Source organism: Streptomyces sp. NPDC092369 (assembly GCF_044755245.1).
Classification (GTDB): domain Bacteria; phylum Actinomycetota; class Actinomycetes; order Streptomycetales; family Streptomycetaceae; genus Streptomyces.
Genome location: NZ_JBIVQP010000005.1, coordinates 662,821 through 775,575, shown reverse-complemented (window position 1 = coordinate 775,575; position 112,755 = coordinate 662,821). Strand labels below are relative to the sequence as shown.

106 protein-coding genes and 1 tRNA gene (2 of these 107 cut by a window edge) are annotated in these 112,755 nt (G+C 70.7%); 49 read left to right on the top strand and 58 right to left on the bottom strand.

Translation table 11 applies throughout. The features are described 5' to 3' along the window. Together radA and disA are read left to right on the top strand one after the other, a co-directional pair. On the top strand, positions 1 to 1,060 hold the 3' portion of the coding sequence (gene radA, locus ACIQI8_RS31845; protein WP_402357834.1) for a DNA repair protein RadA. It extends 350 nt beyond the left edge of the window; 1,060 of the gene's 1,410 nt are visible here — the last part of the coding sequence; its start codon lies beyond the left edge, outside the window; its stop codon occupies positions 1,058 to 1,060. A gap of 81 nt (positions 1,061 to 1,141) precedes the next feature. Then, entirely contained in the window at positions 1,142 to 2,266 is a 1,125-nt protein-coding gene (gene disA, locus ACIQI8_RS31840; RefSeq protein WP_123998572.1) for a DNA integrity scanning diadenylate cyclase DisA, read from the top strand. Positions 2,267 to 2,294: 28 nt separating this feature from the next. On the opposite strand, the gene ACIQI8_RS31835 is transcribed toward disA, so the two are convergent. Next, entirely contained in the window at positions 2,295 to 3,116 is an 822-nt protein-coding gene (locus ACIQI8_RS31835; RefSeq protein ID WP_402357831.1) for a hypothetical protein, read from the bottom strand. A 194-nt stretch (positions 3,117 to 3,310) separates the two neighbouring features. Here ACIQI8_RS31835 and ACIQI8_RS31830 point away from each other — a divergent pair, with 194 nt between their 5' ends. From ACIQI8_RS31830 to cseC, 5 genes are all read left to right on the top strand, one after another. Beyond that, on the top strand, positions 3,311 to 4,267 hold the full coding sequence (locus tag ACIQI8_RS31830; protein WP_402357828.1) for an A/G-specific adenine glycosylase: 957 nt from the start codon (positions 3,311 to 3,313) through the stop codon (positions 4,265 to 4,267). A gap of 249 nt (positions 4,268 to 4,516) precedes the next feature. Beyond that, entirely contained in the window at positions 4,517 to 5,056 is a 540-nt protein-coding gene (locus ACIQI8_RS31825; protein ID WP_123998575.1) for a SigE family RNA polymerase sigma factor, read from the top strand. Further along, positions 5,044 to 5,691 (top strand): hypothetical protein, encoded by a 648-nt coding sequence (locus ACIQI8_RS31820; RefSeq protein ID WP_402357825.1) that lies wholly within the window; start codon positions 5,044 to 5,046, stop codon positions 5,689 to 5,691. The genes ACIQI8_RS31825 and ACIQI8_RS31820 overlap by 13 nt, the downstream gene beginning before the upstream one ends. A gap of 111 nt (positions 5,692 to 5,802) precedes the next feature. Then, positions 5,803 to 6,504: a two-component system response regulator CseB gene (gene cseB / locus ACIQI8_RS31815; RefSeq protein WP_402357822.1), complete on the top strand. Its 702-nt coding sequence runs from the start codon at positions 5,803 to 5,805 to the stop codon at positions 6,502 to 6,504. 17 nt (positions 6,505 to 6,521) lie between these two features. Continuing rightward, the gene (cseC, locus tag ACIQI8_RS31810) at positions 6,522 to 7,886 is read left to right on the top strand and encodes a two-component system sensor histidine kinase CseC (protein WP_402357819.1); all 1,365 of its coding nucleotides are present in this window, start codon (positions 6,522 to 6,524) and stop codon (positions 7,884 to 7,886) included. A gap of 55 nt (positions 7,887 to 7,941) precedes the next feature. Here cseC and ACIQI8_RS31805 read toward each other — a convergent pair whose 3' ends face one another. From ACIQI8_RS31805 to ACIQI8_RS31790, 4 genes are all read right to left on the bottom strand, one after another. Then, positions 7,942 to 8,793 (bottom strand): class I SAM-dependent methyltransferase, encoded by an 852-nt coding sequence (locus ACIQI8_RS31805; protein ID WP_402357816.1) that lies wholly within the window; start codon positions 8,791 to 8,793, stop codon positions 7,942 to 7,944. Next, on the bottom strand, positions 8,790 to 9,233 hold the full coding sequence (locus ACIQI8_RS31800) for a VOC family protein (RefSeq protein WP_402357813.1): 444 nt from the start codon (positions 9,231 to 9,233) through the stop codon (positions 8,790 to 8,792). Before ACIQI8_RS31800 ends, ACIQI8_RS31805 begins: the two co-directional genes overlap by 4 nt. A gap of 59 nt (positions 9,234 to 9,292) precedes the next feature. Further along, on the bottom strand, positions 9,293 to 9,715 hold the full coding sequence (locus tag ACIQI8_RS31795; protein WP_402357990.1) for a helix-turn-helix transcriptional regulator: 423 nt from the start codon (positions 9,713 to 9,715) through the stop codon (positions 9,293 to 9,295). 180 nt (positions 9,716 to 9,895) lie between these two features. Further along, the gene (locus ACIQI8_RS31790) at positions 9,896 to 11,473 is read right to left on the bottom strand and encodes an MDR family MFS transporter (RefSeq protein ID WP_402357810.1); all 1,578 of its coding nucleotides are present in this window, start codon (positions 11,471 to 11,473) and stop codon (positions 9,896 to 9,898) included. 192 nt (positions 11,474 to 11,665) lie between these two features. On the opposite strand from ACIQI8_RS31790, the gene ACIQI8_RS31785 reads away from it, so the two are divergent. Then, positions 11,666 to 12,274: a TetR/AcrR family transcriptional regulator gene (locus tag ACIQI8_RS31785; protein WP_402357807.1), complete on the top strand. Its 609-nt coding sequence runs from the start codon at positions 11,666 to 11,668 to the stop codon at positions 12,272 to 12,274. Positions 12,275 to 12,284: 10 nt separating this feature from the next. On the opposite strand, the gene ACIQI8_RS31780 is transcribed toward ACIQI8_RS31785, so the two are convergent. Next, the gene (locus ACIQI8_RS31780; protein WP_402357804.1) at positions 12,285 to 12,989 is read right to left on the bottom strand and encodes a M23 family metallopeptidase; all 705 of its coding nucleotides are present in this window, start codon (positions 12,987 to 12,989) and stop codon (positions 12,285 to 12,287) included. Between the two features lie 446 nt (positions 12,990 to 13,435). On the opposite strand from ACIQI8_RS31780, the gene ACIQI8_RS31775 reads away from it, so the two are divergent. The 3 genes from ACIQI8_RS31775 (at position 13,436) to ACIQI8_RS31765 (ending at position 17,791) form a co-directional block, all read left to right on the top strand. Further along, complete coding sequence (locus ACIQI8_RS31775) at positions 13,436 to 14,059, top strand: HAD family acid phosphatase (protein WP_402357801.1); 624 nt, start codon at positions 13,436 to 13,438, stop codon at positions 14,057 to 14,059. Between the two features lie 106 nt (positions 14,060 to 14,165). Further along, the gene (locus ACIQI8_RS31770; RefSeq protein WP_402357798.1) at positions 14,166 to 14,516 is read left to right on the top strand and encodes a trypco2 family protein; all 351 of its coding nucleotides are present in this window, start codon (positions 14,166 to 14,168) and stop codon (positions 14,514 to 14,516) included. Beyond that, positions 14,516 to 17,791, top strand: a complete 3,276-nt coding sequence (locus tag ACIQI8_RS31765) for an NACHT domain-containing protein (protein ID WP_402357795.1) — start codon at positions 14,516 to 14,518, stop codon at positions 17,789 to 17,791. Before ACIQI8_RS31770 ends, ACIQI8_RS31765 begins: the two co-directional genes overlap by 1 nt. A 56-nt stretch (positions 17,792 to 17,847) precedes the next feature. Here the strand turns inward: ACIQI8_RS31765 and ACIQI8_RS31760 are convergent, their stop codons facing one another. Further along, a complete protein-coding gene (locus ACIQI8_RS31760) occupies positions 17,848 to 20,376 on the bottom strand; it encodes an ATP-dependent Clp protease ATP-binding subunit (protein ID WP_402357792.1) in 2,529 nt (842 codons plus the stop codon). Positions 20,377 to 20,817: 441 nt separating this feature from the next. Here ACIQI8_RS31760 and ACIQI8_RS31755 point away from each other — a divergent pair, with 441 nt between their 5' ends. After that, positions 20,818 to 21,465, top strand: a complete 648-nt coding sequence (locus ACIQI8_RS31755; protein WP_402357789.1) for an SCO3374 family protein — start codon at positions 20,818 to 20,820, stop codon at positions 21,463 to 21,465. Positions 21,466 to 21,502: 37 nt separating this feature from the next. Here ACIQI8_RS31755 and ACIQI8_RS31750 read toward each other — a convergent pair whose 3' ends face one another. The 10 genes from ACIQI8_RS31750 to ACIQI8_RS31705 form a co-directional block, all read right to left on the bottom strand. After that, complete coding sequence (locus ACIQI8_RS31750) at positions 21,503 to 21,838, bottom strand: Lsr2 family protein (protein WP_123998589.1); 336 nt, start codon at positions 21,836 to 21,838, stop codon at positions 21,503 to 21,505. 240 nt (positions 21,839 to 22,078) lie between these two features. Continuing rightward, positions 22,079 to 22,621, bottom strand: a complete 543-nt coding sequence (locus ACIQI8_RS31745; protein WP_402357786.1) for an amino-acid N-acetyltransferase — start codon at positions 22,619 to 22,621, stop codon at positions 22,079 to 22,081. Positions 22,622 to 22,630: 9 nt separating this feature from the next. Beyond that, positions 22,631 to 23,038: a BlaI/MecI/CopY family transcriptional regulator gene (locus tag ACIQI8_RS31740; protein WP_402357987.1), complete on the bottom strand. Its 408-nt coding sequence runs from the start codon at positions 23,036 to 23,038 to the stop codon at positions 22,631 to 22,633. A gap of 147 nt (positions 23,039 to 23,185) precedes the next feature. Next, positions 23,186 to 23,365 carry a hypothetical protein gene (locus tag ACIQI8_RS31735; protein ID WP_402357783.1) on the bottom strand — a complete coding sequence of 60 codons (180 nt, stop codon included), beginning with the start codon at positions 23,363 to 23,365 and terminating at the stop codon, positions 23,186 to 23,188. Between the two features lie 67 nt (positions 23,366 to 23,432). Further along, complete coding sequence (locus ACIQI8_RS31730) at positions 23,433 to 24,077, bottom strand: hypothetical protein (protein WP_402357984.1); 645 nt, start codon at positions 24,075 to 24,077, stop codon at positions 23,433 to 23,435. 443 nt (positions 24,078 to 24,520) lie between these two features. Further along, the gene (locus ACIQI8_RS31725; protein WP_123998592.1) at positions 24,521 to 25,318 is read right to left on the bottom strand and encodes a type III pantothenate kinase; all 798 of its coding nucleotides are present in this window, start codon (positions 25,316 to 25,318) and stop codon (positions 24,521 to 24,523) included. A 9-nt stretch (positions 25,319 to 25,327) separates the two neighbouring features. Beyond that, complete coding sequence (gene nadC, locus ACIQI8_RS31720) at positions 25,328 to 26,317, bottom strand: carboxylating nicotinate-nucleotide diphosphorylase (RefSeq protein ID WP_402357780.1); 990 nt, start codon at positions 26,315 to 26,317, stop codon at positions 25,328 to 25,330. Positions 26,318 to 26,322: 5 nt separating this feature from the next. After that, positions 26,323 to 28,092, bottom strand: coding sequence for an L-aspartate oxidase (locus ACIQI8_RS31715; protein ID WP_402357777.1), 1,770 nt, complete (start codon positions 28,090 to 28,092; stop codon positions 26,323 to 26,325). Further along, positions 28,089 to 29,081 (bottom strand): pantoate--beta-alanine ligase, encoded by a 993-nt coding sequence (panC, locus tag ACIQI8_RS31710; RefSeq protein ID WP_402357774.1) that lies wholly within the window; start codon positions 29,079 to 29,081, stop codon positions 28,089 to 28,091. The genes ACIQI8_RS31715 and panC overlap by 4 nt, the downstream gene beginning before the upstream one ends. Further along, positions 29,078 to 30,034, bottom strand: coding sequence for a Rossmann-like and DUF2520 domain-containing protein (locus ACIQI8_RS31705; protein ID WP_402357771.1), 957 nt, complete (start codon positions 30,032 to 30,034; stop codon positions 29,078 to 29,080). The genes panC and ACIQI8_RS31705 overlap by 4 nt, the downstream gene beginning before the upstream one ends. 185 nt (positions 30,035 to 30,219) lie before the next feature. Between ACIQI8_RS31705 and ACIQI8_RS31700 the strand changes: the two genes are divergently transcribed. Further along, a complete protein-coding gene (locus ACIQI8_RS31700) occupies positions 30,220 to 31,434 on the top strand; it encodes a threonine aldolase family protein (protein ID WP_402357768.1) in 1,215 nt (404 codons plus the stop codon). Here the strand turns inward: ACIQI8_RS31700 and ACIQI8_RS31695 are convergent. Beyond that, positions 31,424 to 31,645, bottom strand: coding sequence for a hypothetical protein (locus ACIQI8_RS31695; RefSeq protein ID WP_402357765.1), 222 nt, complete (start codon positions 31,643 to 31,645; stop codon positions 31,424 to 31,426). The genes ACIQI8_RS31700 and ACIQI8_RS31695 overlap by 11 nt on opposite strands. Positions 31,646 to 31,837: 192 nt before the next feature. Here ACIQI8_RS31695 and ACIQI8_RS31690 point away from each other — a divergent pair, with 192 nt between their 5' ends. After that, positions 31,838 to 32,941 carry a DUF5937 family protein gene (locus ACIQI8_RS31690; RefSeq protein ID WP_402357762.1) on the top strand — a complete coding sequence of 368 codons (1,104 nt, stop codon included), beginning with the start codon at positions 31,838 to 31,840 and terminating at the stop codon, positions 32,939 to 32,941. A gap of 240 nt (positions 32,942 to 33,181) precedes the next feature. On the opposite strand, the gene ACIQI8_RS31685 is transcribed toward ACIQI8_RS31690, so the two are convergent. Beyond that, positions 33,182 to 33,853 (bottom strand): response regulator, encoded by a 672-nt coding sequence (locus ACIQI8_RS31685; RefSeq protein WP_402357759.1) that lies wholly within the window; start codon positions 33,851 to 33,853, stop codon positions 33,182 to 33,184. 97 nt (positions 33,854 to 33,950) lie between these two features. Continuing rightward, on the bottom strand, positions 33,951 to 35,153 hold the full coding sequence (locus ACIQI8_RS31680; protein ID WP_402357756.1) for a sensor histidine kinase: 1,203 nt from the start codon (positions 35,151 to 35,153) through the stop codon (positions 33,951 to 33,953). A gap of 199 nt (positions 35,154 to 35,352) precedes the next feature. On the opposite strand from ACIQI8_RS31680, the gene ACIQI8_RS31675 reads away from it, so the two are divergent. Beyond that, positions 35,353 to 36,405: an SAM-dependent methyltransferase gene (locus ACIQI8_RS31675; RefSeq protein ID WP_402357753.1), complete on the top strand. Its 1,053-nt coding sequence runs from the start codon at positions 35,353 to 35,355 to the stop codon at positions 36,403 to 36,405. Between the two features lie 53 nt (positions 36,406 to 36,458). Here ACIQI8_RS31675 and ACIQI8_RS31670 read toward each other — a convergent pair whose 3' ends face one another. After that, positions 36,459 to 37,619, bottom strand: a complete 1,161-nt coding sequence (locus tag ACIQI8_RS31670; protein WP_402357750.1) for an NADH-quinone oxidoreductase subunit D — start codon at positions 37,617 to 37,619, stop codon at positions 36,459 to 36,461. 31 nt (positions 37,620 to 37,650) lie between these two features. Here ACIQI8_RS31670 and ACIQI8_RS31665 point away from each other — a divergent pair, with 31 nt between their 5' ends. Beyond that, entirely contained in the window at positions 37,651 to 38,163 is a 513-nt protein-coding gene (locus ACIQI8_RS31665) for a PH domain-containing protein (RefSeq protein WP_402357747.1), read from the top strand. Next, on the top strand, positions 38,160 to 39,497 hold the full coding sequence (locus tag ACIQI8_RS31660) for a PH domain-containing protein (protein WP_402357744.1): 1,338 nt from the start codon (positions 38,160 to 38,162) through the stop codon (positions 39,495 to 39,497). Before ACIQI8_RS31665 ends, ACIQI8_RS31660 begins: the two co-directional genes overlap by 4 nt. Positions 39,498 to 39,572: 75 nt before the next feature. Here ACIQI8_RS31660 and ACIQI8_RS31655 read toward each other — a convergent pair whose 3' ends face one another. Both ACIQI8_RS31655 and ACIQI8_RS31650 read right to left on the bottom strand, forming a co-directional pair. Next, positions 39,573 to 41,069 carry a hypothetical protein gene (locus tag ACIQI8_RS31655; protein ID WP_402357741.1) on the bottom strand — a complete coding sequence of 499 codons (1,497 nt, stop codon included), beginning with the start codon at positions 41,067 to 41,069 and terminating at the stop codon, positions 39,573 to 39,575. A gap of 238 nt (positions 41,070 to 41,307) precedes the next feature. Continuing rightward, positions 41,308 to 42,432 carry an alpha/beta hydrolase gene (locus tag ACIQI8_RS31650; RefSeq protein WP_402357738.1) on the bottom strand — a complete coding sequence of 375 codons (1,125 nt, stop codon included), beginning with the start codon at positions 42,430 to 42,432 and terminating at the stop codon, positions 41,308 to 41,310. Positions 42,433 to 42,655: 223 nt separating this feature from the next. Between ACIQI8_RS31650 and ACIQI8_RS31645 the strand changes: the two genes are divergently transcribed. From ACIQI8_RS31645 to ACIQI8_RS31620, 6 genes are all read left to right on the top strand, one after another. Then, the gene (locus tag ACIQI8_RS31645; RefSeq protein ID WP_402357735.1) at positions 42,656 to 44,467 is read left to right on the top strand and encodes a phosphatidylglycerol lysyltransferase domain-containing protein; all 1,812 of its coding nucleotides are present in this window, start codon (positions 42,656 to 42,658) and stop codon (positions 44,465 to 44,467) included. A gap of 128 nt (positions 44,468 to 44,595) precedes the next feature. Continuing rightward, positions 44,596 to 45,486: a dihydropteroate synthase gene (gene folP / locus ACIQI8_RS31640; RefSeq protein WP_402357732.1), complete on the top strand. Its 891-nt coding sequence runs from the start codon at positions 44,596 to 44,598 to the stop codon at positions 45,484 to 45,486. Next, entirely contained in the window at positions 45,483 to 45,986 is a 504-nt protein-coding gene (locus ACIQI8_RS31635; protein WP_402357729.1) for a nuclear transport factor 2 family protein, read from the top strand. The genes folP and ACIQI8_RS31635 overlap by 4 nt, the downstream gene beginning before the upstream one ends. A gap of 248 nt (positions 45,987 to 46,234) precedes the next feature. Beyond that, entirely contained in the window at positions 46,235 to 46,594 is a 360-nt protein-coding gene (folB, locus tag ACIQI8_RS31630) for a dihydroneopterin aldolase (protein WP_402357726.1), read from the top strand. Then, on the top strand, positions 46,591 to 47,202 hold the full coding sequence (folK, locus tag ACIQI8_RS31625; protein ID WP_402357723.1) for a 2-amino-4-hydroxy-6-hydroxymethyldihydropteridine diphosphokinase: 612 nt from the start codon (positions 46,591 to 46,593) through the stop codon (positions 47,200 to 47,202). The genes folB and folK overlap by 4 nt, the downstream gene beginning before the upstream one ends. A gap of 58 nt (positions 47,203 to 47,260) precedes the next feature. Then, positions 47,261 to 47,746 (top strand): DUF3180 domain-containing protein, encoded by a 486-nt coding sequence (locus ACIQI8_RS31620; RefSeq protein ID WP_402357720.1) that lies wholly within the window; start codon positions 47,261 to 47,263, stop codon positions 47,744 to 47,746. Positions 47,747 to 47,773: 27 nt separating this feature from the next. Here the strand turns inward: ACIQI8_RS31620 and folE are convergent, their stop codons facing one another. The 6 genes from folE to dacB all read right to left on the bottom strand — a co-directional run bounded on the left by folE (position 47,774) and on the right by dacB (position 55,494). Further along, on the bottom strand, positions 47,774 to 48,379 hold the full coding sequence (folE, locus tag ACIQI8_RS31615; protein WP_123998613.1) for a GTP cyclohydrolase I FolE: 606 nt from the start codon (positions 48,377 to 48,379) through the stop codon (positions 47,774 to 47,776). 139 nt (positions 48,380 to 48,518) lie between these two features. Beyond that, positions 48,519 to 50,558, bottom strand: a complete 2,040-nt coding sequence (gene ftsH, locus ACIQI8_RS31610; protein ID WP_402357716.1) for an ATP-dependent zinc metalloprotease FtsH — start codon at positions 50,556 to 50,558, stop codon at positions 48,519 to 48,521. A gap of 207 nt (positions 50,559 to 50,765) precedes the next feature. Continuing rightward, the gene (gene hpt / locus ACIQI8_RS31605; RefSeq protein WP_123998615.1) at positions 50,766 to 51,326 is read right to left on the bottom strand and encodes a hypoxanthine phosphoribosyltransferase; all 561 of its coding nucleotides are present in this window, start codon (positions 51,324 to 51,326) and stop codon (positions 50,766 to 50,768) included. Positions 51,327 to 51,417: 91 nt separating this feature from the next. Then, positions 51,418 to 52,440: a tRNA lysidine(34) synthetase TilS gene (gene tilS / locus ACIQI8_RS31600; RefSeq protein WP_402357713.1), complete on the bottom strand. Its 1,023-nt coding sequence runs from the start codon at positions 52,438 to 52,440 to the stop codon at positions 51,418 to 51,420. Between the two features lie 192 nt (positions 52,441 to 52,632). Then, positions 52,633 to 53,757, bottom strand: coding sequence for a zinc-dependent metalloprotease (locus ACIQI8_RS31595; RefSeq protein ID WP_402357710.1), 1,125 nt, complete (start codon positions 53,755 to 53,757; stop codon positions 52,633 to 52,635). 99 nt (positions 53,758 to 53,856) lie between these two features. After that, positions 53,857 to 55,494 (bottom strand): D-alanyl-D-alanine carboxypeptidase/D-alanyl-D-alanine-endopeptidase, encoded by a 1,638-nt coding sequence (gene dacB, locus ACIQI8_RS31590; RefSeq protein ID WP_402357707.1) that lies wholly within the window; start codon positions 55,492 to 55,494, stop codon positions 53,857 to 53,859. Between the two features lie 79 nt (positions 55,495 to 55,573). On the opposite strand from dacB, the gene ACIQI8_RS31585 reads away from it, so the two are divergent. After that, positions 55,574 to 56,065 (top strand): inorganic diphosphatase, encoded by a 492-nt coding sequence (locus tag ACIQI8_RS31585; RefSeq protein ID WP_030942583.1) that lies wholly within the window; start codon positions 55,574 to 55,576, stop codon positions 56,063 to 56,065. A gap of 108 nt (positions 56,066 to 56,173) precedes the next feature. Beyond that, complete coding sequence (locus ACIQI8_RS31580) at positions 56,174 to 57,805, top strand: threonine/serine exporter ThrE family protein (RefSeq protein WP_402357703.1); 1,632 nt, start codon at positions 56,174 to 56,176, stop codon at positions 57,803 to 57,805. A gap of 13 nt (positions 57,806 to 57,818) precedes the next feature. Here the strand turns inward: ACIQI8_RS31580 and ACIQI8_RS31575 are convergent, their stop codons facing one another. After that, positions 57,819 to 58,751, bottom strand: a complete 933-nt coding sequence (locus ACIQI8_RS31575; protein ID WP_402357700.1) for a DedA family protein — start codon at positions 58,749 to 58,751, stop codon at positions 57,819 to 57,821. 142 nt (positions 58,752 to 58,893) lie between these two features. Here ACIQI8_RS31575 and ACIQI8_RS31570 point away from each other — a divergent pair, with 142 nt between their 5' ends. Next, positions 58,894 to 59,259: a YbjQ family protein gene (locus tag ACIQI8_RS31570; protein ID WP_123998621.1), complete on the top strand. Its 366-nt coding sequence runs from the start codon at positions 58,894 to 58,896 to the stop codon at positions 59,257 to 59,259. A gap of 39 nt (positions 59,260 to 59,298) precedes the next feature. Here ACIQI8_RS31570 and ACIQI8_RS31565 read toward each other — a convergent pair whose 3' ends face one another. After that, positions 59,299 to 60,060: a MerR family transcriptional regulator gene (locus tag ACIQI8_RS31565; protein ID WP_402357697.1), complete on the bottom strand. Its 762-nt coding sequence runs from the start codon at positions 60,058 to 60,060 to the stop codon at positions 59,299 to 59,301. Positions 60,061 to 60,197: 137 nt separating this feature from the next. Here ACIQI8_RS31565 and ACIQI8_RS31560 point away from each other — a divergent pair, with 137 nt between their 5' ends. Then, entirely contained in the window at positions 60,198 to 61,490 is a 1,293-nt protein-coding gene (locus ACIQI8_RS31560) for an ion channel protein (RefSeq protein ID WP_402357693.1), read from the top strand. 41 nt (positions 61,491 to 61,531) lie between these two features. After that, complete coding sequence (locus tag ACIQI8_RS31555; protein WP_402357690.1) at positions 61,532 to 62,944, top strand: glutamate decarboxylase; 1,413 nt, start codon at positions 61,532 to 61,534, stop codon at positions 62,942 to 62,944. 65 nt (positions 62,945 to 63,009) lie between these two features. Here the strand turns inward: ACIQI8_RS31555 and ACIQI8_RS31550 are convergent, their stop codons facing one another. The 6 genes from ACIQI8_RS31550 to ACIQI8_RS31525 all read right to left on the bottom strand — a co-directional run bounded on the left by ACIQI8_RS31550 (position 63,010) and on the right by ACIQI8_RS31525 (position 68,672). Beyond that, the gene (locus ACIQI8_RS31550; RefSeq protein WP_402357687.1) at positions 63,010 to 63,771 is read right to left on the bottom strand and encodes an ABC transporter permease; all 762 of its coding nucleotides are present in this window, start codon (positions 63,769 to 63,771) and stop codon (positions 63,010 to 63,012) included. After that, a complete protein-coding gene (locus tag ACIQI8_RS31545) occupies positions 63,768 to 64,814 on the bottom strand; it encodes an ATP-binding cassette domain-containing protein (protein WP_402357684.1) in 1,047 nt (348 codons plus the stop codon). The genes ACIQI8_RS31550 and ACIQI8_RS31545 overlap by 4 nt, the downstream gene beginning before the upstream one ends. 118 nt (positions 64,815 to 64,932) lie before the next feature. Continuing rightward, positions 64,933 to 65,574, bottom strand: a complete 642-nt coding sequence (locus ACIQI8_RS31540) for a PadR family transcriptional regulator (RefSeq protein ID WP_402357681.1) — start codon at positions 65,572 to 65,574, stop codon at positions 64,933 to 64,935. A 24-nt stretch (positions 65,575 to 65,598) separates the two neighbouring features. Next, positions 65,599 to 66,147: a DinB family protein gene (locus ACIQI8_RS31535; protein ID WP_402357678.1), complete on the bottom strand. Its 549-nt coding sequence runs from the start codon at positions 66,145 to 66,147 to the stop codon at positions 65,599 to 65,601. A gap of 105 nt (positions 66,148 to 66,252) precedes the next feature. Beyond that, positions 66,253 to 67,713, bottom strand: a complete 1,461-nt coding sequence (locus tag ACIQI8_RS31530; RefSeq protein ID WP_402357675.1) for an aldehyde dehydrogenase family protein — start codon at positions 67,711 to 67,713, stop codon at positions 66,253 to 66,255. Positions 67,714 to 67,847: 134 nt separating this feature from the next. After that, positions 67,848 to 68,672 (bottom strand): helix-turn-helix domain-containing protein, encoded by an 825-nt coding sequence (locus ACIQI8_RS31525; protein ID WP_402357980.1) that lies wholly within the window; start codon positions 68,670 to 68,672, stop codon positions 67,848 to 67,850. 354 nt (positions 68,673 to 69,026) lie between these two features. Between ACIQI8_RS31525 and ACIQI8_RS31520 the strand changes: the two genes are divergently transcribed. Continuing rightward, positions 69,027 to 69,515 carry an ATP-binding protein gene (locus tag ACIQI8_RS31520; protein ID WP_402357673.1) on the top strand — a complete coding sequence of 163 codons (489 nt, stop codon included), beginning with the start codon at positions 69,027 to 69,029 and terminating at the stop codon, positions 69,513 to 69,515. A gap of 93 nt (positions 69,516 to 69,608) precedes the next feature. Here ACIQI8_RS31520 and ACIQI8_RS31515 read toward each other — a convergent pair whose 3' ends face one another. From ACIQI8_RS31515 to rpmG, 5 genes are all read right to left on the bottom strand, one after another. Continuing rightward, positions 69,609 to 69,827 carry a DUF397 domain-containing protein gene (locus tag ACIQI8_RS31515; RefSeq protein ID WP_123998632.1) on the bottom strand — a complete coding sequence of 73 codons (219 nt, stop codon included), beginning with the start codon at positions 69,825 to 69,827 and terminating at the stop codon, positions 69,609 to 69,611. Positions 69,828 to 70,212: 385 nt separating this feature from the next. Next, positions 70,213 to 70,458: a 30S ribosomal protein S18 gene (rpsR, locus tag ACIQI8_RS31510; RefSeq protein ID WP_402357670.1), complete on the bottom strand. Its 246-nt coding sequence runs from the start codon at positions 70,456 to 70,458 to the stop codon at positions 70,213 to 70,215. Next, positions 70,458 to 71,684, bottom strand: coding sequence for a CobW family GTP-binding protein (locus ACIQI8_RS31505; protein ID WP_402357667.1), 1,227 nt, complete (start codon positions 71,682 to 71,684; stop codon positions 70,458 to 70,460). The genes rpsR and ACIQI8_RS31505 overlap by 1 nt, the downstream gene beginning before the upstream one ends. Next, positions 71,681 to 71,953, bottom strand: coding sequence for a type B 50S ribosomal protein L31 (locus ACIQI8_RS31500; protein ID WP_402357664.1), 273 nt, complete (start codon positions 71,951 to 71,953; stop codon positions 71,681 to 71,683). Before ACIQI8_RS31500 ends, ACIQI8_RS31505 begins: the two co-directional genes overlap by 4 nt. 9 nt (positions 71,954 to 71,962) lie before the next feature. After that, positions 71,963 to 72,127, bottom strand: a complete 165-nt coding sequence (gene rpmG / locus ACIQI8_RS31495) for a 50S ribosomal protein L33 (RefSeq protein ID WP_015658813.1) — start codon at positions 72,125 to 72,127, stop codon at positions 71,963 to 71,965. 74 nt (positions 72,128 to 72,201) lie between these two features. Between rpmG and rpmB the strand changes: the two genes are divergently transcribed. From rpmB to ACIQI8_RS31475, 4 genes are all read left to right on the top strand, one after another. Then, positions 72,202 to 72,438, top strand: a complete 237-nt coding sequence (rpmB, locus tag ACIQI8_RS31490) for a 50S ribosomal protein L28 (protein WP_402357661.1) — start codon at positions 72,202 to 72,204, stop codon at positions 72,436 to 72,438. Further along, positions 72,438 to 72,743, top strand: coding sequence for a 30S ribosomal protein S14 (rpsN, locus tag ACIQI8_RS31485; RefSeq protein WP_402357658.1), 306 nt, complete (start codon positions 72,438 to 72,440; stop codon positions 72,741 to 72,743). Before rpmB ends, rpsN begins: the two co-directional genes overlap by 1 nt. A 311-nt stretch (positions 72,744 to 73,054) precedes the next feature. Then, positions 73,055 to 73,582, top strand: coding sequence for a hypothetical protein (locus ACIQI8_RS31480; protein ID WP_402357655.1), 528 nt, complete (start codon positions 73,055 to 73,057; stop codon positions 73,580 to 73,582). Between the two features lie 242 nt (positions 73,583 to 73,824). Further along, on the top strand, positions 73,825 to 74,355 hold the full coding sequence (locus ACIQI8_RS31475) for a DUF4232 domain-containing protein (RefSeq protein WP_402357652.1): 531 nt from the start codon (positions 73,825 to 73,827) through the stop codon (positions 74,353 to 74,355). Positions 74,356 to 74,440: 85 nt separating this feature from the next. On the opposite strand, the gene ACIQI8_RS31470 is transcribed toward ACIQI8_RS31475, so the two are convergent. Continuing rightward, a complete protein-coding gene (locus tag ACIQI8_RS31470) occupies positions 74,441 to 75,589 on the bottom strand; it encodes a DUF2786 domain-containing protein (RefSeq protein ID WP_402357649.1) in 1,149 nt (382 codons plus the stop codon). Between the two features lie 144 nt (positions 75,590 to 75,733). After that, positions 75,734 to 76,678, bottom strand: coding sequence for a S41 family peptidase (locus ACIQI8_RS31465; RefSeq protein WP_402357646.1), 945 nt, complete (start codon positions 76,676 to 76,678; stop codon positions 75,734 to 75,736). 145 nt (positions 76,679 to 76,823) lie between these two features. Between ACIQI8_RS31465 and ACIQI8_RS31460 the strand changes: the two genes are divergently transcribed. Both ACIQI8_RS31460 and ACIQI8_RS31455 read left to right on the top strand, forming a co-directional pair. Beyond that, positions 76,824 to 77,567, top strand: coding sequence for a Clp protease N-terminal domain-containing protein (locus ACIQI8_RS31460; RefSeq protein ID WP_402357643.1), 744 nt, complete (start codon positions 76,824 to 76,826; stop codon positions 77,565 to 77,567). A 102-nt stretch (positions 77,568 to 77,669) separates the two neighbouring features. Then, on the top strand, positions 77,670 to 79,352 hold the full coding sequence (locus tag ACIQI8_RS31455) for a bifunctional 3'-5' exonuclease/DNA polymerase (RefSeq protein ID WP_402357640.1): 1,683 nt from the start codon (positions 77,670 to 77,672) through the stop codon (positions 79,350 to 79,352). Positions 79,353 to 79,553: 201 nt separating this feature from the next. Here ACIQI8_RS31455 and ACIQI8_RS31450 read toward each other — a convergent pair whose 3' ends face one another. Together ACIQI8_RS31450 and ACIQI8_RS31445 are read right to left on the bottom strand one after the other, a co-directional pair. Continuing rightward, entirely contained in the window at positions 79,554 to 80,468 is a 915-nt protein-coding gene (locus tag ACIQI8_RS31450) for a glycosyltransferase family 2 protein (RefSeq protein WP_402357637.1), read from the bottom strand. Between the two features lie 154 nt (positions 80,469 to 80,622). Continuing rightward, positions 80,623 to 81,114 (bottom strand): DUF3052 domain-containing protein, encoded by a 492-nt coding sequence (locus ACIQI8_RS31445; RefSeq protein ID WP_402357634.1) that lies wholly within the window; start codon positions 81,112 to 81,114, stop codon positions 80,623 to 80,625. A 362-nt stretch (positions 81,115 to 81,476) separates the two neighbouring features. Between ACIQI8_RS31445 and ACIQI8_RS31440 the strand changes: the two genes are divergently transcribed. Then, positions 81,477 to 81,698 carry a hypothetical protein gene (locus ACIQI8_RS31440; protein WP_402357631.1) on the top strand — a complete coding sequence of 74 codons (222 nt, stop codon included), beginning with the start codon at positions 81,477 to 81,479 and terminating at the stop codon, positions 81,696 to 81,698. Between the two features lies 1 nt (position 81,699). Here the strand turns inward: ACIQI8_RS31440 and ACIQI8_RS31435 are convergent, their stop codons facing one another. Further along, complete coding sequence (locus ACIQI8_RS31435; protein WP_402357628.1) at positions 81,700 to 82,068, bottom strand: hypothetical protein; 369 nt, start codon at positions 82,066 to 82,068, stop codon at positions 81,700 to 81,702. Between the two features lie 791 nt (positions 82,069 to 82,859). Here ACIQI8_RS31435 and ACIQI8_RS31430 point away from each other — a divergent pair. Further along, positions 82,860 to 85,628, top strand: a complete 2,769-nt coding sequence (locus ACIQI8_RS31430) for a tetratricopeptide repeat protein (protein WP_402357625.1) — start codon at positions 82,860 to 82,862, stop codon at positions 85,626 to 85,628. Here the strand turns inward: ACIQI8_RS31430 and ACIQI8_RS31425 are convergent. Then, on the bottom strand, positions 85,579 to 85,881 hold the full coding sequence (locus tag ACIQI8_RS31425) for a hypothetical protein (protein WP_402357622.1): 303 nt from the start codon (positions 85,879 to 85,881) through the stop codon (positions 85,579 to 85,581). The genes ACIQI8_RS31430 and ACIQI8_RS31425 overlap by 50 nt on opposite strands. Before the next feature lie 1,339 nt (positions 85,882 to 87,220). Here ACIQI8_RS31425 and ACIQI8_RS31420 point away from each other — a divergent pair. Beyond that, a complete protein-coding gene (locus ACIQI8_RS31420) occupies positions 87,221 to 88,114 on the top strand; it encodes a hypothetical protein (protein ID WP_402357619.1) in 894 nt (297 codons plus the stop codon). 178 nt (positions 88,115 to 88,292) lie between these two features. On the opposite strand, the gene ACIQI8_RS31415 is transcribed toward ACIQI8_RS31420, so the two are convergent. Then, complete coding sequence (locus ACIQI8_RS31415; RefSeq protein WP_402357616.1) at positions 88,293 to 88,958, bottom strand: YdcF family protein; 666 nt, start codon at positions 88,956 to 88,958, stop codon at positions 88,293 to 88,295. Next, positions 88,955 to 89,749, bottom strand: a complete 795-nt coding sequence (locus ACIQI8_RS31410; protein WP_402357613.1) for a GntR family transcriptional regulator — start codon at positions 89,747 to 89,749, stop codon at positions 88,955 to 88,957. Before ACIQI8_RS31410 ends, ACIQI8_RS31415 begins: the two co-directional genes overlap by 4 nt. A gap of 562 nt (positions 89,750 to 90,311) precedes the next feature. On the opposite strand from ACIQI8_RS31410, the gene ACIQI8_RS31405 reads away from it, so the two are divergent. The 11 genes from ACIQI8_RS31405 (at position 90,312) to ACIQI8_RS31355 (ending at position 99,471) form a co-directional block, all read left to right on the top strand. Further along, positions 90,312 to 90,563 carry a DUF6284 family protein gene (locus ACIQI8_RS31405; protein ID WP_402357611.1) on the top strand — a complete coding sequence of 84 codons (252 nt, stop codon included), beginning with the start codon at positions 90,312 to 90,314 and terminating at the stop codon, positions 90,561 to 90,563. Further along, entirely contained in the window at positions 90,563 to 90,847 is a 285-nt protein-coding gene (locus ACIQI8_RS31400) for a hypothetical protein (protein ID WP_402357608.1), read from the top strand. The genes ACIQI8_RS31405 and ACIQI8_RS31400 overlap by 1 nt, the downstream gene beginning before the upstream one ends. Further along, entirely contained in the window at positions 90,844 to 91,125 is a 282-nt protein-coding gene (locus ACIQI8_RS31395; RefSeq protein ID WP_402357605.1) for a DUF6303 family protein, read from the top strand. The genes ACIQI8_RS31400 and ACIQI8_RS31395 overlap by 4 nt, the downstream gene beginning before the upstream one ends. Then, positions 91,122 to 92,099 (top strand): DUF2637 domain-containing protein, encoded by a 978-nt coding sequence (locus ACIQI8_RS31390; protein WP_402357602.1) that lies wholly within the window; start codon positions 91,122 to 91,124, stop codon positions 92,097 to 92,099. Before ACIQI8_RS31395 ends, ACIQI8_RS31390 begins: the two co-directional genes overlap by 4 nt. Further along, positions 92,099 to 92,440, top strand: coding sequence for an RRQRL motif-containing zinc-binding protein (locus ACIQI8_RS31385; RefSeq protein ID WP_402357599.1), 342 nt, complete (start codon positions 92,099 to 92,101; stop codon positions 92,438 to 92,440). Before ACIQI8_RS31390 ends, ACIQI8_RS31385 begins: the two co-directional genes overlap by 1 nt. A 17-nt stretch (positions 92,441 to 92,457) precedes the next feature. Next, positions 92,458 to 92,766: a hypothetical protein gene (locus ACIQI8_RS31380; protein WP_402357596.1), complete on the top strand. Its 309-nt coding sequence runs from the start codon at positions 92,458 to 92,460 to the stop codon at positions 92,764 to 92,766. A 320-nt stretch (positions 92,767 to 93,086) separates the two neighbouring features. Next, positions 93,087 to 94,925 carry an ATP-binding protein gene (locus ACIQI8_RS31375; protein WP_402357593.1) on the top strand — a complete coding sequence of 613 codons (1,839 nt, stop codon included), beginning with the start codon at positions 93,087 to 93,089 and terminating at the stop codon, positions 94,923 to 94,925. A gap of 97 nt (positions 94,926 to 95,022) precedes the next feature. After that, entirely contained in the window at positions 95,023 to 95,877 is an 855-nt protein-coding gene (locus ACIQI8_RS31370; protein ID WP_402357590.1) for a bifunctional DNA primase/polymerase, read from the top strand. Between the two features lie 2 nt (positions 95,878 to 95,879). After that, the gene (locus tag ACIQI8_RS31365) at positions 95,880 to 97,355 is read left to right on the top strand and encodes an ATP-binding protein (protein WP_402357587.1); all 1,476 of its coding nucleotides are present in this window, start codon (positions 95,880 to 95,882) and stop codon (positions 97,353 to 97,355) included. Between the two features lie 452 nt (positions 97,356 to 97,807). Further along, positions 97,808 to 98,008 (top strand): helix-turn-helix domain-containing protein, encoded by a 201-nt coding sequence (locus ACIQI8_RS31360; RefSeq protein WP_402357584.1) that lies wholly within the window; start codon positions 97,808 to 97,810, stop codon positions 98,006 to 98,008. A gap of 65 nt (positions 98,009 to 98,073) precedes the next feature. Continuing rightward, positions 98,074 to 99,471: a tyrosine-type recombinase/integrase gene (locus ACIQI8_RS31355; protein WP_402357581.1), complete on the top strand. Its 1,398-nt coding sequence runs from the start codon at positions 98,074 to 98,076 to the stop codon at positions 99,469 to 99,471. A gap of 47 nt (positions 99,472 to 99,518) precedes the next feature. Here ACIQI8_RS31355 and ACIQI8_RS31350 read toward each other — a convergent pair. The 8 genes from ACIQI8_RS31350 to ACIQI8_RS31315 all read right to left on the bottom strand — a co-directional run. Next, positions 99,519 to 99,592, bottom strand: a tRNA-Thr gene (locus ACIQI8_RS31350). Positions 99,593 to 99,711: 119 nt separating this feature from the next. Then, positions 99,712 to 101,298: an alpha/beta hydrolase gene (locus ACIQI8_RS31345; protein ID WP_402357578.1), complete on the bottom strand. Its 1,587-nt coding sequence runs from the start codon at positions 101,296 to 101,298 to the stop codon at positions 99,712 to 99,714. 259 nt (positions 101,299 to 101,557) lie between these two features. Next, on the bottom strand, positions 101,558 to 102,763 hold the full coding sequence (locus ACIQI8_RS31340; protein WP_402357575.1) for a DNA polymerase III subunit delta': 1,206 nt from the start codon (positions 102,761 to 102,763) through the stop codon (positions 101,558 to 101,560). Positions 102,764 to 103,068: 305 nt separating this feature from the next. After that, entirely contained in the window at positions 103,069 to 106,494 is a 3,426-nt protein-coding gene (gene tmk, locus ACIQI8_RS31335; RefSeq protein WP_402357572.1) for a dTMP kinase, read from the bottom strand. Positions 106,495 to 106,640: 146 nt separating this feature from the next. After that, positions 106,641 to 109,469, bottom strand: coding sequence for a type I DNA topoisomerase (gene topA / locus ACIQI8_RS31330; RefSeq protein WP_402357569.1), 2,829 nt, complete (start codon positions 109,467 to 109,469; stop codon positions 106,641 to 106,643). 406 nt (positions 109,470 to 109,875) lie between these two features. Continuing rightward, positions 109,876 to 110,073, bottom strand: coding sequence for a hypothetical protein (locus tag ACIQI8_RS31325; protein ID WP_402357566.1), 198 nt, complete (start codon positions 110,071 to 110,073; stop codon positions 109,876 to 109,878). Positions 110,074 to 110,214: 141 nt separating this feature from the next. Next, positions 110,215 to 111,075 (bottom strand): septum formation family protein, encoded by an 861-nt coding sequence (locus ACIQI8_RS31320; RefSeq protein ID WP_402357563.1) that lies wholly within the window; start codon positions 111,073 to 111,075, stop codon positions 110,215 to 110,217. Further along, a protein-coding gene (locus ACIQI8_RS31315; protein ID WP_402357560.1) for a protein kinase crosses the window boundary here: on the bottom strand, positions 111,033 to 112,755 show its 3' portion. The gene runs 5 nt beyond the window's last position; the window shows 1,723 of its 1,728 coding nt (coding positions 6-1,728); its start codon lies beyond the right edge, outside the window; the stop codon is at positions 111,033 to 111,035. The genes ACIQI8_RS31320 and ACIQI8_RS31315 overlap by 43 nt, the downstream gene beginning before the upstream one ends.

The following is a 112,755-nucleotide window of genomic DNA, read 5'->3' as shown; positions in this document are numbered from 1 at the left end:
CGACGAGCACCGCACCCTCTATGTCACCGGCGAGGAGTCGGCGAGCCAGGTCCGGCTGCGCGCCGACCGCATCAAGGCCATCGCCGACCATCTGTATCTCGCCGCCGAGACCGATCTGGCCACCATCCTCGGTCACTTGGACGCGGTGAAGCCCTCGCTGCTGATCCTGGACTCGGTGCAGACGGTGGCGTCCCCGGAGATCGACGGCGCCCCCGGCGGCATGGCCCAGGTCCGCGAGGTGGCCGGCGCCCTGATCCGCGCCTCCAAGGAGCGCGGCATGTCCACCCTCCTCGTCGGTCACGTCACCAAGGACGGCGCGATCGCCGGCCCCCGCCTCCTGGAGCACCTCGTGGACGTGGTGCTCTCCTTCGAGGGCGACCGGCACGCGCGCCTGCGTCTCGTACGGGGCGTCAAGAACCGCTACGGCACGACGGACGAGGTCGGCTGCTTCGAGCTGCACGACGAGGGCATCACGGGCCTCGCCGACCCGAGCGGCCTGTTCCTCACGCGCCGCGCGGAGCCCGTCCCCGGCACCTGTCTGACCGTCACCCTGGAAGGCCGCCGCCCCCTGGTGGCCGAGGTCCAGGCGCTCACGGTCGACTCCCAGATCCCCTCCCCCAGGCGCACCACCTCGGGCCTGGAGACCTCCCGCGTCTCGATGATGCTCGCCGTCCTGGAGCAGCGCGGCCGGATCAGCGCCCTGGGCAAGCGGGACATCTACTCCGCGACGGTCGGCGGAGTAAAACTCTCGGAACCGGCCGCGGACCTGGCGATCGCCCTCGCCCTGGCCTCCGCGGCGAGCGACACCCCGCTCCCGAAGAACCTCGTCGCGATCGGCGAAGTCGGCCTCGCGGGCGAGGTCAGACGGGTCACGGGCGTGCAGCGCAGGCTCTCCGAAGCACACCGCCTGGGCTTCACCCACGCCCTCGTCCCGGGCGACCCGGGCAAGATCCCCAGCGGCATGAAGGTGCTGGAAGTCGCGGACATAGGGGACGCTCTGAGGGTCCTTCCGAGCTCCCGTAGGAGAGAGGCCCCACGGGACGCGGAGGACCGCCGGTAGACTTTGCCCTGGTCTCGCCCGTCCGTACGAACGTGAAGTGCGAACGGCGGTGCCCCAGCAACCTGCGACCGGAGGAGTGCAGTGGCAGCCAACGACCGGGCAGCAGCTCCCGGGAAGCCCGGTGGGAGTTCCGGTGCCGATGGCCTGATGCGCGCCTCCCTGAGCGCCGTGGCACCCGGCACGGCGATGCGCGACGGCCTGGAGCGAGTGCTCCGCGGCAACACCGGCGGTCTCATCGTGCTCGGCTTCGACCGGACGGTCGAGGCGATGTGCTCGGGCGGATTCGTCCTGGACGTCGAGTTCACGGCCACCCGTCTGCGCGAGCTGTGCAAGCTCGACGGCGGCATCGTGATCTCCTCGGACCAGTCGAAGATCCTGCGCGCGGGCGTGCAGTTCGTGCCCGACGCGACGATCCCGACCGAGGAGACGGGCACCCGGCACCGCACCGCCGACCGCGTCTCCAAACAGGTCGGCTTCCCGGTGGTCTCCGTCTCCCAGTCCATGCGCCTGATCGCCCTCTACGTCGACGGCCAGCGCCGCGTCCTGGAGGACTCGGCCGCGATCCTCTCCCGCGCCAACCAGGCCCTCGCCACCTTGGAGCGCTACAAGCTCCGGCTGGACGAGGTCGCGGGCACGCTCTCCGCCCTGGAGATCGAGGACCTGGTGACGGTCCGGGACGTCTCCGCAGTGGCCCAGCGCCTGGAGATGGTCCGCCGCATCGCCACCGAGATCGCCGAGTACGTGGTCGAACTGGGCACCGACGGCCGCCTGCTGGCCCTCCAGCTCGACGAACTGATCGCGGGCGTGGAGCCCGAGCGTGAACTGGTGGTCCGGGACTACGTCCCCGAGCCCACCGCCAAGCGCTCCCGCACGGTGGACGAGGCGCTCTACGAGCTGGACGCCCTCACCCACGCGGAACTCCTCGAACTGCCCACCGTGGCCCGGGCCTTGGGCTACACCGGCTCCCCCGAAGCCCTCGACTCGGCGGTCTCCCCCCGGGGCTTCCGCCTCCTGGCCAAGGTCCCGCGCCTGCCCGGAGCCATCATCGACCGCCTGGTCGAGCACTTCGGCGGCCTGCAGAAGCTGCTCGCCGCGAGCGTGGACGACCTCCAGACGGTGGACGGCGTGGGCGAGGCCCGGGCCCGCAGCGTCCGCGAGGGCCTCTCCCGCCTGGCGGAGTCCTCGATCCTGGAGCGCTACGTCTGACCGACCGCCCGGCCACCACCAGTTGCCGTCAGTCGTTGTCGAGCACGAACGAGGTCTGGAGCTTGGGGTACCCCGCCGCCTGGACCTCCACCAGATAGGTGCCGGCGCCCGCGGACCCGGCCGGAGGCGTGGCGCACTCGGGCGCGCTCGGCCTGCGGTCCCACTTCACCGTGTAGGTGACGCTGCTCCCGGCCGGCACCCGGTACAGCAGACTCCCCGAGGTCTTGGGGCAGTCGGCGGAGGACCAGTAGGCGCTCCCGCCCTTGAGGATGGTCACCACCGCGCTCTTGGGTCCGAGATCGACCTTGCAGTCGCTGCCGGCGGAACTCTTCGCGGTGATGAGCAACGCGGGCGTGTCATCGGGCGCGTAGTTGTTGTGCAGACTGCGCAGACTCAACGTCACGTTGCCGGCGGTGCAGTTGGGCAGGGGGGAGTCGACGGGCACGGTGTCACCCGTACCGACACCGCCACCGGAGCCGCTGCCGCCGTCCGCACCGGAGGCCGACCCCGCGTCACCCGAACTGCCGCCGGAACCGGCGCCGTTGGAGTCCCCGGAACCCCCACCGGAGTCGCTGCCCGCGCTCCCGCCGGAGCCGCCGCCGCTCGACTCGTCCCGCCCGCCCGGGGCTTGACTGATCGCGGGCCCCGAACCGGAGGGCCCCGCGGTGATCGTGGGCGCGGGAGTCTTGCCGTTGGCCCCGTCGTCGTCCTTCTTCCCGCCCCCGCCGTCCGAGGTCACGATCCACGTGACGAGCAGCGCCAACAGGGCGAGTACGGACAGCAGTACGGCCCTCCGACGCCAGTAGATGGTGGAGGGAAGCGGCCCGACCGGATTGCGCAGAGATCCCACGGCGCAAACTGTACGAGAGATCGGAAGGTTCCCTCGCCCCACCCGCCGCCAGTACCTCAACTTTTCCGGATCATCATCCCGGCACGCCCGCGCACGCGAGTCGGCCGACGCGTCGCCACGCCCCCGACGCACCCACGCACCGCGCACGCAACGGCGGCCCAACCGCCGGACGCCATGGCAGGATCGGAAGCGCCATGACTGCGCCCACGAAGCCCCCACACGACAACCCCGCCGACGTCCCCGCGGACTCTCCCTCCGTCGCGTCCCTCGGAGAGACCGCAGGCGACCTCCACGCCCCTGTGATCGACTGGTTCGAGGAGCACGCCCGGGATCTCCCGTGGCGCCGCCCCGAAGCCGGCCCCTGGGGCGTGATGGTCAGCGAGTTCATGCTGCAGCAGACGCCCGTCAACCGCGTCCTGCCCGTCTACGAACAGTGGCTGGCCCGCTGGCCCCGCCCCGCCGACCTCGCCGCGGACGCCCCCGGTGAAGCGGTCCGCGCCTGGGGCCGCCTCGGCTACCCCCGCCGCGCCCTGCGCCTGCACGGCGCCGCGCAGGCGATAACGGAACGGCACGACGGCGACGTACCCACTGATCACGCCCAGCTGCTCGCCCTGCCCGGTATCGGGGAGTACACGGCGGCGGCGGTGGCGTCCTTCGCCTACGGTCAGCGGCACGCGGTGCTGGACACGAATGTGCGCAGGGTCTTCGCGCGCGCGGTCACCGGCGTCCAGTACCCGCCCAACGCCACCACGGCGGCCGAACGCAGGTTGGCCCGCGCGCTGTTGCCCGACGACGAGCGCACGGCGTCGCGCTGGGCCGCGGCGTCCATGGAGCTGGGCGCGCTGATCTGCACCGCGAAGAACGAGACGTGTCAGCGTTGCCCGATCGCCGCGCAGTGCGCGTGGCGGCTCGCGGGCAAGCCCGATCACGCGGGGCCACCGCGCCGCGGACAGACGTACGCGGGCACGGACCGTCAGGTGCGCGGCCGGCTGCTGGCCGTTCTGCGCGAGGCGCACGCGCCCGTGCCGCAGTCGGCGCTGGACCGGATGTGGCACGAGCCGGTGCAGCGGGCGCGGGCACTGGACGGTCTGGTGTCGGACGGTCTGGTGGAACCCCTTCCCGGGGGTTTGTATCGGCTCCCGTTGACATAGAGAGCCGCCCGTCACGACCTCGCCCGCCAGTAAATCGCCCCATAACCGCATCAAGCACCGCACGCGCTTACCCCGTCCCTACGGCTGTTACACAACCGACGGACAGCCGATTGCTGGCCGCGCGCTGCTTCGGACAGGCCCGTGACAACCCCTCCGTAGCTTCATCTACGTACCCGGCAGGTCCGGGGCGACTACGGACTGACCGCCGGCGAACGTCGGCGGAAACGGGGATTCGGAAGGCGGTTCGACATGGCGCAGGGCGAGGTGCTCGAGTTCGAGGAGTACGTCCGCACCCGGCAGGACGCGCTGCTGCGCAGTGCCCGCCGGCTGGTCCCGGACCCGGTGGACGCCCAGGACCTGCTCCAGACGGCGCTGGTGCGGACGTACGGCCGCTGGGAGACCATCGAGGACAAGCGGCTGGCGGACGCCTACCTGCGCCGGGTCATGATCAACACCCGCACCGAGTGGTGGCGGGCCCGCAAGCTCGAAGAGGTGCCGACCGAGCAGCTCCCGGACGCGAGCGTCGACGACTCCACCGAGCAGCACGCGGACCGTGCCCTCCTCATGGACATCATGAAAGTTCTCGCACCGAAGCAGCGCAGTGTGGTCGTCCTGCGACACTGGGAGCAGATGTCCACGGAGGAGACCGCCGCCGCCCTCGGTATGTCGGCGGGAACGGTCAAGAGCACGCTGCACCGGGCGCTCGCCCGGCTCCGAGAGGAGCTGGAGAGCCGCGATCTGGACGCACGCGCGCTGGAGCGTGAGGAGCGGGAGCGGTGCGCGGTCTGACCGGCCGAGGGACCTTGCAGGCGGCGTTCACGGCGGTGGTCGTGCTCGCCGCCCTCGCCCTTTTCGTCTCCGCCTGCGCGACCGGCGGCACCGGCGCCCGCGACGAGGGCCCGGCCCACGAGGGTGCCTCGGACTCGGTGGCGGGCGCCGCGGTCGCCCCCTCCTCGCCCAGCCCGTCCTCGACGAACGCGCGCGTGGACGCGGTCAAGCTGGTCGAGGACGACCCCGAGGTCGCCACGGAGGTCAAGCGCGAGCTGAAGCCGTGCGTGGCCGACGAGTACCCGGTCGACGTGTCGTACGGCGACCTCACCGGGGGACGCGCGGACGATGTCGTGGTGAACGTACTGACCTGCGGCGACGCGGTCGGGATCGGCTCGTACGTCTATCGCGAGGTGAGCGGGCGGTACGAGAATGTGTTCAAGGTCGAGGAGCCGCCGGTCTACGCCGAGATAGACCGCGGCGACCTGGTGGTGACCAAGCAGGTCTACGAGAAGGGCGATCCGGTGTCGAGTCCGTCCGGCGAGAACGTGATCACGTACCGCTGGGGCTCGGGCCGCTTCACCGAGGAGTTCCGCACGCACAACGACTACAGCAACGCGGTCGGCGGAGACGCGACGCCGGCACCGGCTCCGTGAACCGTTCGGGCCCCTCCGACCGATCAGTTGACGAAAGCGCACGCCGGACACGTACTTCCCGCGAGGACCGCGCACTCCCCCACAGACGAAACGAGAGCTGAGAAGACCGGGATGGCAGACCAGACCCACGTCCTGTTCGTGGAGGACGACGACGTCATCCGTGAGGCCACCCAGCTCGCCCTGGAGCGGGACGGCTTCGAGGTCACCGCCATGCCCGACGGGCTGTCGGGCCTGGAGGCGTTCCGGGCCAAGCGCCCCGACATCGCGCTGCTGGACGTCATGGTGCCGGGTCTGGACGGCGTGAGCCTGTGCCGCCGCATCCGCGACGAGTCGACCGTGCCGGTGATCATGCTGTCGGCGCGGGCGGACTCGATCGACGTGGTGCTGGGCCTGGAGGCGGGCGCGGACGACTACGTGACCAAGCCGTTCGACGGCGCCGTACTGGTCGCGCGGATCCGGGCGGTGCTGCGCAGGTTCGGGCACGCGAGCGGCGACAAGGCCGAGGAGGCGCCCGCCGAGGTGGCCGGCGGGACGCTGACCTTCGGCGAGCTGGAGATCGACACCGAGGGCATGGAGGTGCGCCGCGCCGGGCAGCCGGTGGCGCTGACACCGACCGAGATGCGGCTGCTGCTGGAGTTCTCCTCGGCGCCCGGCACGGTCCTGTCCCGCGACAAGCTCCTTGAGCGCGTGTGGGACTACGGCTGGGGCGGGGACACCCGGGTCGTGGACGTCCATGTGCAGCGGCTGCGTACGAAGATCGGCCAGGACCGGATCGAGACGGTCCGCGGCTTCGGCTACAAGTTGAAGGCCTGAGCGGGGACGTCACGGACATGCGGGGGATCTTCCGGAACCCGGGGACGGGCAGCGCCGCGAGCGACGGCACGGGCGGTGGCGCGGGCGGCATCCGCACCGGCCTGCGCTGGAAACTGAGCGCGGCGATCGCGCTGGTCGGCGCGCTGGTGGCGATCGCGCTGAGCCTGGTCGTGCACAACGCGGCCCGGGTGTCGATGCTGGACAACGCGCGCGACCTCGCCGCCGAGCGGGTGCGGATCGCGCAGCGCAGCTACGAGCTGTCCAACCGGGTGAACTTCCCCAACGTCCGGATCGACGACCCTGATCTGCCGTCCGCGCTGCGCGAGAAGGTCGCGGAGGGCCGGCGGGCGACGTACGTGACGGACGTGGCCAACGGCGTCCCGGACATCTGGGCCGCGGTGCCGGTCAACGACGGGCATGTGCTGTCCCTGCACACCGGGTTCACCGACCGCAGCACCGACATCCTCAAGGACCTCGACCAGGCCCTCGTCATCGGCTCCATCGCGGTGGTCCTGGGCGGCAGCGCGCTCGGCGTGCTGATCGGCGGGCAGTTGTCGCGCCGGCTGCGCAAGGCGGCCGCCGCGGCGAACCAGGTGGCCAGGGGCGAGACGGACGTACGGGTGCGGGACGCCATCGGCGGGGTGGTGCGGGACGAGACCGACGACCTCGCGCGCGCGGTGGACGCCATGGCGGACACGCTCCAGCAGCGCCTTGAGGCGGAGCGCCGGGTGACGGCGGACATCGCGCACGAGTTGCGTACGCCGGTGACGGGACTGCTGACCGCGGCGGAGCTGCTGCCTCCGGGCCGCCCCACGGAGCTGGTCCTGGACCGCGCGAAGGCGATGCGCACGCTGGTCGAGGACGTCCTGGAGGTGGCCCGCCTCGACGGGGCCTCCGAGCGGGCCGAACTGCAGGACATCGTGCTGGGCGAGTTCGTGGCCCGGCGGGTGGCGGCGAAGGACCCGGACATCGAGGTGCGGGTCGTGCACGAGTCGCTGGTCACCACCGACCCGCGCCGCCTGGAGCGCGTCCTGTTCAACCTGCTGGCCAACGCCGCGCGGCACGGCAAGCCGCCCATCGAGGTCACCGTCGAGGGCCGCGTCATCCGCGTCCGCGACCACGGGCCCGGCTTCCCGGCCGACCTCCTCGCGGACGGCCCCAGCCGCTTCCGCACCGGCAGCACGGACCGCGCGGGCCACGGCCACGGCCTCGGCCTCACCATCGCCGCCGGCCAGGCCCGCGTCATGGGCGCCCGCCTCACCTTCCGCAACATCCGCCCACCCGGCGCCCCGGAACACGTCCCGTCCGAGGGCGCGGTGGCGGTCCTGTGGCTCCCGGAACACGCGCCGACCAATACGGGCAGCTACCCGATGCTCCCGTAGCGGCGCTCTCCGAGGGTTTGGCGATCGGCCCTCACGGGGACCGTGCGCCGCGTCTTCACACCCCCGCCACCACCAGCTCCTCCCCCCGAGAAGGCCGCACCCCGTCCGTCCGCCCCGTGAAATACCGCTCGGCCAGCTCCTCCGCCGACACGTGGCGGGCCGTGCGGAAGCCGGTCTCGCGGGCCAGGGCGAGGATCTGCGGCGGTCGGAAGAAGGTCCGGAAGGGCGTGCCCGCGGCCCGCGCGCCCTTCATCGCGGCCCTGAGCTGCGGCTGCTCCTCCGGCTCGATGTCCTCGATGGGGCGCAGGAAGGTCGAGACCAGCGTCGATCCGGGCGCCAGGCCGGCGACAAGGGCGAAGGTCGCCTTGCTGGCCTCCGGCGTGAGGTACATCGTGACGCCGGCGGAGGCCACCACCGCGGGGCGGCCGGGGTCGAGCCCGGCCGCGAGCAGCCGCCCCCACCAGTCGCCCTCGAAGTCGACCGGCACGAGCCGCAGCCACTCGGGCACGCCGAGGCCGAGCGCCTCCAGTCGCCGTCGCTTGAAGGCCTGGGGCCCGGGCTGATCGACCTCGAACACCCGCATCCGGGCGGCGACTTCGGGCCGCCGCTGGGCGAAGGTGTCCAGCCCCGCCCCGAGGACGACGTACTGGTCCACGCCCTCCCCCACCCGCTCCACGACCAGGTCCTCGACGAACCGGGCCCGCGCCACGATCGACGCCCTGACCCGGCGGGTGGCCCGCTCGTCCATGTCGGGACGGTCCCGCCAGTCGTCACCGGGATCCGCGAGGCGCAGCCCGAGTTCGTCGTCCAGCACGTACGGTGGCGCGTCGACGCGGACGTGCAGGGCCCGCCACAGCGCCGTGCGCACGGCGGTGTGCTCGGCACCCTGCTCGGCGGTGTCGCTCACGCCCAGTCCTTCGACAGGTCGAGGTCACCCTCGCGGGGCTGGGTGAAGGAGAACCAGTTGCCGGAGTCGTCGCGGAAGACCGCTTCGATGCCGTACGGACGCTCCTGCGGCTCCTGGAGGAACTCCACGCCCCGGTCCTTGAGCCTCTTGTAGTCCCCGTGGATGTCGTCCGTCGTCAGCGCGCCCGCGCCCAGTACCCCCTTGGCGACGAGCTTGCGGACCATCTCGGCGGACTCGGGGTCCATCGCGGGCGGTCCCGGCACCATCAGGGTGAGATCGACGTCCGGCTGGTCCTCGGCGCCGACGGTGAGCCAGCGCATGCCGCCCTCGCCCAACGTCATGTCCGAGCGAACCTCGAGGCCCAGCTTCCCGGTGTAGAACTCCTTGGCCCGGTCCTGGTCGAGAACCCAGACGGTCGAGATCTTGAGTCCCTTGATCACGGTGTGCTCCTGCCGACGGTGACTGTCTTCCTGCTCCGTCACGGTAGGCAGCGGCGCCGTCAGTCCGCTTCTCCGGAATTGCGCCGCTCGCCGCCGGGGCCGCTTCTGAAGCCGCCGGCCCAGAGCATGGCGTAGCACCCGGGTATGAGCGCGGCCCCGCGGCCCACGTGCTTCGCGCGGTACTCCGTGGGAGTCAGCCCGGTCCACGCCTTGAACCGCGTCGAGAACGTGCCCAGGCTGCTGAAGCCGACGAGGTTGCAGATCTCGGTCACCGACAGGTTGGCGGTGCGCAGCAGATCCTCGGCCCGCTCGATCCGCCGGTGCGTGAGGTACTGCCCGGGCGTCTCCCCGTACGCCTCCTTGAAGGCGCGGATGAAGTGGTACCGCGAGTACCCGGCATGCGCGGCCACCGCGACCAGGTCCAGCTCCGCGTCGGCCCAGTCACGGTCCATCGCGTCCTTGGCCAGCCGCAACTGCCGCATTTTGTCCATACGGTGATGGTGGCACGCAGCACTGACAAGCAGGCCTGGGACTGTCAGCCCGTCCGGCGTTTGAGGACGAGGCCCTCCGGGCCGAAGGGGGGCCCGGGGGCACAGCCCCGAACAAGAAGAAGGCCCCCCGGGGCGGACACCAACCGGGGGACCTTCGGCTCACTGTGACGTTCAGACGGCCTCGACAAGCGGCGCCGGGGCCGACCCTTCCTCGCCGGGCTTGGGCGCAGCCGGCCCCGCCCCACGCAGCGTGACCTCCTTGACGAACACCGCCGCCACCAGCGCGGCCACGGCCACGATCGCGCCCAGCAGGAACGCGGAGTGGACACCCGCGGAGACCGCGTGCTGGTAGGCCTCCCGTGCGGCGGCCGGCAGCTTCGCCAGGCTCGCCGCGTCCAGCTGCGCCGACTGCTCGGTGACCTTGGAGCCCAGCGCGCCGGCCCGCTCGGTCATGACGTCCTGGACCCGGTTGTTGAACAGGGCGCCCATGATCGCGACACCGAAGGAGGAGCCGAGGGTGCGGGACAGCGTGCTCGTGGAGGACGCGACGCCCATGTCCTTCATCTCGACGCTGTTCTGCGCGACCAGCATGGTGATCTGCATCAGGCAGCCCATGCCGAGTCCGACGACGGCCATGAAGACGCCGGACATGAGGCGCGAGGTGTCGGTGTCCATGGTCGACAGCAGGTAGAGCCCGATGATCATCGAGGTGCTGCCGACGACCGGGAACACCTTGTACTTGCCGGTGTTGGTGGTCACGCGCCCTGCCACCATCGAGGTGACCAGCATCGCGCCGAGCATCGGCAGGAGCAGCAGCCCGGAGTTGGTCGCGGACGCGCCCTGCACGGACTGCTGGTACAGCGGCAGGAAGAGCGTCGCGCCGAACATCACGAAGCCGGTGATGAAGCCGATGATCGACATCAGGGTGAAGTTGCGGCTGCGGAAGATGTGCAGCGGCACGACCGGCTCGGCGGCCTTGGTCTGCCAGTACACGAACCCGACCAGCGAGACCACGCCGATCCCGATGAGCTCCATGATCCGCGCGGAGGACCAGGCGTACTCGGAGCCGCCCCAGGTGGTGACGAGGACGGTGGAGGTGATGCCGACCGTCAGCAGGATGACACCGAGGTAGTCGATGCCCGCCTTGGACCGCTTCTTCGGCAGGTGCAGCACGACGCTGATCAGAGCGAGCGAGACCACGCCGAGCGGCAGGTTGATGTAGAAGGACCAGCGCCAGCCCCAGTTGTCGGTGATGGTGCCGCCGACCAGCGGTCCGCCGATCATCGCGAGCGCCATGACGCCGGCCATCATGCCCTGGTACTTGCCGCGCTCCCGCGGGGGGATCAGGTCACCGATGATCGCCATGACGCCGACCATCAGACCGCCTGCGCCCAGACCCTGGATGGCCCGGAAGCCGATCAGCTCGCCCATGTTCTGGGCCATTCCGCTGAGCGCGGAGCCGATCAGGAAGATCACGATCGAGGTCATGAAGGTGGCCTTGCGGCCGTACATGTCGCCGAGCTTGCCCCAGACCGGGGTCGAGGCGGCGGTCGCGAGCGTGTACGCCGTCACCACCCAGGACAGATGTTCAAGGCCGCCGAGTTCGCCCACGATCGTCGGCATCGCGGTGCCCACGATCATGTTGTCGAGCATCGCCAGCATCATGGTGATCATGAGCGCCAGCAGCACGACCCGTACGCTGCGGGGCTGTTTGCCCGTGTCCACGTCCACCGTCTGTGTGTCCGCCATTGTCGTCACTCCCCTGTACTTCCCTGTACATCCCCCCGGCCGGCTACTTACTTGCCGCCCGGCTAGTTGACTACACTGCAGGAAGGTAGACCCGGAACTAGCCGGGCGTCAAGTAAGTTTTCTAGTCGGGCGGCAAGTAAGTTAGGTACCAGGCCGACACGTAAGTTTTCAGGGACTCCGATGACCGCGAGGATGGTTGGCACCATGGACGGCACCAAGCAGCAGCGCCGCGGCAACACCCGCCAGCGCATCCAGGACGTCGCGCTCGATCTCTTCGCCGAGCAGGGGTACGAGAAGACCTCGCTCCGCGAGATCGCCGAGAGCCTCGACGTCACCAAGGCGGCCTTGTACTACCACTTCAAGACCAAGGAAGAGATCCTCGTCAGCATCTTCGACGACCTGACGCAGCCGATCCTCGACCTGACCGAGTGGGGCAGGGAGCAGCCGCACACGCTGGAGACGAAGCAGGAGATCGTACGGCGTTACAGCGAGATCCTGGCCGGCGCGGCACCGCTGTTCCGCTTCATGCAGGAGAACCAGGCGGCCGTCCGCGAACTGCGGGTCGGCGAGACCTTCAAGAACCGCATGCAGGGCCTGCGCGAGATCATCGTGGACCCGGACGCGGCCCTGGTCGACCAGATCCGCAGCGTCAGCGCAATCTTCACCCTGCACGCAGGGATGTTCTTCATCCAGGACCTGGACGCGACCCCCGAGGAGAAGCGCAAGGCCGTCCTGGAGGTCGCGACGGACATGGTGACCCAGGCCCACCAGGGCATGACGGCCTCAGCGGAACAGTCCTGACGGAACCGTCCTAGACGGTCAGGCCCTTGGCCCGCAGGAACGCGACGGGGTCGATCGCCGACCCGTAGTTCGCGGTCGTACGGATCTCGAAGTGCAGGTGCGGACCACTGGAGTTGCCGGTGTTGCCGGACCTGGCTATGTGCTGCCCGGTGGCGACGACCTGGCCGACCCTCACGTCGATCCGCGACAGGTGGGCGTACTGCGAGTACGTCCCGTTGGCGTGCTTGATGACGATGGCGTTGCCGTACGCGGGTCCGTCACCGGCACCGTTCGAGCCGGCCTTGACGACCGTGCCGCCGTGCGCGGCGCGGACGTCGGTACCGCTGGCGACGGCGAAGTCCTGGCCGCTGTGCGTGGACTGCCACATGCCGCCGGCCTGCGCGAAGGTCGCGGAGAGCGTGTAGCTCTTCACCGGCGCGACCCAGGAGACGGCCTTCTTTGCGGCGGCCTTCTTCACCGCGGCCTTCTTGGCGGCCGCCTTCTTCGCGGCGGTCGCCTTGGCGCTCGCGGCGGCCTTGGCGGCCTTCGCCTGCGCGGCGGCCTGCGCCTGGACACCGCTCGCGGCGGCGGAGGTGCTGACCACGGTGGTGGCGTCGGCGGCGACCGCGACCCCGGCCCCCAGCGCGACCGACACACCGAGACCGGCGGTCAGGACGGCCGCGCGGGTGCGGAGCGTGGACGTACGGGCGGAGCGGAACGGGACGCGCGAAGACATCGAGACCTCAGGGGGACGGCGACAGGGACGGGGACAGAAAAACCACCCGGCACACGGACAGCCGCCGGATGGACCGTCCCTTGGTAACCCCGACCCCCACAGACCCCAAAACCCAAGATCTACGACGGAAGCTAGTACTTCATCTCAAAACTTAACGCTCCTTGACACAACACCCACAGGGAATGAATCCACCCACGACGGACGAAACAACCACGAGATCCCAGGACAAAAGTCCTTTTTGCCCATATCGGGCCCACGACTATCCGTCTTAGTAACGGACAAATCGCCTGTGCGGCATGTCACCGGACCACAAGATCGACGCTCAGGGAAATGTGACGCACACCCCTAGAAACCTACCCCCCAGTAACCCTACGGTTCCCCTCACGCCACCTGCGCACCTCACCATGCTCCGGACAACGGGCATACGGATGTGAAGAGGACCCCCCATGACAACAGGACGCCCCTGGGCGCGCCGCCTGGCCACCGCCGCCGTCTCCGTCTCGGCCCTCGTGGCACTGGCGGCCCCCGCGGACGCGGCGACGACGACCACCACGAACAGCGCCACCGCCGCCGAGGACGTCGACTACGCGACCTGGCAGACGGACTGCCAGGCGGTCATGGACCAGGCCCTGCCCTATCTGAAGCAGCGCATCGCCGCCGCGAAGCCGGGCGAGAAGCAGGCGATCGTCTTCGACATCGACAACACCACCCTGGAGACCGACTTCGGCTTCAGCTGGCCGCAGCCCGCCAACAAGCCGGTCCTGGACGTCGCGGAGTACGCCCAGGACCACGGCGTCTCACTGTTCTTCGTCACGGCCCGCCCGGGCATCATCTACCTGCCCACCGAGTACAACCTCGAACACGACGGCTACGAGGTCTCCGGCCTCTACGTCCGCGGTCTCTTCGACCTCTTCAAGGACGTCGCCGCCTACAAGACCGCCCAGCGCGTCGACATCGAGAACAAGGGCTACACGATCATCGCGAACGTCGGCAACAGCGCCACCGACCTCTCGGGCGGCCACGCCGAGAAGACGTACAAACTCCCGGACTACGACGGCCAGTTGTCCTGACTCCCGCCCCGGAACCCCAGTTGGGCTGATCGCCGGGCATGTCCCCCGTGGGGCCGGTACTTTCGGGTACCGGCCCCCACCCAGTCGACGGGCCGAGGGGGATTCCATGAGCGCCACACAGCCGCCGCGCGTCGAACTCGCGGACGCCGTGCAGACCATCCGCGACGAGCTGCTCACCGCGGCCCGGCGCTCGACGGGACAGGACGTCGTCTTCGAAGTGGGCGACATCCAGATGGAGTTCACCGTCGAGTTCCGCAAGGAGAACAAGGCCCACGCGAAGGTGCTGGCCTGGGTCGTCGACGCGGGCGCGGACACCACGCGCGCCGACAGCCGTACGCACAAGGTGTCGTTCACCCTGCGGGCGCGGGACGCGCGAACGGGCGCGCCCTGGAAGGTGCGCAACGAGACGGAGGGCAGCGTCGACGCGTTCGGCCGCGGTGCGCGCACCACACCGTGATGCTGCGTTCTGCCGTCGAGCGGTCCGTGGTCGTCCTGGCCGGATCGCAGGGCAGCGGCGTCATGCTCACCCCGCGCCTCGTGCTGACCAGCGCGCACGTGCTGCGCAACAAGGAGTGGATCCGCACGGTCCACCCGGAGAGCGAACAGCCCCTGCCCAGCAGGGTGGTGTGGCGCGACGAGGAGACCGACGTCGCCCTGCTGCTCACCGGCGAGGAACTGGTGGCGCCGGACCGCTGGGCGCTGGCGAGGCTGCGCTGGGGCGCCGTCGGTGCCTCCGATCCGCTCCCCGGCTGCCAGGTCGTCGGCTTCCCCTCGGTCCAACGCTTCGGCCCTGACGACCAGTTGGAGTACGACCAGCTCACCGGAACCGTACTGCCCATGGCGGGCCGGATCCGATCGACGCTGGTGTGCGAGTTCGACCGGGCACCGGTGGCCGCGCCGAAGCCGGGCGAATCGCCGTTCGCCGGACTGTCCGGGGCGCCCCTGTTCGCCGGCGCGGTCCTGATCGGCGTAGTGACCCAGGTCCCGGACAAGCGCGACCACCGCCGCATCGAGGCGACCCCCGTGGAACGCATCCTCCGGGCGCCGAACTTCCCCCGTCAGGTGATGGGAAGTGAACCGGGCCATGTCCCACCGGTGTTGGAGACAGTGGGGCCCGGCTTCCACATGGAGGACGAGCGGTTCGAGCGCCGGTACGCGCGCGCCCTCAAGACGCGGTACCGAAAGATCGAGATCTTCGGGCTCGACGAACTGGGCACGACGGAGACCAACTGGGATCTGGACACGGCGTATCTGAGCCTGGAGGCCATCTCCGCCGCCGAGACACGGGAGAGCGCCCCGCTGCCCCAGACCGTTCCGGTACCGCGCCGGATCAACGACCTGCTCGCCGACCGCCCGCGGACCGTCCTGCGCGGCGAGGCCGGCGCCGGCAAGACCACGCTGGTGTGGTGGCTCGCCTCCCATGCCGCCTGTGGCGCCCTCGATCACGAACTCGCCGACCTGAACGACCTGGTGCCCTTCGTGATCCCCATGCGCAGCCTGCTGGCCCGGGGCAGGGCCTTTCCCCGGCTCCCCGAACTGGCCACCGTCGCCGAGCTCCAGATCGACGAACTCCCCGACGGCTGGACCGGCCGCGTCCTGGAGGCGGGTCGCGCGCTCCTCCTGGTCGACGGCATGGACGAAGTGCCGCCCGCCGACCGGGAGGAGGCCCGGCGCCGCCTGTCCGATCTCCTGACGGCGTATCCGCACAACCGGTGCCTGGTCACCGTCCGGCCCCTGGCCGTGGCCACCGACTGGCTCGGCTCGGAGGACTTCGAGGAACTCCGCCTGCTTCCCATGCGCGACGAGGACGTCCTGGCCTTCTCCCGGGCCTGGCACGCGGCCGCCCGCCTCGAATGCGCCGGCCTCCGCGACACCCACCGGGCGGCCGCCGAGGAGCAGCACCTCCACACCCTGGAACGCGCGCTGGAACAGGAGTTGGAGCGCAACCCCACCCTCCTCCACCTCTCCCGCACCCCACTCCTGGCCGCCGTGGTCTGCGCCCTCCACCGCCGCCGCAGGGGATTCCTGCCGGAGACCCGCTGGTCCCTCTACAACGCCTCGCTCACCATGCTGCTGGGCGGCCGCGACACCCTGCGCCGGGTCGGCGCGCCCGAGGGCATAGTCCTGGGTGTCGAGGAGCACCAGCAACTCCTCCAGCGGATCGCGGCCTGGCTCGCCCGCAGCGGGAACACCGAGTTCAACCACGCCCAGGCGGAACACCAGATCAGCCTCGCCATGCGGAGCATGCCCCAGGTGCAGGGACAGGGCTCGGCCGAAGCCGTCCTGACCCACCTCCTCAACCGCAGCGGCCTGCTCCAGGAACGCAACGAGACGGCCATCCAGTTCATCCACCGCACCTTCCAGGACTACCTGGCGGCGAAGGAACTCCAGGAGAGCGACGGCCTGGGCGAGTTGCTCCAACACGCGGGCGAGGAGGAATGGCAGGACATCATCCTCCTGGCCGTCGGCCACTGCCACCGAGGCGAGGTCCGCCGCCTGATAGAGCAACTGATCGAGAAGGGCGACGGCATCGAGGACCGGGGGCTGCGCGCCAACGTCCATGTGCTGGCGGCTCGTTGCGCGCTCAGCGCGGTGGTGCTGGAGGAGGAGGTGCGGGAGGAGGTGGCTGAGCGGGTGCGGGGGTTGCTACGGCCGCTGGAGACCACCAGCATCGCCGCGCTGGCGTCGCTCGGTTCGTACGTGCTTCCGCTGATGCCAGGCCCCGAGGAACTGGACAGTGCCCAGGCCGAATTGCTCGTCGACCTCATCCATGAAGTCGGCAGCCCCTCGTCCCTGCCGCTGCTTCGGCAGTTCGCCACGTACCCCTCCGCCGATGTCCGGGACCTGCTCACGACCGCGTGGCCGCGCTATCCCGCCGAGGAGTACGCCCGTGAGGTCCTCGCCCACATGCCCTTGGAGGACCACGACGTCTACGTGATCGATCCGGCCATGGCCGCGGCACTGCGTCACTGCGGTCCCGTCGGCACGGTCACCCTCGGCGCGGCCGTCAGCGGTGCGGACCTCGCCGAACTGTTGCCGCGTACGGGTATCCGGCGGCTCGAAATCCTCAACAACTCCCTGCTGGACGACCTCGCATTCGTGCGCGGCCTGTCCGAGGTGACCTCACTGTCGCTGATCGGGTGCCCCGGGATCAGAAAGCTCTCCGCGCTGGAGGGCCTGCCCCTCACCCGGCTCGCCGTCGAGCTCTACGGGATGACCAAGTCCGAGCTGGTTTCTGTGGAACGGCTGGACCGGCTGACCGAGCTGTCGCTGAAGGGACCTCTGCTCGACAGCGACATCCCCCTTCCCTCGGGACATCCGACGGTCGAACTTCTCACGGTGGCCGGCCAGACAGAGATGATGATCAACGACCTGTCCCAGTGGCCGGCGCTGCGCGAACTCGTCGTGCAAGGCGACTGCAATGTGCCCGCGCTGCTACTGGCAGCCGCCAAGGCCCCTTCGCTCGGCAGTCTCGACTTCAGGGTCGACTTGAATTTCGCGACACTGCCGCGCAGATCCTGGGATCTGGGTCCTCTGCCAGGGATCCGCGATCTCACCCTCAGAGGCATCGACCGCGCGAGTTCCGCGACGGACCTGGCCCAGCTGTTCCCCTCGCTCACTAGGCTCCGCATCGAGTGCGCCCCGGGCACGGCACTGGACCTCTCCCCACTGCAGGACCACGCCGACCTGACCATCGAAATCAACAACCAGCCTGCGCACCCTGGCCTATGAGAAAGGGGCCGGCGCCCAAAGGCACCGGCCCCTCATTCGGCGAACCCCCGGAAGGGCTACGCCTCCTTGCTCAGGTTGGGCCCAGCCCCGCCCGCCGCCTGCTCGATCGGCGGAACGTCCGGAAGTGCCGACTTCTCCTCACCCCGGAAGGTGAAGGTCTTGGCCTCGCCCTCGCCCTCGGTGTCCACGACCACGATGTGACCGGGGCGCAGCTCGCCGAAGAGGATCTTCTCGGAGAGCGTGTCCTCGATCTCGCGCTGGATCGTGCGACGCAGCGGACGCGCGCCCAGCACCTGGTCGTAGCCCTTGGTCGACAGCAGCTCCTTGGCGGACTGGGAGAGCTCGATGCCCATGTCCCGGTCCTTGAGGCGCTCGTCCACCTTGGCCACCATCAGGTCGACGATCGCGAGGATGTCGGCCTGGGTGAGCTGCGGGAAGACGACGACGTCGTCGACGCGGTTGAGGAACTCGGGCCGGAAGTGCTGCTTGAGCTCGTCCGAGACCTTGTTCTTCATGCGCTCGTAGTTCGACTTCGTGTCGCCCGTGGCCGCGAAGCCCAGGTTGAAGCCCTTGGAGATGTCACGGGTGCCGAGGTTGGTCGTCATGATGATGACCGTGTTCTTGAAGTCCACGACCCGGCCCTGGGAGTCGGTCAGGCGACCGTCCTCCAGGATCTGCAGCAGCGAGTTGAAGATGTCCGGGTGGGCCTTCTCGACCTCGTCGAAGAGGACCACCGAGAACGGCTTGCGCCGCACCTTCTCCGTCAGCTGGCCGCCCTCTTCGTAGCCCACGTAACCGGGGGGCGAACCGAAGAGCCGCGAGACCGTGTGCTTCTCGCTGAACTCCGACATGTCGAGGGAGATCAGCGCGTCCTCGTCACCGAAGAGGAACTCCGCCAGCGCCTTGGACAGCTCGGTCTTACCGACACCGGACGGGCCGGCGAAGATGAACGAACCACCGGGACGCTTCGGGTCCTTCAGACCGGCACGCGTACGACGGATCGCCTTCGAGAGCGCCTTGACGGCGTCCTTCTGGCCGATGACCCGCTTGTGGAGCTCGTCCTCCATGCGCAGCAGACGCGAGGACTCCTCCTCGGTCAGCTTGAAGACCGGGATGCCGGTGGCGGTCGCGAGGACCTCGGCGATCAGCTCGCCGTCGACCTCGGCGACGACGTCCATGTCGCCGGCCTTCCACTCCTTCTCCCGCTTGGCCTTGGCGGCCAGGAGCTGCTTCTCCTTGTCGCGGAGGGAGGCGGCCTTCTCGAAGTCCTGCGAATCGATCGCGGACTCCTTGTCGCGGCGCACGCCCGCGATCTTCTCGTCGAACTCGCGCAGGTCCGGCGGCGCGGTCATCCGGCGGATGCGCATCCGGGAACCGGCTTCGTCGATCAGGTCGATCGCCTTGTCCGGCAGGAAGCGGTCCGAGATGTACCGGTCGGCCAGGGTGGCGGCCTGGACCAGCGCCTCGTCCGTGATGGAGACGCGGTGGTGGGCCTCGTACCGGTCACGCAGACCCTTGAGGATCTCGATCGTGTGCGGCAGCGAGGGCTCGGCGACCTGGATGGGCTGGAAGCGGCGCTCGAGAGCGGCGTCCTTCTCCAGGTGCTTGCGGTACTCGTCGAGCGTGGTGGCGCCGATGGTCTGCAGCTCACCGCGGGCCAGCATCGGCTTCAGGATCGAAGCCGCGTCGATGGCGCCCTCGGCGGCACCCGCACCGACCAGCGTGTGCAGCTCGTCGATGAACAGGATGATGTCGCCGCGGGTGCGGATCTCCTTGAGCACCTTCTTCAGGCGCTCCTCGAAGTCACCGCGGTAGCGGGAGCCGGCGACCAGCGCGCCGAGGTCGAGGGTGTAGAGGTGCTTGTCCTTGAGGGTCTCGGGCACCTCGCCCTTGACGATGGCCTGGGCGAGGCCCTCGACGACGGCGGTCTTGCCGACACCGGGCTCACCGATCAGGACCGGGTTGTTCTTCGTACGGCGGGACAGCACCTGCATGACCCGCTCGATCTCCTTCTCGCGCCCGATGACCGGGTCGAGCTTGGACTCACGAGCGGCCTGGGTGAGGTTCCGGCCGAACTGGTCGAGGACCAGGGACGTGGAGGGCGTGCCCTCGGCAGGACCGCCACTGGCGCCGGCGGTCTCCTTGCCCTGGTAGCCGGAGAGCAGCTGGATGACCTGCTGCCGCACCCGGTTGAGGTCGGCACCCAGCTTGACCAGGACCTGGGCGGCGACGCCCTCGCCCTCACGGATCAGGCCGAGCAGGATGTGCTCCGTGCCGATGTAGTTGTGGCCCAGTTGAAGGGCCTCGCGGAGCGACAGCTCCAGGACCTTCTTGGCACGAGGGGTGAAGGGGATGTGCCCGGACGGGGCCTGCTGGCCCTGGCCGATGATCTCCTCCACCTGCTGGCGGACCGCCTCGAGCGAAATCCCGAGGCTCTCAAGGGCCTTGGCGGCGACACCCTCACCCTCGTGGATCAGACCCAGGAGGATGTGCTCGGTGCCGATGTAGTTGTGGTTGAGCATCCGGGCTTCTTCCTGAGCCAGGACGACAACCCGCCGCGCGCGGTCGGTGAACCTCTCGAACATCGTTAATCGCTCCTCAGAGCGGTCAGGCAGTGGGGGGAACTTCCCCTCCCTGTCCTTCCGCAGCTTAGTCCCGCAAGCGGGGACCGCTCATTCCAACTGCCGACACCGGACCGAGAACCAGCACTGCCTCCTGACCCCGAACGCCGACATCTGCTCCAACTCGATGGTGCGAGACGATGTTCCCGCAGGCCAGACAGTTACCCCCACCATCAGTACGCCGATGGCGAACGTGAGACGCCCCGTCCTGCGTGTCGCCCCCTCTCACTAGGGATGTCTTACCCGCGCGAACGGACACTCCATGCCGCGCGCACCGGTTCCCTCCGCTATGGGCGAACAACCTTGCACCTCGCCGCACCCCCGCACGCCCCCTTTTTCGACACTCAGCGCATCCAACGGAACACCCAGCGTAACTCGCGGCCTCTTCGGGCGGTTGCACTTGTCATGGTTGGCAGCGACGCCCCGCTCACCCGCCCGCTCACCGCCGTCCGCACGACGGTCCCGCCCCCGCGCCGCCCAGTGGATCAGGGCGGTCCCGACGATCCACGCAATCCGCTCGACCGGCTCCGCCGGTGGTACGAGGACGAGCTGGGCTGGCCGACGGAGGCCGCATGCCCCGACTCCCCGTTACGTCTGAGCGTGGGCGTGCGTTTCGACGTCCTGGACGTGCCGGCCGAGGCGGGCCGGGCGGCACTGCGGCATCTCGTGCCGGGCTCCCCGGTGGCCGTCCAGGGCGACCGGATGCGGCTGCTGGTGGCCGCGGGCGGCGCGGAGGAGCTGCCGGGGCTGCTGGACTGGCTGGAGTGGCGCGCGCTGGCGCTCGATCTGACCGCGATCGGCGAGGGCGGCCGGATGGAAGCACCGCTGCCGCCCGCACGGGTTCCGGTCCGCGCGGACGCCCTGCAGGGGGCCGCCATGTGGTTGCGGCCCCCCGAGCCGGGGTGCGAGGTCGAGACCTCGCTGCCGACACTGTCGGCCGTTGGGGGCCTTGGGGGCGCCCCCGATCTCGCACGACTGGTGGACACGCTGGCAACGCAATGCCACCGGTTGCGGCTGCGGCGCGCGTGCGCACAACCGCCGTCCTTTCCTTAGGCCCGCGAGCGGGCTTTCGGGACGGTAATGCCTGTGATCAGGCGTTGGCCTTCTCGTAGGCCTCACGGATGGACGCCGGGACGCGGCCACGGTCGTTGACCTCGAAGCCGTTCTCCTTCGCCCACGCGCGGATCTGTGCGGTGTCCTGGCTGCCGCCCGTCGCGGCACGCGCCTTTCCACGCCCGCCCGAAGCGCGGCCTCCGGTACGCCGACCGCCCTTCACGTAAGGGTCGAGAAGGCCGCGAAGCTTGTCCGCATTGGCAGTCGTGAGATCGATCTCGTACGTCTTGCCGTCCAGCGCGAACGTGACGGTCTCGTCCGCCTCGCCGCCGTCGAGGTCGTCGACAAGAAGGACCTGAACCTTCTGTGCCACCGGATTTCCTTTCATCCATAACTTGAGGGCCGGAGGTCTGCGGCGTCCGCCGTTTCGCCGTCCCTTGTTATATGCAGTACTGCAGTACGTCGGAAAGCAAACCGCTTTTGCTGGAAAAACACAAACCCCCGGGAGAGACCGGCCGACCCGGTCCGGTCCGGAAACATGCGCGTTTCGGACATAGGGAACCTGGGCAGGGGTCGCGCGGAATACAGCCTGGTGATCGGCGATCACAGATCCTCACAGATGCAGAAGCATCCGGCTGTTGCCCAAGGTGTTCGGTTTCACTCGTTCGAGTCCGAGGAACTCCGCGACGCCCTCGTCATAGGAACGCATCAGCTCCGCGTAGACATCGGTGTCGACCGGCGTCTCCCCGATCTCGACGAAGCCGTGCTTGCCGAAGAAGTCCACTTCGAAGGTCAGGCAGAAAACGCGACGAACACCGAGCCAGCGCGCGGTCTGCAGCAACTTCTCCAGCAACTGATGCCCGACACCGGCGCCCTTGAGGCCGTCCTTCACCGCGAGAGTGCGAACTTCCGCGAGGTCTTCCCACATCACGTGCAGTGCGCCGCAGCCGACCACCTCGGCGTTGTCGTCGCGTTCGGCGACCCAGAACTCCTGGATGTCCTCGTAAAGCGTCACCGTCGCTTTGTCGAGCAGGATGCGGTCACGGACGTACGCGTCAAGCAGCTGGCGCACGGTCGGGACATCGCTGGTACGGGCCCGCCGGACGGTGATGGCTTTAGCGCTGACTTCGGGGCCTTCGGGGCTCACTGCTGACATGAGCGGACGCTATCGCCCGCCGTCACCCGGCGCGGCGCCGGGGTTCGCCTCTTCCTGTTCCCGGGTTTCCGGTCCCTGGACGATGCGTACGGCGTCCCGCAGAGCATGTCGCTGTTCGTCGCTCATCATGCCGAAGAACGCGACGAGAGCGGCGGCGGGGTTGTCACTCTGCGACCACGCGTCGTTCATCAGGGCAGCGGCGTACGCGGCCCGCGTGGAGACCGCCTCATATCGATAGGCCCGGCCTTCGGCCTCACGCCGCACCCAACCCTTCTGATGGAGATTGTCCAAAACGGTCATCACCGTGGTGTACGCGATGGACCGTTCCTGCTGAAGGTCTTCCAGGACTTCTCGAACGGTCACCGGGCGGTTCCACTTCCACACCCGCGTCATGACCGAGTCTTCGAGTTCTCCCAATGGGCGAGGCACAGCTCGCACAATAGTGGGAGATCACCGCATTGGCGTGCCGGACGTGCGCTTCACCGGCAAACGGCAACAAAAAGGGCGTACGACTCGAAGAACAAGCGAGTCGTACGCCGATGAGGGCGCCCTTGGGGCAACCGCTCAGCCGTCGCCCTTCGCGGAGGCCTGCTGGGCACCCTCCGCGCGGGCGAGGACGGCGTCCACGGCGGCGTCCTCCTTGGCCTTGTTGGCCCCGCCCTGGGTCTTCACGATCACCCTGATCACGCCGATGAAGAACACGGCCATGACGATGGGCGGCACGAGCGCGGAGACGTAGTCCATGGCTCCAGGGTAGCCACGGGGGTGCGGCGGCCGGGCGGGGGGTGCGGGGTGCGGGTGCGGGGTGCGGTCAGCCCGCGGCGAGTTCCCGGGCCGGGGTCGCCGTGCTCGGCGGGGTCGGTTTGCGGCGCGGGAAGACCTCGCCCGGGGTGGGGATGGGCCGGCCCGGCTTCGGGGCGGCCGGAGCGGGCGCCGGCTTGGGGGCGGCGGGCTTCTCCGCGGGCCGCTTCGCGGGGTCTCCCTCCGCCGCCTCGACCACGTTGCCCGCCCCCGAGAGACCGCCGGGCAGGGCCGTGAGGCGCGTACGGGAGACGGGGACGACCGGAGCGACCGGACGGATCGCCCGACGCGCCAGACGGGCGCGTACGTCCTGCTCCGCGAGCGTCTGGCAGCGGTCCAGGAGCGCGGCGGCGACCGGATTGCCCCGCAGGGCGCGCAGGGCCGCGAGGTCGTCGGGTTCCGGGCGGTACCCGGATCCCAGCGCCTCCTCCAGGAGCGCGAGATATCCGGCGACGGTGCCGGGCAGCGCGGCACGGTAGCGAGCCAGGTCGGCCACCAGGAAGGCGCGCAGCCTGGCCCCCTCGCACAACGCCTCGTCGAGGGACTCGGCCAGGCGGAGGCAGTCTTGGACGTCCTCGGCCGAGGCGGGGCTGGGGCGAAGGGCGAGGGCGAGAGCGCGGCGGAGCACACGCAGCTCCTCCACGCCGAACGCCATGCCGCCGCGGGATCCGTATGGCGTGGGCATACGCCGACGGTACGCGCTAATCAGACAAACTCGACATAGCGGAACGGTGTGGCGCGAGGGAGCCACCCGGTTGCTCAGCCGAACCACACGCCGACTCTGGCCGCCCGCTGCCGGCGCACACCCTGCCTGAACGGAAGCCCGGGCGCCTCCCAGGACCAGAGCCCGGACGGCACGCACGGGACACCCGCCGGCTCGACGCGCCGCGTGCGCGAGACACCTGCAAGCCTCCGGCCCGCCAGGCCCGCCCGTTGCCGACCCCGACGGCGACCGCCCGCGCCTACGGCCACCACCCCGGGAACGGCCGCGCGACACGCACGGGACCCCCGCCGCCTCGACGCGCCGCGCGCACGGGACGCCCGCGCGCACTGCGACCCGGCCGCCGAGCCCCCGGCAAGGGACCGGCGGTGCTGTCGTCACATCCGGGAGACGTTTCGCTCGTACACCAAGCGGAGTCCTACCAGCGTCAGCCAGGGTTCGTGTTCGTCGATCACCGAGGCCTCGCCGAGGACCATCGGGGCGAGGCCGCCGGTGGCGATGACCGTGACGTCGTCGGGGTCGGTCGCGAGTTCGCGGGCCATGCGGGTGACGACGCCGTCGACCTGGCCGGCGAAGCCGTAGATGATCCCGGACTGCATGGCCTCGACGGTGTTCTTGCCGATGACGCTGCGCGGCCGGGCGACCTCGATCTTGCGGAGCTGGGCGCCGCGGACGCCGAGTGCCTCGACGGAGATCTCGATGCCGGGGGCGATGACGCCGCCGACGTACTCCCCGCGCGCGCTGACCGCGTCGAACGTCGTCGCCGTACCGAAGTCGACCACGATCGCCGGACCGCCGTAGAGCTCGACCGCCGCGACGGAGTTGATGATCCGGTCCGCGCCGACTTCCTTGGGGTTGTCGGTGAGGATCGGGACGCCCGTCTTCACGCCCGGCTCGACGAGGACCGCGGGCACGTCGCCGTAATAGCGCCGCGTCACCTCGCGCAGTTCGTGCAGGACGGAGGGGACGGTCGCGCAGATGGCGATGCCGTCGATGCCGTCGCCGAGCTCGTCGCCGAGCAGCGGGTGCATGCCCATCAGGCCCTGCAGCAGGACCGCCAGTTCGTCGGCCGTGCGGCGCGCGTCCGTGGAGATCCGCCAGTGCTCGACGATGTCCTCACCGTCGAACAGGCCGAGGACCGTGTGCGTGTTCCCTACGTCGATGGTCAGCAGCATGGCCGGTTCCTACTCCGCCGCTCGCAGGTCCAGGCCGATGTCCAGGATCGGCGAGGAGTGGGTCAGGGCCCCCACGGCCAGGTAGTCCACGCCGGTGTCCGCGTACGCCTTCGCGTTCTCCAGGGTGAGCCGGCCCGACGCCTCCAGCGCGGCGCGGCCGTTCACGATGCCCACCGCCTCATCGCATTCGCCGGGCGTGAAGTTGTCCAGCAGGATCAGGTCCGCGCCCGCGTCGACGACCTCGCGCAGCTGGTGCAGCGTGTCGACCTCGACCTCGATCGGCACCTCGGGGAACGCCTCGCGCACCGCCTCGAAGGCCTGCGCGACCCCGCCCGCGGCGACCACGTGGTTGTCCTTGACAAGCGCCGCGTCGGACAGTGACATCCGGTGGTTGACGCCCCCGCCGCAGCGCACCGCGTACTTCTCCAGGGCCCGCAGCCCCGGCGTCGTCTTGCGGGTGTCGCGCACCCGCGCCTTGGTGCCCTCCAGCGCGTCCGCCCACGCGCGCGTGTGGGTCGCGACACCCGACATGCGGCACAGCAGATTCAGTGCGCTGCGCTCGGCGGTGAGCAGGTCACGCGTGCGCGTGGTGACCGACAGCAGCCGCTGCCCGGCCTCCACCCGGTCGCCGTCCTCCACGTGCCGCTCGACCTCGAACTCGTCCGTGCACACCACGGACAGCACCGCCTCGGCGACCCTGAGACCCGCCACGACACCCGCCTCGCGCGCGGTGAAGTCGGCAGTGGCGACGGCGTCCTCGGGGATGGTGGCGACCGTGGTCACGTCCACGCCGTGGTCGAGGTCCTCCTGGATGGCCACGTTGGCGATGTCCTCGACCTCCAGGGGGTCGAGCCCGGCGTCGGCCAGGAGCTGCGCGAGCGCGGGGTCGAGCCCGCACTCCATGTACTCGGCCAGGTCATTGGCGTCGCCCTCGGCACCGCAGGCGCAGCCGTCGCCGCAGCCTCCGGACGGGGCGAGGGGGAGGTCGGGGGTGCTCACGTCTGTCACTGCTCCTGAGGGGGCTGCCGGGTCGGGGGGAAGTCTGCGGTATCGGTGGTGTGCAGGGCGAGTGCGCGGTCCGGATCAAGCCGTACGACGATGTGGCGCCGCCATGCCGTGTCGTCGCGCTCGGCGTGGTCCTCGCGCCAGTGGCAGCCCCGGGTCTCCTCGCGCTGCCGGGCGGCGGCGACCAGGACGCGGGCCACGTACAGGAGGTTGGTGGCCTCCCAGGTGTCGACGCCGGGCTCGGACGTCTTGCCGTTCTCGGCGAGGTCGTCGCGGGCCTCGGTGTCCAGCCGCTCAAGCTGGTCGGCGGCCTGGGCGAGGGACGCGGCGGAGCGCAGGACGCCCGCGCCGTCGGTCATGATCCGCTGGATAGCGAACCGGTGCTCGGGGGCGAGCAGCGGGTGCGCGGGCGTCTTCGGGTGCTCGACGGGCTCGGGCACGCGCGCGTGGAGGCCGTCCCGCGCCCTCGTCGCCCCGATGTCGGCAGCGATGCGCTCGGCGTAGACGAGACCCTCCAGGAGGGAGTTGGAGGCGAGCCGGTTGGCGCCGTGCACGCCGGTGCAGGCGACCTCGCCGCACGCGTACAGGCCCGGGACGGTCGTGCGGCCCCGGGAGTCGGTGCGCACGCCGCCGGAGGCGTAGTGGGCGGCCGGCGCGATCGGGATGGGGTCGGTGACCGGGTCGATGCCGTGCGCGCGGCAGGCGGCGAGGATCGTCGGGAAGCGGTGCTCCCACATGTCGGCGCCGAAGTGCCGGGCGTCCAGGAACATGTGCTCGGCGTCCTGCTCCTGCATGCGCCGCATGATGCCCTTGGCGACGATGTCCCGGGGCGCGAGCTCGGCCAGTTCGTGCTGTCCGACCATGAAGCGCACGCCGTCGGCGTCGACCAGGTGGGCACCCTCGCCGCGCACGGCCTCGGAGACCAGCGGCTGCTGGCCCTCCGCGTCGGCGCCCAGGAAGAGCACGGTGGGGTGGAACTGCACGAACTCCAGGTCACTCACCTCGGCCCCGCCGCGCAGCGCGAGCGCCACGCCGTCGCCGGTCGACACCGAGGGGTTGGTGGTCGCCGAGAACACCTGGCCCATGCCGCCGGTCGCGAGGACGACCGCCGGCGCGTGCACGGCGCCCACGCCGTCGTGCTGGCCCTCGCCCATGACGTGCAGGGAGACGCCCGCGGTGCGGCCGTCGGCGTCGGTCAGCAGGTCGAGCACGAGCGCGTTCTCGATCGTGCGCAGCCCGCGCGCGCGTACCGCCTCGACGAGCGCCCGGGAGATCTCCGCGCCGGTCGCGTCACCGCCCGCGTGCGCGATGCGGCGGCGGTGGTGGCCGCCTTCCCGGGTGAGTTCGAGCAGGCCTTCGGAGGACTCGTCGAAGTGCGCGCCGGTCTCGATGAGCCGGCGTACGGCGTCGGGTCCTTCGGTGACCAGGATCCGTACGGCGTCCTCGTCGCACAGGCCCGCGCCCGCCACGAGCGTGTCGTCGAGGTGCTGTTCGGGGGTGTCGCCCTCGCCGAGGGCCGCGGCGATGCCGCCCTGCGCCCAGCGCGTGGAGCCGTCGTCGAGGCGGGCCTTGGTGACGACGACCGTGCGCAGGCCCGCGGCCTCGCAGCGCAGGGCCGCGGTCAGGCCGGCCACTCCGGAGCCGACGACCACCACGTCCGCGGCGATGCTCCAACCCGGGGCAGGGGCATGAAGGCAGGGGCGAGCGCGAAGCGCCCTCGACCCAGGGTGGTGGTGGGCGACGGGCGGGCGTATGCCTGTGCTGGTCACGAGGCGGCTCCGAAGGTGAGGGGGAGGTTGTCGATCAGCCGGGTCGTCCCGACCCGGGCGGCGACGGCGAGGACGGCCTCGCCGGTGAATCCGTCCTCGATCTCGGTGAAGTCGGACGGGTCGACGAGTGCCAGGTAGTCCAGTTCGAGCGGCGGCGACAGGCGCGCGCCCTCGTCGAGGGCCAGGCGGGCGGCCGCGCGGACGGCGGAGGGGGCGCCCGGGAGCGCCTTGGCGACGGCGTGCGTGTCGGCGGCGGCGCGGGACTCCCCGATGGCGCTGAGCGCCTCGGCACGCGCGTGCGTGGCGGGCACCTCACGCGCCCGCGCCCGCAGTGCCTCCTGCGCCGCGTGCCGGTCACGGCCCGCGAACAGCGCGCGGGAGAGCGCGAGCGCCGTGCGCCGCTCCTGGGGCGAGAGGTAGCGGTTGCGGCTGGAGAGGGCGAGCCCGTCGTCCTCGCGGACGGTGGGTACGCCGACGATCTCCACGCCGAAGTTCAGGTCCCGCACCATGCGGCGGATCACGGCGAGCTGCTGGGCGTCCTTCTGGCCGAACAGGGCCACGTCGGGGCGCGTGAGGTGGAGCAGTTTGGCGACGACGGTGAGCACGCCGTCGAAGTGCCCGGGGCGGGAGGCGCCCTCCAGGCGCTCCCCCATGGGGCCCGCGGTGATGCGGACCTGGGGCTGTCCGCCCGGGTAGACCTCGTCCACGGAGGGTGCGAACACGGCGTCGGCGCCGGACAGTTCGGCGAGCTTGAGGTCGGCGTCGAGGGTGCGCGGGTAGCGGTCGAGGTCCTCGCCCTGGCCGAACTGGAGGGGGTTCACGAAGACGGTGACGACGACCTCGCCCTCCGGACCCGCGATCTCACGCGCGGTGCGGATCAGGGTGGCGTGGCCCTCGTGCAGGGCGCCCATCGTCATCACGACGGCACGACGGCCGGTACGCGTGCGTGCGTGCAGTTCGTCGGCGGTGCGCAGCAGGGTGGTGGTCATCGGCCGTCTCCCTCGGCGCCGTCGGGCCCGGTGGTGCCCGTCGTCCCGGTCGTCCCGTTCGCGAGCACGCCGAGCAGGTCCTCGGCGTATTCGGGCTTGAGCAGGCCGTGGGCGAGGGCCCGGTCGGCGGTCGCGCGGGCCATCGCCAGATAGCCGGCGACGGTCTGCGGGGCGTGCTTGCGCAGCTCCGCGACGTGCGCGGCCACGGTGCCCGCGTCTCCGCGCGCGACCGGACCGGTCAGCGCCGCGTCACCGGAACGCAGCGCGTTGTCGAGCGCGGCGCCAAGGAGCGGGCCGAGCATCCGGTCGGGGGCCTCGACGCCGGCCTCGCGCAGCAGCTCCATGGACTGGGCGACCAGCGTGACCAGGTGGTTGGCGCCCAGCGCGAGCGCCGCGTGGTAGAGCGGGCGGCGCTCCTCCTCGATCCACTCGGGCTCGCCGCCCATCTCGATCACCAGGGCCTCGGCGGCCAGCCGCAGCTCGTGCGGTGCCGTGACGCCGAACGAGCAGCCGGCCAGGCGCTGGACGTCCACAGGGGTGCCGGTGAAGGTCATCGCCGGGTGCAGGGCCAGCGGCAGCCCGCCCACTCGCAGGGCCGGGTCCAGGACCTTGGAGCCGTACCGCCCGGAGGTGTGCACGAGAAGCTGTCCCGGCCGCACGGCCCCGGTCTCGGCGAGGCCCTCGACCAGCCCGGGCAGGGTGTCGTCGGGGACGGTCAGCAGGACCAGCTCGGCGCGGGCCAGCACCTCTGCGGGCGGCACGACGGGCACGTCCGGCAGCAGGAGCGCGGCGCGGCGCCTGGAGGCGTCGGAGACCCCCGAGACGGCCACCGGCCGGTGCCCGGCGAGCTGGAGCGACGCGGCCAGCGCGGGGCCCACCCGACCGGCTCCGACGACGCCGACGGTGAGCCGCGCGGGGCGGTCCCTGGGGTCTGGCTGTTGGACTGTGCTCACGCGACCGAGGCCTTCCCGTTCCAGTCCGCTCTGGGTACCGGACGATTTCTCGTCATGTTAACGCGATTGGTTCGAGGGGCGTCCGGTTGTCCACAGGCTGTGGGCGACGGCACGTTGCCCCCGCACCGGAAAGCCTGTGGAAAACCTGGTGCCCATGCGGAAGGGCGTTGGGCATGATCCGGGCCATGAGAGAAGCGGCGGAACAGGACGAGCAGGCGGCCTCCGAGGGAGAGCGGCTCAAGCAGCGCCGTCAGCGGCGCATCGACGCGAACCGGAACGCGCATCACACACTGGCCCGCATGGGTTTCCTGAACCCCCTGCGCGAGCGCCTGGCGTTGCTGGCCGACGCGCACGAGGTGTACGACCTGGACGAGACGGCGGACACCTACGGCAACGGGATCGTCGAGGCCCTTGAGGAGAAGGTCGCGGGGCTGCTCGGCAAGGAGGCCGCCGCGTTCTTCCCCACGGGCACGATGGCCCAGCAGGTCGCGCTGCGCAGCTGGGCGGGCCGTACCGGCAGCCCGACGGTCGCCCTGCACGCCCTCGCCCACCCCGAGGTGCACGAACGGAATGCGTTCAGCCAGGTCAGCGGCCTGCGACCGGTCCGACTGGCGAGCGAGCCCCGACTCCCGAGCGCCGACGAGGTGCGTGACTTCGAGGAGCCCTTCGGCGCCCTGATGCTCGAACTGCCCCTCAGGGACGCCGGTTTCGTGCTGCCCACCTGGGAGGAGCTGACCGCGCTCGTGGACGCGGCGCACGAGCGCGACGCGGTGGTCCACTTCGACGGCGCACGCCTGTGGGAGACCACCGTCCACTTCGGCCGCCCCCTGGCCGAGATCGCGGACCTCGCGGACAGCGTCTACGTGTCGTTCTACAAGTCCTTCGACGCGTTCGGCGGCGCCGCGCTCGCCGGCCCCAAGACCCTGATCGAGGAGGCGAAGGCCTGGCGGCACCGGTACGGGGGTGCGGTCTTCCAGCAGTTCCCGACCGTCCTGTCGGCCCTCGCCGGGCTGGAACGGGATCTGCCCCGGCTGCCCGAGTACGTCACCCACGCACGCGTGGTGGCCGCCGCCCTGCGCGAGGGCTTCGCGGCGGCCGGGGTGCCGTGGGCACGGGTCCACCCCGAGGTGCCGCACACCTTCGACTTCCAGGTCTGGCTGCCGTACGGCGTCGACGAGCTCTCGGAGGCGGCGATCCGGCAGGCCGAGGAAACGGGCATCTCCCTGTTCGGCAACCCCTGGGACGAGCGGGGCCCGGGTCTGTCGGCGACCGAGGTCTACGTCCGCGCCGACGCCCTGGAGTGGACGGCGGCGGACGTGAAAGCGGCGGTCGCGGAGTTCGTGTCCCGCGTGACGGAGGAGACCGGCGGGTCGGCAGCGGAGGGCGCGGTCAGCACGTAGAGCGCGGCCGCAGGTGCAGCCACCGGCCCAGGGATCGCCGTAGCCGCCCTGTCCGCTCGTGGGCCGGACGCCCGGCGGCGGCGCGGAGCTGCCACTGGTCGCGCAGTTCCCGGACGACCTGCCAGTCGTCGGCGCCGGGCGCGGGCGGCGCCGGCTCGCCCAGCCTGCGGGCGCGGTAGGTGTCGAGGAGGTACTGCTGCGTGATGCTCATGACGGATCGCCTTCTCGGGACGTGGAGACGGTGAAGGACATGACGTCAGGAGGACCTGACGTCACAGATCCGTGGGCTCCGCGGCTGCCCCGGGGTGTCCACAGTGCGCCGGTGCGTCGGACGCGTCGCGCCGATTGACGGCCGCCGTCAATCGGGCGGGGCGTTGTCAGTGGCGGGGTGCACCATGAGGTCATGAGCGTGCGCATCGACATCGCGGGGCTGCGGCCGGAGAGGGTCGCCGTCGTCCCCTCGCCCCTGGCCGAGCTCGGCATGGCGCTGCACGCGCTGTCCGAGCCGGGGCACCACCCTGGCCTGCAGGGCTGGGTGACCGGCGTGACCGCCCGGATGGACCCGCAGCTGGCCGACCGGATGTGCGAGGCGGACTTCCTGTGGCGGACGACGTTCTCGGACCTCTTCATGCCCTGCGCGGGCATCCCCGGCCGGACCACGCTCCCGGGGGCCACGCTCGCCGAGGAGCTGGACCAGCTCGACAAGCTGACGGACGAGCAGTTCGTGGACGCTGCCCTGGAGTTCACCTGCGCCATGCCCTACGGCACCGGCCCGAGCCCCCTGGTCGACGCCGGACTGCGCCGGCGGGCCCTGGAGCTGGCCGCCTCGCGCGGGCCGCAGCAGGTGCGCTTCAGCGAGCGGCTGCTGTCCGACCCGCCCCGGATCCGCGCCTGGCTGCGGCAGTTCCTGGCCGACTGCGACGAGGCGTTCTTCGCGGACACGTGGTCCCGGCTGCGCCACCAGCTCGCCGCCGACGCCCGGCTCAAGACGGACCTGCTGCGCCACAAGGGCCTGGCCGAGATGCTGACCGCGGTCTCCCCGGTGGTCACGCTCGACGAGGATGCCGGCCGCATCACGGTCGACAAGCTGAGCGTCGGCCGCACGGCCACGGCGGACGGCGGCCTCCTCCTCGTACCGACGAGCCTGGGCTGGCCGCACCTGTCCGTCCTGTACCGCCCGCACTGGCAGCCGGTCGTGCACTACCCGGTGGCCACCCCCGAGCTGACCTCACCCGCCTCCGTGGAGCAGCTGACCCTGCGCATGACCGCGCTCTCCCACCCCGTCCGCATGCGCATCTGCCGGCATCTCGCCCGCAGCGCGTACACGACGAGCGAGTTGGCCCAGGTGCACGGCATGACGGCCCCCGAGATATCCCGCCACCTGAGTGTCCTCAAAAAGGCAGGCCTGATCACCACCCGCCGCCGCGGCCGCTACGTCCTCCACCAACTGGACGTGACGGTGGTGGCCCGCCTGGGCAGCGACTTCCTGGAGGGAGTCCTGCGCTGAGCCGTCCGGCAGGGCGGCCTGCGGTCCGCGACTTGGCGCGGGGCGTCACGGGCTGACTGTCCGACGCGGGATGTCCCGCGATGGACCGTCCGACCCGAGCCGGAGTGTCCGGCACGGAACGCCCGGCCACCGAGCGCCACCTCACAGGACATCCAGCAACGAGCCCCCGGCCACACGAGCGCTCCCCGATCCCCGCCCCGGCACAGAACCCCCCGCGCTCAGCACCCGGCACGGGATCCGTCAGCCGTGGCCGCCCGCCCGTACCAACCCCGTCTCGTACGCCAGGACGACCACCTGTACCCGGTCCCGGAGGCCCAGTTTCGTCAGTATGCGGCCCACGTGGGTCTTCACCGTGGCCTCGGAGAGGACCAGGCGGGCCGCGATCTCGCCGTTCGAGAGACCCTGTGCGACCAGGACCATGACCTCGCGCTCGCGGTCGGTGAGCCGTTCCAGTTCCTTGTGCTGGGGCTGCTTGCCGGCACTGGGCAGCATCGGTGCGAACCGGTCGAGCAGTCGGCGCGTGGTCGAGGGGGCCACCACCGCGTCGCCGCTGTGCACGGCGCGGATCGCCGCGAGGAGCTCGCCGGGCGGCACGTCCTTGAGCATGAAGCCGGAGGCACCGGCCTTCAGCCCGGAGAAGGCGTACTCGTCGAGGTCGAACGTGGTCAGGATCAGCACCTTGGGCGGGTCGTCGTCCTGGCAGATGCGGCGGGTCGTCTCCACGCCGTCGAGCTTGGGCATGCGGACGTCCATCAGCACCACGTCGACGGTCGTCGCGCGCAGCACCTCAAGGGCCTCGACACCGTCCCCCGCCTCCGCGACGACCTCCATGTCCGGCTGCGCCGCGAGCACCATCCGGAATCCGGTGCGCAGCAACACCTGGTCGTCCACGAGCATCACGCGGATCGTCATCGGGGCCTCTTCCGTTCTCTTCACGTTCGGGTCGACAAGGTCGTTGGTCACTGCTTCGGCGGGTCGTCACAGGTGTCAGCGGGGGCGTGCGTCCACGTCAGTGTGCGGGTTTCAGCGGCAGCAGCGCACTGATCCGGAATCCGCCGCCCGGGCGCGGGCCCGCGTCCAGGGTGCCGCCCACCATGCCGACCCGCTCGCGCATGCCGATCAGGCCGTGCCCCTGCCCGTCGGCGCCGCCCTCCTCGTACAACTCGTGCGGCGCGCCCTTGCCGTCGTCCTCGACGAGCAGCCCCAGACCGTCGTCGAAGTAGACCAGCCGCACGCTGGCGCCCGTGTTGGGTCCGCCGTGCTTGCGGGTGTTGGTCAGCGCCTCCTGAACGATGCGGTACGCGGTCAGCTCGACGCCGCTGGGCAGCGGGCGCGGCGTGCCCTCGACCTTGAAGTCGACGGGCAGGCCGGAGGTGCGGCACTGCGCGATCAGGTCGTCGATCTGCTCGACGTCGGGCTGCGGCACGTACTCGCCGGCCTCCTTGTGCTCGCCGGTGCGCAGCACACCCAGCAGGCGGCGCATCTCGGCGAGGGCCTGGCGGCCGGTGGAGGAGATGGTCTCCAGCGCCTTCTTGGCCTGGTCGGGCGCCGAATCCAGGACGTAGGCGGCGCCGTCGGCCTGCACCACCATCACCGACACGTTGTGCGCGACCACGTCGTGCAGCTCGCGCGCGATCCGGGCGCGTTCGGCGGCCACCGCGACCTTCGCCTGCGCCTCGCGCTCCTTCTCCAGGCGGGCGTTGCGCTCCTCCAACTGCTCGAAGTACGCACGCCGCGTGCGTATCGAATCGCCCAGCACCCAGGCGAGCGCGAACGGCACCGTCTGGAAGACCACCACCGCCAGATTGCCCAGGACGCTGGTGTGCTCGTTGGGCCAGCGCACATGCGCCACCGTGGCCGCGCTCAGGCTGGCCACCAGCGCCAGTCGGGAGGCCCAGCGGGCACCCGTGGCGGCCACCGTGTAGACGATCACCAGCATCGCGAAGTCGGCCGGTGTCACCGCGACGTCCACCACCAGCTGCGCGACGCCCAGCACCAGCGTCAGCACCAGCATCTTCTCCGGCATCCGCCGGCGCAGCGCGATCACCAGGGACAACAGGAACGCGATCGGCACGATCAGCACCTGCGCGTCGGTGCCGGGATCCTCCGTACGAGCCGTTGCGCTCGCCACGGAGACCCCGAACAGGACGACGGCCCAGAAGGTGTCGACCCCGGTCGGGTGTCTGCGGAGGAAGTCATAGAGACGCTGCACGTAACCCAGCGTAGGGATGCGTGATGCGTGCAGGGGTCAACCGGAGGACCGATCCGTATCCGCCGCGCATACTCCGCAAGGTGGAGGCTCCGCTCTTCCGTTCGGGCAGGACACAGGTTTCGGGTCGGCGCGGGGTCCACCAGGAGGCGCACTCCCCCATAGCCGACGTGATCCCAAGGACAGGCCCTAGCCTGACCCGGTGACGGAAGACATTGCGGGCGAGACCGGCGAGTGGCACGGCTGGCGTACGGCGACGCAGGACGCCCTTTACGGGCCGGGCGGTTTCTACCGGCGGCCCGAGGGTCCCGGAGGGCACTTCCGTACGTCGGTGCACGCCTCGCCGCTGTTCGCGGAGGCGGTGGCCCGGCTGCTGTGCTGGGTCGACCGGGCGCTGGAGCGTCCCGACCCGCTGGACTTCGTCGACATGGCCGCGGGGCGCGGCGAGTTGGCCGTGGGCGTACTGGCCGCGCTGCCCGCCGAGGTCGCGGCACGCACGCGTGTCTACGCCGTCGAGATCGCCGACCGCCCGCCCGGCCTCGGCACCCGGATCGAGTGGCTGCCCGAGCCGCCGCGCCGGATCACCGGCCTGCTGTTCGCCAACGAGTGGCTGGACAACGTCCCCGCGGAGGTCGCCGAGGTGGACGCCGCCGGCACGCCACGCCGGGTGCTCGTACGCCGGGACGGCGCCGAGCGCCTCGGGGAACCGGTGTGGGGCGCGGAGGCTCGCTGGCTCGCACGGTGGTGGCCGCTGCCGGCCGAGGAGGGCGTGCGCGCCGAGATAGGCCTGCCCCGGGACGAGGCCTGGGCCGGAGCGGTCGCGGCACTCGACCGGGGGCTCGCGGTCGCCGTCGACTACGCGCACACCGTGGACACGCGCCCCCCGTTCGGGACGCTCACCGGCTTCCGCGAAGGGCGTGCGACGACGCCCGTGCCGGACGGCTCGTGCGACATCACGGCGCACGTCGCGCTGGACGCCTGCGCGGCGCACGAGACAGCGCGCTCACTCCCCCCGGCACGCCTCCTCACCCAGCGCGCCGCCCTGCGCGCCCTGGGCATCGCCAGCGCACGCCCCCCACTCACGATGGCGTCCACCCACCCCGCCGCCTACGTACGCGCTCTCGCCAGCGCCGGCGAAGCCACCGAACTCACCGCACCGGGCGGCCTCGGCGACTTCGGCTGGCTGCTGCAACCGGTCGGCCTCCCGGACGCGCTCCTGGACAACGCGCTTTTCGAGGACGCCCGCTCCGACTGACGTTCGAAACCCCGAACCCGCCCCGCCCCCGACAGGCCGCACCACCCGTCCCGCTACTTGTCGATGTCCCCGACCACGAAGAACAGCGACCCCAGAATCGCCACCATGTCCGCGACCAGCGTGCCCGGCAGCAGTTCCGCGAGTGCCTGGATGTTGTTGTACGAGGCCGAGCGCAGCTTCAGCCGGTACGGGGTCTTCTCGCCCTTGCTGACGAGGTAGTAGCCGTTGATGCCGAGGGGGTTCTCGGTCCACGCGTACGTGTGCCCCTCGGGCGCCTTGAGGACCTTCGGGAGCCGCTGGTTGATCGGCCCGGGCGCCAGCTCGGCGAGCCGGTCGAGACAGGCGTCGGCGAGGTCGAGCGCGTTGTGGGTCTGCTCCAGCAGCACCTCGAAGCGGGCGAGGCAGTCGCCCTCCTGCCTCGTGACGACCTTCAGGGTGTCCTGCAGCTCGCCGTACGCGAGGTACGGCTCGTCGCGGCGCAGGTCGAAGTCGACGCCCGAGGCGCGCGCGACGGGCCCGCTCACGCCGTACGCGTGCACGGCCTGCGGCGAGAGCGCGCCCACGTCCCGCGTGCGCCCCCGGAAGATCTCGTTGCCGAGCACCAGGTCGTCGAAGCGGTCCATCCGCGAGCGCACACCAGCCACGGCCCCACGCGCGCGTGCCGCCCAGCCCGCAGGCAGGTCCTCCTTGAGACCGCCGACGCGGTTGAACATGTAGTGCATGCGCCCGCCGGAGATCTCCTCCATGACGTTCTGGAGGACCTCTCGCTCCCGGAACGCGTAGAAGACCGGGGTGATGCCGCCCAGCTCCAGCGGGTACGAGCCGAGGAACATCAGGTGGTTGAGCACCCGGTTCAGCTCGGCGAGCAGCGTCCGCGTCCACACCGCGCGCGGGGGGACCTCCATGCCGAGCATGCGCTCCACGGCGAGGACCACACCGAGCTCGTTCGAGAAGGCCGAGAGCCAGTCGTGCCGGTTGGCGAGCATGATGATCTGCCGGTAGTCGCGCGCCTCGAAGAGCTTCTCGGCACCCCGGTGCATGTAGCCGATCACCGGCTCCGCGCGCGTGATGCGCTCGCCGTCGAGGACCAGCCGCAGCCTGAGCACACCGTGCGTGGACGGGTGCTGGGGCCCGATGTTGAGCACCATGTCCGTGCTCTCCGCGGCACCGCCGACACCGACCGTGGTCTCCGTCGTCCCCGTCGTAGGAGTCATGGACACAGTCTGTCCTACGTACGCTGGCCGTATGGAGACGGGGAGCGCGCGCGAGGCGGGCACGGCGGGGGACGACACGGCGGGGCCCGAGTGGCGCGGGCTGCCGCCGGGCCTGCTGCGGATGCGACGGCTGTTGCTGGTGGTGTGGCTGGGGCTGATCGCCCTGGCCGTCGGACTGCTGCTCGGCCTGTTCGCCGGCCCCGTCTGGGCCGCGTTCGCGCTGCTGCCGCTGGCCCTCATGGCCTGGGGCTGGGTGCTGCTCGGCCGCAACTGGCGCTCCTGGCGCTACGCCGAGCGCGCCGACGACCTGCTGCTCAGCCGGGGCGTGCTGTGGCGCGAGGAGACGGTCGTGCCGTACGGGCGGATGCAGTTGGTCGAGGTGACCTCCGGACCCGTCGAGCGGCACTTCGGGCTGGCCAGCGTGCAGCTGCACACGGCCGCCGCGGCGACCGACGCGACCATCCCGGGGCTCGACCCGGCCGAGGCGGAACGGCTGCGCGACCGGCTCACCGAACTCGGCGAGGCCCGATCGGCGGGGCTGTGACGACGCCGGGCGTCGACGACGCCGTACGGGAGAAGCCGCCGCTCATCGAGCACCGGCTGCACCCCGTGACGCCGCTCAGGCGCGCGTGGGCGCCGGTGGCCGTGCTCATCGGGTGGGCCGTGCACGACCCGGACCAGGCGCAGCGTCAGTTGACCCGGCTGACGTCCACCACGCTGCTGATCGCGCTCGCCGTGCTGGTCCCGGCCGCCGCCCTGTACGGCTTCCTCACCTGGTGGTTCACGCACTTCGCGGTGACGGACTCCGAACTGCGCATACGGACCGGCCTGTTGTTCCGGCGCACCGCGCACATCCGGCTCGAACGCATCCAGGCCGTCGACATCACCCAGCCGCTCCTCGCGCGCGTGGCGGGCGTCGCCAAGCTGAAGCTCGACGTCATAGGCACCGACAAGAAGGACGAGCTGGCCTTCCTGGGGGCGGACGAGGCGCGTGCGCTGCGCGCGGAACTGCTGGCGCGCGCCGCCGGTTTCGCCCCCGAGACCGCGCACGAGGTCGGTGAGGCGCCGGCGCGCCAGTTGATGCACACGCCCCCGCTGGACCTCGCGATCTCCGTCGTGCTGACGGGCGCCACCTGGGGCTCCCTGGCCGCCGCCCTCGTCGTCCCGCCTCTCCTCTGGTTCGCCACCCACAGCGTGTGGTCGGTCCTCGCGACCGGTCTGCCGCTGCTGGGCGCGGCGGGCGCGAGCAGCGTGGGGCGCTTCGTCGGGGAGTACGACTGGACGGTCGGCGAGTCGCCGGACGGGCTGCGCATCGACCACGGGCTCCTTGACCGTACGCACGAGACCGTGCCGCCCGGGCGCGTGCAGACCGTGCGGATCGTGGAGCCGCTGCTGTGGCGGCGGCGCGGCTGGGTGCGGGTGGAGCTGGACGTGGCCGGCTCGTCCAACTCCGTGCTCGTGCCGGTGGCCCCGCGCGAGGTCGCCGAGTCGGTCATCGCGCGCGTGCTGCCCGGGGTGCGCGTGGCGGAGGCCGCGGCGCTGTCCCGCCCGCCGCGCCGGGCCGGGCGGTGCATGCCGCTGTGGTGGCGCGGCTACGGGATCGCCGTCACCGACACCGTGTTCGCCACCCGGCACGGCCTGCTCAGGCGGAGCCTGGCGCTGGTTCCGCACGCCAAGGTCCAGAGCGTGCGGCTGGCTCAGGGGCCCTGGAAGCGGCTGTGGGGCCTTGCCGACGTCCACGTGGACACGGGGGCCAACAAGACCGTCACGGCCCGGCTGCGGGACGTCGAGGAGGCCGCGGAGCTGCTGCGGGGGCAGGCGGAGAGGTCACGCACGGGACGCCGGGACGCGCTGCCGGACCGCTGGATGGCGTCGTAGACCGAACGGCCCCCGGCACCGCCCTCGTGACGAGGACCGTGCCGGGGGCCGGGTCGGAGACCGGGTCGGAGACCGTCAGGAAACCGCGCTCCGAATGGTCCGCAGACCCTGCAGGTCGATGTGTTCCGTCTCGTCGTGCGCCGTCAGGTCGATCACCTGGCCGACACCGCGCGACTGCTCGTCGGCGGGCTTGAAATCCGCCTCCGCCTCGGCCTTGTGCAGCGCGAGCGCCTCCTGACCGACCACGTCGGCGAGGTCCTCGTTCTGCACGACGTCCAGGGCGCCGTGCGCCATCTCGCTCTTCGTACCGAAGAAGTCGAACCCGCCCTCGACGGACGGCCGCCGCACCGGCGCGGCGGGCACCACGGCCACCGCGGTCGGCGCGACGAAGTGACCCGACGGCTGCTGCACGGGCGCGGACCGGACGGGCCCGGCCGAAGGGGTGGCGGCCGCGCGCTCGTGCCCGTCGACCGCCTCGGGCTTCCCCTGCGCCTCGTCCTCCTGCGCCGCGGCCTCCGTACCGGAACCGGCGGCCTCGGGCGCGGCGGCCGCCGCGGTGGCGGCACCGGCCTTCGCCTTCACCGGCTCGGGCTTCGCGGAGCGCCGCCCCTTCGTGGGGCCGTCGTCCTTCGGGGAGCCGTCGCCCTTCGGGGTCCCGTCGCCGTCCTCGTCGGCCACCGCGTCGCCCTGGGGAGCGCTGTCGTCCCGGGAGCCGTCCTCGGCTTCCGTGACCTCCGCGCCCGCCTCGGCCTCGGCGACCTCTTCGGTCTCGTCCCCGGCCTCGATGTCGGTCTCGCCCTCGGCTGCCGCGTCGTCGTCCTCAGAAGCGTCGTCCTTCGAGGCGTCGTCCTTCGGAGAACCGTCGCCGTCCCCGTCGAACTTCTTCAGCGCCGCCTTCGCCCGCAGGAACAGGTGCGAGCCCTCCGGCGAGAACACCGGTGTGGCCGCCGGCCTCTCGTCGTCATCGTCATCGAAGTCGTCATCGTCGTCATCGAGACCCTCGGCGAGGTCCGCGTCCGCCGCCTCGTCCGCGTCCACCGAGGCAGCCACAGCCTCGGTCTCCGCCTCGAAGTCGGCATCCTCGTCCGACGCGTCCACCGCTTCTGACGCCGGATCCGCGGCCTCTATCTCCAGCAGGCGGCGGCCCTCCAGGGCGCTCGCGCGCTCGGTCTCGGCCGTCGCGTACCGGCGCAGCAGGGCCGCGTGCTCGTTGCGCAGGCCCGCCAGTTCCGCACGCTTGCCCCGCAGCCGCTGCTCCAGCTTGGCGCGCAGCTCGCGCGACTCGTCGAGGTCGGTCTCCAGCTCGGCGATCCGCTCCTCGTGCCGCCAGTCGTCGCTCGCACGCGCGCGCGTGAGGTCGGCGACCTGTTTGCCCGCCTGGGCGTCCCAGCGCCGCATGACGGCCGCGCCGACGACCGCGGTGGCCGCGGCGAACGCGGCTATGACGCGGAGGACGGACGATTGTGTGAACACCCACGGCCCGAAGGCGCAGACGAGCGAGACGCCCGCTATCGCCGACGGGGGCAGCAGCCTGTGCAAGGGCGGTGAATGGCGATGACGTCCACGTGGCATGGCCAGAAACTTACCGCGCGTAGGCGAACGTTGGTGCCCCGCCCCGTAAAAACACAGCCATACCGAAACGTTCACAGGGCATCAGGAATTGCAATGCACCGAATTCACCAAGATCGACAATGCCAGACGCCCTTGTCGAGCCGCCTCTCGGCCCCCTCTCGGCCCCCTCTCGGCCTCCATCTCCGGCAGCGCTCCAGCCCCGCTCCGGGGCCGCTCCGGCCCCTCTCGGGCGCCCTTGTCAGCGGTCGCTCAGCCGCCCGCTGATCCACTGGAGCGTCGCCGGAATCTCCCGTCGCCAGGTGTTGAAGTTGTGTCCGCCGCTTTCGAGGATGATCGACGAGATCCGGGTCCGCTTGGTCTCCCGTACGCGCTCTATGAACTTCAGTGTGTCCCGGTAGTTGGATTCCCCGATCCGGCTGCTGGTGACGAGCAGTGAAGTGTCCGGCGCGGGCGCGTGCTTGAGGAACCACCACAGGTTCGCGCGGTCGCGCAGCCGCTTGTCGCCTTGGAAGAGATCGCCCGTGGTCGGGTCGACCGGCGCCTTGTAGTACGGCGACAGGCCCGCCCCCGCCGCATAGGAACCGGGGTGGTGCATCGCGAGCTTGAGCGCGCAGTAACCGCCCGTGGAGTCACCGATGATTCCCCAGGAGCCCGGTTTCGCGCCCACCCTGTAGTGCGCGAGCACGGCCTCGGGAAGGTCTTTCGCGAAGAACGTCTCGGTCTGCGGCCCGCCGGGGACGTCCACGCACTCGGTGTCCCGGGGCGGCGCGACCGTCGGCCGCATCATCACCAGGATCATCGGCTGCATACGGCCGTCCTTCGCGAGTTCCTGGGCCGTGCGCGGGTAGTGCAGCTTGTCGACGAGTGCCTTGGCGGTGCCCGGATATCCGGTCAGGACGACGGCGGCGGGAAAGGTACGCGCGCGATAGCGGGCCTGGAAGTACTCCGGCGGGAGATACACGTACGCGGGTGTGGCGATGTGTGTCGTACGTCCGACGATGTCGACCTGCTGGATCTGTCCGGCCACCTCCGGCCGCGAACCGACCGCGCCACGCACGCGTGCCGTGTCGACCACCTCCAGGGGGCCGCCCGAGCCGAGCGCCGGGTGGTCGACGACCACGCCCTGACCCTTCTCACGGCCCATCAGGTCCGCCCAGCTGGCGTAGAACCCGAAGGCCTGGTTGGCGGCGAGGGCGACGCACACGAAGAGGGCCAGCTGGGTGGCGAGCAGCAGCCCCACGCGTCCGCTGACGGCCCGCCAGTTCCGCCGGGCCAGCCGCGGCCACAGCCACACCGTGCCACCGAACAGCAGTACGGCGAACACGATCGCCCCTACCAGCACCTGATTGCTCGTCAGTCCCATGAAATGCTTCCCGCCTGCGCTTTCTCCCTGGTCCCCCACTCCTTCGCGAGGGGTTGTCCGGGACTTTCCCGGGCCTTTGAACCGGCTTTGGGGAGCAGAGTGAACCTCTCCCCCTGAGACACCGTCCTAGAGGGCGCAATGTCGCCGGATGCCCGAATCGGGCCCGGATCCAAGCTCTCTCGCGGAACTATGGGATGCGATGTCTGTCAGGACAGATGAGGAAATGTCGGGTGGGGTTCCGACCCGGACACGCGGCGCGCGGCGCGTACTGAACGGCCCGCGCCCCGAAGCCGTCCCCGTCCTGGTCGCCAGAGCCTGCGCTCTCGTAGGACTTCTGGACATCGCGGCGGGCGTCTTCCCACGCTTCAGGCACAGCCGTATGCACACCATCGCCGAGGTGCTGCCCGGCGCGCTCGGACCCTTCGCGGCGGCCCTCGCGCTCAGCACCGGCGTGCTGTTGCTGCTGCTCGCGCACGGCCTCAGGCGCCGCAAGCGCCGGGCCTGGCGGGCCGCGGTGGCCCTGCTGCCGGCCGGCGCGGTGGCGCAGTTCACGTACCGCCACTCCCTGATCGGTGTGGTCATCTCGCTCGCGCTGCTCGCACCGCTGCTGCGCCACCGCGACCAGTTCGCGGCCCTGCCCGACCCGCGCAGCCGCTGGCGCGCGCTGGCCAACTTCGTCCTCATGGGCGCCGGTTCCCTCGTCCTCGGACTGGTCATCGTCAGCGTCCACCCCCGGCGCATGGTCGGCGACCCGAGCCTGGCCGATCGCATCACGCACGTCCTGTACGGCCTGTTCGGCTTCGAGGGACCGGTCGACTACGAGGGCAGCACCTCCTGGACCGTCGCCTTCTCGCTGGGCGCCCTCGGCCTGCTCACCGCCGTGACGACCATCTACCTCGCCTTCCGGCCCGAACACCCGGCCGCGCAGCTGACCGAGGCGGACGAGGCGCAGCTGCGGGTCCTGCTGGACCGGCACGGCGGCCGGGACTCCCTCGGCCACTTCGCGCTCCGCCGCGACAAGGCCGTCGTCTTCTCGCCCAGCGGCAAGGCCGCGGTGACCTACCGCGTGGTGTCCGGCGTGATGCTCGCCAGCGGCGACCCCATCGGAGACGTCGAGGCCTGGCCCGGCGCCATCGAACGGTTCATGGACGAGGCCAGGGCGCACTCCTGGACCCCCGCCGTCATGGGCTGCTCGGAGACCGGCGGCGAGGTCTGGACCCGCGAGACCGGCCTGGACGCCCTCGAACTGGGCGACGAGGCGGTGGTGGACGTCGCGGATTTCTCCCTGGCCGGCCGCGCGATGCGCAACGTGCGCCAGATGGTCAAACGCATCGAGCGCGCCGGGTACGAGACCCGGGTACGCCGCGTCCGTGACGTCGGCGAGGCCGAGCTGGAGCGGATCCGGCAGGCCGCCGAGGACTGGCGCGGCACCGACACCGAGCGCGGCTTCTCCATGGCCCTTGGCCGCGTCGGCGACCCCTCCGACGGCGACTGCCTGATCGCCACCGCCCACAAGAGCGACGAACACCCGGGCCCCTACGGCGACTTGAAGGCGATCCTGCACTTCGTCCCCTGGGGCACCGACGGCGTCTCCCTCGACCTGATGCGCCGCGACCGCACGGCCGACCCCGGCATGAACGAACTGCTCATCGTCGCGTCCCTGGAGGCGGCACCGAAACTCGGCATCACGCGCGTGTCCCTCAACTTCGCCATGTTCCGCGCGGCGCTCGCGCGCGGCGAGAAGATCGGCGCGGGTCCGGTGCTGCGCGCCTGGCGCGGACTGCTGGTCTTCCTCTCCCGCTGGTTCCAGATCGAGTCCCTCTACAAGTTCAACGCCAAGTTCCGGCCGCGCTGGGAGCCGCGCTTCGTCGTCTACCGCGCCTCCGCGGACCTGCCCCGGATCGGCTTCGCCGCCATGCAGGCGGAGGGCTTCGTCAACCTCGCACTGCCGCTGCCGCGCTTCCTGCGCCGCCGTCGGACCCCCGCACGCGCGTGTGCCCACGCGGTGGCCGAAAGAGACGTCAGAGCGGCCTGACCTGACGTGCCCGAGGCCCCGACGTGACACCCCGGGACAGGCCCGGGCGCAAGCCCCCCTCCAGCCCGGAGGGCTTGCGCCCGGGCCGCGGCGTCCTGTGCGACCTGCCCGGGGCCTAGGCTGAACGCATGAGCAAGCAGAGCGGACGCGGGCGCGTCGCGGGCCTACCGGAATGGGACCGCTGCGCGGTCATGGGAGTCGTGAACGTGACCCCCGACTCCTTCTCGGACGGCGGCCGCTTCTTCGACACCACGGCCGCCGTCAAGCACGGCCTCGAACTCGTCACCGAGGGCGCCGACCTGGTCGACGTCGGCGGGGAGTCCACCCGCCCGCACGCCGTCCGCGTCGACGAGGCCGAGGAACTCAAGCGCATCATCCCCGTCGTGCGGGGCCTGGCCTCCGAGGGCGTCACCATCTCCGTCGACACCATGCGCGCCTCCGTCGCCGAGCAGGCCCTCGCCGCCGGCGCCGTCCTCGTCAACGACGTCAGCGGCGGCCTCGCCGACCCCGCGATGATCCCCGTGGTCGCCGCCGCCGACGCCCCCTTCGTCGTCATGCACTGGCGCGGCTTCCTGGCCGGCGAGAACGTCAAGGGCGTCTACGCCGACGTCGTCACCGAGGTCGTCGACGAACTGCACGCACGCGTGGAGGCCGTCCTGGCCGGCGGTGTCGCCGCCGACCGCATCGTCGTCGACCCAGGCCTCGGCTTCTCCAAGGACGCCGAACACGACCTCGTCCTCCTCGCCCACCTCGACCGTCTGCTCGGTCTCGGCCACCCCGTGCTGGTCGCCGCCTCCCGCAAGCGGTTCCTGGGCCGCGTCCTGGCCGGACCGGAGGGGGCACCGCCACCCGCGCGCGAGCGCGACGCCGCCACGGCCGCCGTCTCCGCGATCGCCGCGCACACCGGCGCCTGGGCGGTGCGCGTGCACGAGGTGCGCGCGACGGCGGACGCGGTACGGGTGGCACGCGCCGTGGAAGGAGCGCGCGCCGCGCGAAACGGCGTGGAAGGAGCCCTGTGAGCGCCCCCCACACCGACGTGGAACAGGTGGAAGCCGCCAACACCGCCTTCTACGAGGCACTGGAGCGCGGCGACTTCGACGACCTGTCCGCGCTCTGGCTCACGCCGGCCGACCTGGGCATCGACGAGGAGTACCACGACCCCGCAGACGCCGGAGTGGTCTCCTGCGTGCACCCCGGCTGGCCCGTGCTCACCGGCCGCGGCGAGGTCCTGCGGTCGTACGCCCTGATCATGGCGAACACCGACTACATCCAGTTCTTCCTCACCGACGTGCACGTCTCCGTGACCGGCGACACCGCCCTGGTCACCTGCACCGAGAACATCCTCAGCGGCGGCCCGGCGCCCGAGGGCAGCGAGGAACTCGGACCGCTCGTCGGCCAGCTCGTGGTCGCCACGAACGTGTTCCGGCGCACCCCCGAGGGCTGGAAGATGTGGTCCCACCACGCCTCTCCCGTTCTGACCGAAAACGACGAGGAAGAGGACGAGGAGACACCCTCCTGAGTGGGTAGGCGCCCCGCAGGGACCAACAAGTGGTTGGAATCACGAACCCATGGGTAGGGGCGGCTACCAACCCGTGAGCCGCCGGGTCCCCCAGGGGAAACGAGCGATGAAACCTCCTGGCCCCGGCACCGGCCCGCACCCCGGCGGACCGGCGCTGTCAGTGCCCGCGGGTAGATTCGTCCGAGGCCGGTGTGCCGCCCGCACACGGCACGGACCGGCCGTTACCGACGACTGCAGGAGTGATTCGCGTGGATCGTGTCGCGCTGCGCGGCCTCAAGGCCCGCGGGCACCACGGGGTGTTCCCCAAGGAGCGCGAGGAGGGCCAGACCTTCATCGTGGACATCGTCCTGGGCCTGGACACCCGACCGGCCGCGGCCGACGACGACCTGGCGAAGACCGTGCACTACGGCATCGTGGCGGAAGAGGTCGTGGCCGACGTCCAAGGCGAACCGGTCAACCTCGTCGAGACACTCGCCGAACGCATCGCCCGGACCTGTCTGAAGCACGACGGGGTCCAGGAGGTCGAAGTCTGCGTCCACAAGCCGGACGCGCCGATCACGGTCCCCTTCGACGACGTCACCGTCACCATCACCCGGAGCCGAGTATGACCGCGTCCTTCACCCAGGGGCACAGCGACCCGACCGTCCAGCCGGTGCCCGCCGCCGTGGTCCAGCAGGTGGACGCAGCCGACGTCACCCTGAGCAATCCCCAACGCGCCGTGATCTCCCTGGGCGCCAACCTCGGCAACCGCCTGGAGACCCTCCAGGGCGCCATCGACGCCCTGGAGGACACCCCCGGCGTCCGTATCAAGGCCGTCTCCCCCGTCTACGAGACCGAGCCCTGGGGCGTCGAGCCCGGCAGCCAGCCCGCCTACTTCAACGCGGTCGTGCTGCTGAAGACGACCCTGCCGCCGTCCTCGCTCCTGGAGCGCGCGCACGCCGTCGAGGAGGCCTTCCACCGCGTCCGGGACGAGCACTGGGGCGCCCGCACCCTCGACGTCGACATCGTCGCCTACGCCGATGTCGTGGCCGACGACCCGCAGCTCACGCTCCCGCACCCGCGCGCCCACGAGCGGGCCTTCGTCCTCGCCCCCTGGCACGACGTCGACCCCGAAGCCCAGTTGCCCGGCCACGGCGCGGTCGCGGCCCTCCTGGAGGCCGTCACCCTCGACGGCGTGGCCGCCCGCAAGGACCTGGAACTTCACCTGCCCGAGTAGTCGTTAAGGTCAAGACGACCACAGTCCGGGATCGGTCCGGGGGAGCTGAAGGGACACCGTGAGAGAGCTGCGCATCAGGTTGCTGGCGGGCGTGTTCGTCGTCGCGGGCGTCCTGTCCTGGGCGGGCGCCCGCCTCTGGAACTCGATCGGGACCCTGCCCAGCGTCCCCCTGGCCGCCCCCATCGTCCTCGCCCTGATCGCCGTCGTCCTGATGGCCACGGCGCTCTCGATCCGCGGCCGCCTCAAGGCCCAGCGCGAGCGCCGCCCCGAGGCCAAGGGAGTCGACCCCCTGATGGCGGCCCGCGCGGTCGTCTTCGGCCAGGCCAGCGCCCTGGTGGCCGCCCTGGTCTCCGGTATGTACGGCGGCACGGGCGCGTTCCTCCTGGAACTGCTCGACACCCCCGCCCGCCGGGACCAGGCCTTCTACGCCGGCTTCTCGGTCCTCGCCGGCATCGCCGTCATAGCGGCAGCCCTCTTCCTGGAACACATCTGCAAGCTCCCGGATGACGACGAACACAACAACGGGGCTACGTCGACGGCTTGACGTCTGCTCCGGGTCGGCGGCAGCGGGTCAGCGCGCCAGTATCAGGCTCATCGCCTCGGCACGGGTCGTAGCGTCCCGCAGCTGACCACGCACCGCCGACGTCGTGGTCTTGGCGCCCGGCTTGCGGACGCCCCGCACCGACATGCACATGTGCTCGGCCTCGATGACGACGATCGCGCCTCGGGCCTCGAGAATGCGCATGAGTGAGTCCGCGATCTGCGTGGTGAGTCGTTCCTGCACCTGCGGGCGGCGGGCGAACACCTCGACCAGGCGAGCCAGCTTCGAAAGGCCCGTGATCTTGCCGGTCTCCGCCGGGATGTAGCCCACGTGAGCCACGCCGTGGAACGGCAACAAGTGATGCTCACAGAAGCTGACGATCTCGATGTCCTTCACCAGGACCATCTCGTCGTGCCCCAGATCGAACGTGGTCGTCAGCACGTCCTCGGGCTCCTGCCACAGCCCCGCCAGCAGCTCCCGATAGGCCCGGGCGACCCGCCCCGGCGTCTCCCTGAGCCCCTCCCGGTCAGGATCCTCGCCGACCGCGATCAGCAGTTCACGGACGGCGGCTTCGGCGCGCTTCTCGTCGAACTCGCCGATCGTGCCCTCGCCGTCCAGCGTCACGGGGTCGGTCATCCTGTGCCTCGTTCCTGTGCGGGTCACGCGTGTGGGTTACGCGTCTCTGTACGGACATGCGAAAAATGCCGTGCCCCTCAGGCTAGAACCTGAGGGGCACGGCATCCATTCCGGGCCGGTGGGGCCCCTGGGAGCCAGGTCAGCTCTCGGGGCGTTCCTCCGGAGCCGTCTCGGTCACCGGAGCGTGCTCCGTGGCCGTCGCCTTGGCGGTGGTGATCGCCGGCGTCGAGCCGTTGGCGCCGTTCGTCAGTGCGAGCTCCTTGGGGGAGAGCACGGGCGGACGGGTGGACGGCGTACGGCGCGAGGAGCCCGTCCAGGCAGGCCGCGGCGGGCGCTTGACGATGGTGGCGAAGACCTCGGCGATCTCCTCCTTGCCCAGCGTCTCGCGCTCGAGGAGCTGCAGAACGAGGTTGTCGAGGACGTCGCGGTTCTCGACCAGGATCTCCCAGGCCTCGTTGTGCGCGTTCTCGATGAGCTTCTTGACCTCCTCGTCCACCAGTGCGGCGACCTCTTCCGAGTAGTCGCGCTGGTGAGCCATCTCACGTCCGAGGAAGGGCTCGGTGTTGTCGCCGCCGAACTTGATCGCACCCAGACGCTCGGTCATGCCGTACTGGGTGACCATCGCGCGGGCGGTGGCCGTGGCCTTCTCGATGTCGTTCGCGGCACCCGTGGTCGGGTCGTGGAAGACGAGCTCCTCGGCCGCACGGCCGCCCAGCATGTAGGCCAGCTGGTCCAGCATCTCGTTGCGGGTCGTGGAGTACTTGTCCTCGTCCGGCAGGACCATCGTGTAACCGAGGGCCCGTCCACGCGACAGGATGGTGATCTTGTGCACCGGGTCGGAGTTGGGGGAAGCCGCCGCGACCAGGGCGTGTCCGCCCTCGTGGTACGCGGTGATCTTCTTCTCCTTGTCCGACATGATCCGGGTCCGCTTCTGCGGGCCCGCCACCACACGGTCGATCGCCTCGTCCAGTGCGGCGTTGTCGATCAGCTTCTTGTCGCTGCGGGCGGTGAGCAGCGCGGCCTCGTTGAGGACGTTGCTCAGGTCCGCGCCGGTGAAGCCGGGGGTGCGACGGGCGACGGCCGAGAGGTCGACGTCCGGGGCGACCGGCTTGCCCTTCTGGTGGACCTTGAGGATCTCCAGACGGCCCAGCAGGTCCGGCGGGTCGACCGCGATCTGGCGGTCGAAGCGACCGGGACGCAGCAGCGCCGGGTCGAGGATGTCGGGCCGGTTCGTCGCGGCGATGAGGATCACGCCGCCCTTGACGTCGAAGCCGTCCATCTCCACGAGCAGCTGGTTCAGCGTCTGCTCGCGCTCGTCGTGACCGCCGCCGAGGCCGGCGCCGCGATGGCGGCCGACCGCGTCGATCTCGTCGACGAAGACGATCGCCGGAGCGTTCGCCTTGGCCTGCTCGAAGAGGTCACGGACCCGGGAGGCACCGACACCGACGAACATCTCGACGAAGTCGGAACCGGAGATCGAGTAGAAGGGGACCCCGGCCTCGCCGGCGACGGCACGCGCGAGGAGCGTCTTGCCGGTACCGGGGCGGCCGTAGAGGAGTACGCCCTTGGGGATCTTGGCGCCGACGGCCTGGAACTTCGCCGGCTCCTGGAGGAACTCCTTGATCTCCTGGAGCTCCTCGACGGCCTCGTCACAGCCCGCGACGTCCGAGAAGGTCGTCTTCGGGGTGTCCTTGGTGATGAGCTTCGCCTTGGACTTGCCGAAGTTCATGACCCTGGAGCCGCCACCCTGCATCTGATTCATCAGGAACAGGAAGACGACCACGATGAGGACGAAGGGGAGCAGGGAGAGCAGGATCCCGAGGAAGGGGTTCTGCTTGGACGGCGAAACGGTGTAGCCGTCCGGGATCTGCTTGTCCTGGTACTTGGTCTGCAGCGTGTTGGCGAGGTTCACGCCCTGGTCGCCGATGTAGCTCGCCTGGATCTTCGAGCTGCCGTCGACCTTTTCGCCGTCCTTGAGCTGGACCTTGATGGTCTGCTCGTCGCCGGTGGTCAGCTTGGCTTGTTCGACCTTGTTGTCATTGATCGCCTGGACGACCTGGCCGGTGTCCACCGTCTTGTAGCCGCCGGACGAGCCGACGACCTGCATCAACACGACCACGGCAAGGACGGCCAGCACGATCCACATGACCGGCCCACGGAAGTATCGCTTCACGTCCATCCATACGGAGCGGTGTCGCCCCGTCCCTCCTGCCATAGTGAGTTTGATAAGACAGTTCTTCTGACGGTACCCCAGCATTGTCGCCCGCAACTGCACGGGAGGTCTGACGAACCCGTCTGCATGCTCCAACGGCGCGCGACCCGCCGGGGTTCCCGATCGTCCCGCAGGACTGGCCCGTACGGCTCAGCCGCCGCATCGGGCGCGCTGTCAGCCGCCGTAGACGTGGGGCGCGAGCGTACCGACGAACGGGAGGTTGCGGTACTTCTCGGCGTAGTCGAGGCCGTAGCCCACCACGAACTCGTTCGGGATGTCGAAGCCGACCCATTCGACCTCGATGGCGACCTTGGCGGCGTCCGGCTTGCGCAGCAGGGTGCACACCTTGAGGGACTCCGGCTCGCGCGAGCCGAGGTTGGACAGCAGCCAGGACAGGGTCAGTCCGGAGTCGATGATGTCCTCGACGATCAGGACGTGCTTGCCCTTGATGTCGGTGTCGAGGTCCTTGAGGATCCGCACCACGCCGGAGGACTGGGTGCCCGCGCCGTACGACGACACGGCCATCCAGTCCATGGTGACGGGGGTGGACAGCGCCCGGGCGAGATCGGCCATGACCATCACCGCGCCCTTGAGGACGCCGACGATCAGCAGGTCCTTGCCCGCGTACTCCGCGTCGATCTTCGCGGCCAGTTCGACCAGTTTCGCGTCGATCTCTTCTTTGGTGATGAGTACCTTCTCGAGGTCGGCACCCATGTCGTTCGCGTCCACCCGCATCACTTTCGGTCGTCCTACCGGCCGCTCGATGCCTCCCCGGGAGTACCCGGTGAACTCGGTGAGTTCGGGGTGCCCCCGGAAGAGGTGAGATTCAGCCTTGCCGAATCACCAGTCTGCCACCCTGGCGCTGGGCGACCACCTTGCCCGGGAGATTGATGGCTCCCTGGCCGCGCCAGCCGGTGATCAGGCGGTCGAGTTCCTCGATGTGGCGGGCGAACAGCGAACCGGCGGGCGCGCCCGCCTCGATGGCGGCCCGGCGCAGGATGCGGCGGCGTACGGCGGGCGGCAGCGCGTAGAGCTTGGCGCACTCCAGGAGGCCCGTGGCGTCGCGTACGGCGGTTTCGGCCTGGCTGGCCCAGGAGTCGAGGGCGTCGGCGTCGTCGCGGGAGAGCTGGGCCGTGCGGGCGAGCGCCTCGACGACTCCTTTGCCGAGCGCCTTCTCCAGGGCGGGCAGGCCCTCGTGGCGCAGCCGGGACCTCGTGTACGCCGGGTCGGCGTTGTGCGGGTCGTCCCAGACGGGCAGGGACTGGACCATGCAGGCCTTGCGGGCGGTCTGCCGGTCGAGCTGGAGAAAGGGGCGCCGGTAACGGCCGTCGGCCCCCGAGACCGCGGCCATTCCGGACAGGGAGCGGGTGCCGGAGCCGCGGGCGAGGCCGAGCAGGACGGTTTCGGCCTGGTCGTCGCGGGTGTGGCCGAGGAGGACGGCGGTGGCGCCGTGGCGGGCGGCGCAGGCGTCCAGGGCGGCGTAGCGGGCGTCGCGGGCGGCGGCTTCCGGGCCGCCCTCGCGTCCGACGATGACGGCGATGGACTCGGCCGGGTCCAGGCCCAACTCGCGCAGGCGCAGGACGACTTCGTCGGCGCGCAGGTCGGATCCGTCCTGCAGGCCGTGGTCGACGGTGACCCCGCCGGCGCGGATGCCGAGCTTGGGGGCCTCGAAGGCGAGGGCGGAGGCGAGGGCCATGGAGTCGGCGCCGCCGGAGCATGCGACGAGCACGAGCGGGGACGGCGGGCGCTCGTGCGGGGTGGGCCCGGAGGCCTGGTGTTCGTTGAGGATGTCGTGGAGGGCGCGGCGGACCGCCAGGCGTATCGCCGCGACCGCAGGATGGGGACCCATGTCCGGTTCCCTTCATGAAGTTTTCGGGGAGTGAGCCCGGGTTCGGTCACTCAGAGTGTGTAGATGGTGACAGAACCGGGCCGTTCCCCGAGCATTGCACGCCTACCCACCGCTCACGGTCCCTCGGACGGGTGATTGAAGGGGCGTTCGCCTGCCGACGGCCGGATTCGTTTCACGACCCTTCTCCGTCCGTCACGACTCGCTCTTGCGATGCACCCGCGCGACCCAGTCCGCCGGTTTGGCGATCTCCGTCCGGGTCGGCAGGGTGTTCGGGGAGGTCCACACACGGTTGAAGCCGTCCATGCCGACCTCGTCGACGACGGCCCGTACGAACCGTTCGCCGTCCCGGTACTGCCTGAGCTTGGCGTCCAGGCCGAGCAGCTTGCGCAGCGCCATGTCCAGCCGCGAGGCGCCCTTGGCGCGGCGCTGCTGGAACTTCTCGCGGATCTCGGCGACCGACGGCACGACGGCCGGCCCGACGCCGTCCATCACGAAGTCGGCGTGCCCCTCCAGGAGGGACATCACGGCGGTCAGGCGCGCGAGGATCTCCCGCTGCGCCGGGGTCTGCACGATCTCGACGAAGGAGCGTCCGCCGTCGTCCTCCTCGGCCTCGGGGCGTCCGCCCGCGAGGGACTGGGCGGCTTCCCGGATGCGCTCCAGGACGGTCATGGGGTCGACATCGGTCTCCCCCAGGAACGACTGGATCTCGCCCTCCAGATGGTCGCGCAGCCAGGGCACCGCGCTGAACTGGGTGCGGTGCGTCTCCTCGTGCAGGCAGACCCAGAGGCGGAAGTCGTGGGGCTGTACGTCGAGTTCGCGCTCCACGTGGACGATGTTCGGGGCGACCAGGAGCAGTCGGCCACCGCCGTGCTCGCCGGCGGGGAGTTCGCGGGTCGCCGGGGCGAAGGTCTCGTACTGGCCCAGCACCCGGGAGGACATGAAGGACAGCAGCATGCCCAGTTCGACGCCGGTGACCTTGCCGCCGACGGCTCCGAGGACCGCGCCGCCGGGGGTGTTGCCGCGCCGTTCCTGCATCTTGTCGAGGAGGGGCTTGAGGATCTCCCGGAAGCCGGCGACGTTCGCCCGCACCCAGCCCGGTCGGTCGACGACGAGGATGGGGGTGTCGTGGATGTCCTCCGAGCCCATCCGGGTGAATCCGCGGACGTGTTCCTCGGAGGCCTTCGCGTGCCGGCGCAGCTCGGCCACGACATCCCGGGCCTCGTCACGGCTCACCTCGGGGCCCGGCCGCGCGAGCCGCGTCGCGGTCGCCACCGCGAGATTCCAGTCGACCATCTCTGCACCACCGATGCTCGTCATGCGTCAACGGTACGTGAGCGTTCCCTCTTGGGGCAGGCCGTGGGGGTTGGTGAGCTTCAGGTGGATCCGGGCCGCACCGGCACAACGTTCACCGGGCGGTCAATGGCAGCCGCACCCCGCCAGTGCCGTCGCCGTTCGGTCCAGGGCCGATTGGGCCGCCGAGGTGCTCGGGGTGTCGGAGGTGAGGAAGGCGAAGGCCAAGAGGTGGCCGTCCCTGTCGACGACCGTGCCCGCCAAGGTGTTCACGCCGGTGAGGGTGCCTGTCTTGGCTCGTACGACTCCCGCGGCGCCGTCGGCGTAGCGGGTGCTCAGCGTGCCGGTGAAGCCCGCCACGGGGAGCCCGGTGAGGACGGCGCGGAGTTCGGGGTGGGCGGGGTCGCCGGCCTTGACGAGGAGGGCGGTCAGGAGGTCGGCGGTGAGGCGGTCGTCGCGGTCGAGGCCGCTGCCGTCGTTGAACCGGGCGCCCTTGAGGGGGAGTCCGAGTTTCTTCAGGACGCTCGCGATCGCCGCGGCGCCGCCGTCGAAGTCGGCGCGCTTGCCGGTCGCGACGGCCGTCTGGCGGGCCAGGGCCTCCGCGATGTCGTTGTCGCTGTTGGTCAGCATCCGCTCGACGATCGACGACAGAGGCGGCGAGGAGACGGCGGCGAGGGCTTTCGCGCGGGAGGTCGCTTTCGAGGGGCCGGGGGACGTCGTCCTGATGCCGTGCTCCGCCAGGAAGGCGGCGAACTTCTCGGCCGCGTCCCCCGCCGGGTCCGTGTCCCGGGTGACGGGACCGCTCGTCGAGTCGTTCGGGCGGCCCTCGTCGGCCATCAGGGAGGTGACGAGGGCGAGGTTGCCGTCGACCCCGATGGGGTGAAGTTCGGAACCGGCGAACAGGGTGGTGTCGTAGGAGAGCGTGACCTCGTGGATGCCGCGCTTCTTCAGGGCGGTGGCCGTCCGGTCGGCCAGGGTGCGCAGGCTCGCCCAGCCCTCGGCGTCCTTGCGGGCGGTCAGGGTGGGGTCGCCGCCGCCGACCAGGACGAGTTCGCCGGTGTCGGGCTCCAGGGCGGTGCGGGTGGTGAGGCGGTGGTCGGCGCCCATGGCGGACAGTGCGGCGACGGCGGTGGCGATCTTGGTGGTGGAGGCGGGGGTGAGGGCTTCGTCGGCGCCGGTGCCGTAGAGGCGCTTGCCGTCGGTCACGTCGACGACCGCTGCGGTGCGCCGGGCGCCGAGCGCCGGGTCGGTCAGGAGGGGCCCCAGGACGTCGGCGAACGCCTTTCCGGCCGGGTCCGACTTCACGGTGTTCGCGGCGCCGCCGAGGCCTCTCAGGACGGACGCGGCGCTCGGGGCGGGATCCGGCGCCGAATCGGCCGTACCGGATGCACCAGAATGACCACCGTGATCTGCGCCACCCGTGCCGTCCAGGGCGGCTGCCCGGTCCCGCTCGGCCGTACGCTGACCGGTGGAGTCCCAGGGACCTGCGGTGACCACCACCAGGACGGCCAGTGCCACACCGGCGCCGGTGGCGCCCGCGGTGTAGCGCCGCAGCCCGCCGGGCTTCGGCCTCGTGATCCGCGCGAACTGCGGTTTCGCAGCGGCCACGGCTCGAACGAGCCACGGTCGCACGGCGTCCACGGCCCGCGTGAGATGCGGTCGTACGGCGCCCGCGGCCCGTGCCAGACCTGGTCGTACGGCGTTCACGACCCGCACCGCATGCGGTCTCGCGGCCCGCCACGGCCTCAGCTCAGGCACGAACACCAGCCCCTTTCGCGATCACTCCCGTGCGTGAGGGACACTTAACCACCAGAACTATGTGTTGATCATGGAGGAGCCACCGGTGGAGTTCGACGTCACGATCGAGATCCCGAAGGGTTCGCGGAACAAGTACGAGGTGGACCACGAGACCGGTCGGATCCGCCTGGACCGTCGCCTCTTCACCTCGACCGCCTACCCGACCGACTACGGATTCGTCGAGAACACCCTCGGCGAGGACGGCGACCCGCTGGACGCACTCGTCATCCTGGACGAGCCGACCTTCCCGGGCTGCCTCATCAAGTGCCGCGCGATCGGAATGTTCCGGATGACCGACGAGGCCGGCGGCGACGACAAGCTGCTGTGCGTGCCGGCGACGGACCCGCGCGTGGAGCACCTGCGGGACATCCACCACGTCTCCGAGTTCGACCGCCTGGAGATCCAGCACTTCTTCGAGGTCTACAAGGACCTGGAGCCCGGCAAGTCCGTCGAGGGCGCCAACTGGGTGGGCCGCGTGGACGCCGAGATCGAGATCGAGCGGTCCTACAAGCGCTTCAAGGAGTCCGGCGGTCACTGACCCCGGCAAGCCCCGTGATCGGGCCGTACGCGTGCGCGTGCGGCCCTTTCGTGTGCCTGTGCTCATACTGAGGGCCGCAGGAGGTGTCGTACAGGGAGTGTTTCGCACGTGACGGACGCGGAGGACCGCAAGCCGCAGTCGGACGAGGTCAGGATGGCGTTCGCGCCGCCGGCCGGGGTCGAGGTGGCGGACAGCGAGTCGGAGACCACCTCGGAGTTCGCCGTCCCGGCGGGGCTCGACGTGACGCACGCGCCCGTGCCGGAGGCGGAGGGCTCGGCGTTCGACAGCCCGCGTACCTACAGCGCCAAGGACGCCCCGGCCGCGTTCACCCCGGCGACCGGCATCCCGGTGGTCAGCCTGACCAAGGACGCGCCCTGGCAGGACCGGATGCGCACGATCCTGCGGCTGCCGGTGACCGAGCGGCCCGCGCCGGAGCCGGCCCAGAAGCCGGACGAGAGCGGCCCTGCCGTCCCCCGCGTGCTCGATCTGACCCTGCGTATCGGCGAGTTGCTGCTCGCGGGCGGTGAGGGCGCCGAGGACGTGGAGGCCGCGATGTTCGCGGTCTGCCGGTCCTACGGCCTGGACCGCTGCGAGCCGAACGTCACCTTCACGCTGCTGTCCATCTCCTACCAGCCGTCCCTGGTGGACGACCCGGTGACGGCCTCGCGCACGGTACGCCGCCGGGTCACCGACTACACCCGCCTCGCGGCCGTGTTCCGGCTGGTGGACGACCTCAGCGACCCGGAGACCGAGATCTCCCTGGAGGACGCCTACCGGCGCCTGGCGGAGATGCGCCGCAACCGGCACCCGTACACCACCTGGACGTTGACCACGGCCAGCGGGCTGCTCGCCGGGGCCGCCTCGGTGCTCGTCGGCGGTGACGTGCTCGTGTTCGTGGCGGCCGCGCTGGGCGCGATGCTCGGCGACCGGCTGGCGTGGCTGTGCGCGGGGCGCGGGCTGCCGGAGTTCTACCAGTTCACGATCGCCGCGATGCCTCCGGCGGCCATAGGGGTCGCGCTGACGGTGGCTCACGTCGACGTGAAGGCGTCCGCGGTCATCACCGGTGGGCTGTTCGCGCTGCTGCCGGGGCGGGCCCTTGTGGCGGGCGTGCAGGACGGGCTGACGGGGTTCTACATCACCGCCTCGGCGCGGCTCCTGGAGGTGATGTACCTCTTCGTGGGGATCGTCACCGGGGTGCTGGTCGTCCTGTACTTCGGCGTCAACCTGGGCGCCAAGCTCAACCCGGACGCGGCCCTGCAGATCGCCGAGCGGCCCTGGTGGCAGATCGGCGCGTCGATGCTGCTGTCGCTGACGTTCGCGGTGCTGCTCCAGCAGGAACGGTCCACCGTGCTGTGGGTGACCCTGAACGGCGGGGTGGCCTGGTCGGTGTACGGCGCGCTGCGCTACCCGGGCGAGCTGTCGCCGGTCGCGTCCACGGCGGTGGCGGCCGGACTGGTGGGCCTGTTCGGGCAGTTGCTGGCGCGCTACCGGTTCGCCTCGGCGCTGCCGTACACGACGGCCGCGATCGGGCCCCTGCTGCCCGGTTCGGCCACCTACTTCGGGCTGCTGGCGATCGCCCAGAACGACGTGGACAAGGGGCTGGTGTCCCTGGCCACGGCCGCGTCACTGGCCATGGCCATCGCCATCGGGGTCAACCTCGGCTCGGAGATCTCCCGGATGTTCCTGCGGATCGGGTCCCCGGAGAAGCGCCGGGCCGCCAAGCGGACGAGGGGCTTCTAGCCCCTCGGGGCGCCTAGTAGCCCTGGTTCCGGCCCTGGCCTTGGCCTTGGCCTTGCCCCTGATTGCCGTACGGGTACTGCTCGTTGGGCCGGCCGCCGTACTGCTGCTGGGGCGGGTAGGTCTGCTGCGGATACGTCTGCTGGGGGTACTGCTGCTGCGGGTGCTGCGGGGTGTAGCCGTAGTCCTGGGACGGGTTGTGCGGCTGCTGCTGGGGCGCCTGCTGCTGGTAGGGCTGGTCGGCCGAGGGGATGCGGCGCAGCTGGGTGGTCGCGTCGTCGATCACCGGGGGCTGCTGCTGTCCCGGCAGGGGCTGCGCGGGGTTCTTCTTCGCCTTGGAGCGGGCCCGCATGAACTCGATGATGATCGGGACCACCGAGATGAGGACGATCAGGATCAGCATCGCCTCGATGTTGTCCTTGACGACGTCGATCTTGCCGAGCCAGGAGCCGAGCAGGGTGACGCCGGCGCCCCACAGGACACCGCCGATCACGTTGAAGATCACGAACGAGCGGTACTTCATGCCGCTGACGCCGGCGATGATCGGCGTGAAGGTGCGCACGATGGGCACGAAGCGGGCCAGGACCAGCGACTTGGGGCCGTACTTCTCGAAGAACTCGTGCGCCTTGACCACGTTCTCCTGCTTGAACAGGCGGGAGTCGGGGCGGCTGAAGAGCGAGGGGCCGACCTTCTTGCCGAACATGTAGCCCGCCTGGTCGCCGAGGATCGCGGCGACGCAGATCAGGGCGATGGCGCCCCACAGGGGGAAGTCCAGCTGGTTCGACGTGATCAGCAGGCCGGCCGTGAACAGGAGCGAGTCGCCCGGCAGGAAGAACCCGATGAGCAGGCCCGACTCCGCGAAGACGATCAGGAGCAGGCCCCAGATGCCGAACGTGTCGAGCAGTTGGTTCGGATCGAGCCAGCTCGGGCCGAGGGCGATCGTCGTCACGGTTCCGGTGCTCCTGAGGGGTGGAGGGAGGTACGGCGTCCTGCTGCGGGCGCCCAAAGCTATCAACGCAAGGTGTCCGCCCCAGGTTCCATGGGTGACTCCAGGGTGCACTGTGCGCCCGCTGGGGCGAAGCTGTGAGGCTATGGGCATCGAAGAATACGGCGGCGGCCAGGGTCCGCAGGCCGACGTACTGGTCGTGACGACGAACGACGTACCCGGTCACCGGGTCCAGGAGGTCATCGGGGAGGTCTTCGGGCTGACCGTGCGCTCACGGCATCTCGGCAGCCAGATCGGCGCCGGGCTGAAGTCGATGATCGGCGGCGAGCTCAAGGGGCTCACCAAGACGCTCGTGGAGACCCGCAACCAGGCCATGGACCGGCTCATCGAGCAGGCACGCGCGCGTGGTGCCAACGGAGTGCTGGCGTTCCGCTTCGACGTGACGGAGGCGGCGGACGTCGGGACGGAGGTGTGCGCTTACGGGACGGCGGTGGTCCTGGTCCGGGAGTAGCGGGCCCGGACCAGGCCACCAGGACCCTGGTCGGGCTCCTCAGGAGGTGTGCCGGGCCGCGTTCGCCGTGATCGCGTCCCTGAGGTGCTCGGCCAGACCCGGCCCCATGGAGTCGTAGAACGCCTTGAAGCGCTCGTCGGAGATGTACATCCCGGCCAGCGAGACGTGCATCTCGTACGGGCAGTCGTAGAACCATGCGGTGATGTGCCGCCGGTGTTCCTCGGCGAGGTCCATGGCGGCCTCGCCGGTGGCGGGTGCGCCGGCGGTCACCAGGGCGGCGTAGCGCTCGCCCCAGGCGTCGACCTCGGCCTGCATGCGTTTCCAGTCGTCCTTGGTGTAACGGGCGGCCCGGCGCTGCGACTCGGCGTAGGCCTCGGTGCCGCCCCAGCGTGCTTCCGCCTCCTCGGCGTACTGGTCGGGGTCCTTGTCGCCGAAGACCTCGAAGCGTTCCTCGGGCGTGAGGTTGATGCCCATTCTGCGTGCCTCCATGGCGTGCTCCACGGCCTCGGCCATCTTCTGCAGCTTCTCGATCCGGGCGGTCAGCAGCTCGTGCTGTCTGCGCAGATGCGCGCGCGGGTCCGCATCCGGGTCGTCGAGCAGGGCCGCGACCTCGTCGAGCGGGAAGCCGAGCTCCCGGTAGAACAGGATCCGCTGCAGCCGGTCGAGGTCGGCGTCGCTGTAGCGCCGGTGGCCCGCGTCGCTGCGCTCGCTCGGGGCGAGCAGGCCGATGTCGTCGTAGTGGTGCAGGGTGCGCACCGTGACGCCGGCGAAGCCCGCGACCTGTCCTACGGAGTAGCTCACTTCGTCCGCTCCCTTCTGGGTACGCGCTCCACGGTGGATCCTCACGTCACGTGAGGTGCAAGTCCGTTTCTCCCCGGCTCTCTGCCTGCCGGTCCCCTCCAGGTGTCGCGCCCGTTTTGTCCGCTTATCGTGAGCGCGTGGCCCAGGACCCCGCGATCGAGGCGCCCGCCGGCCGGGCGAAACCGGCGACCCCCGCGCGCGTGCTGCTGCCGTCGATCCTGCCCGCCCTGGTCGTGGGGGTGGTCGCGAGCCTGCTGTTCATCGGGGTGAGCGCGCTGGCCGAGCGGTTCCAGCACGTCCTGTGGCGGAACCTGCCGGACGCGCTGGGCGTGGGCCGGTACTCGGTGCTGTGGATGCTGGTCATGCTCACCGCGACCGGCCTCGCGGTCGGCCTGGTGGTGTGGAAGGTGCCCGGGCACGCGGGCCCCGACCCGGCGACCACCGGGCTCGACGCGCGCGTGCTGCCGCCCGTGGTGCTCCCGGGGCTGCTCCTGGCGACCGCGCTGATGCTCGCGGGCGGGCCGAGTCTGGGTCCCGAGAACCCGATCATCGCCGTCAACGTGGGACTCGCGTTCTGGCTGGGCACCCGGTTCGTGCCGCGGATGCCGGGCGCGATGTGGCCGGCGCTCGCCGAGGCGGCGACGATCGGCGCGCTGTTCGGGACGCCGGTCGCGGCGGCGCTGGTGATCTCCGAGGCGCTGGCCGGGCGGGCGCTCAAGGGGCCGCTGTGGGACAACGTCTTCCCGCCCCTGGTCGCGGCGGCGGCCGGCGCCCTGACGACCACCCTGGTGGCCCATCCGACCTTCGACCTGCACCTGCCGGAGCTCGGCCGGCCCGGCTGGGGCGACCTGCTGTCCGCCCTCGTGATCGCCTCACTGGCCGCACTGCTCGGCATGTGCGCGGTCCGCGCCTTCCCGTACGTCCACGGGGCCTTCCAGCGCCTCGGGCACCCCATGCTGGTCATTCCGGCGGGCGGGCTCGTGCTGGGCCTGCTGGCGGCCCTGGGCGGGCATCTGACGCTCTTCAAGGGGCTGGACGAGATCGGGGAGCTGGCGCGCGATCCGGAGGGCTGGTCGGCGGGCGAGTTCGCGGTGATGGCGGTGGTGAAGCTGGCGGCACTGCTCGTCGCCGCGTCGAGCGGGTTCCGGGGCGGGCGGATCTTCCCGGCGGTGTTCGTCGGCACCGCCTTCGGGCTGTGCGCGCACGCCCTGGTCTCCGGGGTCCATCCGGCCGTCGGCGTCTGCGCGGGTGTCCTCGGCATGCTCCTGGCCGTCACCCGGCAGGGCTGGGTGAGCCTGTTCACCGCCGCCGTGCTCGCGTCCTCGGGGGCGATGCTCGCCCTGCTGTGCATCGCCTCGCTGCCGGCCTGGCTGCTGGTGACGGGGCGTCCGCAGATGCAGTTGCGCGAGGACGGAACTCCGGTGCGCTGACAGCCGTTCGATATCCGTTGATCGTCCCAGGAGGCAGGCCCATGGCGTTGCACAAAGGTCCCGAGCAGCCCGACGAGCGCCCGTTGTCCGTCAACCCCTTCTTCGGGGAGGCGAATCCGGTCGGCGGCATGACCGAGGCACCGCCCAAGCACCGGCTGCCGGACTCCCCGATGTCTCCGTCGTCGGCGTACCAGCTCGTGCACGACGAGCTGATGCTGGACGGCAACTCCCGGCTGAATCTGGCCACGTTCGTCACCACCTGGATGGAGCCCCAGGCGGGGATCCTGATGGCGGAGTGCCGGGACAAGAATATGATCGACAAGGACGAGTACCCGCGCACCGCCGAGCTGGAGAAGCGCTGTGTGGCGATGCTGGCGGCGCTGTGGAACGCGCCGGATCCGGCCGCCGCCGTGGGCTGTTCGACGACCGGTTCCAGCGAGGCGTGCATGCTCGCCGGGATGGCCCTCAAGCGCCGCTGGATGCGGCGCAACGCCGACCGCTACCCGTCCCGGGACGCCCGCCCCAACCTGGTCATGGGCGTCAACGTGCAGGTCTGCTGGGAGAAGTTCTGCACCTTCTGGGAGGTGGAGGCCCGCCAGGTGCCCATGGAGGGCGACCGCTACCACCTCGATCCCCAGGCCGCCGCCGAGCTGTGCGACGAGAACACCATCGGGGTCGTCGGCATCCTCGGCTCCACCTTCGACGGGTCCTACGAGCCGATCGCGGAGCTGTGCGCGGCCCTGGACGCCCTCCAGGAGCGCACCGGACTCGACATCCCGGTGCACGTCGACGGCGCGTCCGGCGGCATGGTCGCGCCCTTCCTCGACGAGGACCTGGTCTGGGACTTCCGTCTCCCGCGCGTGACGTCGATCAACACCTCCGGGCACAAATACGGGCTGGTCTACCCGGGCGTCGGCTGGGCGCTGTGGCGCGACAAGGAGGCGCTCCCGGAGGAGCTGGTCTTCCGCGTCAACTATCTGGGCGGCGACATGCCCACCTTCGCGCTCAACTTCTCCCGCCCGGGCGCCCAGGTGGTCGCGCAGTACTACACGTTCCTGCGCCTGGGCCGGGACGGCTTCCGGGCGGTGCAGCAGGCCTCCCGGGACGTGGCGCGCGGCCTTGCCGACCGGATCGCGGCGCTGGGCGATTTCCGGCTGCTCACCCAGGGCGACGAGCTGCCCGTCTTCGCCTTCACGACGGGCCCTGACGTGACGGCGTACGACGTCTTCGACGTGTCCCGGCGGCTGCGCGAGAGCGGCTGGCTGGTACCCGCGTACACCTTCCCGCCCCACCGGGAGGACCTGTCCGTACTGCGGGTGGTGTGCCGCAACGGGTTCTCGGTCGACCTCGCCGACATGTTCGTGGAGGACCTGACCCGGCTGCTGCCGGAGCTGCGCCGCCAGCCGCATCCGCTGACCAGGGACAAGACCGCGGCGACCGGTTTCCACCACTAGGGCCGAACCGGTGGCCGGCCGGTTCTCGCCCCCGCCTCCGCTCCCGGTCGTGCCGCGCCCCGCGCCTAACGGCTGAGGCGCGTGAACCTCCTCACCGCCAGCGGGAAGAACACCGCGAGCAGGCCCAGCGGCCAGACGACAGCCGCCCAGATGTGCCCCGGCTCCCCACCGGGGCCGCCCAGCAGGTCCCGAACCGCCGTCGCGGTCTGGGACATCGGGTTCCACTCGACGACCGTGCCGAGCCAGCCGGGCATCGAGGCGGGGTCGGCGAACGCGTTGGACAGGAAGCCGACCGGCCAGACCAGGATCTGCACGGCCTGGACCATCTCCGGTTTGCCCGCGACCAGGGCCAGTTGGATGCCGATCCAGAGCATGGCGAACCGGAAGAGCAGCAACAGGCCCATGGCGCCCAGGAATTGGGCCGGGGAGCAGTGCACGCGCCAGCCCAGCGCGAACCCGACGCCGACGAGGATCGTCAGGCCCAGCGCCGACTGGAGCATGTCCGCGGCCGAACGGCCCACCAGGACCGCGCCGTTGACCATCGGCAGCGAGCGGAAGCGGTCGATCACGCCCCGGTCGAGGTCCTGGGTGACGCTGAGCATCGTGCCCTCCAGGCCGAAGGCCATGGTGAGCGCGAGCATGCCCGGGACGAGGAAGTCCAGGTAGTCGCCCTCGATCCCGCGTCCGCCACCGACCAGGTAGCCGAACATCAGCAGCAGCATCACCGGGAAGACCAGGCCGACCAGCACCTGCACGGGTTGCCGTGCCCAGTGGGCGAGTTCACGGCGGGTCATGGTCCAGCAGTCGGTCAGCGCGTACGCGGTCATGCGGCGGCCCCCTTCGCGACGGACTCCTTCTTCGTGGCGGACGCGGTCTTCGTGGCGGACGCGGTCTTCGTGCCTGACTTCGTCTGCGTGCCGGTCCGCGAACCGTCGTCGTCCTGTGCCGTCAGTCGCAGGAACACCTCGTCCAGAGTGGGCCGGCGCAGGGCCACGTCCTCGGCCTCGATGCCCGCGTCCTCCAGAGCGCGTACGACTCCGGAGAGCGCGGCCATGCGGTCGGTGACCCGGGCGCTGAGCAGGCGGCGGTCGGGGTCGACGGAGACGTCGTCCTTCGGGACCGGCAACAGGGCGACGGCGGCGCCCAGTTGACCGGCGTCGCGCAGGACGACGTCGATGCGGTCGCCGCCGAGGGCCGCCTTCAGCTCGTCCGGCGTGCCGTCGGCGATCACCCGGCCGTCGTCGACGACACAGACGCGGTCGGCGAGCTGATCGGCCTCCTCCAGGTACTGGGTGGTGAGCAGGACCGTCGTGCCGCCGCCGGTCAGGGAGCGGACCGACGCCCACACCTCGGCGCGCCCGCGCGGGTCGAGTCCGGTCGTCGGTTCGTCCAGGAACAGCACCTCCGGTTCGGTGATCAGGGACGCGGCCAGGTCCAGGCGGCGCCGCATGCCACCGCTGTAGGCGCGGACCTGCTTGCGGCCGGTGTCGGTGAGGCCGAAGCGCTCCAGGAGTTCGTCTGCACGCGCGCGTGCGTGGCGGGCGCCCAGGTGGTGCAGGCGGCCGAACATCTCCAGGTTCTGCCGGCCGCCCAGCTCCTCGTCGAGGGCCGCGTGCTGGCCGAGCAGGCCGATGCGGGAACGGACCGCACGGGCCTCGGTCACGACGTCGTGCCCGGCCACCTCGATGCGGCCGGCGTCGGGCCGCAGCAGCGTGGACAGGATCCGGACCAGGGTCGTCTTGCCCGCGCCGTTGGGGCCCAGGACTCCGTGCACCGCGCCCCGGGCGACCGTGAGGTCGAGCCCGTCCAGCGCGGGTTTGCCGCCGTAGGCCTTGCGGGCTCCGTCGACGGTGATTGCGGTGTCGGCCACTGCCACTCCCTCTCCCCCAACCGCCCCCGCCCGGCCGCGCTCAGCCGGACTTCGACGGGTAATCAAACTTGACTACTTCACCGAAGGTAACGCCGTCGACCCGATTGGTCAAACTTGATTAGCCGTCGTCCCCCGGGTGCCGGTCCCCGGTCGCATACGGGTTCTCCTGGCCCTCGGCGAGGACGCCGACGAACGGTTCGCCCTCGCCGACGAAGGTGTAGGCGCCGCTCTCGATGCGGTCGATGAGCCCCTGGGTCCAGGCGGAGTCGGAGTCGGCCGTGTGGACCCAGAGGTTCATGATCTCGCCGATGTGGCCGAGCTGTTCGGGGCCGTCCTCGGGGATGTAGTGCTCGGTGACGGCGCCCCGCCAGGCCCCGATGCGGCGGATGCGCTCCTTGAGGAGGGTCACCGCCTCGTCCCGGGTCAGCTCGACCAGGAAGCCGATGGCCGCGGACTGGATGTCCATCTTCTGGTCGTAGGAGACCAGGGACTCTCGCAGCAGCCGGAAGAACTCCTCGGTGCCCCAGTCGGTGATCTCGTACTCCGTGCGCGGCGGCCCGCCCGCCGTGGACGGCGCGAACTCGTGCGCGTGCAGCAAGCCCTGCTTCGCCATCTGCTTCAGGGCGTGGTAGATCGAGCCGGGCTTGGCGTTGGACCACTCGTGCGCGCCCCAGTACTCCAGGTCGTTGCGCACCTGGTAGCCGTGGGCCCGCCCGTGCTGACGGACCGCGCCGAGCACGAGGAGACGGATCGCTGACATGGGGCCAGCGTAGGACCAGGGAGGTCAGCCCCAGCTTGCGCCCTGCTCCTGAGCCACGAGTTCGAAGGCGGTCTTGCCGTCCAGGGACTCGCGGACGATGTCGGCGTGGCCGGCGTGCCGGGCGAGTTCGCGGATGAGGTGCAGGCAGAGCCAGCGCACCGAGACGCGGCCCTCCGGCGGGAACCAGGGGTCGTTCGGGAGCGGGAAGGTGTCGTCCAGGCTCGGCACCGAGCGGACGTACGCCTCGGTCTCGGCGGCGACCTTCTCCCAGTAGGCGAGCTGGGACTCGACGGTCTCGCCGTCGACGAGCCGGAAGTTCTCGTGCCAGTTGGTCTCGTCCCGCTGCACGGCCGGCGGCTCCTGCTTGGCCCGGGCGATCCAGCCCTGCTCGACCTCGGCGACATGCTTGAGCAGGCCGGAGAGGGAGAGGTCGCTCGCGCTGGGCTTGCTCGCGGCCTGCTCGTCGGTCAGCCCGAGCAGCGCCCTGCGGATGCCGCCGCGCTGCTCCTCGATGAACGCGAGCAGCGCGCCGCGCTCGTCGCCCTGTGCCTCCGCGGGAACATGAGTGACCATGACCGGCCGCCTTTCGTCGGGTCTGTTCGGGGTCTCCCCCTGACACCGACGACGCTACGGGCCATTGAGGTCAGCTTCTGTCCTCAATGGCCCGCACCTGAAGAACTAGAACGGGAAGCCGCTGCGGCCGTGCTGCACCGAGATCCACTTCAGGGTGGTGAAGGCGTCCAGGGTCGTCTCGCCGTTCAGGCGGCCGAGGCCGGAGCTCTTCTCGCCGCCGAAGGGGACGAGGGGCTCGTCGTGGACGGTGCCGTCGTTCACGTGGAACATGCCGGTGTCGATCTGCTTGGCGAAGGAGACGCCCCGCTCGATGTCACCGGTGTGGACGGCGCCGCTCAGGCCGTACGGCGTGTCGTTGACGAGGCGGACGGCCTCCTCCTCGCCGTCGAAGGTGAGGAGGAAGGCGACCGGGCCGAAGACCTCTTGCTGGAGCAGGGCCGAGTCGGCCGGGACGTCGGCCAGGACGGACGGCGTGACCAGGTTGTCGGTGGTCGTGCCGTGCAGCAGCGCCGTCGCGCCCTCGGCGATCGCCTGCTCGACGACGCCCGAAATGGCCTCCGCCTGCGAGGAGTTGATGACCGGGCCGATGACGGTCTGGGGGTCGCGCGGGTCGCCGACCTTGAGGGTCTTCACCTTGGCGACGAACTTCTCGGTGAACTGCTCGGCGATCGAGCGGTCCACCAGCACGCGGTTGGCGGCCATGCAGACCTGGCCCTGGTGGACGTACCGGCTGAAGACCGCCGCGTCGACCGCGTAGTCGATGTCGGCGTCGTCGAGGACCACGATCGCGCTGTTGCCGCCGAGTTCGAGGATCGAGCGCTTGAACTGGGCGGCGCAGACGGTGGCGACGTGGCGGCCGACCTTGTCGGAGCCGGTGAAGGAGATGACCTTCGGGATCGGGTGCTCGATGAAGGCGTCGCCTATCTCGGCGATGTCGGTGACGACGACGTTCAGCAGGCCGCCGGGCAGGCCGGCCTCCTCGAAGATCCTGCCGACCAGGGTGCCGCCGGAGATCGGGGTGTTCTGGTGCGGCTTGAGGACGACCGCGTTGCCGAGCGCGAGGGCCGGGGCGACCGACTTGATCGACAGCAGGAAGGGGAAGTTGAAGGGGCTGATCACACCGACGACACCGACCGGCTCGCGGTAGACGCGGTTCTCCTTGCCGTCGATCGGCGACGGGAGGATCCGGCCCTCGGGACGCAGTGCGAGGTGGACCGACTCGCGCAGGAACTCCTTGACGAGGTGCAGTTCGAAGCCGGCCTTGAGGTACGTGCCGCCGAGCTCGGCGATGATCACCTCGGTGATCTCCTGCTCGCGCTCCTCGATGACGCGCAGCGCCTGCTCGAAGACGGCACGGCGGGCGTAGGGGTTGGTGCGCGCCCACTGCTTCTGGGCCGCGGCCGCCGACTTGTACGCCTCGTCGACCTCGTCGACCGTGGCTATGGTGATCGAGGCGAGCTTCTCGCCGTCGTACGGGTTGAAGTCGATGATGTCCCAGGAGCCGGTACCCGGGCGCCACTCACCGTCGATGTACTGCTGAGCCAGGTCGGTGAAGTAGGACGACATGTGATCCCTCAATCGCTAGCAGACACCTGCACCACGTCACGGTCTGATCACGTGTCATCGTACGTGCGCGCCAAGCGAGTTGGGGACGGAGAGCAATCTTCTGGGGATAACCCTGGGAGAGTTTGGGGAGATCCCTAGGAGAGTTGGAGCAGACCCCTCAGAAGGTCGCGGCTCTCGTCGGGGCCGGGACTGTCCTGCTGGAGCTCCTTGAGGGCCTTCTCGTACTGGGCCACGTCCTCCTGTTTGTCCAGGTACAGGGCGCTGGTGAGCTGCTCCAGGTACACGACGTCCGACAGGTCGGACTCGGGGAACGACAGGACCGTGAACGCGCCGCTCTCGCCCGAGTGCCCGCCGAAGCCGAACGGCATGATCTGCAGCCGCACGTTGGGCCGCGTCGAGATCTCGATGAGGTGCTGGAGCTGGCCGCGCATCACCTCGCGGTCGCCGTAGGGGCGGCGCAGGGCGGCCTCGTCCAGGACGATGTGGAACTCGGGGGCGTTGTCCGCGGACAGGTACTTCTGCCGCTCCAGACGCAGTGCCACGCGCTTCTCGATGTCGGCCGGGCTCGCGCCCTTCATGCCGCGCCGCACGACCGCGCGCGCGTACTCCTCGGTCTGCAGCAGACCGTGCACGAACTGCACCTCGTAGGCGCGGATCAGCGACGCGGCGCCCTCCAGGCCCACATAGGTGGGGAACCAGCTCGGCAGGACGTCCGAGTAACTGTGCCACCAGCCCGCGACGTTGGCCTCGCGGGCGAGGGACAGCAGCGACATGCGCTCGGCCTCGTCCGTGATGCCGTACAGCGTCAACAGGTCCTCGACATCGCGTGTCTTGAAGCTCACCCGGCCCAACTCCATCCGGCTGATCTTCGACTCCGAGGCGCGGATGGAGTACCCCGCCTGCTCTCGCGTGATGCCCTTCGCCTCACGCAGTCGCCTGAGTTGCGAGCCGAGCAGCATGCGCCGCACCACCGATCCTGGCTCTCCCGCGCTCACGTTCGCCAGCCTCCCCAACCGTCTTCAGAGGCCGCAGTCTGCCACTAAAACACTCCGAGCAGTACTCGTCCGATTACAGAGACGGCAATAAGTCAAAGATTCTGCACAGGTTAGGGGGAGGTGTTGGCAAGTAGGTCGCCTGAAGATGGCGGAAAAAATGGCCAACAAGCGGTACGGGAGGGTCCAATTCGGTCGCGTGCACGTGCATCTGCCCTTGCATCTGCCCTACGCATCCGAAACCATGGTCTCGCGCCACCGCTGCATCGCAACGACCGCGAATTCCCGGGAGTGCCTCGCATGGGGACGAATGGATCGACCATGCTCGAGCCGTTACGGCAGGGCCTTCCGCCGCTTGATCCCGCGGCCGTGTCCGACGCCGCGTCGTGTTCGCTGCCAGCCCGCTACGAAGCAGTGGGCGAGGCGAGACGCTTCACGCGCCGGACACTGGATCAGTGGGACACCGGTGAGCGGTTCGACGACGTCTGTCTGGTGGTCTCCGAGCTCGTCACCAACGCCCTTCGGCACGCCCTGCCGGGCACCTGCGTCCGGGTGGACCACGCGGCGCCCGTGCGGCTGCACCTGATGCGCTGGACCGAGCGGCTGGTGTGCGCGGTGCGCGACCCCAGCCAGGACTCCCCCGTGGCCCGCGAGACGGACGACTTCTCGGCCGAGTCGGGCCGCGGCCTGTTCCTCGTCGACTCCTTCAGCGACAGCTGGGGCTGGCACCCGCTGGCGGGCACGCTCGGCGGCAAGGTGGTCTGGGCGCTGTTCCAGCTGCCGGCCACGCCCGCGCCTGCGGCCGAGTGAGGCACCGCGGCGCTTTTTCGCGCCGAGTTTCTACGCGCGTCAAAGCGCCGGGAGTCCCCGGTCGCCCCGGATCGTCCCGGGGCGGATGGTGCGTCAGCCCGCGACCAGGTGGTCGAACTCGCCGTCCTTGACGCCCGCCAGCATGGCCTCGATCTCGGCGCGGGTGTAGACGAGGGCCGGCCCGTCGGGGAAGCGCGAGTTGCGCACCGCGACCTCACCGCCGGGCAGCCGGGCGAACTCCACGCAGGAACCCTGCGAGTTGCTGTGCATGCTCTTCTGCCAGGCCACCCCGTTCAGCTCCGTGGCTGCCATGCCGTTGTACACGTCCCGGTCCACAGGTCGCTCCCCGGTGGTGCGGTGGCCCCTGGGGCCATTGATGCAGTGGTCAACTGATCCGGATCATAACCCTGTTCACGTGCAAATGCATGAGCAGATGCACGTGCACGCGGGGTGTTCTCTCGGTTACAGCTTTGACGACCCCTTTGCCGGAGTTGCTCCGGCGTCTGCCCCGGGGTCCCCGGACCATGCGATGCCGTTCCATCGGGCGGTCACCGGAATCGAATCCCTCGTGCACTAGGAAGAGACGCAGCCCGGGCCGTTCCTGTTCCAGGGTCCGTGAATCGATCCAGTGGGCGAGGCGTGGAGGTTCGGGCGGGGGCGGTGACCGGGAAGGTCGTTCAGCGACCTGAACCGTAACTCACCTGCTGGTATAGGGCAGCAGCGCCATCTCCCTCGCGTTCTTGACGGCCCGCGCCAGCTGCCGCTGCTGCTGAGCCGTGACCCGGGTCACCCGCCGACTGCGGATCTTGCCGCGGTCGGAGATGAACTTCCGCAACAGGTCGGTGTCCTTGTAGTCGATGTACGTGATCCTCGCCAGGTCCAGCGGATTGGGGCGGCCGGCCGCCGACTTGCGGTCGGACCTGCGGTCGGTGGTGCGGGGCATCAGACCTCCAGAAAGGCGTCGAAGGCGGGCGGCAGCCGCTTCCAGGCGGTGCGGCCCGCGGCGTACTCGGTGTCGGTCAACAGGCAGGACTCCAGCAGCTGTTCGAGGCCGTCGCGGTCGAGGCCCGGAGAGGTGAAGACCAAGTGCTGGCAGCAGTCGCCGTGTTCGGCGTGCCAGTCCAGCGCGGCGGCGGCGCGGCGCACCGGCGGGACCATGTCCCAGGCCGCGTCGGGCAGCGAGGCCAGCCACGGTCCCGCGCTCTCCACGCACAGCGCACCGCCGGCGGCGTCCCAGTGCAACAGCACATCGGGCTTGTCGGCCAGCCAGAACCGGCCCCGGCTGCGGGCGGCCGCGCAGGTCAGATCCTCCAGGGCCGCGAAGAGCCGCTCCGGGTGGAAGGGCCGACGCCGGTGCCACACCAGGGTCGACACCCCGTGCGCGTCGGCCTCGGCGGGCAGCAGGGCGCAGGCGGGGTGCTGGGCGGCGGCCGCGGCCTCCACGTCGAAGCCGGCCAGGGCGGCACGGGCCAGCGGGGAAGATCGTGCGTCTTCCGGTGCAGGTGCAGGTGCATCGGAGGGCCGGGACTCGGGCCCGGCGGTTGGCCGGAAAACGTCCGTCACTTCCCCGGATCGGCCGCCCTGGACGGGAACTTGACGGGCTGTCGGATGCAACTGGGCCAGCAGCTCACGGTCCTCGTCGTCGGCCTCCGGGGAGTCGAGGACGGCGAGGACGGGGGCGTACTCCAGCTGGCGGGCGAAGGTGTCGGCGACCGTGCGCTGGTCGGTGGCGGCCGCGGCGAGGCCGCGTTCGGCGAGGTCGTCGCCGTTGCCTAGGTAGGGCAGCAGCAGCGCCGGGTCCACGGCGGTGATCACGCCGGTGACGGTCAGCCCGCTGGCCGCCACCACCTCGGCCATCGCCTTGGGCTCGACGGAGTCCCACAGCTCGACGACGGCCAGCTGGGTCAGCCCCGCGTCGGCGAGGCGGCGCAATTCGGGGACCAGGTCCTCGCGCAGGGCGCAGCACGCGCAGTCGTTGACGAGGGGCGCCTCGCCCGCCGAGAGCAGCCCGGTGGCGTCGCTGATCGTGCGAACCACCGTGCCCGCCGCGGCCGTTGCGAGGTCGTGGTGGAGTACGACACTGCCCGGCACGTCGGCCAGCAGCCGCGCGACGGTCGCCCTGCGGGCCTCGGCGTGCAGCCCGCCGACGATGACGACGGACAGACTCACGACGCCTTACCCCGCTTCCCGAACCGTCGCTCGAAGCGCTCCACGCGCCCGGCGGTGTCCAGCACGCGCGCGGTGCCGGTGTAGAAGGGGTGGCTGACGTTCGAGATCTCGACGTCGACGACCGGGTAGGTGCGGCCGTCCTCCCACTCGATGCTCCTCCCGCTCGCCGTCGCCTCGTCCGCCATGGTCGAGCGGGTGAGGAAGGCGTGGCCTGCGGCCCGGTCGCGGAAGACGACGGGGCCGTAGGAGGGGTGGATTCCGTTGCGCATGGCGGGGGTTCAGCGCTCCTCTCGGAAGTCGACGTGGCGCCCTGCGACGGGGTCGTACTTGCGCAGGGTCATGCGGTCGGGGTCGTTGCGCCGGTTCTTGCGCGTCACATAGGTGAAGCCGGTCCCCGCGGTGGACCGCAGCTTGATGACCGGGCGGAGTTCGTTGCGTGCCATGGTGCTACCTTACTGAAAATGAATTCCATTAACACCACTCGTGGTGACAACGATCGAGGAGAGGTACGTCACCCATGTCCGCGCACTGCATGCTGACCGGCGCCCGGCCCGGCTTCGGCAACCGCATCTCGCACTCCCACCGGCGGACCTCCCGCCGCTTCGACCCCAACATCCAGACCAAGCGCTACTGGCTGCCGAGCGAGGGCCGGCACGTACGGCTGCGGCTGAGCGCGCGCGGGATCAAGACCGTCGACCTGATCGGCGTCGAGGCGGCCGTGGCCCGGATCAGGGCGCGGGGGGTGCGGGTCTGATGGCGAAGAAGAGCAAGATCGCGAAGAACGAGCGGCGCCAGGAGATCGTCGCCCGGTACGCCGCGCGCCGCGCCGAGCTGAAGGAGATCGTCCGCCGGCCATCCTCTACGGAGGCGGAACGGCTCGCCGCGCAGCGGGAGTTGCGCCGGCAGCCGCGCGACGCCAGCGCGACACGGGTGCGCAACCGCGACCAGATCGACGGGCGCCCCCGCGGCTACTTCCGCGCCTTCGGGCTGTCCCGGGTCTCGCTGCGTGGGCAGGCGCATGCCGGGTACCTGCCGGGGGTGCGCAAGTCCTCCTGGTAAGCCTCACAGCTGCTCCCCATGGCAGGGAGGGCGAGGGCTGGTAGCTTGCTGCGGGCGTTGCGGCCGGCCGGTCACGGCTTGCCGGGGCCTGCGCGTTCGGGCCCGTTTCGGGTCGGCCGGCTGTGCCGCGGGGTGCGTCCGGGCCGGGTCGAACGGGGTCCGGTACGACGGCTGCGCGTGCCGGTGCCGGTGCCGGTCCGCGGTCCGGATCGGCTCCGGGGACGGGGCCGCCGCCCGGCCGAGCCGTGCGGGCCGGACCCCGCGACGCCGAGCTGATCCGACAGACCGGTCCTAGAGCTTGGGAGCTACCAGTGACTTCGGCGACTACGAAGGTGCGGATCGCGGCCGCGGCCGCAGGCCTGGCGGGCGTGCTCGCGCTCACCGGGTGCAGCGACGACGGCGGTTCGGACGACGGCACCTCGTCGAACCCCAGCGCGTCCGCGACCTCCACGGCCACCGCGGACACGGGCGGCGGCTCCGGCGACTCCAGTGCCTCCGGCGATGCCGACGGGACGACCGCGTCCGACGGGCTCCAGGGCAGTTGGCTCGCCACCACCGACGGCAAGGCCGTGGCGCTGGTGGTCAACGGCAAGCAGGCGGGGCTCTTCTCGACCGGCGGGACCGTGTGCAGCGGGACCGCGGGCGAGGAGGCGGGCATGCAGATGATCCACCTCACCTGCACCGACGGCAGCAAGCAGCGGGCGACCGGGATGGTCGACTCCGTGAACAAGTCCGCGCTCGCGGTCACCTGGTCGGGCAGCCTCGGCAAGGAGACGTACGCCAAGGCGGAGGGCGGGCAACTGCCGTCCGGGCTGCCGACGGCGAGTCTGGGGCAGTAGGGCCGGCGCGGTGGTCCGGCCGGCCGCGGTCCGGGCGGGGACAGCTGCGGTCTGGGCGGGGGCGGCTGCTCCGGGCGAGGACAGCTGCGGTCAGGGCGAGGGCGGCTGCTCCGGGCGGGGACAGCTGCGGTACGGGCGGGGACGGCTGAGCCGGGGGCGGGCAACCGACTCGCACGTTCGTGCGTGATGATCCATGCACGCGTCTCACCGACGTCACTCCCCCGAAGCACCCGAGGACCCTCATGCGCGCCACCCGGATCACCGTCGCCGCCTTCGCCGCGGCCCTCCTTCTGACCGCCTGCGACGACAGCGGCGGTGACGGCGGGAGCGGCGGCGGCACGAGCAAGGCCGCCGGTGGCGGCTGCACGCTCGACTCCGTCGGGGTGCAGGTCGACGCGAGCCCGGCCCCGGCCGCCGGGGACAGCGGCAACGTCACCGTGACGATCACCAACCGCGGCTCCCAGTGCACCCTCGACGGCTACCCGGGCGTCGACCTCACTGCCGGCAAGACCTCCACCAAGGTCCCCGAGGACAAGGCCTCCGCCGCCGAGAAACTGACGCTGGCCAAGGACGCGACGGCCTCCTTCACGATCAGCTACGTGCGGGGCGAGGCAGGCGGCGCCAAGAGCCTGGCGGTGAAAACGGGCAAGTTCAGCCTGCCCGGCGCCGATGCCGACCACAGCTTCGCGTGGTCGTACGGCGAGGTCGCCCTCAAGGGCGACGCCGGCACACCGGACGCCTCGGTGACGGCGTTCACGCAGGCGGGCGACTGAGGGGTTATGACGGGCTGAGGCGGTCGGCCGGGATGAGGCGCTCGGACGGGCTGAGGCGGTCGGACGGGCTGACGCTTTACGGGAGTCAGGGCAGGCGGGGTCTGGCGGCTACCTGGGCCCGGTCGGCCGCTTCGGCGCCCTCGGTCCAGCCCGCCGCGTCGGTGACGCCCCGCAGCCGGGTCGTGGTCGTCTCGGGGAACATGCGGTCGGCCTCGGCCGTGACCGCGACCTCGCGGGTGGCCAGCACCGGGAGCAGGTCGTCGGTCACCTGGGTCTCGGCGGCAGCCGCGAGGCGGGTGCCTATCCGGTGCGCGTAGGCCGCGAGGAAGGACTGCCGGAAGCTCTTCGTACGCCGCCGGCCGCCCGCGCGCTGCGCCGCCTCCGCCTTCGTCATGGCCGTCTGGGCCTGGACCAGCAAGGACGCGTAGAGCAGCTCGACCACCTCCAGATCGGACTCGAAGCCGACGACCGTGGAGAACGCCAGCGGTTCGTTCCACACGGCCCGGCAGTGGTTCGCGTCGGCGACCGCGTCCAGCAGCACCGCCTTGGCCTGCTCGTACGGCGGCTCGACACCGATCCGGCAGGCGCCGGGCGCGTCCTTCGCGGGCCCCTGCGCGGCGAGCAGCGCCTCCTCGATGCTGTGCCGGGCGGTCAGCTCCTGCGCCTTGGCGGTGAGTGCCTCCGCCTCCTCGGGGAACCCGGTCGCCTCGGCCTTGGCCAGCAGCGCCCGGATACGGGTGAGCATGCGGGACTCGGGCCGGGGCCGGCCACCGGCCCGCTGATCGGGTCGGCCGGGCCGGTCGGGCCGGTCGTCGAGGGGTTCGAGGCTCGGCAGGCGCAGCAGCAGGCGGTACAGCTCCAGGACCGCGGTGGCGTGCGAGAAGCGGTCGGCACGGGGCGGTGCGCCGTCGGGGCCCGGGAGCGACTCCAACTGCGCGGTCCAGCGGGGTCCGCGCGCGCGGTCGTCCGGCGCCTGCTCGCGGATCAGCGCGGCCACGAGATGTACGTGTACGTCGTCCAGCTCCCGGCGCACGATCCGCACGACGTCGGCGGGCTGCCAGCCGCGCCGCCAGGCCGCCGCCACGAACTCCCGCCCCTGCCGGGCGAGTTCGCCGTCAGCCGCCGGGTCCGCGGCCAGCACGGACGCGCCCGTGTCGAGGGCCGCGTCGGCGTCGGCGGCGTAGAGAGCGGTCCGGAAGGCCCGCTCGACGGTGCTGGTCGTCGTACTGGTCACGCTTCGATCGTGACACGAGGCACTGACAGAGCGGCACCGGGCGAGGGTGCGGGGCCCCGGGCCGGCCGAGGTGCGGTGGGTCAGGGGGAGAAGGGGCAGGGGGAGAAGTGGCAGGGGTGGAGCAGAGTCAGGGGTGGAGGAGGGTCAGGGGTGGAGCAGGGTCAGGGTCTGCGCGAGGGCGTCCGGGGACGCGCAGGGGACGTCCGGGATGACGCCGGTGCCTTCCCAGTTGGTGCCGGAGACCGGGTTGATCGCCCGGCCCACCGGGATGGTGGCTTCCAGGTTGGGGTGGAGGGTCCAGCCCTCGCGAGGGTGGGCGCCGCCTCGGGTGGGCTCTCCCACGACGACCGCGCGGCCCAGCTGCTGGAGGTCGTAGGCGAGTTCCTCGGCGGCGGAGAAGGTGTGGGGGCTGGTGAGGACATGGACCGGCTTGGTCGCGCCGAAGCGGGTGCCGGGGACGTGCGGGAGGGTCCAGGACTGGTCGTATCGGTCGCCCACGCGCGCGTACATGGTGTTGAGGTGGGTGCGCTCCTCCAGGAGGTAGCTGCAGACGAAGGCGACGGTGTCCGGGTCGCCGCCGCGGTTGTCCCGCAGGTCCAAGATCAGCGCGTCGGCCCGGGCGACCAGGGTGAGCGCGGCGGACAGCGGTTCGGCGGCCCAGGGCAACGGGAAGAGGATGGGGGCGAGTTCGAGGAGGGCGGTGTTGCCGTCCAGGAGCTCCACGCGCGGGACGCCGCCCAGGGACGCGTCGAACCGGCGGCGCATGTCGGCCAGCGCGGCCTCGCCCCGGCCCTGCGGCACCCGCTCGGGGTGGTACTTGAGGCTCAGGTGCGGATCGCCGTTGACCGACTGCAGGTCGGCGGTGACCAGGTCGCCGAGCTCCGCCGCGCTCGCGACGTCGTAGGCGCCCTCCGCCAGTCGCCGGCGCAGCAGCGCGACCACCTGCTCGGCGACGTCCGGGAACACGTAGTGCTCGGTGAGCAGCCGGGCCGTCTCGTCGACGATCCCGGGAGCGTCGGTGAGGGGAGCGGGGGCGGGGTGGGTGGCGGGAGCGGCGGCCGGTGCGGTGTTCGTCGTCAGCGTGCTCATGGCAGCCGAGTCAACCACCGTTGGCCCGGGCCTCACACGAAGTTTCCCCGGACTGGTCCCACTCCCCCTTCACCCTCCCGAAGAGAGGCCTCCTTTATGTCAACCCGAGGTTGACACCTACAGACTGTCAACCTAAGGTTGACACATGACGACGAAACCGACCATCACGTCTCCCGTACGTCTCGACGACATCATCGACGCGATCAAGAGGGTGCACGTCGAACCCCTGGACCAGCTCCAGGACGCGGTCATCGCGGCCGACCACCTCGGCGAGGTGGCCGACCACCTGATCGGCCACTTCGTGGACCAGGCCCGGCGTTCGGGCGCGTCCTGGACGGACATCGGCCGGAGCATGGGGGTCACGCGGCAGGCCGCGCAGAAGCGGTTCGTGCCCAAGGAGTCGACCGACCTCGACCCGAACCAGGGGTTCGGCCGGTACACCCCGCGCGCACGCAACGTCGTGATGGCCTCCCACAACGCGGCCAAGTCCGCGCGCAACTCCGAGGTCGTCCCGGCCCACCTGGTCCTCGGCCTCGCCGCCGAACCGGACGGCCTGGCCGCCAAGGCGGTCGTGGCCCAGGGCGTCACCCTCGACGCGCTCGTCGAGGCCGCGACCGCGGCGCTGCCGGCCGGCGTCGAGTCCGCCCCGGAACTCGTCCCCTACGCCTCCGACGCCAAGAAGGTCCTGGAACTGACCTTCCGCGAGGCCCTCCGCCTCGGCCACAACTACATCGGCACCGAGCACATCCTGCTGGCCCTGCTGGAGTTCGAGAACGGCACGGGCGTCCTCGCGGACCTCGGCATCGAGAAGACCCCGGTGGAGGCCGAGCTCAGCAAGGCACTCGCGGGGTACCTGCAGGCGCCGGGCGGCGTGAGCGAGCAGGACTGAAAGGGGCGGCAGAGGGCCGACGGGGGCTGAACGCAGGGGCAGGGGGCTCGGCGGCGCCCGATCGCGAGGGCGTTGTCAGAGGCGGCTGCGACACTCGCAACCATGACCGATCGCTGGGCGCTCGCTCCGGCCGAGGGTGGTGGTGTGGAGGCCGCGCCCCTCGGTCCTGACGGTGTGCTCGCGGGGGCGGTGCGGTGGGCGGCGGAGCCCGGTGCCCTCGTGCGCGGACTGCCGGAGGTCACCCGGTGGGTGTGGCGGTCCACCGCCGAGATGTATCCACGGCTGCTCGCCGCCGGCGTACGGATCGAGCGGTGCTACGACGTCGAGGACGCGGAGACCCTGCTGCTCGGCCACGAGGGGCGGTACGGGGAACCCCGCTCGGCCGCCGCCGCCCTGGCCCGCCTGCGCGGCGGCCCCGTACCCGCCGATCCGCCGACCCGCTCCGCCGAACCCAACGCCCAGTCCCCGCTCTTCGAGCCGCAGAGCATCCACCTGCCGCTGCCCGACCTCGCCGCGGTCTACGCCGAGCAGCAGCGCCGGCACGACGCGACCGCGCACCCGGACCGGATGCGGTTGCTGACGGCGGCCGAGTCGGCGGGGATGCTGGTGGCCGCCGAGATGAACCGCTCGGGGCTGCCATGGAGCGCCGAGGTGCACCGGCAGATGCTGCACGAGCTGTTGGGCGAGCGGTACGTGGGCGGTGGCGAGCCCCGGCGCCTGGCCGAGCTCGCGGACGAGGTGTCCGCCGCCTTCGGGCGCCGGGTGCGGCCGGATCTGCCCGCCGATGTCATAAAGGCGTTCGCGCAGGCCGGCATCAAGGTCAGGTCCACGCGCCGCTGGGAGATCGAGTCCGTCGACCACCCGGCCGTGAAGCCGCTGATCGAGTACAAGAAGCTGTACCGGATCTGGGTCGCGCACGGCTGGTCCTGGTTGCAGGACTGGGTGCGTGACGGGAGGTTCCGGCCCGAGTTCCACGCGGGCGGCACGGTCACCGGACGCTGGGTCACCAACGGCGGCGGCGCGCTGCAGATCCCCAAGGTGATCCGGCGCGCGGTGGTCGCCGACCCCGGCTGGCGGCTCGTCGTCGCCGACGCCGACCAGATGGAGCCGCGCGTGCTCGCGGCCATCTCCCGCGACCCCGGTCTCATGGAGGTGGCCGGCCGGGAGACCGACCTCTACCAGTCCGTCTCCGACCGCGCCTTCTCCGGCGACCGCGCCCAGGCCAAGCTCGCGGTGCTCGGCGCGGTCTACGGCCAGACCTCCGGCGACGGTCTCAAGAACCTCGCAGCGCTCAGACGCCGCTTCCCCAAGGCGGTCGCCTACGTCGACGACGCCGCGCGGGCGGGCGAGGAGGGCCGGCTGGTGCGGACCTGGCTCGGGCGGACCTGCCCCCCGGCGGCGGGGGCCGACGAGGACGCGGAGGAGGCGGGCATCCCGGTCGGGGACGACGACTCCGACGCCCGCCAGTGGACGCCGGGCTACGCCTCCACGGACGCCCGCGCCCGAGGCCGCTTCGCCCGCAACTTCGTCGTCCAGGGCAGCGCCGCCGACTGGGCCCTGCTGCTGCTCGCCGCACTGCGGCGGACCTGCGCGGACATGGCGGCGGAACTGGTCTTCTTCCAGCACGACGAGGTGATCGTGCACTGTCCCGAGGAGGAGGCGGAGACGATCGTGGCGGCGATCCGGGAGGCGTCCGACCTGGCGGGGCGGCTGACGTTCGGCCGGACGCCCGTACGGTTTCCGTTCACGACGGCGGTGGTGGAGTGCTATGCGGACGCGAAGTGACCGGCGCGGCCGGCGCGACCGGCGGGGGACGGCAGTTCACGGCAGGTCGGCTTCCGAGCTGCCGGCGGCCCGGCGGGCGGACGAGTTCGTGGGGGCGTAACGGCCGTACGCCGTTTCCTCGGTCCGAAGCGCAATCCGTGCCGCCTCACGCTGTCGGATCCGGATGCCGTCAGATCCGGATGCCGTCGGATCCGCATGCCGTCAGATGACGGGCGGGCGGCCGAGGCGGGAGAGCTGCCATACCGTGCGCCAGCGCATCGGGCGGCGTTCGCCGGCCGGCTCCCGAAGCCCCTCCACGAAGCCGCCGAACCAGGCCTGCAGGCCGGGTCCCGAACGGGTTCGTACGAGGGTGAGCAGGGTCCATATGCCCAGGTGAACGGGTATCAGGGGCAGGGGCAGCCGGCGGCGGACGAGCCAGACGCGGTTGCGGGCGGTGACGCGGTGGTAGATGGCGTGGCGGGCCGGCGAGGTCCTCGGGTGGCGGAGCAGGAGTTCGGGGGCGTAGCGGATCCGCCAGCCCGCGTCGGCGGCGCGCCAGGCCAGGTCGGTCTCCTCGTGCGCGAAGAAGAACGCGGCGGGCCAGTCGCCGATCTCGTCGAGCATGGCCGTACGGAGGGCGTGACCGCCGCCGAGGAAACCGGTGACGTATCCGCCGCGCATCGGATCGGCGTTGCCGACCCTGGGCACGTGGCGGCGCTGGGTCACGCCGTGTTCGTCGGCGATCCGGAAGCCGATGATGCCGAGCCGCGGTTCGGCCTCGAACAGGTCGCGCACCCGGCGCAGTACGTCCACCTCGACGAGCAGTCCGTCGTCGTCCAGTTCGACGACGTAGTCGATGTCGCCGAAGGCGCGCAGCTCGCGGAGCGCGACGTTGCGGCCGCCGGGGCAGCCGAGGTTCTCGTCGAGTTCGAGTTGGGTGACTTCGCCGGGGAGGGCGAGGCGGGCCGCGTAGTCGGGGAGCGGGCAGCCGTTGCCGACGATCACGATGCGCGCGGGTGCGAGGTCCTGTTTGGCGACCGACTCCAGCAGCTCGTCGACCTCGGCGGGACGGTTCCCCATCGTCACCACGGCGACGGCGATCCTCGACGACGCCTCCGGGCCAGCCAGGTCCTCCATGCCCTCACCCCATCCCGACCGGCAGCATGACGCGCGATGCTAGCCGTTCACGGTAAGGACTTCTTAAGCACCCCGTTGATTTCCCTCAATACCCGGGATTCGGCTCCGTATCCCGACGGTTCGTGTTGGCGCTACGAGGGTGTGACTTGGTGCCCTACCGATGCGCCGTGGCACCCGCGCGGTTCTCCTTCCGTCGTACGAACTTCAGCCCCGACCAGTCCTCCCCCAGCGCGGCGACCTTCACGTCGACGATGCCCAGCGGGAGGAAGAGGTCCCGCAGGTCGTTCTCGGCGATGTCACTGACGTGGCCTGCGGCCTTACGAGGCCAGGCGATCCAGAGCATGGCGCTGTCGGCGAGGGCGGCGACGAGGTCGGGTGCTTCGGCGGCGAGGGTGGCGTGGGTGCGGTGGAAGGCGAGGGTGATGTCGGCGGGACGGGGATCGGCGTGCGCGTGGGCGGGGATGGATGTGGAGAGGGGGGTGGATGTGGTCGCGGTGAGGTCCACGCCCTCGGGAAGATCGGGGATGTCGAAGGAGTCCGGGGCGTGCAGCAGGAGTACCCGGTGGCCGGGTTTGATGCCGATCTTCTTGGCCAGCGGGGTGCCGGAGTAGCCGCTGGCCGTCGCGTTGTCACTGTGACCGGTCATGTGGCGGTTCCTTGGGTGGGCCGGGGATCAGTTGGACACCATCAAAGCCTCCCGGGTGAGTCGATGCGGGCGCGGATCCGGAGTGACTCGACCAATTCAGTGAACGCGGGCGACGGCCCGTGCTTTCGTCGGATCGCTGAGCAGCGGCTTCTGCGACTGGCGCATCGACTTCACCTACGCCGACACCAGCAACCGGCTCTACCGCGCATCGCGCGGCAGGACGCACAACGAGTGCAAGATCGACCCGATGCGGAACAACTCTCCACAGACGCTGCCTCGTTATGGCAAGGCATGCGCCCACCTCTTGGTCAACGGGGTGCGGCGTGTGAGTCAGTGCCACCACATCACGAAGTGAGTTGTTCATGATCGAGCAGCAGGGCCCCGATTCGGACCAGGCGCGGCAGACTCGGCAGCGCCGAGCGGGGATCGTCGCGTTCCTCGTGGGCCTTATCGCCGCGCTCGCCTTCTTCGCCTTCTTTCCCGGGCTGCCGCATGTCATTGACTGGGGGGCGATTCTCGTGTCGCTCGCCGTAGGCGGCCTTGCTCGATGGGGGTACCGGCGGTGGATGGCGAGGGCAGCGTAGGTCAGGGGCCGCCCCAGCCCGTCGAGTCGTCGTCCGGGTCCTCGGTTGCGTAGAAGGTGGGGCCCAGGCGGGCCGCCAACGTGTTGCCGGCGATGTCTGTCCGAGTCACCGTTCCGTCGGCGGTTTGGGTCAGTTGGGCGTAGCAGCCGAGGCTTGCCCAGTCCGTCGGGCGGTGGAAGTAGAAGTCGGCCTTGTCGTCCGGGTATTTGGCGCGGAGCAGGGGGATCACCGTCTCCAGGTCGTACTCGGCGCTGCGGCCGCTGAGCACGACGATCACCTGATCCGGCTGGGTCCGCCATACCCGTACATGCGCGTTGCCCTGCCAGGAGTGGGGGTCGGTGGGTTGCCAGGGGTTTTCGTCGCGGATCATCTCGGGGTGTATGTGTTCTTCGGGCATACCGCACCGTACGGGCGGCACTGCGGCCTGCGCTCTTGGCCGTCAACCTGCCTGACGCGCATGGGCAGTTCAGCGGAGGTGGGTGGCGCGGATATCCGTCCCCGTTGCGGGCCGGACCGGGGGACGGGGCGTCGCATAGACTCGGGCAACTGGCGTGGCGGGCGGGTGGCCGAGGGGGAACGCGGGTGGATGAGCGCGGAACCGACGATCCCAGGCTGGTGTTCGCGGCGGCGTTGACCCGCTTGCGGCGGCGACTGCCGGATGTGTCGGACGAGGCTCTCGCTCGGCGGGCCAGTGCGGTGGCGTTGCCGTCCGGTCGGCGGGTCGCCGTCAACGCGCGCAGGCTTGGTGAGTGGCTCAACGGGCAGTCCGTTCCTCGTCAGTTCGAGGCTGTGGTGGTGCTGGTGCAGGCCGTGGAGAGCGCGGCAGCGGGCTCGCCCGGTGCGCAGCCGCAGCACGGGGGTACGCGCGTCGGCATGGCGCAGTGGCAGCGGTTGTGGCGTGCGGCTCGGGAGCATCGGAACAGCGCCGGTCCGGGGCGGCGGGCTTCGGCGGCTGCCTTGCACATGCCCTCGCCCTCTGCGTCTTCCTCTCACTCTTACTCGCCGTCGCCGTCGCTGACGCATGGGCAGGTCGGCACGTCGGCACTGGCGCCGGCTCGGATCGTGATCGGGCGGCCTCCGGGTGACGCCGCCGCGCTCCGTCCGCGTGCGGAGTTGGCCGAGCGGATCAATACGGGGCTGTCGGATCCTTCTGTACGGCAGGTGCTGCTCACTGGTGCGGGAGGTGTCGGCAAGTCGCAGTTGGCCTCGGCCGCGTTTCACCGGGCCAAGCGGCGGGCCGAGGTGCTGCTGTGGGTGCCCGCGGGCAATCGGGCGTCGGTGCTGGGGAGTTATGCGCGGGCGTGGCGGGCGCTGTCCGGGGCGGGTGTTTCGGGCGTCGCGGGTAGCAGCACTGGGAGTGGGGGCAGTACGGGGAATGTAGGCCCTCCAAGTCTCCCGAGTCTTACGGGCCTTGCAGGTCTCCCGGGTCTTGCGGGCGTCACGGGGGACGCCGTCGCGTCCGGCACCCGCGACCCGAGCAACCCCGGCAACCCCACGGCCCTCGCGCCCGTACTCAGCACCCCTTCCCCCTCCCCCGGCTCCGCCCCCGGCGGCGACGACGAGACCCAGGCCGACCTCTTCCTGACCTGGTTGAGATCGACCGCCACCCCCTGGCTCGTGGTCCTCGACGACATCGACGACCCGGGCGAACTCGCCGGACTCTGGCCCGCCGGTGACGCCGGTCGGACCGTCCTGGTCAGCCGTCGACGGGATGCCGCGCTATTGCGTCCCGGGGTCCGGGTCATACCCGTCGGGGTGTTCACCCGCGCCGAGGCGACCGCTTACCTGACCGACCGGCTGCGGCTCGACCTGGGCAACGTAGGCGACTTGGGCGGGTTGGGTGAGTTGGGCGATGCAGATGCCTTGGGCAAGTCGGCCGATGCAGACGCCCTGGGTGAGGTTGGCGAACTGAACTACCCGGACCACCCCAGCGACGACCCAAAAGACCTCGCAACCCTCGCCACCCTCCTGGGCAACTTCCCCCTCGCCCTCTCCCAGGCCGCCGCCTTCCTCATCGACACCGGCATGGACCTGGCCACGTATGTGAGCCTGCTCGCGGATCGCCGGGAGAGCGTCGCCGGTCTGCTTCCGCCTTCCTCCCCCGCCGACGAACACGGCGGCACGGTCACGAGTACCCTTCAACTCGCCCTGGGCCGCGCGGAGTCACTCGCCCCGCCCGGTACCGCCCGCGCGATGCTCGAACTGATCTCGATGTTCGCGCCCGACGGCATTCCCGACGCGGTACTGCTCGGTTCGGCGGCGCGCGAATGGCTGGGCGGCGGCCTCGGCGGGGACGAAGTACCGGAACGGGGAAACCTGTTGGCGCTCCGGGCACTGCACCGGCTGAGCCTGGTCACCCACCACGGATCCGCCCCCGCCGACGGCGCCCTGTCCGTCGTAGATGTGCACTCCCTCGTCCAGCGTGCGATCCGCGACGGCGTACCGGCCGATCACCGTGAACGGCTCGCCACCGCCGCGGCCGACGCGTTGGAAGAGGTCTGGCCCGCGCCGGACTGCGATCCGGAGACGGAGACCGCCCTCTATCGAAGCGCGGAAGTACTGCTGGCGCATGCCGACGGCCAGCTCTGGCAGGGGGGTGAGCCGAGTCCCCGGCCCGGCCCGCATCCCTTGTCTCTGCCCGACCCACATCTCTTGCCTTTGCCCCACCCGCGCCCTCCACACCTCCCACTCCCCTCGCCACCTCCACACCTCTCACTCCCCTCACACCCCCCACTCCGCCTGCACCCCCTCCTCCGCCGTTTCGGCCCCCACCTCACCGCACTCGGCCGGCCCGGTGCGGCCCGCGACATGGCTCAGGGTCTGGCCGACCGAGCCCGCCGCCGGCTGGGCGACGGCCATCGGGACGTGCTGATCCTGCGAGCTCAGGCGGCCCAGGCGGCCGGCGACCTCGGGGACACCACGACCGCCCTCCACTCCCTGGCGGAGATCCGGCGCGAGGCCGAGGACGGCCTCGGTCCCACCGACCCCGACACGCTGTCCATCCGGCTGCAGGCGGCGCGCTTCCGAATGGAGGCGGGTCAAATCGACGCGGCGCTGGCCGAGTTCGTCGTTCTGGCAGCCGAGGCGCGTACGACGCTCGCCGCGGGTGACCCGCTGGTGGTCTCCGCCGATGACCATGTCGCCTTGTGCCGCGGGCTGTCCGGGGATGCCGACGGCGCGCGCGAGGGGTACGCCGTGCTCGCCCGGGAACTGGAGCGGGACCTCGGGCCTCGGCATCCGACGACGTTGAAGACCCTCACCGGTCTGAGCCGTTGGATCGGCGAGACAGGTGACGTGCGGCTGGCGGTGACCACGTACCAGCAGGCGGTGGAAGGCCTGGTCTCGGTCTTCGGACGACTGCACCCCGACACCCTCGTGGCCCGGCACAACCTCGCCTACTGGCACGGAATCGCCGGCGAACTCGACGAGGCCATAGGGCAGTTCGTGGGCGCCGCCGACGACTCCGAACGCGCGCTCGGCGCCGAGCACCCCACCACCCTGACCTACCGGGTCAACCTGGCCTTCTGGCGCGGTGTCGCCGGAGACACCGCCACCGCGCTCGACCAACTGGAGCGGCTCCAGCAGCCCCTCGAACGGGTCCTCGGCGCCAACCACCCCCGCACCCTGCGGACCCGCCAACAGCAGGCCGAACTCCTGTACCGCCGCGGCGATCACGCCACCGCCGCGGACCAACTCACCACCTTGCTGACGGACATGGTCCGAGTTCAGGGCGCCAACCATCCGCGCACCCGCGAGGCCGACGAGCTACTGGCCCTCTGGTCACGGGAACGGACCGCCACCACCACGAACCCGCCGGACCTCAACGCGGCAAACCTCAACGCGGCGAACCTCACCGCACCGGACTCCACCGCAGACACCCTCACCGCACCGAAGAAGGCACCCCCGACCGCCCCCGACGAACACTCCTGACGACCAGAACGCCCGCCCCGGCCACGACCACCCCACCGATCGCGACCTGGATGTTGGTCGCCTCACGGTCCTGGACGTCCGCCAGCGTCGCCCGCGCCCGCACCTCCTCCTCGGGCGCCAACTGAAGGTCGTAGACACGGTGTTCGGCCTGATGCAGTTCGTCCTTGTCCGCGTACGTCAGCAGACTCAGCAGGGCGAACGCGCCGCCCACCACGATCATGAGTACGCCGATCACGGACCTGCTTCTTCGCATGATGCCTCCCTGAGGGCGCGGCCGAAGGGCCGGGGCGGGCCGGCGCTGCCACCTGCGCCGTACCGAGGCCGCTGAATCTAGAGGCGGGTCCCGTTCACCGTCCCCCACGTACCCCTCCGGTACCCGTAACGCCCCAGCTCAGAGCCAAGACCACGAATCCCCGCTCCGGCCCGGTACGGCGAGACGGGAAAGAGGAGGAGGGGAAGCAGCCGCGGCCCGGGGCAGCGAACCGTCCAACGACACGGCACGGGAGAGCATGAACGGCGTCTCCAGCACCCGCGCCAACGGCCCGTCCGGCCGTTCCCCCACCCAAGCGCGACACAGGGGTGAGCAGGCGACCGCCCCACCGACCCCGAGAAAAGCAAAAGCCCCAGGTCACGGCGAGTGAGTCCTGAGGCTTCCACAGAGCCGCCTTCGGGATTCGAACCCGAGACCTACGCATTACGAGCTGTCCGATCTTGGTCCGCAGTGGTCCATGGGCGTCCGCCAAGGGGCGCGCGTTGCAGGTCAGACGCCGTGTCGGACGTCCATGGACGGGGGCATACCGTGCCGGATTGGGCAGCAATCGAGACTAAAACTGAGACTGGCCCAACCGTACGGCTCCCTTGCGGTCAGAAGAACAGGCGGCAGATTTACAGCGGGCCCTGCCCCCCTCGATGGCCTGCACTTCTGCATGTCAGGCAATCCGGCCGATGCCCTGAAGGAGAACACGCGTCCACGAGACGAGGCGCCCTACGAGCGTCGCTACTCGGTGGCTCCCTGCTCGGCTAAAAGGCAGGACCAGCAGTGCCGGCACCCACGCAAGGGTGACGATCAGTAGAGGCGGCAGCAAGATCAGCACGATAGCCACACGCTGAACTGCCGCCACGTAGCGAGCTGGGATTGGGATCAACGAGCTACACCTTTCATGTGCAGGCTGGGGCGTCGACTCCTTAGAATCCTGAGCTGGTGCACCGTTGCGCCACGTGGCACACGTTGCCAGGAAGTTGGCAACGCAGTTGGGGGACGAATGACCGACGAGAACCTACCCGCTCTTCTCAGACCACTCGATGGTCAACTACCTATTGAGGCGCGGAATCTGGCAACCAGCCTGCGAGTATTGTTCAATGGACTGGAAATATCCGTTCGCCGATATGCGGCACGCCGTTCGCGTGACGCAGGAGCTATATCTCGATACCTAAATGGATCGCGACTCCCACCCTGGGAATTCATCTTAGATCTGGCGCGAGATGTAGCCGCCTACCGGGGCGAGTCAATCAAAGAGGAAACTCTACAGCTATTACGCGATCAACATCACGCGGCAGTAGAAACACAAGGAAACCCCGCAAGCCTCCTCAGGATGACACAACTCCAACTCGCAGAAGCAGACCGAAAATCTCGACAGAGCGCAACGCAGATCGAGGTTCTAACTCAAGCTTTGCATGACCGTCATAGGATATTGGAGGACGTCGAACGACAGTTGCGCGAAATTCAACATCGGGACGCAATCACTGAACTACGGGTTGAAAGAGTCGCCGAGGAACGCGACGAGCTGCTGCGACAAAAAGAACAACTCCATGGCGAAGTAACAACGCTTAGAGACGAACTAGAGCGAGTGAGAGCACGAGCCAATGAGCTTGAGGTCGAATGCTCATCACTAGAAACAAGGCTCGCCGCTATCGAAGGGCCGGAAGAAGTAGAGGACTTCACTCCGGGCGATATGGCTATTGGGATGCTCGAAATGGTTGGATTCGCCCGCATATCCAGGAGGCTCGACGAAACAGAGCTTGTCTCTCTGGTCGAAGATGTCAGGGTGCTATGCACCCAGGTCTCGACTATCACTGGCGCAAGATTTTTCCATACCCGTAACAGTGACGTTTCGTTCGTTACCCCCACTGCAGCCGCAGGAGCTGAGGCAGCCCTACTATTGTCCGAATCTGGGAATACGGCGGCGCTAAACGATATACTGGCCGAAGTCAGAATCGGTCTATGCTATGGCCAGGTCTACGCAACAGGGGGAATCATGTTGGGCCCGACTGTAATCATGGCAGAAAGGATGACCAGTATCGCACCCAGAGATGGGGTTCTAGCTGACTCATCCTTCATTGATCAGCTTCGCGAAGAGTCAGCCCTTTATATTTACGGGGAAAATGAGGGAAAATATGCAGCCCAGGAAATGTGGCAGCGCCCAGTGCGAGGCATGGGCGTAGTTGAGCCATGGCTCCTCGTTAGACCGCCCGATTCACAACCGTGACATCGACTTCAGCGACGGATCGATTTTCGCTGCGGAGGTCTGTTTGTGCTGGTCGAGCATGATCCGGGGCCGCTCTATCTCGTTCATTCCCGCACTCCCGCCCGGGGCGTGAACCGTTGTGGACGACTCCGGACGGGAGCGCATGAGACGAAACTGAAACGGGGCGAACAGGATCCCATCAGGTACGTTGCGCCGCATCCGGGATGAGTCGACTCGTGAATCCCTGGTCGCGTAGACGCTCATACGCGGCCACGACGGTATCCGGCACAGCCTGCTCGATGGCCAGACCCCAGTTGGGGAAGAGGAGCACTCGTTGCAGGGCGCCGACGATCATGTCGATCACCATGCGGACGTCTCCGATGGAGTCGGCGTACTCCTCCAAGCCCATCGGCGTGGACGCGGATACGACCTCAACGTCAGGCCAGAGCTTCCGCATCATGGCGTACGAGCGCCGTTCTTCATACGGCTTGCTCACGAGCAGGACAGAGGAGACCTGGACGCCGGCCTCTGCCAGCACCGCCTTGCTGAACTCGATGTTCTCGCCTGTGTTCGTGGCGCGGGGTTCCAGGAGTACGGCGGACTCCGGCACCCCGAGCTGCAACGCCCGCTCTCGGTAATGGACAGCTTCCCCGCGCGGCATCCGCGCTCGGGTCGTTGGGCTGGTAGCCCCCGTGAACACAATCACCGGCGCCATGCCCTGGTGATACAGCTCCGCAGTCACGTCAGCCACACCTAGGTCGTGACTGCCCAGCCCGACAGCCACGGAGCAGGGTCGTGGGGTGTGGTGCATGCGGTGGTAGTCCCACAGAAGTCGGGCATCCGCCCATGCCTGTGCAGGGATCACTTGCTCTCTCCCTCTGCCTTCGCTGAGTCGGGCACTTTGAAGTCGTACGACCATGCGAACCGCGTTGCTGCATGTACCCCGATGGCGAACTCAACAACGGTTCCATCCGCCGTGTACGTGGTGCGGTGCAGTTCCACCACCCATTCACCCGGCGTGAGTTGGAGTAGCTGAGCCTCTTCCGTCGTGGGCACACGCGCGAAGAGTTCCTCGGTCATGTGGTCGATCTCGTATCCCGCGTCATAGAGGACACGGAACCCGCCGCCCCGTCCGGCGGGACCCGGGGTTGGGTCGACGATGCGGGTTCCTTCGACGTGTTCGGGTCGGTAGTAGCTGGTCAGGGTGTGGGTCGGCTGCGTGCCCTCTTTCACCACGCGGGCCCGCGCATACACGTCGGCCCCCTCGGGCAAGCCGTGGGCTGCTGCCACGGCTGCCGACGCTGCGACGCGGCTGACCGTCTGCGTCTGCTCGTTCCGGCGGTACGAGCGACCGGATGCCACGCGGTCCGCGATGAACGCGACTTCGTCGCCGTCCCGCCACTTCGCCTTGTCGTACCGCGTGATGCCGAGCCGCTTGAGTGGCTGGTGCTGGCGCACCACGGTGCCGTGGCCACGCGAGGAAGTCACCAGCCCTTGGGCTTCGAGTTCCTTGTACGCCTTGTGAACGGTGTCCTTTGATCCCTCGCCGGCCGCGACCAGGTCTCTGATCTGGGGCAACTGGGCGCCCGGCTTGATCTCGCCGCTTCTGATCTGTTCCGCGAACCTGTCGGCCAGCTCGCGCCACTTCGGTGCCACGCAGACCTCCCTTCGACGAGTCCCAGTGAAGCACAGTCCTAGGACTGTTGACAGTCCTAGGACTGCGATGCATTCTCTTCTCAGGTCGCTCGCAGTCCTAGGACAGCGAGCGGAAGTGGCTCTCTTTGGGCTGCTCCAACGCAGAGGGCGGGGACGCTGCAATCCCGCTAAAGGCCAGGTGGAACAGGGTTTCGGCCCGTACTGGCGAGGTGGCCCGGCGACCGCGAGCAACGGCCGGCGTGTGGGGACGTGATCCCCCTTGCAGTGATGTTCCGTACCCCTTCGACTGAGGAGTCCCGATGCGCCAACGACAGTTTTGGGCGTCGCTGTGATGGACCGGCCGACCTCGCCTGTGCAGTAACTCGGTCCACTCTCTTCAACCCTCGCAGCGGCTCGCGCTGCGCCGGTTGCCTCCCCCGACCGTGCAGTCCCGCACATTGCGGAGTCCGTACGGCCGGGGCGCGGGGAGCCGCATCACCCGACTTCAACGGCGCGCGGCCCCGGTGCTCGAACACCGGGACCGCTGTTCGGGCCGTTCACCTGTGGAAGGACACACGACCCAATGGACCACATCGTTACTGTTCAGGACGCTGTTACCGCGTTCGCCGACTTCATGGAGCCGACCAACGCTGAGCTGGACGCGATCGAGCAGGAAATCCCCGTGATCCTGGCGGACGTCGACCTGTTGGACGCGCAGATCATCACCCTGGACCGCATCCCGACCGAGCTGGATACCCGCCGGATCCGCCGGGCCGCCCGTCGGGTGCTGGCCGCGCGGCGTGCGCTGGCCAACGGCTCTGGCGAGGTGGCGTGATGGGACGCCGCTTCAAGGACATGCAGACGGCCGAGCAGCAGTACGCGGCCCGGCAGGCGCCGGCGCTGCGTCAGATGGCCTACTCCGCAGAGCAGGAGGCGGAGCGGCAGCAGATGACGGCCGACGTGTACGGGCGCCGTGGCCGTGGCTACTCCGACTCGGCCAAGGCGAGCAAGGCACAGCAGGAGGCCGACCGGCTGCGGGAGAAGGGCCGGAAGCTGCGGGCCACGGCCAACAGTGCCGAGGCCGACGCCACGCCCAAGAAGCGGGGGTGGTTCCGGTGAACCGCCGTTTCACCGCGCAGATGTCCATGCGTGCGGGCCGTTGGCGCCTGTACGTGGTGCTGTTCAACACCACCGAGCGGTGGCCCGAGCACCGGTTCGGCCGCTCGGTACCGACGTTCACGGACCGTACGGACGCGCTCAGCGTGCTCGGCTTCGAGCCGGTACCGGGTGCCGTATGGGAGTGGACCGAGGACAGCGAGACCCCCGATGACCCCGCCTCGCCGGTCGTGCTGATCGCCGCGATCCGGGTCCGTTCATGGTCGGGGGCGAGTGTATGAACGGCGTTCAGATCCGTTCAGCGGAGCGGGCGTTGTCGGTCGGCACGTGGCTGATCGTGGCGGGCGCGATGCTCTACTCGATCCTCACCGTCACCCCCCTGGCCGCCGCGCACACCCCCGACCGGTGGCACTGGACCGCACCCATCCTGCCCCTGGTGGTGGATGCGGCCGTGGTCATCGTGGTCCGACTCGACGCGGTGCTCGCCCGGCTCGGGGGCAACGGCGGACGGTGGCCCATCGCACTGCGGTGGATGACCGGCTGCATGACCCTCGCGCTCAACGTCGCCGACTCCGCACTGAAAAACGACCTGGTGGGCGTGGCTGTGCATGCGGTCGCGCCGCTCCTGCTGATCGTCACGGCAGAGACCGGCCTGGCCTACCGGCGCGCGATCACCGCCGCCGTGGTGGCGCTAGAAGCCAAGCAGCAAGCGGAGCGGGAAGCGCGTGAACGCGCCGCGATCGAGCGACGCGAAGAGGCCACCCGCCGGGTGCGTGAGGAGCGCGAGCACGCGGCGATCTTGGCGCGTGAACAGCGTGAGCACGAAGCCCGCATGAGCCGTGAACAGGCCGAGCGGGAGGCGTCGGTACGGCGCGAGGAACGAGAGCGCGAGCAGGCGCGGGAGCGTGCCGAGCAGGCTGAGCATGAACGCGTTCAGCGCGAGCGTGAACAGCGTGAGCGGGACCGTGAACGCCGTGAACGTGCGGCTGCCGAGCAGGCTGAGCGTGAGCGTCAGGAGCGTGCCGAGCAGGAGCGTCGTGAACGCGCGGCGTTGCTGTCCGCCGGCCCGGCCGCGCAGAAGCTGTCCGAGGACGACGCGCGTGCGATCGTGGCCGCCGCTCACGCGGAGGGCATGTCGGTGCGCACGGCTGCGGAGTTGTGCGGCTGGTCGGTGGGCTGGGTCTCGACCCGGTACGCCGAACTCCGTGGTCCGGTCAACGGCGTTCCGGTTGATCTCGCCGGCACGGGCCGCTGATGACCACCGCGCCCGTGAGCGGGTCGCTGCCGGTGTACCGGTGGCGGCTCGCCCCTGACGGACTGGCCACCCGCCGACAGCTCCGTTCGATGGAGCTGCGTCCGGGTGGTCAGGACGTGGTCGCCGAACTCCAGCGCCCCCGCCGCCGGCGCGGGCCGCTGGTCGCCTACCTCTACCACGTCGACCGCGCCAAGCCGGTCCGGCCGATGACGCCGGGGCGGTGGGCCGCGCTCGCCAAGGCCAACCGTGCCCGCCGGATCTGCCCGGCGTGCCGGCGTGATGCCGGATACGTCATCCCTACCTCGCTCGGTGCCTGTGTGCCGTGCGCGGATGCCAACTGACTTGAGGGGAAGCCCTGATGGCACATCGTGACCCGCCGGGGATCATCGCCCCGCACATTCCCGCCGACGCCTACCGGCGCGCGGAAGCCACCGGTCAGCCGGTCGTCATCGTCGTCCACACCACCGACCAGACCGGCCGGCCGCTGCGCGAGTACCTGTACCCGATCGCGGTCGCGAGCGCGGGCGCCATCGGCGTCTTCACCACCATCGCCGCGCTCCTGGCGCTCCTCGACTTCGCCGTGCACACCGCGATCGCCATCGGCAGCGTGGCCGGCCCGGTCAGCGTCGGCGGGATCACCCTCCGACTCACCCGCTCCAAGGACTGAACGGCCCAAGCCCGTACGCGGCCCGCAGGCCGCCCGAACCCCCGCGCGTGTGGGGTGAGAACCCCCGTGCCGCGTACGGCCGTTGACGGGCACGCGAGGGGGTTGCAGGGCCCTGTTTTCTGCCGCTCTACGCGCGCGTGCGCGTAGAGCCCCTACCCTCCCCCTCGCTCAACTCTGCAACTTCGCAGGTCAGAGGCGGTTGCGGGGCTGCAACCGGTGCTGTCGACGCAACCGACAGTCCTGCCCCCTGCAACCCGGCGGGCCGGTGACGCCACGCAACGGCGCACCGGCCCTCATCCACGGTCTTGGAGGACCCTTTCGTGGACTGGAAACAAGCATGGTCGACCACCGCCAACACCACCACTACGGCGCTCGACTCCATGGCCCCGGTGTGTGCTCCGTTCGCGGCCCGCTGGGACCTTGAAGCCGACCGGCGCAACAAGCTGCGCACCCCCGAGCACTTGAAGGCGCTCATGGCCGCGCAGAAGGAACACAACGCCGCACGGTCCACGCACGCGACCGCCAAGTCGCAGCAACTCGCCGCGCGGGCCGCGTCGAACAATCCGTTCGCAGCCGGCCGGCTTGCGGCGCGGGTGGCGGCCAAGGCGGCCTTGAGCCATGAGCGGGACACTCGCGCCAAGCTCAAGGCCGCGCGGGTGAACTACCCCAGCACGCTCAAGGCCCGTGCGGTGCAGGCGCATTCGGTGCACGCCGTGCCCGGTGCGATCGCGTCCGCGCTCCTGTCCACCGCGCACCTCACCCTGTGGCCGGCCGCTACGTCGGCTGTGCTGATCGGTGCGAACGTGACCGCGCTCGCGCTCGGACGGCGCAAGCTGCGCGTCGTCGTGGATGAGTCGGTGTCGGTGGAAGAGCGTCAGCTCATGGAACGGCTCGACCCCTCGTACTGGGTCGAGCACGCCCCCGACCGTGGTCTGTCCGGCACGGTCACCACGCCCCCGGCCATGGAGCCGGGCGGAATCCGCTGTGAGATCCGCCTGGACGGCACGTGGACGGTCAAGACACTCGCGGACAAGGTCGACTCTGTCCGTGCCCTGCTCGGTGCCCGCACCGCGCTGCGCGTGCGGATCACGTCCGCCTCGCGCGGCGGCTGGGCAGTCCTCACGCTGGCCACCCGTTCGGCAGCGGCGGGGGTGTCCTCGTTGTGGACCCCGGACCGCATCCCGTCCGATCTGCTGGCCATGAGTCTCGGTCTGGACACCGAGACCGGTGATGAGGTCCTGATCCCGTTCGACGAACGACTGTTGGTGTCCGGCGCGTCCGGCACCGGCAAATCCTGGTCGTTCCGCCCGCTCATGGCCACCGCGCACCTGCGCGGCGACCTACTCCTGATCGACGGCAAGGGCGAAGAGGCCAACATCTGGGAGCCGGTCTGCCGCGTCGCCGTGGAACAAGGCGAGATCACGGACGCGGTGGATGCGGCGCACGCGGAGATGACCCGCCGCAAGGTCGACATGAAGGCACGCGGCATCTCAGTCTGGGACGGGCCTCAGCTCACCGTCGTGGTGGATGAGGGACAGGTGATCCTTGCCCTGATCACCAAGGACAAAGACCGGCTGCAACGCCTGATCGAACTGTCCTCACTCGGTCGCTCGCGCGGGGTCGTGCTCTGGTGGGCGACGCAGTACCCGCTCACCGACGGCGGGGCGCCCGGCGTGCACAAGCTGATCGCACCGAACCTCCTGACGCGGTTCTCGCTGCGGGTGGCCGGCACGACACAGGCACAGGTGGCGCTGGACGACTGCGCGCACTACGCCCCCCACCAGATCCCGGACGGGCGCGAGTACCGGGGGCACGGCTATCTCAAGGGCTACGGGCCGCGCATGCTCCGGACTTGGACCCTGGACGACGCCGGCGTGCGCGCACTGCCCAAATCGATCTGGTCCCCCGCGCAGTCGACCGGCGGGCAGCCGCGACCGCTGCACCTGGTCAAGGAGCCCGCCGCGCTGTCGGGGTCGTCGACCAACCGGGACAAGGTGTTGGCCGCTGTGCAGGCCGGTGCCCGCACCGCGCGGGACGTGGCCGACCGAACGGGCCTCAACAAGGGGACCGTCTCCCGGGAGATCAAGACCCTGACCGCGAGCGGCAGCCTGCACCGGACCGCCGACGGCATGCTCCTGCCCGGCCAGCAAGCGGCCTGAGCGCTCCCGCGGGAGCGAACGTCAACGGCGGCCCCATCCGACCAAGAACCGGGGCCGCCGCCAATCCAGCACCGCCAAGGAACTGGAGACCTCCAGCATGACCCAACCGACCGACATTCGGCGAGAGCACCTTGCTACCGCTCTCGCCCTGGCCGCATCCGGCGTGCCGCCGCTGCCGCTGCGAGCAGGGAAGGTGCCGTTCGGCAACTGCCCTGCCTGTGCGAAGAACGCGTGCGGTGGCCGGCCGAACATGAAGGTTCCCGGTCCGTGTGCCTGCCCGTACCCGTGCCACGGCTGGGCCGCCGCCACCACCAACCCCAACGTCGTCAACTCGCCCACCTGGGCGCGGTCGTGGCGGGAAGCGGCGGGCGTGGCCTACCACCCCGGGGGCGCCGGTCTCACCGCCGTTGACCTCGACAACGCGGCGGCGATCGCGTGGGCCCGCGCGAGCCTGCCCGCGACGCGGATCGTACCGACGACGCGGGGTGAGCACTGGATCTACCGGGGCGCCATGCCCTCCTCGAACGCAGTTCGGCCCGGCGTCGACATCAAGTCCCTTATGCAGTACGCCCGTTGGCTTGGACCTGGCACCGGCACCATCACGGCGCTCCCGGACGTCGTACGTGCGCTGATCATGAAGGCGCCCGCCCCCGTCCGGCCGGCGAGAGTCACCGTGCCCGCACCGGCTCGGGGCGGGAAGTGCCCCCACCGCACCCCCACCTACCTGGATCGTGGCATCGCCATGGCGGAGCAGCGCATCACCGGCGCCCGGGAAACGGTGCACGCCACCGTCTACCGGACGTTCCTCGCGGTGCTGTCCACGCACGGCCGGTGCGGCTGCCTCACCGACGCCCACACCGCGCGGCTGTTCAACGCCGCGCAGGCCAAAGGCGAAAGCGTCCGGCACTGCACCGACGCGTGGACCAACGCCCTGACCACGTTGGGACTGTGACCATGTCCGACGACGACAAGACCCCCGCCCGCGAAGTCATCGCCGACTACGCCCAATCCCACTTCCGCTACTTCCGCACCGCCGACGGAACCGTCTACGCCCAGAAGAACGGCCACCCCGTCGCCCGCCCGATCCGCTCACAGGGGACCACCGGCAGCCACCGCCAAGAACTCATGGTCGGCCTGTACCGGGACGGACGCGGCGCGTTCAACGGGTCCGCGATCAAAGAGGCATTGGACCTGATCGAAGCACTCGCCCTGACCGAGAACGTCCAGCCCGTACACATCCGCGTCGCGCCCGGCTTCGATGGGGCTACCTGGCTGGACCTGGGACGCGATGACGGACAGTCCGTCCGCATCCACCCCACCGGGTGGGACATCGCCGTTCCCGACCCGCGCGAGGTGTGCTGGCGCCGTACCCAGCTCACCGGGGAACTGCCCCTGCCTGCCAAGAACACCGACGGCAAGGGCATCGATCTGCTGATGAGGCTGTGCAACTTCGCCACCGCCGAGACCGAGTGCCTGGCCATCGCCTGGCTGATTGGCTGCCTCGGTCCGTCCGTACCGGTGCCCGCGCCGTTCCTCACCGGCCCGCAGGGAGCGGGCAAGTCCACCGGTGGACGGATGCTCACCAGGATCATCGAAGGGATGAGCGGCGACCTGCGCAGGGCGCCCAAGGATGAAGAGAGCCTGATCGCGGCCGTGGCTGCGGGATGGGTCACCGCGCTGGACAACCTCTCGCACGTGACGCCGGATCTGTCCGACGCGATGTGCTGCATCGTCACCGGTGCCGAGAGCGTCAAGCGCGCCCTGTTCACCGACGGGGACGTCTTCCGCGTCGGCTACCGCCGACCCCTGCTCCTGACCGGTATCGACGTCGGCGTCATCCGCCCCGACCTCGCAGACCGGCTCCTGCCGCTGCGGTTGGAGCGACCCAAAGTCCGGCGGACCGAGGCCGAACTGTGGGCGGACTACGCGGAAGTCCTGCCCGTCGTTCTCGGCTCGCTCCTGGACCTCACGGTCAGGGTGCGCGCCATGGACGCGGAGACCCCCACCGACCTGCGCATGGCGGACTTCGCGCACCTGTGCGCGCAGTTCGACGCCGCGACCGGTCTCGGAGCACTCCCCGCCTACCGGGCCAGCCTGGACGACCTGAACGACGACGTCATCGAGGGCGACCTGTTGGCACAGACCGTTCTCCTGCATGCCGAGAGCATCGAACCGGGCGCCTCGCAGCAGATGACGTCCACGGAGTGGCTTGCCTGCCTCAGCCGCCTCTACAGCGGCGACGACTGCCGTCCTCTGCCCAAGGGGTGGCCGACCACCGGCAAGGTCCTCTCCGACCGGCTCAAGCGCCTCCAACCCACCCTGGCCGCCCGGGGCGTGCTGGTCGACGCGGGCCGCACCAAGGCGGGCCGCTACCTCGAAATGACCCGCACGCTCCCCCCAGTGCCGCACGAGCAGGCACGGGCGTTCTGACCGCGAACTGCACGCTCACGCGAACAGCAAGAAGAGCACCATCGCGCGGGTGCTCTTCTTGCTGTTCGGCGCAGCCGCCCCCAGGTCGCGCCGCGAAGCGGCTCCTCTTTCGCTCTGTAAGGGCGCACCCACGTACTACAGGCAGCCCCTTCTTTGTCCTAAGTAGGAAGACGCTGCGTCACCTGCGTCACCTGAGCCTGAAAACGGCCGCTGACCTGCGCGAACAGTGGTGACGCAAACGGCTGATTCTGCGTCATCCTGCGTCACCTGCGTCACCCGATGACGCAGCCAATGACGCACGGGTGACGCAGCCCCGATCCACCGCGTCTCCCAAAACCCCAGGTCAGACCCCCCAATGACGCAGATGGCGTGGGTGACGCAGAAATCCGAACCTCGGACACACAGCCTCGCGAACAGTCCGCCCCCGACCGAGCATCGAGGAGTACGCCCCGATGAGTACCCCCGTACTGGCACACAGTCAGTTGCTCTATACCCCCGAGGAAGCCGCCAAGGTTCTCCGGTTCGGACGCTCCACTGTGTACGAACTCATGGCCGCCGGCGACCTCAAGTACGTCAAGCGCGGACGCTCCCGCCGGATCCGCTGGGACGTCCTTGAGGCCTACGCCAACAGCCTCGAACTGCTGCCCAACTGATCTGAGAGCACCTTGAGGCGCCCCGAGCACTCCGCTCGGGGCGCCTCCCGCATGGAGGAACACATATGAGCCCCCGGAAGTCGAATCTGGAATCGTCCATCTACTTCGGCGATGACGGCTGGTGGCACGGTCGCGTGACCATGGGTGTACTGCCCGACGGAAGCCCCGACCGACGCCACCGCATGGCCCGCACCGAACCTGCGGTGCGTCGCAAGGTCCGCGAGTTGGAGAAGCTGCGTGATGAGGGGCGCGCGACCAAGGCTGGTCGTAAGCCCACGGTTGGACAGTGGATGGAGATCTATCTGACCGACATCGCGAGCCTGAAGCTCAAGCCACGCTCCCTGGACGACTACTGGTCCAAGACCCGCAACGACATCGTCCCCGGGGTCGGGAGGCACCGCATCGACAAGCTCGCCCCGGAGCACTTGGAGCAGATGTACCGAGCCATGCTCGATGCCGGCCGTGCCCCGTCCCACGTGGTCAAGGTGCACCGCATCCTGTCGCGGGCCCTGAAGATTGCCCACCGCCGCCGAATGATCGGCGAGAACGTCGCCACGCTGGTCGACCCGCCCTCGATCGATGAGACCGAGGCGAACCCGTTCACGCAGGAAGAGGCGAAGGCGTTCCTGGAAGCGGCGGCCAAGCGGCCCACGTTCATGCGGTGGATCGTCGGTGTCGGCATGGGGTTCCGGCAAGGCGAGACCCTGGGACTGCGGTGGCCGTACGTCGACCTCACGGCCGAACTGTTTCACCCCAAGTGGCAGCTACAGCGCCTCACATGGCGGCACGGCTGTGTCGACGCGCACGCCTGCGGGGCACGTCTGCACCGCTTCGAACCCTGCCCTCCCGACTGCGCGACGCACAGGAACTACAAGCGAGGCTGTCCCAAGCCATGCACGTCGACGTGCGTCAAGCACGCGAGTATCTGCCCCGACCGCAAGGGCGGAGGACTGGCCTTCACTCGCCCCAAGACCAAGAAGAGCACTAACCCCGTGCCGGTCCCGCCCGCCTTCGTCCCCTACCTGATCGCGCACAAGGCACAGCAGGACGAACTACGCGAGGCAGCCGGCGAACTCTGGCAGGAACACCAGGCCGTGTTCACCCGACCCGATGGGCGCCCCATCGATCCCCGTGCCGACTGGGAGGAATTCAAGGAACTGCTCGAAGAGGCGGGCATCTCAGACCGGCGTCTCTACGACGGGAGCCGCCACACGGCCGGCACGATCCTGAACGAACTCGGGGTCGACATGCCCACGATCATGGAGATCCTGCGGCACACCCAGATCAGTCAGACCCGCCGCTATGTCAAAGGCCGCTCGCACCTCTCGAAGGACGCCATGCGCCGCATGGGAGACACGTTCCTGCCCGCCCCGGAACCTGCCCCCACAGCCGCAACTGAGACTAGAACTGAGACTGGGGACCGCCGCGCAGCCCGCTCCCGTGCCCGCCGCCGTATCCGGTAAAAGCAAAAGCCCCAGGTCACGGCGAGTGATCCCTGAGGCTTCGGCAGAGCCGCCTTCGGGATTCGAACCCGAGACCTACGCATTACGAGTGCGTTGCTCTGGCCATCTGAGCTAAGGCGGCGCGCTGGCCACACCATGGTGCGATCAGCAACGTCGGAAAGTCTACACAGTTTCGAGGGGTGCTCCGTACCGGCCCCGGAGCAGCGCCCCCCGAGGCCGGTCAGAAGCCGACCGCACCCCCTATGAGCAGCGCTTTCCCGCCGCCGGAGGCGTCCCGTGGAGCAGGTAGGTGTCGATCGTGGAGTCGATGCAGTCGCTGCCGCGGCCGTACGCGGTGTGGCCGTCGCCCTCGTAGGTGAGCAGGCGCGCCGAGGAGAGCTGGCGGGACAAGGCGCGGGCCCAGCCGTACGGGGTCGCCGGGTCCCGCGTCGTGCCGACCACGACGATGGGGGCCGCGCCCTTCGCGACGATCCGGTGCGGCTCGCCCGTGGGCTTGACCGGCCAGTACGCGCAGCTCAGGGAGGCCCAGGCCAGGCCCTCGCCGAAGACCGGGGAGGCCTTCTCGAACGCGGGGAGCGACTCCTCCACCTGGTCCGGGGTCGAGAACGCCGCCGGAAGGTCGAGGCAGTTGACGGCCGCATTGGCGAACATCAGGTTCGAGTAGTCGCCCTTCGCGTCCCGCTCGTAGTAGCTGTCCGACAGCACCAGCAGACCCGCCCCGTCCTTCTCCTTCATCGCCATCGTCAGCGCCTCGCGCAACTGCGCCCACGCGCCCTCGTCGTACATCGCCGCGATCACACCGGTGGTGGCGAGCGCCTCGCCGAGCTTGCGGCCGTCGGCGTCACCGGCCGGGATCGGGTGCTGGTCCAGCTTGCGGAAGAAGGCCTTCAGGTTCTTGCCGACCTGGGCGGGCGTGGTGCCCTTGCGACCGAGCGGGCAGTCCGGCTGCTGCACGCAGTCCTTCGCGAAGGACTGGAACGCCGTCTCGAACCCCGCCGTCTGGTCGAGGTTCAGCCGCCGCGCGGGCAGCGACGGGTCCATCGCCCCGTCCAGCACCAGCCGCCCCACCCGGTCCGGAAAGAGCCCGGCGTACGTAGCCCCGAGGAACGTCCCGTACGACGCCCCCACATACGTCAGCTTCCGGTCCCCCAGCGCAGCCCGCAGGATGTCCATGTCCCGCGCCGCCTCGACCGTGGAGACATGCCTCAGCAGCTCCGCCGAGCGCTCCCCGCAGCCCTCCGCGAACTCCTTGTACGCGTCGACGAGTTCACCGGCCTCCTTCTTATCGTCCGGTGTGGTGTCCGTCTGCGTGTACGTGTCCATGTCCCGTCCGTCGAGACACTCCACGGGCTCGCTGCGGGCGACCCCGCGCGGGTCGACGGCGACCATGTCGTAACGGGCCCGCACCTCTGCCGGGTAGCCGATCCCCGCGTACTGCTGCAGGTAGCCGATCGCCGAGCCGCCCGGACCACCCGGGTTCACCAGCAGCGACCCGAGCGGCTTGCCCTTGCCCGTCGCCTTCTTGCGCGCGACGGCCAGCCTGACGTCACCGGCGTCCGGCTCGGCGTAGTCGAGCGGCGCCTTCATCGTGGCGCACTCGAAGCCGGGGACCCCACAGCTGCGCCAGCTCAACTTCTGCGCGTAGTACGGCGCGAGCGTCGCCGGCGTGGCCCGCGGCAGCGCGGCCAACGCCACGGACGCGGCACCGTCCACGGAGTTCGCCGAGCCCGAGGTCGAGCAGGCGGAGGCGAGCAGGGCGGTGGTGGCAAGGAGAACGGCGGCGGTACGTGATCGACCGGGGCGGATGCTGCGGCGCCTGAAGTGCATCACGCGAGCGTAACGCTGCGCGATGCGATGAACGCTCTCCGTGTGCGATGAACCTCGTACGAGTTACGTGGTCAACCTCCCGTTGATCGTTTCCCTGGATCGCTCCCCTGGATCGCCAGGTCCGGCTGAGCGGAGCAGCGCCCGAGAGCGACCCGCCCCAGTCCCCGTCCCAGTCCCAGCTCCGCCCGTGACCCCGGCCCAGCCCACTCCCAGGTCGGCCCAGCCGTTCTCCGCTCGCCCCAGCCGCTCTCCGCTCGGCTCAACCCGCTCTGAGCGCCATCGCCATCGCCTCCACCGCCAGCAGCGGAGCCACGTTCCGGTCGAGGGCGTCCCGGCACGCGGCGATCGCCTCGATGCGGCGGAGGGTCGACTCCGGGGAGCCGGCACGTGCGAGGCGGTCCAGGGTGTCGCCGGCGTCCGCGTTCGCGATGGCCACGCGGGAGCCGAACTGGAGGGCGAGGACATCGCGGTAGAAGGACGTGAGGTCGCTCAGGGCGAGGTCGAGGCTGTCGCGCTGCGTCCGCGTACGGCGCCGCTTCTGCTTGTCCTCCAGGTCCTTCATCACCCCCGCCGTGCCACGCGGCATCCGGCTGCCCTGGCCCCCGCCCATCGCCGCCTTCAGCTCCTCGGTCTCCTTGCCGTCCACCTCCTCGGCGAGCTGCTTGGCGTCCTCGGCGGCCGCGTCGACGAGCTCCTGGGCGGCCTTGAGTGCACTGCCGACCTCCTCGACCCGCAGCGGCAGCTTCAGTACTGCCGTGCGTCGCTCCCGGGCGGCCGGGTCGGTGGCGAGGCGGCGGGCCCGGTCGACGTGCCCCTGCGTGGCGCGGGCCGCGGCGGCGGCGACGGCCGGTTCGATCCCTTCCCGCCGTACGAGCATGTCGGCCACGGCGTCGACCGAGGGCGTCAGCAGGTTGAGGTGGCGGCAGCGGGAGCGGATGGTGGGCAGCACGTCCTCCAACGAGGGCGCGCAGAGCAGCCAGACCGTGCGGGGAGCGGGTTCCTCGACGGCCTTGAGGACGGCGTTGGCCGACTTCTCGTTCAACCGCTCGGCGTCCTGGACGAGGATGATCTGCCAGCGGCCGGTCGCCGGGGAGGTGAACGACTTGCGGACGGTGTCCCGCATGTCGTCGGCGAGGATCTGCGTGCCCACGGCGGCGACGGTGGTGACGTCGGCGTGCGTGCCGATGAGCGCCGTATGACAGCCCTCGCAGAACCCGCAGCCCGGGGATCCGCCGAGCGCCCGGTCCGGGGACACGCACTGCAGGGCGGCGGCGAACGCCCGTGCCGTCTGCGTACGCCCGGCGCCCGGCGGTCCGGTGAAGAGCCACGCGTGTGTCATCTTCGACGCCTCGGGCGGCGGGGTGTTCGTGCCGGCCGCCGTGACCAGCGCGTCGGCGTCCCGGGCAGCGGCGGCGAGCTGCTCGGCCACCTTCTCCTGGCCGACGAGGTCGTCCCAGACGGTCATGCCTCACCCCGCCCTTTCGTCACGTTTCGCGATGCGGCTTCCATTGTGCGGGCCACCACTGACAACGGGGTCCGAGCGGGGCGCTGCGCCGGTCCGAACGGGGCTCATGGCCACCTGCCGGCTGGGCTCCGAGCGGTCCCGAGCGAGGCCGCCGACCGAACAGCCGGCCGAACGATCACCCCAGCCCTCGGCCCACCTCGGCCCCCGCCCCAGGGGCCAGCGCCTGAGTCAGCGAAGGCAGCGGCCGGCTGTGACGCAGCCGACCGAACAACCGACGTCAACCGCGGCCCCCGCGGACGGCGGTCTCAGCCCCGCCGCCCCCAACGCCGTCCACGCCCCTCGTCGATCTCGTCGTCGTCCCGCGGACCGAGCAACTCGTCCGCCAGCGACGGCAGATCGTCCAACGGCGTCTCCTCGGCCCAATCCGACCGCGGCCGCCGCTTGGGCGTGCCCTCGGCGTCGACCTGGGGCATCTCCCGCGTACGGTCCTCGCCCCGCTCGGACGGCGCCTCTGCCTGCTCCTCCCGGAAGAACCCCGGCGGAACCCGATCCGCGGGCCCGTCGCCCCGAACGGGAGGCAGTACGGCGGTCTCGTCGGCCGCACCCGGCGGCACGGGCGGCGGCACAGCCGTCTCGTCCGCCGCCCCCGACCCGACCGAAGGCAACACAGCCGTCTCATCAGCCGCACCCGGCGGCACCGGCGGCAGCACGGCCGTCTCATCGGCGGCCCCCGCGGGAGCCGGCGGCTGCGGCAACTGTGCCGTCACCTCGGACGCGGACTCCTTACCGGCTCGCCCGGAACCAGAACCACCCGCGCCCCGCTCATCGCCCTGCTGACTCTGCTGACCCCGCTCGCCCCGCGCGTCCTCACGCACCGGCCGCAGCACGGTCGTATCGTCCGCCGCCCCACCGGACTCGGCCGACCCGCCAGAGGCCTTCGCCCCGTCCGCGGCCTCCGTCGGCGACACCACCGGCGTCGGCACGGTCGTCGCCTCCGGCCGCGCACCCGCAGCCGCGGCAGCCGCTCCAGCAGCCCCCGAAGCCGCCGCACCGGCCGAACCCCCGCCACCTGCGGGCCCCGACCCCGTCGCCGGCCCTGTCACAGTCCCCGGCCCCGCCTCCGCGGCGGCCGCGGCCCGCTCCGCCAGGCGCCGTGCCTCCTCGGCCCGCAGCAGCGCCTCCTCCGCCCTGCGCTGCTTCTCCAGGCGTCGGGCCTCGGCCTCGGCCTGCAGTCGGGCCTCCTCCTCGGCCTGCTTGCGGCGCCGGTCCTCCTCGGCCTTGCGGCGGGCCTCCTCCTCGGCGCGGGCCTTCTCCTCCGCGAGGAGCCGGACGCGCTCCTCCTCGGCGCGACGGCGGGCCTCCTCGGCGCGCAGCCGGGCCTCCTCCGCCTGCCGCTCGGCCTCGCGGCGCTGCGCCTCCTCCAGCTCGCGCCGCTTGCGCTCTTCTTCCTCGGCGCGCAGCCGCTCCAACTGCTCCTGGCGCTCGCGCTCCAGCCGCTCTTCCTCCGCCTTGCGCGCGGCCTCTTCCTCCGCCCTGCGCCGGGCGTCCTCCTCGGCCTTCTTGCGCGCCTCCTCCTGGGCCTTCACCTCGGCCTCGGACAGCGGCAGCATCTGGTCGAGCCGGTGACGTACGACGGTCGTGACGGCCTCGGGCCCCTGGCCCGCGTCCACGACGAGGTAGCGCCCGGGGTCGGCCGCGGCCAGCGTGAGAAAACCGGAGCGCACACGCGCGTGGAACTCGGCCGGCTCCGATTCGAGCCGGTCGGGCGCCTCGGTGAAGCGCTCGCGGGCGACCTCCGGGGACACGTCCAGCAGGACGGTCAGATGCGGTACGAGGCCGTCGGTCGCCCAGCGGTTGATGCGGGCGATCTCCGTCGGGGACAGGTCGCGCCCCGCCCCCTGGTAGGCCACCGAGGAGTCGATGTAGCGGTCCGAGACGACCACCGCGCCGCGCTCAAGCGCGGGCCTGACCACGGTGTCCACGTGCTCCGCGCGGTCGGCCGCGTACAGCAGCGCCTCCGCCCGGTGCGAGAGCCCCGCGCTGGACACGTCCAGCAGGATCGACCTCAGGCGCTTGCCCACCGGCGTCGCCCCGGGCTCGCGCGTCACCACGACCTCGTGGCCCTTGGCCCTTATCCACTCGGCGAGCGCCTCGGCCTGAGTGGACTTCCCGGCGCCGTCGCCGCCCTCGAGAGCGATGAAGAAACCGCTCGTCGCGGGGACCGTCACCGGGTCGTCGCCGCCGAGCAGCGCGTCGCGCAGGTCGTGCCGCAGCGGCACCCCGGCGCGGTCGTCGGCCTTGGCCAGCACCATCGCGGCCAGCGGCAGGAGCAGCGCGCCGACCAGCATCAGGGTGAAGGCCGCGCCGCCGTGCGCGAACACGAACTTGCCGTTCTCCAGCCGGTGCGGACCGATTCCGGCGGCGACCAGCGGGGCGATCACCGCGCCGAGCGCCACGAACACCCGTACCACCGCGTGCAGATGCTCGGTGGTGCGCGCGCGCCGGTAGTCCTCGGCCTCCTGGTCGAGCAGGGTGTGCCCGGTGTTGGCGGCCACACCCGCGCCGATGCCGGCCAGCGCGACGATCAGCAGCACCGTGGTGACGTCCGGGACGAGACCGGCGGCCAGCAGGGCGACGCCGGTGAAGGCGATCGCCAGCGCGAGGAGCCGGCGCCGTGAGAGGGACACCAGCATCCGGGGGGCCGTGCGGATGCCGACGACGACACCGCCGGTCAGCCCGAACACCAGCAGCCCGTACGTCACCGGCCCGCCGCCCAGGTCCTTGGCGTGCAGCACGGACACGGAGACGGCCGCGGCGATCGCGCCGGCGACGGCGGCGGTGGCCGGCACCAGCAGCGGGATGGCTCCCGTGCGGCCCTTGTCGACGCCCGTGCCCGTCTTGGGGCGGCGCAGGCCTTCCAGCGGTGAACGCGCGCGTGGCGTACGCGCGTCGGGCAGCTCCAGGAAGGTCACCACCGACAGGGACGCGGCGAACAGTCCGGCCGCGACGTACGACGCCAGGGCCGCCTGGTGCTGCGCGAACCACTCGATCCCGGTGCCCAGCAGGTTGTTGAGGAGCCCCGCCACGACGAGTACGACGGCGGCGGCGGGAATCGCCACGAAGGTCGTGCGCAGCGAGAGGCGGCGCAGCGCGTCCATGTGGTCCGGCAGCGGCCGTACCGTCGCGCCCTCCAGCGGCGGCCCCGGCAGCAGCGCGGGCGCCGCGCTCTCGCGGCACACCGTCCAGAAGCGCTCGGCGACACCGGTCACGAAGGCGGTCACCAGGAGGACGGCCAGTGCGTCGTCCGGCGTCCAGTCGATCCACAGGGGCGCGACGATGAGCACCAGGGCGCGCAGTCCGTCGGCGCCGACCATGGTCCAGCGGCGGTCCAGCGGGCCTTCATGCGAGGTCAGCGAGGTGAGCGGGCCCAGGAGCACGGCGCCGAAGAGCACCGTCGCGAGGACGCGCACCGCGAAGACGGTCGCCACTGCGAACGCCACGCCTCGGTACCCGCCGCCGAACGAGCCCTCGGCGATCGCCGCCTGCAGGGCGAGGAGCACCAGCGCCAGCAGGGCGAGGGTGTCGCCGACCGACCCCACGAACTGCGCGCTCCACAATCGCTTCAACTGCGGTTGGCGCAACAGGGCGCGGACGGCGCGCTCGCGGGAGTCCGCGACAAGCTCGTCGTCGGGGGCCGGGTGGTGGGCCGTTGGCTGCTCGGCTCGCGTCATGCTTTCAGCCTATCGGGACGGACTGACAGGACACGGCGCCCACCCGAACGTGCGCACGCCCCGACACCAAACTGATGCCGAGGCGTTCGTTTCGCGAACAGAACGTGAAGGTCGGAGCCCATTCCGGGCCCCGCCCTGAACGTCTCTCAGTCGTCCGCCGAGTTCGAGGCCGTCGCCTTCTTGGCGACCGTCTTCGTGGCGGCCTTCTTCGCGGTCGTCTTCTTGGCGGCCGTCGTCGTCTTCTTCGCCGCGGTCTTCTTGGCCGCCGTCGCCTTCTTGGCCGGTGCCTTCTTGGCGGGCGCCTTCTTCGCGGTCTTCTTGGCGGGCGACTTGGCGCGCTTCTCGGCGAGCAGCTCGTAGCCGCGCTCCGGGGTGATCTCCTCGACGCTGTCGCCGGAGCGCAGGGTCGCGTTGGTCTCCCCGTCGGTGACGTACGCCCCGAAGCGGCCGTCCTTCACCACGACCGGCTTCTCGCTGACCGGGTCGACGCCCAGTTCCTTCAGCGGCGGCTTGGCGGCCGCGCGGCCCCGCTGCTTGGGCTGGGCGTAGATCGCCTGCGCCTCTTCCAGCGTGATCGTGAAGAGCTGGTCCTCGGCCGTCAGCGACCGCGAGTCCGTGCCCTTCTTCAGGTACGGGCCGTAGCGGCCGTTCTGCGCGGTGATCTCCACGCCGTCCGCGTCCGTGCCGACGACGCGCGGCAGCGACATCAGCTTGAGCGCGTCGGCCAGCGTCACCGTGTCGAGGGTCATCGACTTGAACAGCGAGGCCGTACGCGGCTTGACGGCGTTCTTCCCGGTCTTCGGGGTGCCCTCGGGCAGCACCTCGGTCACGTACGGGCCGTAGCGGCCGTCGCGGGCGATGATCTGGTGGCCCGACTCGGGGTCGGCGCCCAGCTCGAAGTCGCCGCTCGGCTTGGCGAGCAGCTCCTCCGCGTGCTCGACGCTCAGCTCGTCCGGTGCCAGGTCCTCGGGCACGTCGGCGCGCTGGTGGTTCTCGGAGTCCTTCTCGCCGCGCTCCACGTACGGGCCGTAGCGGCCGACGCGCAGCACGATGTCGTTGCCGACGGGGAAGGAGGACACCTCGCGGGCGTCGATCGCGCCCAGGTCGGTGACGAGCTCCTTGAGGCCGCCCAGGTGGTCGCCGTCGCCGTTGCCTGCCTCGGCGGCGCCGCGCGCCTCGCCCTCGCCGAAGTAGAAGCGCCGCAGCCACGGCACGGCCTGCGCCTCGCCGCTGGCGATGCGGTCGAGGTCGTCCTCCATCTTGGCGGTGAAGTCGTAGTCGACGAGCCGCCCGAAGTGCTTCTCCAGGAGGTTGACCACGGCGAAGGACAGGAAGGACGGCACCAGGGCCGTGCCCTTCTTGAAGACGTAGCCGCGGTCGAGGATCGTGCCGATGATCGACGCGTACGTCGACGGGCGGCCGATCTCGCGCTCTTCGAGCTCCTTGACGAGGCTGGCCTCGGTGTAGCGGGCCGGGGGCTTGGTGGCGTGCCCGTCGACCGTGAGCTCCTCGGCGGTCAGCGCGTCGCCCTCGGCGACCTGGGGCAGCCGGCGCTCGCGGTCGTCCAGCTCGGCGTTCGGGTCGTCCGCGCCTTCGACGTAGGCCTTGAGGAAGCCGTGGAAGGTGATCGTCTTGCCGGAGGCGCTGAACTCGACGTCCCGGCCGTCGGACGAGGTGCCCGCGATCTTCACGGTGACGGAGTTGCCGACCGCGTCCTTCATCTGGGAGGCGACGGTCCGCTTCCAGATCAGCTCGTAGAGCCGGAACTGGTCACCGGTCAGGCCGGTCTCGGCGGGCGTGCGGAAACGATCACCCGAGGGGCGGATCGCCTCGTGCGCCTCCTGCGCGTTCTTGACCTTCCCGGCGTACACGCGCGGCTGGGCCGGCAGGTAGTCGGCGCCGTACAGCTGCGTCACCTGGGCGCGGGCGGCGGTGACGGCCGTCTCGCTCAGGGTCGTGGAGTCCGTACGCATATAGGTGATGTAGCCGTTCTCGTACAGCTTCTGCGCGACCTGCATCGTGGCCTTCGCGCCGAAACCGAGCTTGCGGCTGGCCTCCTGCTGGAGCGTCGTCGTACGGAACGGGGCGTACGGCGAGCGGCGGTACGGCTTCGACTCGACGGAGCGGACGGCGAACCGCGTGTTCTCCAGGGCGGCGGCCAGCGCGCGGGCGTTGGCCTCGTCCAGGTGGAGGGTGTTCGCGCTCTTGATCTGTCCCAGGGAGTCGAAGTCACGGCCCTGGGCGACCCGCTTGCCGTCGACGGCCTGGAGGCGGGCGACGAGGGACGACGGATCGCTCGCGTCACCGGCACGGCCGGTCCCGAAGGTGCCCGTCAGGTCCCAGTACTCGGCGGAACGGAACGCGATGCGCTCGCGCTCCCGCTCCACCACGAGCCGGGTGGCGACGGACTGGACACGGCCGGCCGACAGGCGCGGCATGACCTTCTTCCACAGGACCGGCGAGACCTCGTAGCCGTAGAGGCGGTCGAGGATGCGGCGGGTCTCCTGGGCGTCGACCATCAGCTGGTTGAGGTCGCGCGGGTTGGCCACGGCGGCGCGGATCGCGTCCTTGGTGATCTCGTGGAACACCATGCGCTTGACCGGGACCTTGGGCTTCAGGACCTCCAGGAGGTGCCACGCGATGGCCTCGCCCTCGCGGTCCTCATCGGTGGCCAGGAAGAGTTCGTCGGAGTCCTTGAGCAGGTCCTTGAGCTTCTTGACCTGGGCCCGCTTGTCGGCGTTGACCACATAGATCGGCTCGAAGTCGTGCTCGACGTCCACGCCGAGGCGTCGGACCTCGCCCGTGTACTTCTCGGGCACCTCCGCGGCGCCGTTGGGAAGGTCGCGGATGTGCCCGACACTCGCCTCGACGACATATCCGGGGCCAAGGTAGCCCTTGATCGTCTTCGCCTTGGCGGGCGACTCGACAATGACGAGTCGGCGGCCGCCGTGTGCGGTCTCGCTGGTCGGGGACAACTTCGCTCTTCTCTCCGGTCGACGCTGGGGCCTCCCCAGGCGTAAGCGGCTCCGGGAGATGCAGGTGCGTTTCCGCGTCGTGCGGTGCGTGCTCTCAGCGTGCCGGCGGGAGGTCCTCGTAGCGGAGCTACCAGGGCCTTCGGCCGGTGCGGCGAGAGTGCGTGCCGGGCGGCGTGGGGACGTGCCTGCATCTCCCCGGGGTCGCTTGGCCGGGGTCGGGTCATGGTGACGCTGCGGAGTGTGACGGTACATCCCGCCCCCGTGTCAAACGGGAAAAGCCCGCAACGGCCACTCGAACGGTAACCCGACTACCGCCATTCCTGCCGCCCGGAGTACCCACCGGCTCTTTCGCGCCTGACCGGAGGATCACCTCCCAGTTGTCGGAGTCCCAGCTCCGGGCCCGCTTTCAGACCCTTGTGAAGCACCAGACCCCGAGAATCAGCGCGATCACGGACGCGAGAGTCGCGATCGTCACCGATGCGACCGGACTCACACCCTGCGCGACCGGTTCCCCCTGCCGCGCCCGGCTCACCGTCCACACCAGCAGCCCGCCTCCGAACAGGGCGAACACCACCCCCGCGAAGACCGCAGGTCCGCTCTCCATGGCTCCGTCGCCCCTTATCTCCCGTCCGCGCGTGCCCGGCCCGTGGAGGCTGACACGGGCGGGCGGCGCACAGACGAACCCCAGGTGAACGCGGGGCCGACGCGCCTGTCGGCACACCCCGGCGGCCGTCCCGCACCCGCCTCATACGGAGCCGGGCACAGGTATCTTTCCGGTCGTCTTCGTGTTGTCCGAGCGACTCACCGTGCACACCACCCTGCTGAAGCCGCGGTCCCAGTCGTCCTGATCGGCCACCCAGCCGTAGACGACCCGCTCCGACCCGGGCGCCCAGGTCGACTCGAACTTGTTGCCGCAGAGCTTGGTCGCGTTCTCGGACGCCTTCTTGAAACTCATCGTCCCCGGAGCCTGCACGACCCCTATGACCTGGTCGGTGTGCGGCTTGGCGCAGTCGGTGAGCGGCGCCTTGTACCCGTTCTCCACCTCCACGTACTCCCAGCAGTCTCCGACGCTCATCTGACCGACCCACAGGTTCGAGCCCGCGTCCCTGAAACTGCCCACCTCACCGCCGATCGCCGCATGCCGCCCCAGTACGAGACACGCCGTACCGCTGTCGGCCGCCGCGAACCCCTCCCTCGTCGGTACGACGGCGTACCCGGCCGCATCCGGCAGCGCGTCCACGACCGCCCTGCTCTGGCTCTCGCAGCGCCGCGCACCCCGAGCGCGGGCGTCGGCGTAGTCGGTGGCCGTGTCGACCGCCACGACCTGGCCGTCGGGCCAGTCGTTCGCGCAGTCCACCACTCCCAGGTTCGGCGCGGACTCGAACGGCGTCCCCGACCAGACCGCCTTCACGCAGTCCCCGGTCTCCAGGGGCCGGCCGAGCCCCACCACATCGCCGTACGGCAGCACCGGCCCGGTCGGCGCCGCCGAACTCCGCGACCCGCTCGGCGACGCGGACTTCTTGGTGGCCGCGCTGTTCTTGCCGTCATCACCGTCCCCGCCGATCAGGGAGGCAACGCCCCACGCGCCACCGACGATGACGAGCACGACCCCCACGACGAGCGCGACAAGCGCCGACCGCCGCTTTCCAGGCGACCCCGGGGCGACGCCGACCGCCCACCACCGGGCACGCCCGGGCCACCGGTTCCGTATGCCGTGGGAGCAGCCGCGCTCCAGTAACCACCGGGGCCGGCGCCGGCGTTGGTCGGTGTCGCGCCGGCACCTGGATACGGCGGTGTCGCGCTGCCGCCTTGGTGGAGCGGCGGACCACCGGCGCCTTGGTACGGCGGTGCGGCGCCCACGCCACCCTGCGGGTACGCCGGCGGGGCGCCACCTCCGCCGTACGGCCCCGCAACCGCACTCCCTGGAGCGCGCGCCGAGTTGTCGCTCCCGGCGTACGGAGCCCCGCCCGCGCCCTCGGGCGGCGCCGCCGGCGTGGACCCGCCCACGTACGGAGTGCCTGGCGTCGGCTGCGCGTACGGGTTGGCCGGATCCACCGCGCGCTGCTGGGTGGGCGGAGTCCACCTGTCGTAGGCCGACGGCCCGGGTGACGACCCCGGCGTGGCGCCGGGCGTGACCGGACCGGCGGGACCGCTCGCCGGAGTGTGCGGTGTCTGCGGGGAGTTCGGGCCCTGGGGCGCACCCGGAGTCTGCGGCGTCCCCGCCCCAGGGCCACCGCTCCAGCCACCGGCGTACTCCGGCGGCTGACTGCTGACGTAACCCGGCTCGGGGCCGGCGACGTAACCCGGAGTCGGGCTTCCGACGTACCCGGGCGGCACACTCGGGACGTACCCGGGCGGCGCACTCGGGACGTACCCGACCGGTGGCCCGAACCCCCCGCCCCCGTCGGCCGCCCCGTGCGGAGCTCCCCGCACCACCCGCTCCAGCCCCCGCGCGGCCGTCTCGGGCGACGACCTGCGGACGGGGTCCTTGACCAGCAACCCCTGGAGCACCGGGGTCAGTTCGCCGGCCCCCTCCGCCGGGGTCGGTTCCTCGCCGAGCAGGGCCGTCAGGGTCGCGTAGTCGCCGTGGCGGTCGAAGGGGCCGCGGCCCTCGACGGCCGCGTACAGCGTGGCGCCCAGGGAGAACAGGTCCGCGGCCGGTGTCGGCGGCTCGCCCCGCGCGCGCTCCGGCGCGAGATATCCGGGCGTGCCGAGGATGCCGGCGGTGGCGGTCAGGCGCGGCTCGCGGGACTCGGGCTGGAGCGCGATGCCGTAGTCGGTGAGCAGCACGCGCGCGTAGGGGTCGCCCGAAGCGTCCGACGCCAGAAGGATGTTGGCCGGTTTCACGTCCCTGTGGAGGATGCCGATACGGTGCCCGGCGGTCAGCGCGTCGAGCACGGCGAGCCCGATGCGGGCCGTCTGGACGGGCGACAGCGGCCCCGTCCGCCGTACGGCCGCCTGGAGGTCGACCGCGTCCGGCACGTACTCCATGACGATCCACGGCAGCCCCTCGTGCATCACCACGTCATGCACCGTCGCCACGTGCGGGTGGCCGCGCAGACGGGCCGCGTGCCGGGCCTCGCTGCGGGCGCGCGCGATGCGCTGGGACGGCGCGCTCGGGTCCATCGGCACGTCCGCGAGCGCGATCTCCTTGATCGCGACCTCGCAGGCCAGTTCCTCGTCGTACGCGAGCCAGACACGGCCCATGCCGCCCGCGCCGAGCGTCCGCGTCAGCCGGTACCGGCCGTTGATGATCCTGTCCTCGCCCTGATCCGGCGTCTCCCCC

Coding starts and splice junctions, on each gene's coding strand:
- ACIQI8_RS31775 (WP_402357801.1), top strand. CDS start 13,436: ATGACAACAGGACGCCCCTGGGCGCGCCGCCTGGCCACCGCCGCCGTC.
- ACIQI8_RS31380 (WP_402357596.1), top strand. CDS start 92,458: ATGGCACATCGTGACCCGCCGGGGATCATCGCCCCGCACATTCCCGCC.
- ACIQI8_RS31515 (WP_123998632.1), bottom strand. CDS start 69,827: ATGGCAGCCACGGAGCTGAACGGGGTGGCCTGGCAGAAGAGCATGCAC.
- hpt (WP_123998615.1), bottom strand. CDS start 51,326: ATGCGGGTGGACGCGAACGACATGGGTGCCGACCTCGAGAAGGTACTC.
- rpmG (WP_015658813.1), bottom strand. CDS start 72,127: ATGGCACGCAACGAACTCCGCCCGGTCATCAAGCTGCGGTCCACCGCG.
- ACIQI8_RS31455 (WP_402357640.1), top strand. CDS start 77,670: ATGACCGATCGCTGGGCGCTCGCTCCGGCCGAGGGTGGTGGTGTGGAG.
- ACIQI8_RS31825 (WP_123998575.1), top strand. CDS start 4,517: ATGGCGCAGGGCGAGGTGCTCGAGTTCGAGGAGTACGTCCGCACCCGG.
- ACIQI8_RS31735 (WP_402357783.1), bottom strand. CDS start 23,365: ATGGACTACGTCTCCGCGCTCGTGCCGCCCATCGTCATGGCCGTGTTC.
- ACIQI8_RS31435 (WP_402357628.1), bottom strand. CDS start 82,068: ATGATCCGCGACGAAAACCCCTGGCAACCCACCGACCCCCACTCCTGG.
- ACIQI8_RS31695 (WP_402357765.1), bottom strand. CDS start 31,645: ATGAGCATCACGCAGCAGTACCTCCTCGACACCTACCGCGCCCGCAGG.
- ACIQI8_RS31685 (WP_402357759.1), bottom strand. CDS start 33,853: ATGACGATCCGCGTGATGCTCGTGGACGACCAGGTGTTGCTGCGCACC.
- ACIQI8_RS31500 (WP_402357664.1), bottom strand. CDS start 71,953: ATGCGCAACGGAATCCACCCCTCCTACGGCCCCGTCGTCTTCCGCGAC.
- ACIQI8_RS31595 (WP_402357710.1), bottom strand. CDS start 53,757: ATGACGAGCATCGGTGGTGCAGAGATGGTCGACTGGAATCTCGCGGTG.
- tmk (WP_402357572.1), bottom strand. CDS start 106,494: ATGACGCGAGCCGAGCAGCCAACGGCCCACCACCCGGCCCCCGACGAC.
- cseB (WP_402357822.1), top strand. CDS start 5,803: ATGGCAGACCAGACCCACGTCCTGTTCGTGGAGGACGACGACGTCATC.
- ACIQI8_RS31830 (WP_402357828.1), top strand. CDS start 3,311: ATGACTGCGCCCACGAAGCCCCCACACGACAACCCCGCCGACGTCCCC.
- ACIQI8_RS31795 (WP_402357990.1), bottom strand. CDS start 9,715: ATGCGGCAGTTGCGGCTGGCCAAGGACGCGATGGACCGTGACTGGGCC.
- ACIQI8_RS31405 (WP_402357611.1), top strand. CDS start 90,312: ATGGACCACATCGTTACTGTTCAGGACGCTGTTACCGCGTTCGCCGAC.
- ACIQI8_RS31540 (WP_402357681.1), bottom strand. CDS start 65,574: ATGTCAGCGATCCGTCTCCTCGTGCTCGGCGCGGTCCGTCAGCACGGG.
- ACIQI8_RS31730 (WP_402357984.1), bottom strand. CDS start 24,077: ATGGCGTTCGGCGTGGAGGAGCTGCGTGTGCTCCGCCGCGCTCTCGCC.
- ACIQI8_RS31645 (WP_402357735.1), top strand. CDS start 42,656: ATGTCGGGTGGGGTTCCGACCCGGACACGCGGCGCGCGGCGCGTACTG.
- ACIQI8_RS31525 (WP_402357980.1), bottom strand. CDS start 68,672: ATGCTGCTCGGCTCGCAACTCAGGCGACTGCGTGAGGCGAAGGGCATC.
- ACIQI8_RS31760 (WP_402357792.1), bottom strand. CDS start 20,376: ATGTTCGAGAGGTTCACCGACCGCGCGCGGCGGGTTGTCGTCCTGGCT.
- ACIQI8_RS31420 (WP_402357619.1), top strand. CDS start 87,221: ATGACACAACTCCAACTCGCAGAAGCAGACCGAAAATCTCGACAGAGC.
- ACIQI8_RS31765 (WP_402357795.1), top strand. CDS start 14,516: ATGCTGCGTTCTGCCGTCGAGCGGTCCGTGGTCGTCCTGGCCGGATCG.
- rpsN (WP_402357658.1), top strand. CDS start 72,438: ATGGCGAAGAAGAGCAAGATCGCGAAGAACGAGCGGCGCCAGGAGATC.
- ACIQI8_RS31745 (WP_402357786.1), bottom strand. CDS start 22,621: ATGTCAGCAGTGAGCCCCGAAGGCCCCGAAGTCAGCGCTAAAGCCATC.
- folK (WP_402357723.1), top strand. CDS start 46,591: ATGACCGCGTCCTTCACCCAGGGGCACAGCGACCCGACCGTCCAGCCG.
- ACIQI8_RS31700 (WP_402357768.1), top strand. CDS start 30,220: ATGAGAGAAGCGGCGGAACAGGACGAGCAGGCGGCCTCCGAGGGAGAG.
- rpmB (WP_402357661.1), top strand. CDS start 72,202: ATGTCCGCGCACTGCATGCTGACCGGCGCCCGGCCCGGCTTCGGCAAC.
- ACIQI8_RS31360 (WP_402357584.1), top strand. CDS start 97,808: ATGAGTACCCCCGTACTGGCACACAGTCAGTTGCTCTATACCCCCGAG.
- folP (WP_402357732.1), top strand. CDS start 44,596: ATGAGCAAGCAGAGCGGACGCGGGCGCGTCGCGGGCCTACCGGAATGG.
- folE (WP_123998613.1), bottom strand. CDS start 48,379: ATGACCGACCCCGTGACGCTGGACGGCGAGGGCACGATCGGCGAGTTC.
- ACIQI8_RS31385 (WP_402357599.1), top strand. CDS start 92,099: ATGACCACCGCGCCCGTGAGCGGGTCGCTGCCGGTGTACCGGTGGCGG.
- tilS (WP_402357713.1), bottom strand. CDS start 52,440: ATGGGTCCCCATCCTGCGGTCGCGGCGATACGCCTGGCGGTCCGCCGC.
- ACIQI8_RS31450 (WP_402357637.1), bottom strand. CDS start 80,468: ATGGAGGACCTGGCTGGCCCGGAGGCGTCGTCGAGGATCGCCGTCGCC.
- ACIQI8_RS31770 (WP_402357798.1), top strand. CDS start 14,166: ATGAGCGCCACACAGCCGCCGCGCGTCGAACTCGCGGACGCCGTGCAG.
- ACIQI8_RS31425 (WP_402357622.1), bottom strand. CDS start 85,881: ATGCGAAGAAGCAGGTCCGTGATCGGCGTACTCATGATCGTGGTGGGC.
- rpsR (WP_402357670.1), bottom strand. CDS start 70,458: ATGCCCCGCACCACCGACCGCAGGTCCGACCGCAAGTCGGCGGCCGGC.
- ACIQI8_RS31785 (WP_402357807.1), top strand. CDS start 11,666: ATGGTTGGCACCATGGACGGCACCAAGCAGCAGCGCCGCGGCAACACC.
- ACIQI8_RS31365 (WP_402357587.1), top strand. CDS start 95,880: ATGTCCGACGACGACAAGACCCCCGCCCGCGAAGTCATCGCCGACTAC.
- ACIQI8_RS31390 (WP_402357602.1), top strand. CDS start 91,122: ATGAACGGCGTTCAGATCCGTTCAGCGGAGCGGGCGTTGTCGGTCGGC.
- ACIQI8_RS31665 (WP_402357747.1), top strand. CDS start 37,651: ATGGAGACGGGGAGCGCGCGCGAGGCGGGCACGGCGGGGGACGACACG.
- ACIQI8_RS31780 (WP_402357804.1), bottom strand. CDS start 12,989: ATGTCTTCGCGCGTCCCGTTCCGCTCCGCCCGTACGTCCACGCTCCGC.
- ACIQI8_RS31400 (WP_402357608.1), top strand. CDS start 90,563: ATGGGACGCCGCTTCAAGGACATGCAGACGGCCGAGCAGCAGTACGCG.
- ACIQI8_RS31465 (WP_402357646.1), bottom strand. CDS start 76,678: ATGAGCACGCTGACGACGAACACCGCACCGGCCGCCGCTCCCGCCACC.
- ACIQI8_RS31530 (WP_402357675.1), bottom strand. CDS start 67,713: ATGTCGTCCTACTTCACCGACCTGGCTCAGCAGTACATCGACGGTGAG.
- ACIQI8_RS31655 (WP_402357741.1), bottom strand. CDS start 41,069: ATGCCACGTGGACGTCATCGCCATTCACCGCCCTTGCACAGGCTGCTG.
- ACIQI8_RS31790 (WP_402357810.1), bottom strand. CDS start 11,473: ATGGCGGACACACAGACGGTGGACGTGGACACGGGCAAACAGCCCCGC.
- ACIQI8_RS31460 (WP_402357643.1), top strand. CDS start 76,824: ATGACGACGAAACCGACCATCACGTCTCCCGTACGTCTCGACGACATC.
- ftsH (WP_402357716.1), bottom strand. CDS start 50,558: ATGGACGTGAAGCGATACTTCCGTGGGCCGGTCATGTGGATCGTGCTG.
- ACIQI8_RS31555 (WP_402357690.1), top strand. CDS start 61,532: ATGGCGTTGCACAAAGGTCCCGAGCAGCCCGACGAGCGCCCGTTGTCC.
- ACIQI8_RS31535 (WP_402357678.1), bottom strand. CDS start 66,147: ATGGTCACTCATGTTCCCGCGGAGGCACAGGGCGACGAGCGCGGCGCG.
- ACIQI8_RS31440 (WP_402357631.1), top strand. CDS start 81,477: ATGATCGAGCAGCAGGGCCCCGATTCGGACCAGGCGCGGCAGACTCGG.
- ACIQI8_RS31690 (WP_402357762.1), top strand. CDS start 31,838: ATGAGCGTGCGCATCGACATCGCGGGGCTGCGGCCGGAGAGGGTCGCC.
- ACIQI8_RS31725 (WP_123998592.1), bottom strand. CDS start 25,318: ATGCTGCTGACCATCGACGTAGGGAACACGCACACGGTCCTCGGCCTG.
- ACIQI8_RS31520 (WP_402357673.1), top strand. CDS start 69,027: ATGCTCGAGCCGTTACGGCAGGGCCTTCCGCCGCTTGATCCCGCGGCC.
- ACIQI8_RS31445 (WP_402357634.1), bottom strand. CDS start 81,114: ATGACCGGTCACAGTGACAACGCGACGGCCAGCGGCTACTCCGGCACC.
- ACIQI8_RS31340 (WP_402357575.1), bottom strand. CDS start 102,763: ATGACCGTCTGGGACGACCTCGTCGGCCAGGAGAAGGTGGCCGAGCAG.
- ACIQI8_RS31355 (WP_402357581.1), top strand. CDS start 98,074: ATGAGCCCCCGGAAGTCGAATCTGGAATCGTCCATCTACTTCGGCGAT.
- ACIQI8_RS31755 (WP_402357789.1), top strand. CDS start 20,818: ATGGTTGGCAGCGACGCCCCGCTCACCCGCCCGCTCACCGCCGTCCGC.
- ACIQI8_RS31345 (WP_402357578.1), bottom strand. CDS start 101,298: ATGCACTTCAGGCGCCGCAGCATCCGCCCCGGTCGATCACGTACCGCC.
- cseC (WP_402357819.1), top strand. CDS start 6,522: ATGCGGGGGATCTTCCGGAACCCGGGGACGGGCAGCGCCGCGAGCGAC.
- ACIQI8_RS31570 (WP_123998621.1), top strand. CDS start 58,894: ATGGGCATCGAAGAATACGGCGGCGGCCAGGGTCCGCAGGCCGACGTA.
- ACIQI8_RS31670 (WP_402357750.1), bottom strand. CDS start 37,619: ATGACTCCTACGACGGGGACGACGGAGACCACGGTCGGTGTCGGCGGT.
- ACIQI8_RS31475 (WP_402357652.1), top strand. CDS start 73,825: ATGCGCGCCACCCGGATCACCGTCGCCGCCTTCGCCGCGGCCCTCCTT.
- panC (WP_402357774.1), bottom strand. CDS start 29,081: ATGACCACCACCCTGCTGCGCACCGCCGACGAACTGCACGCACGCACG.
- ACIQI8_RS31550 (WP_402357687.1), bottom strand. CDS start 63,771: ATGACCGCGTACGCGCTGACCGACTGCTGGACCATGACCCGCCGTGAA.
- ACIQI8_RS31325 (WP_402357566.1), bottom strand. CDS start 110,073: ATGGAGAGCGGACCTGCGGTCTTCGCGGGGGTGGTGTTCGCCCTGTTC.
- ACIQI8_RS31650 (WP_402357738.1), bottom strand. CDS start 42,432: ATGGGACTGACGAGCAATCAGGTGCTGGTAGGGGCGATCGTGTTCGCC.
- ACIQI8_RS31370 (WP_402357590.1), top strand. CDS start 95,023: ATGACCCAACCGACCGACATTCGGCGAGAGCACCTTGCTACCGCTCTC.